Source organism: Nostoc foliaceum FACHB-393 (genome assembly GCF_014698505.1).
GTDB classification, from domain to species: Bacteria; Cyanobacteriota; Cyanobacteriia; order Cyanobacteriales; family Nostocaceae; genus Nostoc; species Nostoc foliaceum_A.
In genome coordinates this window covers 57,672-173,014 of record NZ_JACJTD010000008.1, presented here as the reverse complement: position 1 = coordinate 173,014, position 115,343 = coordinate 57,672, and the positions used below count along the sequence as shown (strand labels likewise).

At 42.8% G+C, this 115,343-nt stretch carries 83 protein-coding genes, 1 tRNA gene and 3 pseudogenes (2 of these 87 cut by a window edge); 40 read left to right on the top strand and 47 right to left on the bottom strand.

Annotation, left to right across the window (positions count from 1 at the left end):
* From nifD to nifB, 7 genes are all read right to left on the bottom strand, one after another.
* Positions 1-813: the 5' portion of a nitrogenase molybdenum-iron protein alpha chain gene (gene nifD / locus H6G92_RS09930; protein WP_190893270.1), read on the bottom strand. 630 nt of this gene lie to the left of the window's left edge; 813 of the gene's 1,443 nt are visible here — the first part of the coding sequence; it begins with the start codon at positions 811-813; its stop codon lies beyond the left edge, outside the window.
* 154 nt (positions 814-967) lie between these two features.
* The gene (gene nifH / locus H6G92_RS09925) at positions 968-1,852 is read right to left on the bottom strand and encodes a nitrogenase iron protein (protein WP_190893267.1); all 885 of its coding nucleotides are present in this window, start codon (positions 1,850-1,852) and stop codon (positions 968-970) included.
* A gap of 348 nt (positions 1,853-2,200) precedes the next feature.
* Positions 2,201-2,557, bottom strand: a complete 357-nt coding sequence (locus H6G92_RS09920; protein WP_012407221.1) for a globin domain-containing protein — start codon at positions 2,555-2,557, stop codon at positions 2,201-2,203.
* 223 nt (positions 2,558-2,780) lie between these two features.
* Positions 2,781-3,680 (bottom strand): Fe-S cluster assembly protein NifU, encoded by a 900-nt coding sequence (gene nifU, locus H6G92_RS09915; protein WP_181928123.1) that lies wholly within the window; start codon positions 3,678-3,680, stop codon positions 2,781-2,783.
* 107 nt (positions 3,681-3,787) lie between these two features.
* Entirely contained in the window at positions 3,788-4,996 is a 1,209-nt protein-coding gene (gene nifS, locus H6G92_RS09910) for a cysteine desulfurase NifS (RefSeq protein WP_190893265.1), read from the bottom strand.
* A gap of 19 nt (positions 4,997-5,015) precedes the next feature.
* Positions 5,016-5,369 carry an indolepyruvate ferredoxin oxidoreductase subunit alpha gene (locus H6G92_RS09905; RefSeq protein ID WP_190893262.1) on the bottom strand — a complete coding sequence of 118 codons (354 nt, stop codon included), beginning with the start codon at positions 5,367-5,369 and terminating at the stop codon, positions 5,016-5,018.
* Between the two features lie 97 nt (positions 5,370-5,466).
* A complete protein-coding gene (nifB, locus tag H6G92_RS09900) occupies positions 5,467-6,912 on the bottom strand; it encodes a nitrogenase cofactor biosynthesis protein NifB (protein WP_190893311.1) in 1,446 nt (481 codons plus the stop codon).
* A gap of 1,103 nt (positions 6,913-8,015) precedes the next feature.
* Between nifB and H6G92_RS39305 the strand changes: the two are divergent.
* Both H6G92_RS39305 and H6G92_RS09895 read left to right on the top strand, forming a co-directional pair.
* Positions 8,016-8,117 (top strand): annotated as a pseudogene (locus H6G92_RS39305) (Uma2 family endonuclease); the annotation flags it as partial.
* Between the two features lie 318 nt (positions 8,118-8,435).
* Positions 8,436-9,380: an NAD(P)-dependent alcohol dehydrogenase gene (locus H6G92_RS09895; RefSeq protein ID WP_190893260.1), complete on the top strand. Its 945-nt coding sequence runs from the start codon at positions 8,436-8,438 to the stop codon at positions 9,378-9,380.
* Positions 9,381-9,475: 95 nt separating this feature from the next.
* Here the strand turns inward: H6G92_RS09895 and H6G92_RS09890 are convergent, their stop codons facing one another.
* Complete coding sequence (locus H6G92_RS09890; protein WP_190893257.1) at positions 9,476-11,356, bottom strand: PQQ-dependent sugar dehydrogenase; 1,881 nt, start codon at positions 11,354-11,356, stop codon at positions 9,476-9,478.
* A 168-nt stretch (positions 11,357-11,524) separates the two neighbouring features.
* Between H6G92_RS09890 and H6G92_RS09885 the strand changes: the two genes are divergently transcribed.
* Complete coding sequence (locus H6G92_RS09885; RefSeq protein WP_190893255.1) at positions 11,525-11,758, top strand: hypothetical protein; 234 nt, start codon at positions 11,525-11,527, stop codon at positions 11,756-11,758.
* A 291-nt stretch (positions 11,759-12,049) separates the two neighbouring features.
* On the opposite strand, the gene nblS is transcribed toward H6G92_RS09885, so the two are convergent.
* A complete protein-coding gene (nblS, locus tag H6G92_RS09880; RefSeq protein WP_190893253.1) occupies positions 12,050-13,996 on the bottom strand; it encodes a two-component system sensor histidine kinase NblS in 1,947 nt (648 codons plus the stop codon).
* A gap of 339 nt (positions 13,997-14,335) precedes the next feature.
* Positions 14,336-15,637, bottom strand: coding sequence for a phosphoribosylamine--glycine ligase (gene purD / locus H6G92_RS09875; RefSeq protein ID WP_190893309.1), 1,302 nt, complete (start codon positions 15,635-15,637; stop codon positions 14,336-14,338).
* Between the two features lie 395 nt (positions 15,638-16,032).
* Between purD and H6G92_RS09870 the strand changes: the two genes are divergently transcribed.
* Complete coding sequence (locus H6G92_RS09870) at positions 16,033-16,983, top strand: NAD-dependent epimerase/dehydratase family protein (protein ID WP_190893251.1); 951 nt, start codon at positions 16,033-16,035, stop codon at positions 16,981-16,983.
* A 247-nt stretch (positions 16,984-17,230) separates the two neighbouring features.
* Here H6G92_RS09870 and H6G92_RS09865 read toward each other — a convergent pair whose 3' ends face one another.
* Positions 17,231-21,250 (bottom strand): DUF2157 domain-containing protein, encoded by a 4,020-nt coding sequence (locus H6G92_RS09865; protein WP_190893249.1) that lies wholly within the window; start codon positions 21,248-21,250, stop codon positions 17,231-17,233.
* A 402-nt stretch (positions 21,251-21,652) separates the two neighbouring features.
* Entirely contained in the window at positions 21,653-23,224 is a 1,572-nt protein-coding gene (locus H6G92_RS09860; protein WP_190893247.1) for a glycosyltransferase family 39 protein, read from the bottom strand.
* Between the two features lie 1,296 nt (positions 23,225-24,520).
* On the opposite strand from H6G92_RS09860, the gene argZ reads away from it, so the two are divergent.
* Complete coding sequence (argZ, locus tag H6G92_RS09855) at positions 24,521-26,632, top strand: bifunctional arginine dihydrolase/ornithine cyclodeaminase (protein ID WP_190893246.1); 2,112 nt, start codon at positions 24,521-24,523, stop codon at positions 26,630-26,632.
* Between the two features lie 35 nt (positions 26,633-26,667).
* Positions 26,668-27,198, top strand: coding sequence for a DUF2085 domain-containing protein (locus H6G92_RS09850; RefSeq protein ID WP_190893244.1), 531 nt, complete (start codon positions 26,668-26,670; stop codon positions 27,196-27,198).
* 150 nt (positions 27,199-27,348) lie between these two features.
* Here H6G92_RS09850 and H6G92_RS09845 read toward each other — a convergent pair whose 3' ends face one another.
* From H6G92_RS09845 to H6G92_RS09810, 8 genes are all read right to left on the bottom strand, one after another.
* Complete coding sequence (locus H6G92_RS09845; RefSeq protein WP_190893242.1) at positions 27,349-27,729, bottom strand: hypothetical protein; 381 nt, start codon at positions 27,727-27,729, stop codon at positions 27,349-27,351.
* A 378-nt stretch (positions 27,730-28,107) separates the two neighbouring features.
* A complete protein-coding gene (gene cysC / locus H6G92_RS09840; protein WP_190893240.1) occupies positions 28,108-28,638 on the bottom strand; it encodes an adenylyl-sulfate kinase in 531 nt (176 codons plus the stop codon).
* A 174-nt stretch (positions 28,639-28,812) separates the two neighbouring features.
* Positions 28,813-29,412 carry a PEP-CTERM sorting domain-containing protein gene (locus H6G92_RS09835; protein ID WP_190893238.1) on the bottom strand — a complete coding sequence of 200 codons (600 nt, stop codon included), beginning with the start codon at positions 29,410-29,412 and terminating at the stop codon, positions 28,813-28,815.
* A gap of 465 nt (positions 29,413-29,877) precedes the next feature.
* Positions 29,878-33,591 (bottom strand): beta strand repeat-containing protein, encoded by a 3,714-nt coding sequence (locus tag H6G92_RS09830; protein WP_190893236.1) that lies wholly within the window; start codon positions 33,589-33,591, stop codon positions 29,878-29,880.
* Positions 33,592-33,748: 157 nt separating this feature from the next.
* Entirely contained in the window at positions 33,749-35,611 is a 1,863-nt protein-coding gene (locus H6G92_RS40240) for an Ig-like domain-containing protein (RefSeq protein ID WP_199344758.1), read from the bottom strand.
* 136 nt (positions 35,612-35,747) lie between these two features.
* On the bottom strand, positions 35,748-36,332 hold the full coding sequence (locus tag H6G92_RS09820; RefSeq protein WP_190893234.1) for a CAP family protein: 585 nt from the start codon (positions 36,330-36,332) through the stop codon (positions 35,748-35,750).
* Between the two features lie 232 nt (positions 36,333-36,564).
* The gene (locus tag H6G92_RS09815; protein ID WP_190893232.1) at positions 36,565-37,404 is read right to left on the bottom strand and encodes a sulfotransferase family protein; all 840 of its coding nucleotides are present in this window, start codon (positions 37,402-37,404) and stop codon (positions 36,565-36,567) included.
* Between the two features lie 5 nt (positions 37,405-37,409).
* Positions 37,410-37,955, bottom strand: coding sequence for a hypothetical protein (locus H6G92_RS09810; protein ID WP_190893230.1), 546 nt, complete (start codon positions 37,953-37,955; stop codon positions 37,410-37,412).
* 59 nt (positions 37,956-38,014) lie between these two features.
* Between H6G92_RS09810 and H6G92_RS40235 the strand changes: the two genes are divergently transcribed.
* The 3 genes from H6G92_RS40235 to H6G92_RS09800 all read left to right on the top strand — a co-directional run bounded on the left by H6G92_RS40235 (position 38,015) and on the right by H6G92_RS09800 (position 40,783).
* Positions 38,015-38,149: a hypothetical protein gene (locus H6G92_RS40235; protein WP_277926732.1), complete on the top strand. Its 135-nt coding sequence runs from the start codon at positions 38,015-38,017 to the stop codon at positions 38,147-38,149.
* 223 nt (positions 38,150-38,372) lie between these two features.
* Positions 38,373-39,749: a sensor histidine kinase gene (locus H6G92_RS09805; protein WP_190893228.1), complete on the top strand. Its 1,377-nt coding sequence runs from the start codon at positions 38,373-38,375 to the stop codon at positions 39,747-39,749.
* 386 nt (positions 39,750-40,135) lie between these two features.
* The gene (locus H6G92_RS09800) at positions 40,136-40,783 is read left to right on the top strand and encodes a response regulator (protein WP_199344757.1); all 648 of its coding nucleotides are present in this window, start codon (positions 40,136-40,138) and stop codon (positions 40,781-40,783) included.
* A gap of 429 nt (positions 40,784-41,212) precedes the next feature.
* Here H6G92_RS09800 and H6G92_RS09790 read toward each other — a convergent pair whose 3' ends face one another.
* The 7 genes from H6G92_RS09790 to H6G92_RS09760 all read right to left on the bottom strand — a co-directional run bounded on the left by H6G92_RS09790 (position 41,213) and on the right by H6G92_RS09760 (position 49,820).
* Complete coding sequence (locus H6G92_RS09790) at positions 41,213-42,490, bottom strand: glycosyltransferase (protein ID WP_190893223.1); 1,278 nt, start codon at positions 42,488-42,490, stop codon at positions 41,213-41,215.
* A gap of 414 nt (positions 42,491-42,904) precedes the next feature.
* Complete coding sequence (locus tag H6G92_RS09785) at positions 42,905-44,191, bottom strand: glycosyltransferase (protein WP_190893221.1); 1,287 nt, start codon at positions 44,189-44,191, stop codon at positions 42,905-42,907.
* A gap of 128 nt (positions 44,192-44,319) precedes the next feature.
* Positions 44,320-44,787 (bottom strand): DUF2141 domain-containing protein, encoded by a 468-nt coding sequence (locus H6G92_RS09780; protein WP_190893219.1) that lies wholly within the window; start codon positions 44,785-44,787, stop codon positions 44,320-44,322.
* 59 nt (positions 44,788-44,846) lie between these two features.
* Positions 44,847-45,851 carry a glycosyltransferase family 2 protein gene (locus tag H6G92_RS09775; RefSeq protein WP_190893217.1) on the bottom strand — a complete coding sequence of 335 codons (1,005 nt, stop codon included), beginning with the start codon at positions 45,849-45,851 and terminating at the stop codon, positions 44,847-44,849.
* Positions 45,852-46,158: 307 nt separating this feature from the next.
* Entirely contained in the window at positions 46,159-47,163 is a 1,005-nt protein-coding gene (locus H6G92_RS09770) for an NAD-dependent epimerase/dehydratase family protein (RefSeq protein WP_190893215.1), read from the bottom strand.
* A 209-nt stretch (positions 47,164-47,372) separates the two neighbouring features.
* A complete protein-coding gene (devC, locus tag H6G92_RS09765; RefSeq protein WP_190893213.1) occupies positions 47,373-48,551 on the bottom strand; it encodes an ABC transporter permease DevC in 1,179 nt (392 codons plus the stop codon).
* A 60-nt stretch (positions 48,552-48,611) separates the two neighbouring features.
* Positions 48,612-49,820 (bottom strand): ABC exporter membrane fusion protein, encoded by a 1,209-nt coding sequence (locus H6G92_RS09760; RefSeq protein ID WP_190893211.1) that lies wholly within the window; start codon positions 49,818-49,820, stop codon positions 48,612-48,614.
* Positions 49,821-51,505: 1,685 nt separating this feature from the next.
* Between H6G92_RS09760 and H6G92_RS09755 the strand changes: the two genes are divergently transcribed.
* The 7 genes from H6G92_RS09755 (at position 51,506) to H6G92_RS09725 (ending at position 69,181) form a co-directional block, all read left to right on the top strand.
* Positions 51,506-51,784: a hypothetical protein gene (locus H6G92_RS09755; RefSeq protein WP_190893209.1), complete on the top strand. Its 279-nt coding sequence runs from the start codon at positions 51,506-51,508 to the stop codon at positions 51,782-51,784.
* Positions 51,785-52,007: 223 nt separating this feature from the next.
* Entirely contained in the window at positions 52,008-57,440 is a 5,433-nt protein-coding gene (locus tag H6G92_RS09750; RefSeq protein WP_190893207.1) for a type I polyketide synthase, read from the top strand.
* A 250-nt stretch (positions 57,441-57,690) separates the two neighbouring features.
* Positions 57,691-59,418, top strand: a complete 1,728-nt coding sequence (locus tag H6G92_RS09745) for an SDR family NAD(P)-dependent oxidoreductase (RefSeq protein WP_190893205.1) — start codon at positions 57,691-57,693, stop codon at positions 59,416-59,418.
* A 220-nt stretch (positions 59,419-59,638) separates the two neighbouring features.
* Positions 59,639-64,387 (top strand): PfaB family protein, encoded by a 4,749-nt coding sequence (locus H6G92_RS09740; RefSeq protein WP_190893203.1) that lies wholly within the window; start codon positions 59,639-59,641, stop codon positions 64,385-64,387.
* Positions 64,388-64,568: 181 nt separating this feature from the next.
* Complete coding sequence (locus H6G92_RS09735; protein WP_190893201.1) at positions 64,569-66,245, top strand: PfaD family polyunsaturated fatty acid/polyketide biosynthesis protein; 1,677 nt, start codon at positions 64,569-64,571, stop codon at positions 66,243-66,245.
* 2 nt (positions 66,246-66,247) lie between these two features.
* Positions 66,248-67,762, top strand: a complete 1,515-nt coding sequence (locus H6G92_RS09730; protein ID WP_190893199.1) for a thioester reductase domain-containing protein — start codon at positions 66,248-66,250, stop codon at positions 67,760-67,762.
* A 615-nt stretch (positions 67,763-68,377) separates the two neighbouring features.
* Positions 68,378-69,181, top strand: a complete 804-nt coding sequence (locus tag H6G92_RS09725) for an SDR family NAD(P)-dependent oxidoreductase (RefSeq protein ID WP_190893197.1) — start codon at positions 68,378-68,380, stop codon at positions 69,179-69,181.
* 83 nt (positions 69,182-69,264) lie between these two features.
* Here H6G92_RS09725 and hetI read toward each other — a convergent pair whose 3' ends face one another.
* Positions 69,265-69,984, bottom strand: coding sequence for a 4'-phosphopantetheinyl transferase HetI (hetI, locus tag H6G92_RS09720; protein ID WP_190893195.1), 720 nt, complete (start codon positions 69,982-69,984; stop codon positions 69,265-69,267).
* Between the two features lie 458 nt (positions 69,985-70,442).
* Here hetI and H6G92_RS09715 point away from each other — a divergent pair, with 458 nt between their 5' ends.
* Both H6G92_RS09715 and H6G92_RS09710 read left to right on the top strand, forming a co-directional pair.
* Positions 70,443-70,592 (top strand): hypothetical protein, encoded by a 150-nt coding sequence (locus H6G92_RS09715; RefSeq protein ID WP_190893193.1) that lies wholly within the window; start codon positions 70,443-70,445, stop codon positions 70,590-70,592.
* 43 nt (positions 70,593-70,635) lie between these two features.
* Positions 70,636-70,803, top strand: coding sequence for a hypothetical protein (locus tag H6G92_RS09710; RefSeq protein ID WP_190893192.1), 168 nt, complete (start codon positions 70,636-70,638; stop codon positions 70,801-70,803).
* A 91-nt stretch (positions 70,804-70,894) separates the two neighbouring features.
* On the opposite strand, the gene H6G92_RS09705 is transcribed toward H6G92_RS09710, so the two are convergent.
* Entirely contained in the window at positions 70,895-71,959 is a 1,065-nt protein-coding gene (locus tag H6G92_RS09705) for a YheT family hydrolase (RefSeq protein ID WP_190893189.1), read from the bottom strand.
* A gap of 157 nt (positions 71,960-72,116) precedes the next feature.
* On the opposite strand from H6G92_RS09705, the gene H6G92_RS09700 reads away from it, so the two are divergent.
* The 14 genes and pseudogenes from H6G92_RS09700 (at position 72,117) to H6G92_RS09635 (ending at position 82,736) form a co-directional block, all read left to right on the top strand.
* On the top strand, positions 72,117-72,860 hold the full coding sequence (locus tag H6G92_RS09700; RefSeq protein WP_190893187.1) for a response regulator transcription factor: 744 nt from the start codon (positions 72,117-72,119) through the stop codon (positions 72,858-72,860).
* Between the two features lie 1,287 nt (positions 72,861-74,147).
* Positions 74,148-74,351: pseudogene (locus tag H6G92_RS09695) on the top strand (SulP family inorganic anion transporter); the annotation flags it as partial.
* A 116-nt stretch (positions 74,352-74,467) separates the two neighbouring features.
* Entirely contained in the window at positions 74,468-75,577 is a 1,110-nt protein-coding gene (locus H6G92_RS09690; protein ID WP_190893185.1) for a sodium-dependent bicarbonate transport family permease, read from the top strand.
* Between the two features lie 84 nt (positions 75,578-75,661).
* Positions 75,662-75,994 carry a P-II family nitrogen regulator gene (locus tag H6G92_RS09685; protein ID WP_190893184.1) on the top strand — a complete coding sequence of 111 codons (333 nt, stop codon included), beginning with the start codon at positions 75,662-75,664 and terminating at the stop codon, positions 75,992-75,994.
* Between the two features lie 18 nt (positions 75,995-76,012).
* Positions 76,013-76,150, top strand: a pseudogene (locus tag H6G92_RS09680) (SulP family inorganic anion transporter); the annotation flags it as partial.
* A gap of 245 nt (positions 76,151-76,395) precedes the next feature.
* Positions 76,396-77,811 (top strand): cation:proton antiporter, encoded by a 1,416-nt coding sequence (locus H6G92_RS09675; RefSeq protein ID WP_190893183.1) that lies wholly within the window; start codon positions 76,396-76,398, stop codon positions 77,809-77,811.
* Between the two features lie 472 nt (positions 77,812-78,283).
* Positions 78,284-78,619 carry a cation:proton antiporter subunit C gene (locus H6G92_RS09670; RefSeq protein ID WP_190893182.1) on the top strand — a complete coding sequence of 112 codons (336 nt, stop codon included), beginning with the start codon at positions 78,284-78,286 and terminating at the stop codon, positions 78,617-78,619.
* On the top strand, positions 78,616-80,055 hold the full coding sequence (locus tag H6G92_RS09665; RefSeq protein WP_190893181.1) for a cation:proton antiporter: 1,440 nt from the start codon (positions 78,616-78,618) through the stop codon (positions 80,053-80,055). Before H6G92_RS09670 ends, H6G92_RS09665 begins: the two co-directional genes overlap by 4 nt.
* Positions 80,040-80,429, top strand: coding sequence for a Na+/H+ antiporter subunit E (locus H6G92_RS09660; RefSeq protein WP_190893180.1), 390 nt, complete (start codon positions 80,040-80,042; stop codon positions 80,427-80,429). Before H6G92_RS09665 ends, H6G92_RS09660 begins: the two co-directional genes overlap by 16 nt.
* Complete coding sequence (locus tag H6G92_RS09655; protein ID WP_190893179.1) at positions 80,426-80,692, top strand: hypothetical protein; 267 nt, start codon at positions 80,426-80,428, stop codon at positions 80,690-80,692. Before H6G92_RS09660 ends, H6G92_RS09655 begins: the two co-directional genes overlap by 4 nt.
* A 3-nt stretch (positions 80,693-80,695) precedes the next feature.
* Positions 80,696-80,974, top strand: a complete 279-nt coding sequence (locus H6G92_RS09650; RefSeq protein WP_190893178.1) for a monovalent cation/H(+) antiporter subunit G — start codon at positions 80,696-80,698, stop codon at positions 80,972-80,974.
* Entirely contained in the window at positions 80,967-81,527 is a 561-nt protein-coding gene (locus tag H6G92_RS09645; RefSeq protein ID WP_190893177.1) for a DUF4040 domain-containing protein, read from the top strand. Before H6G92_RS09650 ends, H6G92_RS09645 begins: the two co-directional genes overlap by 8 nt.
* Positions 81,524-82,186, top strand: a complete 663-nt coding sequence (locus H6G92_RS09640) for a Na(+)/H(+) antiporter subunit B (protein ID WP_190893176.1) — start codon at positions 81,524-81,526, stop codon at positions 82,184-82,186. Before H6G92_RS09645 ends, H6G92_RS09640 begins: the two co-directional genes overlap by 4 nt.
* A 226-nt stretch (positions 82,187-82,412) precedes the next feature.
* Positions 82,413-82,736, top strand: a complete 324-nt coding sequence (locus tag H6G92_RS09635; protein WP_190893174.1) for a thioredoxin family protein — start codon at positions 82,413-82,415, stop codon at positions 82,734-82,736.
* Here H6G92_RS09635 and H6G92_RS09630 read toward each other — a convergent pair.
* Together H6G92_RS09630 and H6G92_RS09625 are read right to left on the bottom strand one after the other, a co-directional pair.
* Positions 82,723-82,956 carry a hypothetical protein gene (locus H6G92_RS09630; protein WP_190893172.1) on the bottom strand — a complete coding sequence of 78 codons (234 nt, stop codon included), beginning with the start codon at positions 82,954-82,956 and terminating at the stop codon, positions 82,723-82,725. The two genes, H6G92_RS09635 and H6G92_RS09630, sit on opposite strands and share 14 nt — an antisense overlap.
* A gap of 174 nt (positions 82,957-83,130) precedes the next feature.
* Entirely contained in the window at positions 83,131-84,981 is a 1,851-nt protein-coding gene (locus tag H6G92_RS09625; protein ID WP_190893170.1) for a S8 family peptidase, read from the bottom strand.
* A 113-nt stretch (positions 84,982-85,094) separates the two neighbouring features.
* Between H6G92_RS09625 and H6G92_RS09620 the strand changes: the two genes are divergently transcribed.
* Positions 85,095-85,529 carry a hypothetical protein gene (locus H6G92_RS09620; protein ID WP_190893167.1) on the top strand — a complete coding sequence of 145 codons (435 nt, stop codon included), beginning with the start codon at positions 85,095-85,097 and terminating at the stop codon, positions 85,527-85,529.
* 15 nt (positions 85,530-85,544) lie between these two features.
* Here H6G92_RS09620 and H6G92_RS09615 read toward each other — a convergent pair whose 3' ends face one another.
* The gene (locus tag H6G92_RS09615) at positions 85,545-85,769 is read right to left on the bottom strand and encodes a hypothetical protein (protein ID WP_190893164.1); all 225 of its coding nucleotides are present in this window, start codon (positions 85,767-85,769) and stop codon (positions 85,545-85,547) included.
* A gap of 145 nt (positions 85,770-85,914) precedes the next feature.
* Entirely contained in the window at positions 85,915-88,758 is a 2,844-nt protein-coding gene (locus H6G92_RS09610) for a choice-of-anchor D domain-containing protein (RefSeq protein ID WP_190893162.1), read from the bottom strand.
* Positions 88,759-89,839: 1,081 nt separating this feature from the next.
* Here H6G92_RS09610 and thiD point away from each other — a divergent pair.
* The 3 genes from thiD to H6G92_RS09595 all read left to right on the top strand — a co-directional run bounded on the left by thiD (position 89,840) and on the right by H6G92_RS09595 (position 92,136).
* Positions 89,840-90,661 carry a bifunctional hydroxymethylpyrimidine kinase/phosphomethylpyrimidine kinase gene (gene thiD, locus H6G92_RS09605; RefSeq protein WP_190893160.1) on the top strand — a complete coding sequence of 274 codons (822 nt, stop codon included), beginning with the start codon at positions 89,840-89,842 and terminating at the stop codon, positions 90,659-90,661.
* Between the two features lie 191 nt (positions 90,662-90,852).
* Entirely contained in the window at positions 90,853-91,461 is a 609-nt protein-coding gene (locus H6G92_RS09600) for a hypothetical protein (RefSeq protein WP_190893158.1), read from the top strand.
* Positions 91,462-91,797: 336 nt separating this feature from the next.
* Entirely contained in the window at positions 91,798-92,136 is a 339-nt protein-coding gene (locus H6G92_RS09595) for a P-II family nitrogen regulator (RefSeq protein WP_012410794.1), read from the top strand.
* Between the two features lie 63 nt (positions 92,137-92,199).
* On the opposite strand, the gene rdgB is transcribed toward H6G92_RS09595, so the two are convergent.
* The 8 genes from rdgB to H6G92_RS09555 form a co-directional block, all read right to left on the bottom strand.
* Positions 92,200-92,775: an RdgB/HAM1 family non-canonical purine NTP pyrophosphatase gene (gene rdgB / locus H6G92_RS09590; protein ID WP_190893156.1), complete on the bottom strand. Its 576-nt coding sequence runs from the start codon at positions 92,773-92,775 to the stop codon at positions 92,200-92,202.
* Positions 92,776-92,862: 87 nt separating this feature from the next.
* Positions 92,863-94,299 (bottom strand): phosphoglucomutase/phosphomannomutase family protein, encoded by a 1,437-nt coding sequence (locus tag H6G92_RS09585; RefSeq protein WP_190893154.1) that lies wholly within the window; start codon positions 94,297-94,299, stop codon positions 92,863-92,865.
* A gap of 217 nt (positions 94,300-94,516) precedes the next feature.
* On the bottom strand, positions 94,517-101,287 hold the full coding sequence (locus H6G92_RS09580) for a tetratricopeptide repeat protein (RefSeq protein ID WP_190893152.1): 6,771 nt from the start codon (positions 101,285-101,287) through the stop codon (positions 94,517-94,519).
* Between the two features lie 42 nt (positions 101,288-101,329).
* Positions 101,330-102,631 carry a P-loop NTPase fold protein gene (locus H6G92_RS09575; RefSeq protein WP_190893150.1) on the bottom strand — a complete coding sequence of 434 codons (1,302 nt, stop codon included), beginning with the start codon at positions 102,629-102,631 and terminating at the stop codon, positions 101,330-101,332.
* Between the two features lie 375 nt (positions 102,632-103,006).
* A complete protein-coding gene (locus tag H6G92_RS09570) occupies positions 103,007-103,486 on the bottom strand; it encodes a plasmid segregation centromere-binding protein ParR (protein ID WP_190893148.1) in 480 nt (159 codons plus the stop codon).
* A gap of 5 nt (positions 103,487-103,491) precedes the next feature.
* Positions 103,492-104,643, bottom strand: a complete 1,152-nt coding sequence (locus tag H6G92_RS09565; protein ID WP_190893146.1) for a ParM/StbA family protein — start codon at positions 104,641-104,643, stop codon at positions 103,492-103,494.
* A gap of 239 nt (positions 104,644-104,882) precedes the next feature.
* Positions 104,883-105,506: a DedA family protein gene (locus tag H6G92_RS09560; RefSeq protein WP_190893144.1), complete on the bottom strand. Its 624-nt coding sequence runs from the start codon at positions 105,504-105,506 to the stop codon at positions 104,883-104,885.
* 487 nt (positions 105,507-105,993) lie between these two features.
* Positions 105,994-107,076: a Gfo/Idh/MocA family oxidoreductase gene (locus H6G92_RS09555; protein WP_190893141.1), complete on the bottom strand. Its 1,083-nt coding sequence runs from the start codon at positions 107,074-107,076 to the stop codon at positions 105,994-105,996.
* Positions 107,077-107,823: 747 nt separating this feature from the next.
* Between H6G92_RS09555 and queC the strand changes: the two genes are divergently transcribed.
* Positions 107,824-108,501 carry a 7-cyano-7-deazaguanine synthase QueC gene (gene queC, locus H6G92_RS09550; RefSeq protein ID WP_190893139.1) on the top strand — a complete coding sequence of 226 codons (678 nt, stop codon included), beginning with the start codon at positions 107,824-107,826 and terminating at the stop codon, positions 108,499-108,501.
* Between the two features lie 53 nt (positions 108,502-108,554).
* On the opposite strand, the gene H6G92_RS09545 is transcribed toward queC, so the two are convergent.
* Positions 108,555-109,949 (bottom strand): hemolysin family protein, encoded by a 1,395-nt coding sequence (locus tag H6G92_RS09545; RefSeq protein ID WP_190893137.1) that lies wholly within the window; start codon positions 109,947-109,949, stop codon positions 108,555-108,557.
* A gap of 40 nt (positions 109,950-109,989) precedes the next feature.
* Positions 109,990-110,691 (bottom strand): hypothetical protein, encoded by a 702-nt coding sequence (locus H6G92_RS09540; RefSeq protein WP_190893135.1) that lies wholly within the window; start codon positions 110,689-110,691, stop codon positions 109,990-109,992.
* Positions 110,692-110,992: 301 nt separating this feature from the next.
* Here H6G92_RS09540 and H6G92_RS09535 point away from each other — a divergent pair.
* Positions 110,993-111,065, top strand: a tRNA-Ile gene (locus tag H6G92_RS09535).
* 198 nt (positions 111,066-111,263) lie between these two features.
* Here the strand turns inward: H6G92_RS09535 and H6G92_RS09530 are convergent.
* Positions 111,264-111,698, bottom strand: a complete 435-nt coding sequence (locus H6G92_RS09530; protein ID WP_190893133.1) for a hypothetical protein — start codon at positions 111,696-111,698, stop codon at positions 111,264-111,266.
* Positions 111,699-111,798: 100 nt separating this feature from the next.
* On the opposite strand from H6G92_RS09530, the gene pyrE reads away from it, so the two are divergent.
* Complete coding sequence (gene pyrE / locus H6G92_RS09525; protein WP_190893131.1) at positions 111,799-112,422, top strand: orotate phosphoribosyltransferase; 624 nt, start codon at positions 111,799-111,801, stop codon at positions 112,420-112,422.
* A 41-nt stretch (positions 112,423-112,463) separates the two neighbouring features.
* Here the strand turns inward: pyrE and H6G92_RS09520 are convergent, their stop codons facing one another.
* Positions 112,464-112,670, bottom strand: a complete 207-nt coding sequence (locus H6G92_RS09520) for a zinc ribbon domain-containing protein (RefSeq protein ID WP_390625442.1) — start codon at positions 112,668-112,670, stop codon at positions 112,464-112,466.
* Between the two features lie 59 nt (positions 112,671-112,729).
* Between H6G92_RS09520 and H6G92_RS09515 the strand changes: the two genes are divergently transcribed.
* Positions 112,730-113,443 carry a hypothetical protein gene (locus H6G92_RS09515; RefSeq protein WP_190893129.1) on the top strand — a complete coding sequence of 238 codons (714 nt, stop codon included), beginning with the start codon at positions 112,730-112,732 and terminating at the stop codon, positions 113,441-113,443.
* Here H6G92_RS09515 and hpsP read toward each other — a convergent pair.
* Positions 113,440-114,618: a hormogonium polysaccharide biosynthesis glycosyltransferase HpsP gene (gene hpsP, locus H6G92_RS09510; protein WP_190893127.1), complete on the bottom strand. Its 1,179-nt coding sequence runs from the start codon at positions 114,616-114,618 to the stop codon at positions 113,440-113,442. The two genes, H6G92_RS09515 and hpsP, sit on opposite strands and share 4 nt — an antisense overlap.
* 86 nt (positions 114,619-114,704) lie before the next feature.
* A protein-coding gene (gene hpsO / locus H6G92_RS09505; RefSeq protein WP_190893126.1) for a hormogonium polysaccharide biosynthesis glycosyltransferase HpsO crosses the window boundary here: on the bottom strand, positions 114,705-115,343 show its 3' portion. The gene runs 537 nt beyond the window's last position; 639 of the gene's 1,176 nt are visible here — the last part of the coding sequence; its start codon lies beyond the right edge, outside the window — the gene reads right to left on this strand; the stop codon is at positions 114,705-114,707.

Genomic DNA, 115,343 nt, shown 5'->3' with positions numbered 1-115,343 from the left:
CATCAACATTTCGTTGATGGTGCCATCACCTGACCACTGAGCGACTACGCGCAAGCCGATTTCTTCTAACAGGATGCGGCTAGCCCAAGCATCTCCACCGATGTTGTAGTCACCAATGATGGCTACATCATAAGGAGTACCTTCAAACTTGAGTGTACCGTCTTTCTTAGCTTGGTCGGATCTGGTGAAAACCCAGTCACGAACCATGTCGTTAGCAATGTGGTGTCCCAAAGATTGGGAAACACCCCGGAAGCCTTCGCAACGCACAGGTACAACTGGCTTGCCGATTTCTTTGGATGTCTTCCGAGCAACAGCTTCGATGTCATCCCCAATTAGACCGATGGGGCATTCAGATTGAATGGAAACACCACGGTTGAGAGGGAAAAGTACATCAAGTTCTTGGATTAGCTTGACAAGTTTCTTGTCACCACCGAACACGATATCTCTTTCTTGGAAGTCAGAGGTGAAGTGCATGGTACCAAAGGTATCAATACCTGTGGTGCCGATGTAGTAGTTACGACGACCAGACCAAGACCAGTAACCGCAACCTACAGGCCCGTGGCTGATGTGGATCATGTCCTTAATAGGACCCCAAACCACACCTTTAGAACCAGCATAAGCACAACCACGAGCGGTCATTACCCCAGGAAGGGATTTGATGTTAGACTTAACGCCGCAATCGGACTTACCTTCTTCGTATACACTTAAGTGCTTTTCCCGTTTTTTCTTAGCTTTATCGGGGTAAGCGTCTAGAACTTCTTTAATTAGTTCTTTTCTTTCTTCGATGATGTTTTGATTTTCTGGAGGTGTCATATTTAGCCTCTGTGACTCGTAAGGATCAGGCATAGGGGGACTAGGAGTCCCCTCTAAGGTTAGGGGGGAGATGCTAGGGAGAGGATAAAAGGAAAGATATGAAACTCTTCCTTTTTCCTTGTGCTAAATCGTTATTTCTTAGCGGCTACTTAGACTAAGCTTGAGCAGCAGTCTGACCAACCAACTTGGCAGCATTTTCTTCGCTTTCGAGAATACCAAATTCAATCAACAATTCTTCTAGTTCTTCCATTTCGATGGGTGTAGGAATAGACAGGTTTTTGTTGTTGATGATCTTGGTAGCCAATGTCCGATATTCGTTAGCTTGGTTGCTTTCTGGTGCGTACTCGTTAACAGTCATTCGGCGCAATTCTGCGTGTTGAACAATGTTGTCACGGGGTACGTAGTGAATCATTTGGGTGTTCAACCGTTTTGCCAAGGTTTCGATCAATTCGATTTCTCGGTCTGTGTTACGGCTGTTACAAATCAAACCACCCAAACGCACGCCACCGGTGTGAGCATACTTAAGAACACCACGAGCGATGTTGTTAGCAGCGTACATCGCCATCATTTCACCAGATGTAACGATGTAGATTTCTTGTGCCTTACCTTCGCGGATAGGCATTGCGAAACCACCACACACAACGTCACCTAATACGTCGTAAGATACGAAGTCTAGGTCTTGGTAAGCACCATTTTCTTCTAAGAAGTTGATGGCGGTGATAATACCACGACCAGCGCAACCTACACCGGGTTCTGGACCACCAGATTCTACGCAACGAACGTTACGGAAACCGGTCAGCATTACTTCTTCGATTTCGATATCTTCTACTGCACCACGTTCTGCGGCGAGGTGAAGAACGGTTGTTTGAGCCTTGCTGTGCAGCATCAAACGGGTGGAGTCAGCTTTAGGGTCGCAACCGACGATGAGGATGCGTTGACCCATTTCTGCCATAGCTGCTAAGGTGTTTTGGGAGGTGGTAGATTTACCGATACCGCCCTTACCGTAAAAAGCTATCTGTCTAATGTTTTCGTCAGTCATTGTTCCTGTTTTCCTGCAATTGGTTGGTTGGTGGGTCTTTGCGTTTGTCAGTTGCGTTCACGCCAGTTGAGCGACAGTAGTGAGCGCGTGTAGAGCATCGTTGGTAGCGTTGGCATAAATGCCTGCTGGGGGCGATCGCTCCACAGCCAAAATTATTGACAGTAAGTTCATCGATCTTCCTCGTTAAAATTTTTTTCTTTTTGTTTTTGTCCTTTGTCCTTTGTCATTTGTTTTGACAAAGAACAAAGAAAATTACGTGATTTACAAATACGTCATAATGTGTTTCAGCTTGCAAGATTCAATAGGACTTGATGTTGTTATTTGTCAACAATCAATGCATAAGTCCTATTACTTGTTCAAAATAGCGCCCTTCATATTTGTGACGCGATCTAGTGCAGCTTTGGTGTTTTCTGCTGACACTCCACGCACAGCCATTGCTTCACCGAGATGCTTGGCGATCGCATCGAAGTGTGGTTGCTGTAAATTCAATCCTGCGTGGGTTTTGTCCATTGGACGACCGCCGTATTGCTTTGGCCCTTCAAATATTTGACCTAAGAAAGCAACTAGATGATTGCGTTGCTTCGCCATGTCTGTACCAGCAAAAATGGGGCTGAGGAGGCTGTCTGTAGCAATGCGTTTGTGGAGTTCATCTACTACTTGTTCAATAGCTGGTTGTCCACCAATATTGTCGTACAATGTGCTCATATCCTGTTCCTTTGAAGCGAGTTGGATGATGAAATTTGCAAGTAGGCACTTAATGTATGAAGCCTATATGCTGTTAGCCGTGATAGCTAATTTAGCTATCGGTTGTCGGTAGGATTGAAGCATTGATGTGGAGACAATTATATGGTTCAAATCCTACTTTCTGTTCCTGGCTGAATGCATATTAGAGCGTATTTGTAGATTACGTTAAGTCCTACAGCAATTCCTAAACTGCTTCGACTACAAGGCTCTTGCTGACACGATCTTGTAATCTAGCTTCGATCGCAATTTTCAGAGTTGCTGTACTACTAGAACAGGAACCGCAAGCACCTTGCAGTACAACTTTAACGCGATCGCCTTCTACATCATAGAGTTCTACATCTCCCCCGTCTGCAATGAGTACGGGTCTGACTTCTTCATCAAGAACCTTTTGAATTAGAGCAATCTTTTGCACGTTTGTTAGCGCTCGTTGCTTAGATGTAACAATTTCTGTGGCAACTTGTACGCCGTAATTGTTGAGAGCAGGTGAGGCGTATTCCTGTTGAACTGATCTAATAATATCATCGATATTAGCCAGACAGGAACCGCATCCGCCACCAGCTTTTACATAATTTGTTACTTGCTCGGCATCCGTGAGATGATTTTCTAAAATGACGCGACGAATTTTGGACTCGCTGATGCCAAAGCAACTGCAAATTAACGCGCCTTCATCGTCATCATCGTGGGTAGCTAGAGGAATGCCACGATAATTATAGATAGCGGCTTCTAGCGCTTCTTGTCCCATGACAGAGCAGTGCATCTTTGCTTCTGGTAAACCACCCAGGTAATCTGCAATGTCTTTATTGGACACTTTCAGGGCTTCATCTAAGGTTAAACCTTTAACCATTTCGGTTAATGCACTAGAAGATGCGATCGCACTAGTACAACCAAAGGTTTGAAAGCGAGCATCTAGAATCTTATCAGATTCTACTTCCACTTTCAGGTGCAATCTCAGAGCATCACCGCAAGCAATGCTACCGATTTCACCGGTTGCAACCTTAACTCCAGCTTCGCCCGTTTCTTCAATTTCTCCCTGATTTTTGGGATCGTAAAACAGTTCTAATACTTTATCGGTGTAGTCCCACATAATGAATTTTAGATTTTAGATTTTGGATTTTAGATTGGGGGATTGGGTACTGGGTATTGGGAAAATTCTTCCTTAATTCCCAGTCCCTAATCCCTAGTCCCTAGTCCCTAACGATGCGCTAGTGCTTGTTCTTGTCCTTGCAACCAACCTGCATCATCATTTTTGAAGGGTGAGAGGGCGCGTAAACGTTCTACAATACTGGGCATTACCTCTATTACTTGATCGATTTCGGCTTCTGTGGTGTAGCGACAAAGACTGAAGCGAATTGAACCGTGCAAAGTTGTGTAGGGTAAGCCCATTGCCCGGAGGACATGGGAGGGTTCCAGTGAACCGGAGGTACAAGCAGAACCGGATGATGCACAGATTCCGTATTTGTTCAATAACAGTAGAATTGCTTCACCTTCGATGTACTTGAAGCCGATATTGGTTGTGTTTGGCAATCTCTGCGTAACGTCGCCATTAACTACACAATCGGGAATTTTAGCGAGTAAAGTTTGTTCGAGGCGATCGCGCAGCTTTCTTTCTCTTGCAGTCGCTTCTTCTAAGTGTAACAGTTCTAGTTCCGCAGCTTTGCCCAAGGCGATAATTGCTGGAACATTCTCAGTCCCCGCCCTACGTCCGCGTTCTTGGTGTCCCCCAATCATGAAGGGACGGAACCGAACCCCGCGCCGGATATATAAAGCACCAATTCCTTTCGGCCCGTGCAGCTTGTGACCAGACAGGGTTAACATATCTACCGTGCTAGTCTTCATATTTAAGGGGATTTTTCCCACTGCTTGCACTGCATCTACATGGAAGATAGCACCATATTCTTTGACGCGCAACCCAATTTGCTCAATCGGGAAAACCGTGCCGGTTTCGTTATTAGCATACATAATTGTCACCAAGGCGGTGTTACCCGTCAAGGAAGCTTCTAGTTCATCTAGATCCAGCTGCCCTTGATGATTTACTGATAGATAGGTAACACTATAACCTTGGGTTTCTAATTGTTTGCAGACATTGAGTACTGCTGGATGTTCAACTTGGGTAGTGACGATATGTCGCTTTTCTGGTTGCGCTAACAGTGCGGCTCGAATCGCCGCGTTATCTCCCTCAGTTCCACAACTTGTGTAGACAATTTCTGACTCATCGGCTCCCAGGATGGCTGCAAGTTGTTCTCTTGCTGTTCTCACTGCTTTACCGACTTGCCCACCAAAGGTATGCATACTGGAGGGATTGCCGTAATAATCCGTCAGGTAAGGTAGCATTACCTCTATAACTTCTGGGTCTACCTTAGTGGTGGCATTATTATCGAGATAGATGCAGTTATTTTGCATTGTTGTCTTCAATTACGAATTACGAATTACGAATTATTTGGGGTTGTCGCTTTTGCAACTGCTCAGAGTATTTCTGAGAATAGGTTTGAAACCAACGTTCCCAGTAATCTTGTTTATTTGTTAATTTAGCAACTACGCGGTTGTAATTAGCAAACCAGCCTTCCCAGTAATCGCTAGGCTGCTTAACGCAACCGTTGCAGGTGGGACAACCAGCTTTACACTGAGGCACGGTATGAATGCTACCAATACAGTTTGTACAAAGTTCAGGGTCAATCCAGTGCTGTCCGTCAACCACTTTAACTGCATTTGTGGGACATACTGTTAGACAGAGATTGCAGGAAATACACTGGCTAGTAAGAATTTTGTAAGCCATGATTTATTCTCCTTTTGGGGAATGGGGCATGAGAGTTAGGGTAGAAGGTTACAGGTGACAGGCAATAATCTGTCCCCTGTAACCTGTAACCTATTCCCTAGTTACCTAATTCCTTAACGTATTGCTCGTAGAACTCCAAAGCAACTTTTTCAATTACGTCGTAAGCTTCAACAGTCTTGATTCCAGCTTCTTGCAATTTTTCTTGAGGACAGTTACCAATCTTGGAAACTAAAACTGCTTTGCAATCTGCGATCGCTTTCATAATATGCTCAAAAGAAGCTTCTTCGCCGTATCCACCTTGGCAGTATTGGTCAATTTTGCGATGGCTGACAAAGCGAACTTCGTCCCCACCCACTTCGTAAATTTGGAATTCTTTCGCATGACCGAAGTGTTGGTTAACCAATCCACCGCCTTTGGTTGCTACTGCAACTAAGATTTTGGGACTGTTGGCAAATTTCTTGCCGGCAAGCGCTTTATCTTTGGCTACTTTAAGTTCTTCTTTAAACTTCTCAATCCCTTCGTGAACGGTAGCGCGTTGCTCCATGTCATATTCTGGAGTCATTTCCAAGAATTTCTCTTTGGAAAATTCCTGGCTGCGGTCTTCTCCCAACAATCCGACTGCATCGGCGCGGCACTGGCGACAGTGGCGCATCATTTTCATGTTACCGGAGCAATTGTCTTGAACTTCTTTGAGTTCTTTGGGTGTGGGGCCGCGTTGACCGGTTAAACCGAAGTGTGTGCCATGTTCTGGTGCAGAAATCAATGGCATGATGTTGTGCAAGAATGCACCTTTTTCACGAATGACTCGATTCACTTCGACTAAGTGATGGTCATTAATTCCGGGAATCATTACTGAGTTAACTTTGCACAAGATATCAGCATCTTTCAGGGCTTGCAATCCTTCCATCTGTCTTTCGTGGAGAATTCTTGCGCCTTCAATGCCTCTATAACGCTTGCGTCTGTAGTGAACCCAAGGATAAATCTTAGCACCGATCTCTGGATCTACCATATTAATGGTGATCGTAACGTGATCTATATTTAATTGTTTAATGCGATCGATGTAGTCGGGCAGCATTAAACCATTGGTTGATAAGCACAGCTTGATGTCTGGTGCTTGTTCTGCAATCAACTCAAATGTGCGGAAGGTTTTTTCTGGGTTCGCTAATGGGTCGCCAGGGCCGGCAATTCCCACAACTGTCATTTGGGGAATCTTGCCGCCAATGACCAAAGCTTTGTGTGCTGCTTGTTCTGGTGTTAGCAATTCGCTAACTACTCCAGGACGGCTTTCGTTAGCGCAATCATATTTGCGGTTGCAATAGTTGCATTGAATGTTGCAAGCTGGAGCAACTGCAACGTGCATCCGGGCGTAGTGGTGATGAGCGTCTTCGCTGTAGCAGGGATGTTTAGCAATGCGTTCTTGGAGCTTTTCGTCCCTTTCCACGGTGGTGCTGCTGGTGCTGTCGCAGCCGCAACCACCGGATTTTGCTTGGGTTGTCGATTCCGTAGCGTTAGAGTTGAGGAGTCGTGTAGACGGTGATGTCATTGAATTTCGCAAAAGGTCGGTGGACTTGGCTGCCACTGTGGGAGATGTTGTTGCTACTCTTTCATGCCCAGAATTGAAGTCGCGTCTTCCACACTGCCTGCAAACCCTTGGGTTCGGGCGACTTGTTTTCAAGTCAAGCAGGCAATAGATATCTGATGTTCGGCTGGTGTGTGTCAACGTTCGGTTCTTGGGTAGAATTTGTGCTTACAGCCGCGACTTCTCTTCACTTCAGGCATGGTGCTATGTCATCCCTCCACTCACTTTTCGCTTTGTTTTGTTTCAGAGCGTTAAGTGATTGGCGATAAAAGATTTATATCAGCCGTCTTGAAGTTAGGCGATATGTCTATCTAGGATAGAATTTATTGGATTTATTACGTTTGTACTCAAATACTAAAAACCCTAATTCTTAAAGCATTACAAGAATTAAAAAAGTTTTTTTCGGGTAGGGGTTCTAGTGTTTTTTGGTTGGGGTTCTAGTGTTTATAGATAGGGGTTCAGGATTTCTTTGTACTCAGTTCAAACCCAATCCCAACAAGGAATTTAATCTACTTGTAACTGGGTTTGGGTTATTTAAATGTGTACTCAGATTGCCCTCAAATTCCGTCAAAAGCAGTCAAGACCAAGGGTTTGAGGGTGAAAAACTGGAGTAGTCTACATCGTTCTACTCCAGAAACGTGCGAAATTCAATTCTGTATCTAACATATCATTTTTTTGAGGGTAAAAATGCAATTCATATTTATTTAATTTTTGCTTTGACAATAATATTCAATTGTGGTTCTAAGTCTTATCTGATAAGCCATATAAGCTAATGGGGATAGGTGTGTTGCTGCACATAATTTTCAAAAAACTTAACTTTCAACTCCTTTTTTTCATTCCCACAATGAGGAGATGGGTAAGAAATTCTCAGATTTTGTGTTTAAGAGAAACAACAAACTACAATCTAACATGATTGAGCGATCGCAATGAATTTTCTGAATTGCTCAATACGAACCTTTGCGAAAAACCTAATCCCCTAACCCCCTTCCCGACGCGGGAAGGGGTAAAATTCAAAGTCTTTCTCCTAAAAGGAGAAAGACTTTGAGATACTGTGAAAAGTCAGAGTGTATCCCTACACGGCTGGAGATATCGTCACTTTATCGAGCATTGAGTTTGAATGTCCAATTGAACTGGTGTATGAAGGTGTTGTATTTACGACTGACGAATAAAGATAATGGGTTTTATCGAAACGTTTTAAAAGTATTGGGTGGCTAGAAATCCCGACTACACAAGCAAAGTCCACCTCTGTGGATTCAGAGATAATCAGCCTTGCGACACCGATAGCGTACCACTCCGTGGAAGCAAGCTACGCGTAGCGTCTCGTAGAGAAGCGTTAGCCAGTCCGCGTACCCTTACAGGGAAGCAAGCTACGCGCAGCGTCTCGTAGAGAGCGTCATAGCCCGTCGTAGACATCGCTACACTAGATTTATCAGGAAAAATAGGCTGTCTGAGTTGTGTGAGTCAAACAGGGTAGCAGGAGGAATGCGATGAAAGCAGTCGTTATCCGTCGGTATGGCGCGGCTGAGGTGTTGCACTATGAAGACGTGGAGCAGCCGAAAATTGAACCAACGCAGTTACTTGTGAAAGTTCGTGCTAGTAGCGTTAATCCCATTGATTGGAAAATCCGTAAAGGGATGTTGAGTTTGATTAGCGGCAGCAATTTTCCAAAGATTCTGGGGTTTGATGTGGCGGGAGATGTGGTAGCCGTTGGCTCTGGTGTCACCCGTTTTAAACCAGGAGATGCTATTTATGGCAGTACTAGCTTCCCTGGAGGAGGCTATGCCGAATTTGCAGCCGTCCCAGAAAATTTGGTGGCTCTCAAACCAACAAACTTATCTTATGAAGAAGCTGCGGCTGTTCCCTTAGCGGCACTCACGGCTTTGCAAGCCCTGCGAAATGAGGGAAATATTCAAACAGGACAAACTGTTTTGATTAATGGTGCTGCGGGCGGTGTAGGCAGTTTTGCAGTACAAATTGCTAAGGCTTTAGGGGCAGTGGTGACGGGAGTTTGCAGTACCAAAAACTTGGATTTGGTGAAATCTCTCTTAGCAGACCGCGTGATTGATTATACGCAGCAAGATTTCACCCAAGATATAGCGCAGTATGACATTATCTTTGATGCAGTGGGTAAGCGATCGCTCTCACAAACCAAAAGAGTCCTCAAACCCAACGGAATTTATATCACCACACTACCCAGCCCTGAAGTCTTCTTAGAGGGCATCTTAACAGCATTCCTTCCCGGTCAAAAAGCGAAATTTATCCTAGAAAAACCCAACACTCAGGACTTGGTTTATCTGAAAGAATTGATTGAAGCGGGTAAAATTTGTGTGGTGATTGATCGCACATATCCCTTAGAAGAATTAGCGGCGGCTCATGATTATAGCGAAACTGGGCGTGCAGTGGGTAAAATTGCGATCGCAGTTTCTAGTTGACCTTCCAAAGATCCTCTCAGACCTTTTTAAATTTTGGATTTTAAATTATTCAATCCAAAATCCAAAATTTAAAATCTAAAATTCGGTGAGTGGTGCTATTTGACCTCTATAAACGAGATTCTGTTATCTAAGTCAGCCTCAACGGATTTATAATCACCAGCACCAAACTCACGGCATCGACCACCGATTTCATGTTGGCAAACACGTACCACTGTACCCGGTGGTACACTTAATGAGCTAATAGCATCATTACCAACAATATTTAAGTCACCTTGGTTAGCTTTATATACTCCTGGGCTTGTAGGAAATGACTGGGAAACTCCAGCAAAATTAGGGTCACTGTAGACCTTAACCTGTACTGACGGGTTGACCTCTATAAACGAGATTCTGTTATCTAAGTCAGCCCCAACGGAGTTATAATCACCAGCACCAAACTCACGGCATCGACCACCGGTTTCATGTTGGCAAACACGTACCACTGTACCCTGTGGTACACTTAATGAGCTAATAGCATCATTACCAACAATATTTAAGTCACCTTGGTTGGCTTTGTATACTCCTGGGCTTGTAGGAAATGACTGGGAAACTCCAGCAAAATTAGGGTCACTGTAGACCTTAACCTGTGCTGACGGCGTGGAGGAGAGATTGTAGGAGAGCTTGTAGATGGTGCCGCTGTAGTCATCCGAAATTAACAAATTACCTTGCTGGTCAACTACCATATCCACGGGTCGTCCCCACACTTCTTGCGTTTCGGGAACTAGCCAACCATTGACTAAATCCATCTCCTCCCCTAGACTCTTTGTCGTACTGTTCCAGGGAAAGTAAGCTATTTTGTAGCCTGTTTTTTTCTGCCGATTCCATGAACCATGCAGCCCCGTCACAGCACCACTTGAGTACAGGCTGGGAAACTTGGTATCTTGTAAGAATGTTAGTCCCAAGGGAGCCGAATGGGCTTGGATACCTTTGTCAATCCTGTCCATTGCATTGCAATTAACACGTCCATCAGCATTGAACTGATAATCTAGGTCAAACGGCATATTGTTGAGGCCAGTTGGCGTGTCAGGATTAGGGTTGCAGAATGGCCAACCATAGTTACCGCCATCTCGGACTTTTGTGAACTCCTCTGGCGGGTGGTTGTCTACGTAAGAGGGGATAATCTTACCGTAATTGCCACTGCTATCGTTGAAGGGATAGGCGATGTTATCTCGATTATTAACGACTACCCAAAGGTCATTTGTGCCAGGCAAGAATGCTAACCCTTCGGCATTACGTAATCCTTCGGCAAAAAGCCGCTGATTGGTTCCATCAGCGTCGTACACGTAAATCGCACCACGCTTTGGGTAACTGACAGTATCTTCCAGGCAGGCATTGCACGTAGAGGCAATCGACACGTACAGTTTGTGGTTGGAATCAAGTGCAATATTTTTCAGTTCGTGACCATAAGAGCCTTTGAGTTCTGATGTGCTGCTGTCTGGTAAACCAATTACAACGATTTGACGATTTTTGGCGATTAGGTCTCCAGAGTTGTAGATGAAGCGGTTAATTTGATGAGTCTCTGAGATATAAATGTATGTGGTATCGCCAATTTTATGAAATACAATGTCGTGTGGTTTGCGTAGATCTGTCACGAAGTCAGAAATAATTGGGTCTTTGCTGCCATTTGGCCGGACAATTAACACTTTACCTGTACTGGGCTGTGACACTAGAAGATCCCCATTGGGAGCAACTGCCATAAAGCGAGCTTGCTTAATGCGAGCATAAACAGAGATAGAGAAATTGGGCGGCACTTTTAAGTAACGGTTAGTATTAAACGGTTCATAAGACATTGTGCTAGGCACTTTCAGCTTGGTTTCGACAGACGCAGGGGGTGGGTTGCCGAACGCTGCGGTGGGAACAACCTCTAAGGACATAAAACTAACTAGTGATGCAGATATTATGCGTCTGAGTATCTGTGTTGGTTTTAGAGCAAACATCATGATTCTGAACTTCCCTCTAGCGTTGTGGTGATTTATGTTACACAGAACTCTCGGCTAGCCGATTTTTCCGAGAGTTAGAACAAACATTACTCAGGGGTAGTCGTTTTTGAGAACACTTCGTTAAATATATTTATATACCCGTATTTTTCTTAATTTATCAAAAAATGGGTGAATCGGAAGTTAGCAGAGCGATCGCTCTTTCAAACCAAAAGAGTCCTCAAACCCAAGGGAATTATCACTCCCGAAACCATTATGTATAGAGCTTTAACAGCATTTATCTCCAGTCAAAAAGTCAAGTTTGTGTTTGAACAACCCAACCCTGAAGACTTGGTTTTTCTCAAAGAATTGATTGAATCTGGCAAAATTCATGTGGTGATTAATTGCACATATACCCTAGTATAAGTAGCAGCGCCTGAAGATTGTAGCAAGAGTGAGCGTGCTGTGGTGGAAATTGCGTAGGCGCAGCCCGTCATAGACATCGCAGTTAGCAATTGATCTGAAAAATCAACGCGAAACCTCACCCCTTAACCCTCTTCCTTTATAGCTATCCATTCGTAATGTAGACGGTGGGAGGATAACAGAAAATGTACTCAGGTATAGCCTAAAAGGAGAGAGGTGAGAGTGTATTGCATACAAGCAATAACCCTTATAAGGAATGGTCAAAAATAACAAACAATGCCCAATCCCTAATCTTCAGGCTGTGGTGATTTTGGATGCTTCAATAATAGGTTCAACTTGTATCGGTGGCGCTTTTTCTTCATAGGCGGCTAAGTCGAACCAAAAAGTGGTGCCTATACCAACTTCACTCACCAGATGGACTTTACTACGATGTCTGTCGATGATATTTCTGACAATCGATAAACCTAAACCCGTGCCTTCTAGGGTGTGAACTCGGTTTTCTACGCGAAAGAAGCGTTCAAAAATTGAGTGTTGATCTTCTGTGGCGATGCCAATTCCAGTATCGGAAATTTCAATCCGCACTGGAGAAGATTGGGTGTGACTGGGTTTGAAATCTAGTTGGTAGGCACGGATTGCTACTTTACCACCGGCTTTGGTGAATTTAAGGGCATTACCAATCAGGTTGCCAAACACTTGTACTAACAGATCATAATTACCCATTACTAACGGCAAATTAGGAGCAACTTCCTGAAGGAGTTCAACACCTTTATCTTTAGCGTTGAGTTGGTAAGTACGCAGTGTTTGCTCGATCGCTTGGGCTAAATCTACGCCATCGAAGTTGTACTGGCGACCAGATTCGAGTTTTGACAAATCCAAAACATCGTTAACTAGGCGGGTTAGGCGATCGGTTTCATGGTTCACTGTTTGCAGAAACTCTTGCCGTTCTTGCAAAGCTAAGTCTTCGCCGTAGTCGTGCAGGGTTTCAATATAAGTTTTGATGTTGAATAGAGGCGTTCGCAGTTCGTGAGAAACGTTGCTGATAAATTGGCTTTTTGCATCGTTTAATTCCACCTCACGGGTTATATCTTGGACAGTAATCGCAATGCCTTTGATGCTTTCTCTTTGCACGTTGAGGACTGTAGTCAAGAGAATGCGGATCGTTCGTGGGGTGGGTTGGTTAATAAAAATTCGGAATTCGGCGCTTTCGCATTCGCCTGCGGCCATTTCGTACAATGGGCGGGTGATTTCCATTTGTACCGCTGGGGGCAAGTGATGTAATACGTTTTGGCCTACCACATCAGCTGCTTCCCAGCCAAAAATTCGCTGTGCTGTGGGGTTGACTAAAATCACCTGCATGTTGTTATCAATCAACACAGCACCATCTGCGATCGTCGAAACTAGGGTTTCTAGCTTGGCTTTTTCTGCGGTCAGTTCCTCAATATTCTGTTCTTCATAGCGCTCTAATCGCTCTGCCATCTCATTAAAGCTTAAAATTAACTCCCCCAGTTCGCCCCCTAAAGGTAAATCAATGCGCTGTTTGAAATTCCCGGTAGCAATTTGCTTCACCCCTACCAGCAGTTCTTTAATGGGCTTGGTGATGGTTAAGGCGTTAATTACACCTGCCAAAATCACCATTACCCAAATCGTGATAAAAACGGCAATGGTAACATCGCGGGTAAAATTGGTGGAAATGACAGCGGTCTGATTGGGGTTGATACCGATCGCTAATACACCTAAGTATTTTTTATTGACGATCAGGGGAATAAACACATCGGTGACTGTTCCATCTGGGGTCATGTGTTGCCGTACCATCGGCTTTTCCCCATCACCAGGGTAATCTTCTGGCAGTTGTATTCGCCGTTTAATGGTGAGGGAATTTTCTACCTCTGCTTCCCAAAAAGGAATGCCAAAAAAGATTTCCCCGGTTTCATCAGCGTAGAGCATATAACGCACACTAGAGGTGCTGCTGTAGAAGCGTTGAGAAAATTGGGCGACCTCAGTCAGATTATTGTCAGCAACTAGGGGGGCAACATTGGCAGCAAGTAGCAGCCCCAAGTCACGACCAAAGCGGGTGTCATTCATCCGCGCATCCTGCTGAATTGTATTCACAGCCCAGAAGGTCAGACCACTCATCACCAAAGAAACTACCATTGTGGCCACAGCCAATAATTTGGTCTGGAGTGTGAACTCCGACCACCAAGTAGCGATCGCATGTCGAATTGTTTTTAACAGACTTAGCATCTTAAATAAAGTTGTTAGTAGTCTTTGTTATAAAGCCCAACAACTAAAAAATTAACAGTTAATTTGACAAACATGTAAGAGGACAGAGAGAGATGGGAAACTCCAGGGGATATTCCTGTAAGGTAGTCTTAACGAATTTACCTCATTTCAGCCATCCGAGTTAATATCCAGTTGAGGATGAACGCGTTAAACCTCATTTTTGTGACTATTGGTTACGCACAGATGAGCAGTCTAACAAAAATCCAACCGGTTGTGATTTTGAGCTAGTTGTCCGCCTCAGGTTAGCGGCTGCTAGTAAACACATCAGACTGCATTTAAATTGAATACCTTAGCGATCGCTTATGGGGTTTTCCCCTCTTGCTTCCCACTCGCTACTCTATGCCCAATATCTCTCCGGTAATATATCCCCTCAAACTGAATATATTTGATCCCTGCGTAGGCTTGAGTGATCGCTTGCTCAAAATTTTCTCCGATCCCGGTCACATTTAATACTCGACCCCCATCTGTCACTAATTCTTGTTGCTGGTTCAACTTCGTACCTGCATGAAATACGGTTGCTCCTGTTGCCTCTGCCTCACCAATGCCAGTAATGACCTGGCCTTTCTCATATTCTCCGGGATAACCGCCTGAAGCTGCAACGACAGTCGCAGATGCTCCCGCTTTCCAAGCAATGGGCGGCAATTCACTTAACCGCTGTTGTACACAAGCTAGAATCAATTCTTCTAGAGGTGTTGCTAAGAGTGGCAAAATCACCTGAGTTTCGGGATCGCCGAAGCGACAGTTAAATTCCAAAACCTTCAAGTCGCCATCGGGTGCAATCATTAATCCAGCATACAGTACACCTCGGTAATCAATGCCTTTAGCTCGTAAGGTTGCGATCGCTCTTTCTAAGACTTCTGTTTGAATGCGTGCCATCAACTCTGGTGTAGCGATGGGTGCTGGGGCATAGGCTCCCATCCCACCAGTATTTTCGCCCGTATCGCCGTCACCAATTCGCTTATGGTCTTGAGCTGGCAGCAAGGGTCGAATTGTTAACCCATCGGTTAACGCTAAAACTGACACTTCTTGCCCAATCAAACATTCTTCAATGACGACAAATTCACCAGCACTGCCAAATTGTCCCTGAAAAATTGCATCAACGGCACTTTCTGCCTGTTCAACTGTTTCAGCCACTATTACACCCTTACCAGCCGCCAAGCCATCAGCTTTGACGACAATTGGCGCTCCTTGAGATTGGATGTAAGATTTTGCTGCTGCTGCCTGCGTAAATACCGCACTTCGTGCCGTCGGAATCCCCGCTTCTTGCATCAGGGCTTTTGCCCAAGCTTTACTCGCCTCAATTTGCGCTCCTGCTCTAATTGGGCCAAATACCATTAATCCTTTGTCTTGGAGGTAATCTGTGATTCCCTTCGCCAAAGGCACTTCTGGCCCAACTATCACCAGAGTTATGCCATGTTCTAGAGCATATCGGCTCATGCTCTCAAAATCATCGACTGCTAGGGGCAAGTTCTGGCAACGTTCCATACTTGCTGTACCCCCATTCCCTGGTACACAGACAACTTGCTCAATTTGATTAGATTGCAACAGTTTCCATGCCAGAGCGTGTTCGCGCCCTCCGTTACCTACAACTAAAACTTTCACTGCTTTCCTCGTGCGTTCCTTGCGAAACGAGAATACCTGATTCGGCTCTCGCGGATCAATTTTTTCACCAATGATCACACTTGTACAAGCCCCCTCAAGACTAAAAAGGCTGAGGAGGAGGGTGCAAGAAGGAATATAGCTATCGAATTTCTACTGGATTTATTTTTAAGATCCAATTTAGTTAATTAGTAGAATTATAAATGTTATTAATAGCAATAATTCAATAAATATACTTAGATCATTCCGGTGTAAGTACAATATTTAAGTATTTATGATGATTTTTTGGAGCATTGAAATAATTGAGAAAAAAATCATCTTCAGGTAATGACGATCATTGATTACAAGTATTAACCTGTGAATATGGAGATTAATGAAAATATCAAAAAATAGGCAACATGGCTAAAATTATTGTTACTGGAGCCGCTGGCTTTATTGGCTCTCATCTTGCAGAAACATTGCTGCAACAAGGAGAAGAAGTGATCGGGATTGATGAATTTAATGATTACTACGATCCTATGTTAAAGCTTAAGAATGTTGCACACTTACATCAGTCACCCGGCTTTACATTAATTGAAGGAGATATGCAGTTTTTAGATTGGCAGAAACTCCTAAAAGATGTTGATGTAGTTTACCATCAAGCAGCACAAGCAGGTGTCAGAGCGAGTTGGGGTAAAGCTTTTCGAGGTTACACAGAACGAAATATTAACGCTACACAAATTTTGCTAGAAGCAGCCAAAGATACTAAAGACCTGAAAAGATTAGTGTTTGCCTCATCATCAAGTGTATATGGTGATGCAGAAACATTACCCACCCATGAGGGAATTTGCCCTCAACCAGTTTCTCCTTACGGCATTACTAAGCTAGCGGCTGAAACTTTGTGCAGACTCTATCACAAAAACTTTGGTGTGCCATCTGTATCATTGCGGTATTTCACTGTTTATGGCCCTAAACAGCGCCCAGATATGGCATTTCATAAGTTCTTTAAATCCATTTTACAGGATGAGGCGATTCCTATTTACGGCGATGGACAGCAAACGCGGGAGTTTACGTTTGTTAGTGATGTCGTCGCCGCCAATTTAGCCGCCGCCTCCGCACCCGAAGCAGTGGGAGAAATCTTTAATATCGGTGGCGGTAGCAGGGTGGTTTTAGCAGAAGTCTTAGATACGATTGAAAAAATTGTTGGGAAACCAATTAAAAGAAACCACATAGAAAAAGCTATGGGAGACGCCCGCCACACTGGTGCTGATGTATCTAAAGCGCAGAGAATTTTGGGATATCAGCCACAAGTCTCTCTTAGAGAAGGTTTGACACAGGAATGGCATTGGATTAAGTCGTTGTATACCTGATAGGATTTCACCATATTGCTAAAAATTAATCCGCTTGGGCTAGTAGGGACGCACGGCTGTGCGCCCTACAGGGGATTGTGGTTCAAATAAATGAAAAAGGCTGTAATATCATGTCCGGTAAAAGACTTATCATTAAGACCGCAGGGGGCAGGGAGCAGGGGGAAAGAGAGTTTTAAGATTTTTGCATAGATGCCCTGAATAATAACTAATTAAGCGGACATGATATAATTCCCTCTTTTTTATCCCCCTATTCCCATGATTGAAATTCATCAATGGCGCTACGAATTAAGGAAGTTATTTGAGCGCGACGGGTTTCAAAATTGGCAGCGATGTAAATCAGCAGGATGCCAACTAGCAAGCCAACAATCCATTTTAAAAAAGAGTACTGCAAGCTGAAAATTACCGATTGATAGATTGTAGTGATTAAAAAAGTAGCTGTACCAATGTAGAGAAAAGCCCGCACTCGCAAAGCTAATCCGGCAAAGATGGCGATGAGGCTGAAAATTCCTGGTATCCAGGCTGTATCTTGATTAAATAAAATTGCCCACCCACAAATTAAACCACTACCTAGCACTCTCAGAATATGGCGAGCTGCTTTGTACTCTGGTAACCTCAGTTGGGTATCTACTTGAGCAATATAAAGCAGCGATAACCCAATTGGCGTGACATACCATAAAACATCAGTCAGGCGTAAGGAATTAAACCATCGGAAAAGTGCCCAATCAATCAACGCCACACTGACATAGGTAAAACGGATGTTTTCACCCACCTTTGCGAGAAAGATGTAGAATCCAGCTGCGAGTACCAAGGTCATGGGGTAAGTTTGCAGTCTGGTTTCCCATAAAATTATCAATGGTATGATGTAGGCGGCTTGCTGCCAAGGTCTTTTAGACCAACCCCAATTTTCCCAAGGTAGAATGTACAGAAAATAGGCTACCACACAAGCGATCGCACCGTTCCAAGGAACTAACGGCCCCGCCCAAAATTGTCCCACTGCTGTCTCGCGCCAATAAACCCTCATCCCGGCTACCTCTAATAAGCCAAGGTAAACCCACATTTCGGCGATTGTGATTCCTCCAAAGATGCTGGGGGAAGTGCCCGAATTTCGTCCCTGAAAGATGGCATAGCGAATCAAAAATACCCCAGTTGCCAATCCCACTAAACGGTTAACTCCAATGGGAAGAGGAATGGCAGCCATTAATAAGCAGCTACTCCAAGCCCAATGAATATGGGCAATTCCTTTCAGTTCTTGGGGAGTCAGGCGTAAGTAGCTTACAAGCCAAGGCGACAGGATGCGGTAAGCGTACATAATACTAGCGCCAAGGGCAGACATGGCAATCAATCCATCGCCTAATGCTCCTCCTGAAGCTTGTAACATTTGATAGAACAAAAGTTCATAAGCAGAAATTGATACGCCAATGATTCCTAAGTACAGCAGGGGTTTAAAGTTCTCGCGCCGTCGCCCCACGCCAATGATAATTAAAGCTACACCCAAGGAATACAAACCTGTCCACTCGGTGAAGGTGTTCAAACGCAGCAATACACTAAAGGCACCATAAATTAATGGCAAAATGTGAAAACTGCTAGGAAGCCTTTCTAACTGATGTCGTCGTCGCCACCACTCGCCGACAAGTTGAGCGATTAAACCTAAAGCGATATTTGCGTAGCTTGCCGCCGTAGGCATCGCTATCTTAACAGTTGAGTGTTCCCCAAATCCCAGCCCTTGGGCAATCAACAATTCGAAACACCAACCGATGCCATAAAATGCCCAATTTGTCGGTTCGCGCCAACTGCGATAAACAATGGCTACCAAGGTGATTGCAGTGGCAGCTAAGTATAAAAATCCAGAAGTAATAAACCCTGAGTAAATCAGTATTGAGTGCAGCGTCAAACCAAACAACTCAAAACCACACAAGGCGATCGCCCATTTATCACTTGCGGCTGCATATATAACTGCTAATTCGTTACCGCGTCGGCTCAAAACTGTCCGCGCTAACCATAGACTTAAGGTTGCGATCGCTCCTACGACAAACCAACCTGCTAGCGACAGGCGAGGTAAGCCAGGTACACCTACCCATAGCAGCGCCACAATGAAACTTAGAGCAAATCCTTCTGTAATTACCGCAGATATTTGGTTTCGCAAATAGCGCGTATTTGCGAACATCAATCCCGTACCCACAGCCAAACCGATTAATCTGGTTTCTGGTAGCTGTAAAGTAAGTAACTGAGCAACTCCTACAGCCAAGACACTCAAGTAACGGGTAGTAGTCCGACGTTCTGTAGTTGTGCAATTGGCAACACCCGTGAGAGCTATAGGCGTAACTAGCCATAAGGCTCCCCAATAAGCTTGGCTATCAGCTATGCCATACCAAGATGATTCTGCATTCATCCACAATAGGAAAAAACTAGCGGCGGCTAGTCCTAAACCGATATCCCATGCACTACGTTGCCATAGTCCTTCTTTGACGCTAAATCGCCATTCTGCAACCATCAGAGCTAATAAAATACTTGCCCAGACTTGTTGACTTAGGGTTGGTTCCAGCCAATTAATGGTAGAGCAAAATGTCAGCACCCCCATGACGTGAGTTAGATATACCAGCAAAAGAGAGGAGGAGCGGCGTTGAGTGACGAATGCCAGAGTGATTGTGGAAAATAGCAAATTTAGCGATCGCAATGTGGGATTTACTATAGCGATCGTTGTTAAAAAAGTTCCAAATAAGAGGGTGAGAAGTTCACCAAATTTAGCCAATTCTCGCTTTTCGGTGCGATGCAGGCTATCTGTGAGCGCCACCATCAAAATTACGTAAGGAAATAAAGCTATACTCAGCAATGCCCAAGGTTCATTTTGAGAATTGGTGAGTTGGGTGCCAGTTGCGATCGCTAATTTCTGTAAGCTATCAGGTACTAATCGCCAACCTAGCCAAATCGTCTGTAAGCCAATGAGAAAAACTGCTGCTAAGTCTAGCTTTAAGCTGTACTGCTGCAAGCGATTTCCCACAAACCACAAACCCAAACCACTCACAGCTATTGCTTGCCAAGGATAATTTACTACCGAAACCAGCCAACCCAGAAAGATTAAAATGCCACCAAGTTTTTCCCAGAGTAAGAGGGATGAGGGGAATGGGGGGGATGGGGAGGATGAGGGAGATGAGGAGGATGAAGAAGATATTACTGTTGCCTCCCCTGCTTCCCCTGCCCCCTGCCCCCTGCTCCCTGCCCTCTCACATGCCCGCTGTACCAACCAAGTTACCAACCAACCGCAAATGCCAATGGCTAGCCCCAATTGCGTGACATCTACCCCAGCCACAAAAATCGCCCGCACTAACAGCACTATCAAAGCATAAATAATTACAGCAGCAGACAAGGTAATATTTAAGCTACTGCGTAGGCGTAGCCCGTCGTAGACATCGCTTCTATCTTCCTCGCTGACAATATTAGGCTGATGGTAAAGATTGTGATAAACGGTAATGATGGTTGTGCCGATCATTGCCACATAAACGGCAATCAAGGGAAATCCTTTTAATTGCCAACCCCAATGCAGATAACTCAGCCCCAGAATATTTGCTAAAGGTAGTTTGCCAGTATGTAAATTAGCAAAAATAGTCCGATTTTTGGAGAGTAAAACAGTTATAGCAGTGAGAGTAGGCCAAGCGATCGCAACTACAATCCAATCCACAGGATTTTGCCACAACCGAAAGCTATCCATTGCCCAAAAGTTTACTGGCACTAACAAAAGGGTGACAATCAACAATGTCTGAGCCGTTAACCTGAGATTGCTTTGCCGATTCGCCCAGAAGCTTAATCCCCAGAAACTCAAAGTATAAGCAAATAAAACTCCATACTGTCCAGAGGCGGGAAACCTCTCCCACTGACTCGCAGCCAGTACCCCAGAGGATACAACTACCAGAAATACCCCTAGAAAAAGCAACCAACGGACACTCAGTTCTGCCCCCAAGGACTGCAACATTGTGCTGATAAAGTTGGGTTTAGCTAGTTTTTGTTGCGGTTGTCTACGGCTACTAGAGTGTAAAGCTGCTACGGGCAACTGCTGCACGGGGTCGGAAGTAACAAACGCTACGTTTGTTTTAGATTCAGGCTGGGGTTGCAACACCACCGTACACACCAGAAACTCTCGGCATAGCTGCCTTACTTGGGTATCAGATATCAAACCTAAGCGCAGCCATATATCTAGCCCTTCTAATAACTGAGGATGGGAAGATGGCAGCCTGATTTCAAATTTTAGTGGGCGCTCAAGGGGCGATGACATAAGTGGTAACAGTATAACAATATACTTAAGTTTGCGTTTAATTAAAGTATATTTTGGCTCTAATTGTGCCACTTATTAGGCTAATTGACATTAATTTTTAACCTACGAGCGATATTCAAATGTCAACTGTCTGATTTTAGGTTCCGTATTCTAGCCTCCTAACCGTTACATACGCCTATAGGTTTAGTTTTGGTGGATTTTGTTATCGAGAAGGGGGAAAGGGGTAAAGGAATAAAACCAAGATTCTTTCCCCATGCAGTATAGAGCAAGTATTTTGAAATATGGAGAACAAAAAAGAAGATTTTTGAGGCACGCAGTGCGAGAAAAATCAGCATCCATACTTGAAACCCCTATTTTGAAATATGAGGTTCCCTTTACCCCTCATCATCTATGCAGTAACTGCTATATTTTCCAGAGAAAGCCGTTTATTTTCCGTAACTTTGAGTTATAAATTTTCTCAATTCCAGCTTTTAAGAAATCAGAGGGATTGAATAAGAATATGTCAGTAAAACCACTAGTAACCTTTGGTAAATGATTTTTCTCTACAATTTGAAATCGCACTTTTGGATCAACTAAGTGACCAAGAAGTTGTATTGGTACAATGATGCTATCATCACTAATTAAAAGCGGTTTTTCGCCTTGACTAACAATGTTAGCAATTTGAGGAAATTCTTGGTATTTTTCTGGAAATTTATTCCACCACATCTGCGCTTGAGAACTGATCGTACAAGATATGATTCCGCACATAATTACCATGAGCACTACAAGTGACCAGAGCTTTTTTCGCCAAACTTTAGGAGAAATAGACGTAATTTTAGTGGTCAATAGATACGCAACAGCTAACTGTATACCTAAAACAGAAGGAAGCGTATATCGGCTAGTAGCGTATCGCTTTTGTAAGACAAAATCCACTATCAATAGAGGAAGCCCTACAGAGCCAATCAAGGTTAATACAAATAACCAAACTTTTTTAGAGGTTTTTCGCCAAAGAAAATAAATTGAGTAGAGCATTAAAGCTAAAATAATTAAAATAAAAGGAATCAAGGCAAACTTAATTGTTCCCGGATCGCTAGGGCTAACACCTAAATCAAGAAAGGTACGACTAAAGATACCAGCCCACCTTGTAACTGATGCAAATAATGTTTGTTTAACATTGGCCCAAGTTACTGCTTCTGCTTGAGGGTTACTAATAATAATCCAAATCCAGGGTACGAAAGTTATAAACCCCGCCAGTGATGAAATCAGGTAAGAAATCGATGTTTTAGTCAATCGGAAGCGTTCGATTGCAACTACATAAATTCCCTGTGAAAAAGCAACCAAGGTAAAAAATATATGAGTATAAAATCCCAATGATAATGTTGCTGTATAAATGCACCAACTAAGCTTTGTTTTAAGGCGCATGGCTCTCAGCAGTGCTACGCTCGAAATTAAGATGGTTACTATCCATAAACTGTATGCTCGTACTTCCTGTGCATACACAACATGAATAGGTGAAACCGCTACCAATGCGATAGCCATGCACCCTATTAGGGAAGACTCAAATAATTCTTGGCATAGCCAATAAATACAAGGAAAGGTGAGCAGACTAATAAATGCCGAAAAACTTCTGGTTACTGCTATAGAATTGCCAAACCACTGTACCCAAAATCGGTTCATCACAATGTATAGTGGCAAAATCTGTGAGTCTTCTAAAATAATCCCTTTAATTGCATCAATTGTGTTTTTTTCAGGATTGGGATACTGGTATTTATGCAAATCTTCTACGCTGATCAAACGACCATCACTTAACTGCTGATTCATTTCTGACTGCATATAACCAGATATGCGTAATGATGAAAAAATTTCATCACCCCAATAAAGTTTTTTGTCAAGATTGACAAACCGAAAAAATACACCTACTACTAATAAAATAATGGTTAAAAAACGCAACCAAGATTTAGAAATAAACCAGTTCTGTGACAATTGCTTTTTCATGCAGTTTTCAATCTCCTCAAAACTTTAATAACCTGTGGTAAAATTTTATTTTGATCGCTATAATGACCTCTTCGCAGACATTTGGCTTTCAATGCTACTCTAAGACTTATTGCAAAATATCAAAACTATTTTATGCTGATTAAGTACCAGATTCAGTTTCAGATTAACCCAGAGATTGCAAATTGTAGATGTTGTCACCCAATGTGATAAATATGAAACACTGGAGGAAAATATTTGTATCCACATTTTTAAAAGGCAATTCATAAATATTTAAGAGCCAGTTGCTAATGGCAAAAGTAAATTAATATCTCCGAATATGCTAAGAGATAAAAGTTAGGAGTTATATAATCTACAAATTAAACACAAGTAAATTGGAATTGGTCATTACTATATAAATTTATTCTAAGTAGCATGTGAATTAGTACTTAGAACTTAACGCATAACATTCAGTTATAAAATTAATAGCAAAAGTGAATTTTTTTATTGCTGTTTTCCTAACTATTTGTGTTTAGTATAAAGGTATAAGCTAGCCAATAAATACTTGGATATCTCGCAAACCTTAACAGTTAATCAGGATAAAATTGTCTATAAATATTTGAGCTAGATAGTATTCTATATCCACAGAATGAGCCTCAAAGAAATGCAGTTTTTGGCAATAAAATACCACATTAAATGCAATTGTTTATCTGTCATCGTATAGTATAAATTAATCGAAATGTAAAATAATTGTGTTAAAAATAAAAAGATTTAATAAAGTTTATATAAAGTTACTTAAGTACACCGTGGAGTAAGATTGAAGCTAAAGGTACATTAACGTTTGTTTAAACACCAACTTTGCAACAGTGGAAGATTCTGAGTCTGGTTTATCGAGTCGACTAAGCTAGCGATCGCTCCGTAGCCCAAGTACTTCTGATTCATGGCTGAAGTGGCTGATTGTTCTGATAGTTGCGATCGCGTCTACTCAAGAAAAGAAAATTTTTGTTGAGTGGAAAGTGTACAAGCCATAATGTGTCTTTCTTCCAGCGCAAGTGCTTTTAAGCATAGGGTTTCACCTCTGCTCTGCGCCCCTTTCCTTACTCAGCACTACTGAAACACTCAGCCCCGCCAGTTAGAGGTCATTTTGCCACCTTCTGTACTTATTGCCTTCTTCCAGTAATAGAATTAATAACGAAGCCTTTGTAAAGCCTTCAACTATCAAAAGATAGAGATTTAGTAGCAGATTTGACTAAGTGTAAAAAGAACGAAAATCTGTATTCCAAGTAAGCTTGTAGCATATAAAACGCTTGTAAGATTTTTATGACTTCCCGGATTCGCTTTTTAATGTGTCCTCCTGACCACTACGACGTGGACTATGTGATTAATCCTTGGATGGAAGGGAATATTCACAAATCATCGCGCGATCGCGCCGTGGAACAGTGGCAGGGACTACACGAGATTCTTAAAGAACACGCCATTGTAGACTTAGTACCACCTGAAAAAGGTTGGCCTGATTTAGTTTTTACCGCTAACGCTGGCTTAGTACTAGGGGATACTGTCGTCCTCAGTCGCTTTTTACATAAAGAACGTCAGGGAGAGGAGCCTTTCTTCAAACAATGGTTTGAGGCAAATGGTTATACAGTTAATGAACTTCCCAAAGATTTGCCCTTTGAGGGAGCAGGAGATGCACTCCTGGATCGGGAAGGGCGCTGGTTATGGGCGGGATACGGTTTCCGCTCGGAATTAGATTCTCACCCTTATCTAGCTAAATGGCTGGATATTGAGGTTCTCTCCCTGCGACTCATCGATGAACGTTTCTATCACCTGGATACCTGTTTTTGTCCCTTAGCAAATGGCTATTTGCTGTACTATCCAGGTGCTTTTGATTCTTACTCCAACCGCTTAATCGAAATGCGAGTCGCACCCGAAAAGCGAATCGCCCTTGCTGAAGCCGATGCAGTCAACTTCGCTTGTAATGCGGTGAATGTGGACAACATTGTGATCATGAACAAGGCGAGTGAAGCTTTGAAAACCCGCCTTGCAGATGTAGGTTTCCAAGTACTGGAAACACCACTGACGGAATTTCTCAAAGCTGGTGGTGCGGCTAAATGTTTAACTTTGCGGGTGACAGAGCCAGTTAGAGATGAAATTCATGCCAATGTCTCGGTAGAAAGCCGTATCATTCGCATGGAAGGACATTTGCTAGATGCTGGCTTAATTAACCGCGCCTTGGATTTGATTATAGATGCCGGGGGAAGTTTCCAAGTCCTGAATTTCAACTTGGGAGAACAACGGCAAAGTACTTCAGCAGCCGAAGTGAGGGTATCAGCACCATCTCATGAGGTGATGGAAGAAATCATCTCAATGTTGATTGATTTGGGTGCAGTAGATTTACCCCAAGATGAGCGAGATGCCAAACTAGAACCGGTAATTCAAGATGGCGTTGCGCCCGATGATTTCTACGTCAGTACAATTTATCCCACCGAAGTCAGAATTAATGGTCAGTGGGTAAAGGTAGAAAATCAACGGATGGATGGCGCGATCGCAATTACTCAAACTCCCTCTGGCTTAGTCGCTCGGTGTAAAATCCTACGCGATTTAAAAGTTGGCGAACAGGTAATTGTAGATGTGTTAGGTATCCGTACCATCCGCAAAACTGAATCGCGCGAACTCCGCAGCACCCAAGAATTCAGCTTCATGTCGGCGGGCGTTTCCAGCGAACGGCGCGTGGAATTAGTCGTTGAGCAAGTGGCTTGGGAATTACGTAAAATCCGTGATGCTGGCGGTAAAGTAGTTGTCACAGCTGGCCCCGTAGTGATTCACACTGGTGGCGGCGAACACCTAGCGCAACTGGTTCGAGAAGGATACGTGCAAGCGCTGCTGGGTGGTAATGCGATCGCAGTTCACGACATCGAGCAAAATATCATGGGCACTTCCTTGGGTGTAGACATGAAGCGGGGTGTCGCCGTCCGTGGTGGACACCGCCATCACCTCAAGGTAATTAATAGCATCCGCCGTTATGGCAGCATTCCTAAAGCTGTGGAGGCGGGGGCAATTAAGAGTGGCGTGATGTATGAATGTGTCCACAATAATGTACCTTTTGTGCTTGCGGGATCGATTCGGGATGACGGGCCTTTACCTGATACTGTAATGGATTTGATTAAAGCACAGGAGGAATATGCCAAACACCTAGAAGGTGCGGAGATGATTTTGATGCTGTCATCGATGCTGCATTCCATTGGCGTGGGAAATATGACTCCGGCTGGTGTGAAGATGGTGTGTGTAGATATTAATCCAGCTGTGGTGACTAAGTTAAGCGATCGCGGTTCTGTAGAATCGGTGGGTGTAGTAACAGATGTAGGATTGTTCCTCAGTCTGTTGATTCAGCAGTTGGATAAGTTGACAAGCCCTTATGTTAATAAGGTAGGTTAAGAAAACGTAGACTCAGAGGGCGCAGAGAAAGGGAGATGACAAGAGTAGCTTTCAGTGAAGAGTTGCAAGTTAATTGGGTCAGCTTCATTGCTGATTTCATGCTGGTAGGGATGGTTTTTGGCCCGCCAGTGGCTCCCTTTTTGGCTGCGTCTGGAGTGCCTTTGCTTCCTGGGATTGCGGACATCATTTATTTCATGGGTAATCATGTATGTCCGCAACCAAATATGGGGTTAGATTTAGCACCACCGTTTATTATGGCTGTGTGTATGCGCTGCTACGGCACTGTAACGGGTTTGCTGATTACTCGTCTGCTGTATGGGGTGACTGGTGGTAAAGGATTTTACTGGTTAAATCAGTATGGCTGGAGTGGTGTAGCGATCGCCAGTGTGCTGATGATGGCTTATCCTTTAGAATTAGCAGCGCAAGTTTTAGGTTTGTGGAGTTTTAATAACTATCTGGTTACGCCTTTTGGGTTACTTACGGGTTTGGCGTGGGGATTGTTTACCATGCCTATTTTGCACGGATGGCGAGTTGCTAAAACCAGCTTGCATGAATTGGAGAATTAGAAACTGCGCCTACACAGGTAAAATCCACCTTTGTTAAGTTACAAACACTTGATATTCTCTTAGTCCACAGAGGTAGACTACTCTGCGGTCAGCCGCAAAGCGTCTACATTTGTGTGCCCGTAAACTCTGCGAATTCCATTCGCCCTGGCTCTAGGTTGACACTGATGATGCGACTAACTTTCTGCGGCTGGGACGCTTGTACTCTGATTTTTTCTTTAATCCTACCGCTTGAGCTTGGTCGCTATCTAACCCATATTGTCCGCGCACAACTTCTTTCATCGCTAACACCGCATTGTGAAATTCCCATTCTGCTAATCGCGCAGCATCAGCCGCAGCACGGTATAAAGCTAGTTTCTCGGTTTCGGCTTGTTGCTGGGCTAACATAGCTTGATAAGCTTTCTGTAAGTTGGTAGCAGAGGCATCAGCACGGGTTGTTTCATAAGTGGGGATCGTTTGCAAGCCGTGCCATGAATTAACATCTTCACTAATTAGTTGAGGGCGCAAACGGCGTGTTGTATCTTGGGTAGACATATCAGCATATTAGTGTAAGGTACATATTTAATGTACCCATTGCAACCCTAAAGCTATCAGTAAGGCGAAGATTTTAGATAAAACAAGATTAAAGAAAGGGTAAGCTCATTTTTGCAGAGCGATGCATCAAAGTTGCAGAGCAATACATCAAAGGTGCAGAGCGATGCAACTTAGTTGCAGGTCGATGCAACTTAAGTGCAGAGTGATGCAACTTAGTTGCACGTCGATGCGTTTAACCAATTTGTAGAGTGGGCAAACATTTGCCCACCCAACACACTTAAACAAAGATAAAATCGTTCTGTGTCAGCGTAGTGGTATTAAACCCACTCAGCACCGCTCAGGTGCAAAAAAGTAGGTATATGAATTTTTCTTGTCAACTTACTGAATATAGCCTTGACATTCTAAATAGCTAATTACTTGGCAAACACATTGCTCAACTGTAAATTTATCGGTAATACAAATCATCTCTGGATTTAAAGGCTCTTCGTAAGGGTCGGATATGCCAGTAAAATGTTTGATTTGTCCTGTCCTGGCTTTGGCGTAAAGTCCCTTAACATCGCGAGATTCGCAAACTGCTAATGGTGCTTGAACGTAAACTTCGATAAAATTGGTGGTTGTTTTTCTTAATTCTTCTCGAATTTCTCGATAGGGACTGATTGCAGCAACGATCGCTACTATCCCATTGCGACTGAGTAAGTTGGCCACAAAACCAATGCGCCGGACATTGATATCTCTGTCTTGTCTACTAAATCCAAGTCCCTGAGATAAATGGGTGCGGACGACATCACCATCAAGTAATTCTACTTGGTAATTGCGCGATCGCAATTCTTGGGCAACAGATAAAGCGATCGTTGTTTTACCTGCTCCACTTAACCCTGTCAGCCAAAGAATTAGACCTTGATGATGCATAATTCGCTTTTTTTATCTATGAAAGAGTGCGATGTCTACGACGGGCTACGCCCACGCACTTTATATTATTCGTGAAGGGGATAGGATTGTAACCCTTCCCCTTTTCTCCCCACTCCTTTCACCTCTGTCTCTTGGGTGAAAGTGAATCAGTCATAATGATTTTTATTAATAGTTTTAGAGAACTTTTTTGAGCTTTTTGGCAGCGAATTTGGATGACTGCTTACGTTTAAATACAGAAGTTGCGCCAAGAGTGACAAGAGTCAGTAGGCTAAGAGTAGAGGTGGGTTCAGGGACGCTAACTATAGTTGCAGCAAAAGTAATAGGTAACTCACTATCTTCTGTTCCTAGATTTTGAAAACCTGGGATGAATGGTGGCGCAGAAAAAATTTCTAAATAACCGGGTGTTGGTAAGAAACTAGCAAAAAATGGACTAGCATAGTTTCCCTGTGATGTGGAATAACCAAAACCGTCACCCGTTAACTGCTGACTATTAAGACTAATTAAATTATCTACATTAAAAGGTTCGTTTCCTGGTATTGGAGTACCTACAGCTTGCAGACCAGTAATTATTTCGCCATTGCGTGTACCACTAATTCCTAAAATCTGGTAGAAACCCAAATCGTCAGGGGTATTATTAGTGGTGAAATTACCCATCGCCTCTATTCCATTACCAGAGTAATTCCACCTCCAGGTTAAAGCAGAAGCAGCTTGTATGGTTCCAAAAACCAATCCAGATACGGTAGCGAGGGCTGTTGCAAAGAGTAGAGTTTTCATGATTTTATCAGTAAAAGAGTAAATGGAAAGATGGAGAGGAGCAGAGAAGAAAACGTGTAGAACATTCTCTTTTGCTCCTTTGCCCCTTTGTTTGCTTTCTCCTTTAAAAGTGGCGAGCGACTGCAAACTTTTTTTATTGGTCTTGCCTTCAACAGATTTAAAACTCCTACGAGATTTAAATCTGACTTTTTTAGCCAGTCTAAACAAAACTTTTTCACTGGCTCTCAAAGTGCGAGAGCGCACTTGATATTACTCGTAAATTGCTATGACTTTTTAAGGTTATAACGCTTGTACAAAAGGCACAAGCCGATGCAATCAAGAAACAAGTCAATACAACAAAGGTGCAAGGCAATGCAATTAAGGTACAAGTTGATGCAAAAAAGATGCAAGTCAATACATCAAAGTTGCAAGCCAATGTACCTAAATAAGTTGTCGAGTGGGCAAACAGTTGCCCACCCAAAAGACTTAAACAGAAACAAAGTTGCTCTGCGTTAGCGTCGTGGTATCAAAGCCAGTCAATATTCCCAAAGTTTGATTACCTAAACTAATCTCATCACCAGCAAAAGACAACTGACTGAAATTCAACCCAAGCAAGCCAATCTTATCGCCTTGACCGAAACTAAAGTCAGTAATTGTATCTCGACCTGCGGCTTTCTCCAGAACAAAGATATCACTACTACTACCACCAGTTAAGATATCATCGGCTTTGCCACCGTTGAGGAAATCATTCCCCGCATCGCCAACGAGTAAATCTTGACCATTTCCACCCAAGAGAGTGTCGTTACCGTCACCGCCAGAAAGGGAGTCTTCACCGTTATCACCTTCGAGACGGTCGTTACCAGCTTCACCAGCAAGTGTGTCATCACCGTTACCGCCTAATAAGGTATCGTTGCCAGTACCGCCATAAAGGGTGTCGTTACCATTATCACCTACTAGATTATCGTTACCAGCCAAGCCAAAGACATTATCGTTACCGTTGAGTGCATTAATAATGTCGTTGCCAGATGTGCCATTGAGGTTATCGTTTTGGTTAGTACCGTTGAGGGTTGTGCCGACTGCTACCGTCACCATCGCCACATCTGTGCCACCATTACCATCACTGACAGTATAGTTAAAGCTGCCATTACCATTACTGAAACCTGTGGTCGGAGTAAAGACAACATTGCCACTGTTATTGAGAGTTACAGTGCCGTTGACTGCACTACTGACAGCAGAGATGCTTAAAGCACCACCATCGACATCGATATCGTTGGCTAATAAGTCAGCAGCAAGTAAAGTCAATGGCGTATTTTGGTTGGCAGTGGCTGAGTCATCACCGGCTACAGGGGCATCGTTGACGGGTGTGACTGTCAGATTAAAGCTAGTATTTGCACTGGCATTGCTGCTGTCAGTGGCGGTAACTTTAATGCTAATTGTGCCGTTATCTGGGTCATTGGGTGTGCCGCTAAAGGTGCGGCTATTGGCATCGAAGCTTAACCAATTTGGTAAGGAGTCGCCGTTAGCGAGAGTGGCAGTGTAAGTTAAGCTGTCACCAGCATCGACATCAGCAAAGGTGTTGGCGGGAAGAGCAAAGCTGAAGAAGCCATCTTCTAGGGTGGTTTGATCTGCAATGATATTTGCTAAAGTTGGTGCATCGTTAACGCCGTTGATGGTCAGGTTAACTGTTGCTGTGCTAGTGAGGCTACTACCATCGGTAATAGTGTAGGTGAAACTGTCGCTGGCGGTAGCTCCTACAGCCAGGGTTTCAAACTGACCGTTGGGGTTGTAAAGAAACTCACCATTGCTGTTGAGGGTGAGGATAGCACCTGAAGCTAAAGTAATGGGGTTGCCTACTCCAGCAGCATTGCCGTTAACTTGGGTGACAGTCAAGACATCGCCATCGGGGTCGCTGTCAGCACCATTGCCATTATTAACGAGAATATTGCCAACCACAGGAGTATCTTCATTAGTGCTAATGGCATCGTCAACAGCAACTGGGGGTTGATTAAATTCATAAGCACCAATGTCAACTGTACCACCACTGATGCGGGGAAAACCTGCACCGCGTTGGTCAGTGGTGACACCAGAGGGAACAAGGGCGTTATTGCCGGCGTTGATGGCTGCTGAACCTGTAACTAAGGCGTGGGTTTGGGTAGCACCACCGTTATTAGCTAGTGCTGCTAAGACTTGGTTAATGTTAGTAATACCAGCCGAGGCAAAGGTAATGTCGCTGCCTGTGCCGATGGTGCCGGATGCACCACTTAGGCTACCTATGAGGTTGTTGGCATTGCCTGTGACTGGGCCGGAAATATCGGGGCCTTGGTTACTAGTATTACCAGCAATAATGGTGTTTTGAGCAGTAATAGTGCCTCCAAAACTGGCAAATCCTCCACCTCTGACAGCAGCAGTATTATTAGTAATAGTGCTACTAGTAAGAGTAACTACTCCCCCAGCAATTATACCACCGCCAAGACTGCTTGCTGTATTTCCAGAGATTGTACTGTTGGTGACAGTGAGTGTACCTTGACTGGCAATGCCGCCACCAAACGATGACGTATTGCCAGAGATAGTACTGTTTATGACGTTAACAGTGCCGCCCGTGTTGGCAATGCCGCCACCGCCAAAACCACCGCCAGAATTGTTATTAGAGATAGTACTATTTGTTAAAACCAAACTAGCACCACCAGAGTTGATCCGAATGCCGCCACCGTCAGCCGAATTGCCATTAGCAATTGTCAAAGCATCAATTGTGGCATCTGTTCCGAAATTAGAAATGGTGAACACGCGGGAGGCATTGTTGCCACTCACTGTCAGTTGATTTGCCCCAGTTCCCTGAATGGTGACATCATCAGTAATTGTCAGTTGCCCAGATGTTAAAGTAATGGTATCGGGGGTAGCATCGGTAAACACGCTACCTGCAAAGGTAATCGTATTTGCCCCGGCAAAAGCATTGGCATTGAGAATCGCTTGCCGCAAGGAACCTTCACCGGAATCGTTGGTGTTGGTGACGACGGTTGAGGTAACGTTAATTGTGCCGTAGACATCATTGTTATTTGTGGGTGTCCCTGCGTCGTTAGCTGCACTGTTGCTGCTGAAGGTAGGATTACCTAGAGAATCGACAGTAGGCAGAGCGGTAGGCATTCCCTGGTTGTTGCCGTTGGTATTGGTGAGGGACTGCATGATGAAAATTGCCCCACCTAAACCTTGACCTGAGTTAGCGCCTGTGCCGCCTGTAGCCGTGTTGTTATTAAAGCTGGTGTTGCTGAGGGTTAAAGAGCCACTGCGGACAAAAATACCGCCCCCTAGTCCAGCACCGCCACCACCTTGGCCACTAGAATTACCGTTGCCAGCAGCAAATCCCCCAGAGCCTCCAGAGCCGTAGCCACCTATGCCGCCGAAGCTACCACCGCCAGCGCCGTAGCCGCCATTGCCACCAAAGACGGGGTTGAAGGAATCGCTGGATCTGTTGCTGAAGCCACCACCGCCACCGAATCCACCCGTAAAACCCTGGTTACCGGTCACGAAGCCGGCACCGCCACCGAAACCGCCGTTCAAAATGCCGCCGCCACCAAAGCCGCCGTCGGGCTTACCAGGCTCGTATAAGCCGCCGTTGAAAGTGCCGAAATAGCCGCCATAGCCACCGTAGTTGCCGTTGCCACCGTAACCGCCACTGTTGGTACTGCCAGAACCAAACAGTCCGCCGCCGGTATTGCTGCCAGCATTGCCAAACATTCCGCCGCCGCCGTTACCCAGTCCACTAACACCGCTACTGCCGCCTTGTGCTGCGTTATTACTAAAAGCGACATTAGTTAAAGAGACGTTGCCATCATAGATAAACAAGCCGCCGCCCAGTCCAGCACCGCCGCCGCCTGTCGTACTATCTCCGCCTTTAGCCCGTCCGTTGGTGATGGTCAGGTCAGAGATACCGACGGTTCCCGACAAGATAAATAAGGAGCGCACGTCGCCATCATCGTTGATGCCGTTATTATTGGCATCGCCGCTAATACTGTGGTTATTGCCCACAATAGTAATGTTGCTGTTCACCAGCGTCTTTACTACCCCAGTGAAACGGACATCGCTATCAATGGTAATGGTGTCATCCCCTGCTAGTTGGTTCGCTTGGAGAATTGCATAACTGAGGGTGCCTGTGGTTAAGCCGGTTCCGTCATCGGTGGCTTGGTTAACAATGAAGTTTGTCATTTGATTTATTCCTTTTTTCAGGTAAATGAGGAGTTATTTGGAGAGTGGAATTAAACAATCACGAAATCGGCACTGGTGAGAGTCGTGGTATTTATGCCAGTAAGCTTTATGGACGAAAACGCGATCGCATCACCAATCAGCCAAAAAGGCTATAATCTTAGACCGTTAAGAAATCAGCAGATGTGAGGGTAGTGGCATTAATACCCGTCAGCGTTGCCAGGATTTCATTGGTGCTAGTAATAATGATGTTGCTGCCAGAGAAGGACAGAGCGCCGAAACTAAGACCGCCGGACAGACCAATGTAATCGAGTCCATCGTTAAAGTCAGTAATCGTATCAGTGCCGTCTAGGGCGGCGAAGATGAAAGTATCAGAAGCACTGCCACCAGTTAAAATGTCGTTGCCAGTACCGCCAGTCAAATCATCCTTGCCGTTACCGCCATAGAGGCTATCATTGCCGGCACCGCCAGTGAGGATGTCTTTGCCGTTGGTGCTTTCCTCGCTGTCGTCGCCCTGCAACAAATCGTTGCCGTCACCACCGTTAAGGATGTCTTTGCCGTTGCCACCTGTTAAGGTGTCATCGCCACCATAGCCGTTGAGGGTGTCTTTGCCATTCTCACCACAGAGGCTATCATTGCCTGCTGTACCGTCGAGCAAGTCGTCCCCGTTACCACCACAAAAGCTAGTCCCCACAGCGACGGTGACATTACCAGTGTCAGTGAGGCTGCCATCGCTGAGGGTGTAGTTAAAGCTACCATTCCCACTGAATCCAGTAGTTGGGGTAAAGAGAACGAAATCATCTGCCGTGTTGCTAGCTGTGCCGTTATTGTTAAGGACGGCAGTACCGTTGGTAACACCGCTGACACCAGTGATGCTGAGGGGGTTGCTGTCGGGATCGGTATCGTTAGCTAACAGGGTACTTACCGAGATAGTCACGGCAGTATTTTTGGCAGTGGTGGCACTGTCGGGGTTAGCGACGGGGGGTTGGTTGCTTGCAGTAACGTTAATTGTGCCGTAAACATCATCGTTATTGGTGGCTGTTCCGGCATCGTCCGCCGCACTGTTGCCACTGAAGGTAGGCTGTGACCCAACAGAATTGACTGTGGGCAGAACGGTAGGCATTCCTTGGTTATTGCCGTTGGGATTGGTGAGGGACTGCATGATGAAAATCCCCCCACCTAAGCCTTTACCGGGAGCAACATTTCCCTGGGTTGTACCCCCGCCTGTAGCCGTGTTATTGGTAAAGCTGGTGTTGTTGAGAGTTAGAGAACCGCTGCGGACGAAGATGCCACCTCCTAGTCCAGCACCGCCGCCGCCGCTGCTGTCGCCGCTGGCGCCGAAGGTGCCAGCACCGCCAGCACCGCCGCCGAAGCCCCCGGCACCGCCAGCACCGCCGCCGAAGTAGCCGGTAGGTCCACCGTAGTAGCCGCCAGCGCCACCGCCGCCGCCACCGCCGTAGCCGCCATTGCCGCCCATTCCACTGTTGAATTGGATCGAGCCGATGCCGCCGCCGCCGCCAAAGTCTCCGTTGCTGCCGCTACCAGCGCCGCCAGCACCACCAGAACTGCCATCACCACCACTAGTGCTAATACCGCCAGCACCGCCTTGGGCTGTGTTATTACTAAAAGCGACATTAGTTAAAGAGACACTGCCATCATAGATAAACAAGCCGCCGCCCAGTCCAGCGCCGCCGCCGCCACCAATGCCGCCTTGCGCCCGTCCGTTGCTGATAGTCAGATCAGAAATCCCGACGGTTCCCGACTGGATGAATAAGGGGCGCACGTCGCCATTGTCGTTGATACCGTTGTTATTGGCATCGCCGCTGATGCTGTAGCTGTTGCCCACAATAGTAATGTTGCTATTAATTTGGGTTTGCACTACCCCAGTGAAGCGGACATCGCTATTAATGGTAATGGTGTCATCCCCTGCTAGTTGGTTCGCTTGGAGAATTGCATAACTGAAAGTGCCTGCGGTTAAGCCAGTGCCGTCATCGGTGGCTTGGTTAACGATGAAGTTTGTCATTTGATTTTTTCCTTTTTTCAGGTAAATGAGGAGTTATTTGGAGAGTGGAGTGTCACTTAAACTAAATCGCTAGATTTAGAACCCCGACTTCTTAAAGAAGTCGGGGATCTGTAGAGCAACTTGGGTTAAGTAAGTACTAAGGTTTCAGCACGTTATCAGGAAACTGCCCTTGCACATTACCTGCGGGAGCATACTGGCAAACCACATAGAAGGCGTTATATTTATTACCTTCAATCGTTGCAGTACCTTGTGCTGCACCACAGCCTAATTTGGTACTGCCTTTCCACACCACCTGAGTAAAATGTCCGGTTTCGCTAGAAAACCCTGGATTCTCGTACTTGTAATCTTTAATTTCGCTATACCAGTCTTCAACTGCTCCGTTGCCAAGGGTGGTTGGGTCTAGGGTGCTTTCCGTAGTGTAGGAAGCATATATGTTCTCTCCCACATTGTTGCGATTGGTACTGTGTTCAAACTGCCCACTACTGGCAATGTTCTCAGCCCAAGCTTGAGCGCTGGTGTTTAGGGAATTATCGATAGTAATGTTAGGGCTACGATGGGTGGCTCGATAAGTGTTGTGTTTAGACACAGCAGCGCTACGCATAGCGGCTAAGTCAATAGATGTTTCTCCAAAAACTGAGTTACTGCTCATTACTCCTGTGGCGATCGCAACGGTTAAAGCTGTAGCTGTTGTTAGGGTTAGAGTTGAAAATAATTTATTCATGGTTTTGTATATCTTGGGTTAGCTTTTGCAGGTCAGTGCAGCAAAGTTGCAGGTCAATGTAACTTTGATACATCGACCTACAACAAAGGTGCAGGTCGATGTATCAAAGTTGCAAGTTGATGCAACAAAGGTGCAGGTCAATACATCAAAGTTGCAGGTGAATGCAACAAAGGTGCAGGTCGATGTATCAAAGTTACAGCTTGTTAGGAAAGAGGAACAATTTAAAGCTTCATTACCTCACCGCTTCTACTGGCTGGGCGACAATTACATTTGCCAGACTATTGCTAGGGTTTTTCCAAAAAGACAACGAATCATACTGAGTAAATAAATCTGGCGGTAAAATCGTCAGTCGCGGTTGAAACTCGACTTTGCGACGCACCTGATGTAGTCCCTTAGTATTTAGCCGATTATCAAATTCCTCAGCTTCGTATTCCACATTGGCAAAATCATGCTCAAAGGGTTCCTCCTGCAAAAATTGATAAATCAGCGATAGGGTTTTATCAGGTGCTTGGGTCAATAAGTCATAGTCCACCAAAAGCAAAGAGGCGCTGTGTTCGCTATAGAATGCTTCTTTAAGGGCGTTATAAGCAAACCCCACTAACCGTCCCCCTTGACTCAAGGCTTCGGTGCGGGTGTAAACTGTGGAACGTTCACCAGGATTATTAAACATCCGCGACACATCAAAAGCGTTTTTTCTAATCAGCCGTTCGATGCTATCCATAATCCAAGCGACATTCCGCACGCAGCAAATCACCTTTGAGCTAGGAAATAGCTCTTGAATTAAGGACAATTTGCTACACCACAGCCGATTAGTATCAAAGATGACTTCTTTTTCGGCTTCGGGTTGGTAATATGTGGAAAAAATAGTTAAGGTTAATGCCCGTTTTTGCTCAGGGGTGATAAAGACTGAATATTCATTCTCTTCACTCATCGCTTCTAGCATTCGGTTCACCAGACTACCAACGGGGCTAGTCATGCTGGCATGAAACCGGGGGTTTTGCCGCAGTAATGCTCCGAGTAAGGTGGAACCTGAGCGAGGTAAGCCGGAGATAAAATGGATTTTGGAAGTCATTATGGTTAATTGGCGGCTTTGATTTGTTGCCCTGAGAAGTTGAATGTTGCTACAGGTGGGACATTATTTAATAAGGGATTAGCATTAAGGCTGAAAAAACGTAGTGTAATAGTCCCTTGTACTGTCTGGGTTTGGGGATTAAAGCTTGCTTGATAGTCAGAGCGAGCAATGCTACCAGTAGATCCTGCACTTCCTGGAAAAGCGAAGGTAATTGAACTGGCGCTGACCCCAGTTTTGCTATTGCACTTCCAAGCACCTTGTCCATTGCTAAAGGGATTGAAGACGTTGGTAACACCACCTTGATTGGAGTCAATGACAAAAAAGATACCGTCTTTGGTAAGTGTTATGACTCCACGCGATCCGATTGTGCCATTTGAGTTGAAGATTGTTGTCAGGTAAGAACCGCCGACATTTTGGCGACAACGTGCTGTATTATCATTGGTTTTTGGTGCTGACAACTCATTACTCCTAACAACATTAGGTGTGGCAAGTAGTGTGGAAGCAATAACAGAACTAAACAACAAGGTTTTGCAAGACAAGATTTTATTCATTTTCTTTTGAAATTGATTACACAGATTTAATAACTTTGTGAGTATTTTCAGTTAAACATTTGTGGAGAAGTTGTATTGCAACATCTCTACGCAATACAGTATTTTTACTAAGTGGTGTTGGCGCACAAGCTTTTACACCTGTTGGTTTTGAACGCAGAGGCAAGGCGATCGCCAAAACTTTGCTGAATCATTAACGTAATGGATTGTACAGCTATCGCCTTGATCAATGCATCGGATGGTTGTCCTATTTTTGACTAGGATCAATGACCTATAATGCACTAGGTCATTGATCCTATATATCTATAATTTCGTTCTGTTTTCTGATTTGCAGAATCAACATTCATCTGCGCGAGTAGCAGTAAAGTACAGTGAAATTACTGGGTTATCTATAAAACAAGTTTCTCGTGAAATCAGGTAATGACTATTATTTCAAGCCTTTTGGGTATATTTGCTGGCATTTGCCTGTATGTTGGTCTATTACACCTGCTAATTGCTTCTGCGCGATTAAAATCTGCGCTGCACTTCTGGTTTGGGTTAACCTGCTTGCTGTGTGCTAGCTATATCTTGGCTCTTATAGCCAAATATAAAGTCACTGATGTAGAAGATTATATAAATGCCAGAAAATTGGCATCTTCCTTAGGGTTTCTTTTCACAATTGCTTGTGTCTGGTTTGTGGCTTTATATACTAAATTTAAGCCAGTACGCCTACTGTTGGCACTGAATAGCCTCTACATCATCTGCATCTTAATTAACGAAGCTTCACCAACTGGGATTCTCTACTCGAAGATTAGCAGCTTATCAAGGATCTCTTTGCCTTGGGGCGAACCAATTACCCACCCAGAAGGTACACTCAATCCTCTATTCGGGTTCCAATTCTTAGGTATCATCAGCAATGTAGTTTTCGCTTTTTACGCCTGTTACCGTCAATATAAACGTGGCGAAAAGCAAGCTGCACTGATTTTGGGTTTGAGTCTGGCGATTTTTGTCGGAACTGTTCAATACGATCGCCTAATGGATTTGGGAGTGTTCAAATCTCTATACCTCAGCGAATATGGATTTTTGTCCTTCGTGGTAATTATGAGCTTACACCTGGTCAAAGACTTGATGCAAGCGGTGAAGCTACGCGAACAATTGATGGAAAGCGAACGGCTACGCAAGATTGCTGTGGAACTGGAGCGAAATCGTCTTGCGCGTGACTTACACGATTCAGTATCGCAGACATTGTTTACCGTGGCGACAATTGCCGAAGCTTTACCTAGAGTCTGGCAACGCAACCCAGAGACAGCCCAAAAGGGATTAGAAGAACTCGCCCAATTGACACAAGGGGCGTTAGCAGAAATGCGGAATCTATTGATTGAGTTGCGTCCCAACGGGTTGGTAGAGAAACCTTTAGGTGAATTGCTACAGCAGTTAACTAAAGGAATTCAAGGACGGGCAAGTTTACAGATAATAACGACGGTGGAAGACGATCATCGTTCTTTGTCTAATGAAGTGAAACTTGTTTTCTACCGGATTACTCAAGAGGCACTTAACAATATTATGAAACATGCCCAAGCAACGCTTGTATCAGTCAGCCTCCACGGTGATTCACAGGGAGTAGTCTTGCGTATTAGCGATAATGGCTGTGGTTTTGACTCCAACAAAACACCATCTGGTCATCTGGGCATAGCAATTATGAAAGAACGGGCTGAGTCCATCAGCGCTATTTTTGATTTGTCAAGCTATCCAGGGAAGGGGACTGAGATTGTCCTGAGTTGGTCAAGCGCTATCAAAAAAATAGACCTAACCCCCTAACCCCCCTTCCCGAAGCGGGAAGGGGGAACAATTCAAAGCCTCTCTCCTAAAAGGAGAGAGGTTTGGAGAGAGATCAAAATTGTATTTCACGCTTGTCGATAACCGCTATAAGCATAAATAAAATTAACTATTAAAAGCGTGATTTGTTCTTTTTGATTGCTTATTGGTAAGGGTTTTAGGCGTATTTGCTTTTTGTAATATAGTTATGTTTATTTCCATCAACTTACTGAGAAAAGACAGGCTTATATATAACGTAAGATTTTTTCGTGATTGACTGGCGATAAATAAAAAATTAAAGATTAAGAATCTCACGTATAAATACTGGGAATGGAAGAATAATGTAATGTAAATGTATTAAAAATAGTTTTAATATCCCGGATTTATATATGGAAAAAGATAAATCATTGCAACCGATTCGGGTGATTACTGTTGACGATCATGAAATCCTACGGGGAGGTATTAAATTTGTCTTGCTGGCGTTTGATGACATTCAATTAGTGGGTGAAGCGCGTAATGGAGATGAAGCAGTACATTTGTGCGAACAGTTGCAGCCAGATGTGGTACTGATGGATTTGATGATGGTGGGGATGAATGGGGCAGAAGCAACGAGAGCTATCCGCAAAAAATACCCAGAAATTCAAGTTTTAATTTTGACGAGTTTTCTAGCGAACGACTTGGTACAGCAAGCAATGCAAGCCGGAGCTATTGGCTACTTGCTCAAGGGTATCTCGATTGATGAGTTGGCGGATGCCATACGAGCCGCTGCGATCGGTCGCTCTATGTTGGCAGCAGAGGTGATTCAGGCTTTGCTGCAACCGAGTAAACCATCATCTCAACCTGTCTACGAACTGAGCAAGCGACAAGAAGAGGTGTTAGCACTGCTGGCTTTAGGATTGAGTAATGACGCGATCGCTCAACGCATGAAATTGAGTACTTCTACCATTAGACATCATGTCAGCCAGGTACTAAATAAGTTAGGAGTAACGAACCGCACTGAGGCTGCAACTACAGCAGTGCGAGTTGGGTGTCTTTAGTATTGGTGAATCAACTTAGTTACTTTTGAATATTTTATATTGCAAAGTTTTAAGATAATTGATTTTAACAAGAGTAGTAGCGATACCTACGGTGGGCTACGCCAACATTACTACTCTTGTCACGCCAATAAGGTGTTTAATTTTTGCAGGTCGATGCATCTAAGTTGTAAGTCGATGTAACTTAGTTGCAGGTCAATGTATCTAAGGTGCAGGTCGATGTATCTAAGTTGCAGACCGATGCAACTAAGGTACAAGTCGATACATCTAAGTTGCAGGTCAATGCATCTAAGTTGCAGCTTGGTAGAGAAGAGAAAAATTCAAAGTTTTATCAATTCACGGCTTTTGCTCATCCTAAAACTCGTTGGTGCAAAAAGTTGCAGTGCTAGCGATCGCTAGTACTATAGATACTAGCGATCGCGTTTGTTATCGTTATCGTCTTATACTGCCTGTACTTGCCTCCACCTTCTGTGATCCTTCAACGATTTGGTAAAGTTTGTCTTCAAATTTTTGCATACATGCCGACCAATCAAAGTCGAGTATAGAAGGGCGAGCGTGCCGAGTCATATCTGCTTTCAAATCGGGATTTTCCAGAATTGTAATTACCCTTTGGGCGAAGTCAATGGGGTTGTTGGGTTGGGCAAGAAAGCCGTTACGACCAGGAAACACCTGTTCTGAGGTTGAGGGTGCAATAACCGCAACCAGAGGGGTTCCAGAGGCTAACGCTTCGTTATTTGTAGTGCAAAAGTTCTCGGTGACGGAGGGGTTGACAAAGACATCCGCTCTGGCAAACCAACCTAAAAGTTCTGTACCATGAGACTCACCCCATACAGTAACACCCGATCCAAACTTTTTAGCACGCTCCCGAATCTCCTCATCTAGCGGGCCACTACCAACAATCACCAGATGGACATCAGGGATTTTGGCAGCGATGAGTGGAAATATATCAAGCAGTTGATTGACATTCTTTTCGGGGGTGATGCGTCCGACAAACAAGAGAGTTGGTCGGTTGTCGTTAGGAATGGGGTTGTAACAAATGTTTCGCGGGTGAAATTTTTCGCAATCGATGCCTTGATAAGCAACGTATTCAGCCCGTTGGCATTTCAATTCTTCGTATTTAGTGAGTTGTTCTTTAGAAGAAAAGTAATTGAAGTCATAAGACTCACTAAATTGCTTAACTAAAGCAGGAATGATCGGACGAACTAAGCTAAAGAATTTATCCCCAAAGTAATATTTGATATATGCAACGATATCTGTATGGAAGAGTGATATTGTTGGGGTACCTGTTCGTCTTCCGTATTCGGTGCCAATCGGACGACCATAACCTTGCAAGAAAAATGAGTATAAACCTCTCATTTGCGCTGCTTCTTCAACCACGATAATGTCAGGCTGGAATTTCTCCAGCAACTTGGTATCACTCCAATGACGATAGTTCAATGGTTGAGGAAGAGACTTGTAGAATAACAGTGGTTGTGTGGGGAATGCGTAAGCAGAGAAATTAGGGAAAGACTGAATTTCCTCTAAACCTGGCATGGGGCGATCGCCTACATTTTTGGGGTAGCGATCGTTGATTTGTGGATGGATTAAAAAAACCTCATGTCCCTGCTCTAGCAACCAGCGAACTCGTTGGTGAACTGCAACAGAAACTCCAGTCAAGAAAGGAGCATACAACCCTGTAAACAATGCAATGTGAAGTTTTTGCTTAGTCATAATAAAGGGGAATATTTCACGAAAATGCTGGTTTTGAATTTAGGATTTACGCAGCAAATGTTTCATGAACATCCTGATTATTTCTTTCGCTCAGAAATTCCCACCAATACAGTTAGACTAAGGATTTACGCATTTTCAGTTAGCCGAAATTGTCGATTGTGAAGCGGATGTTTATAAACCGGGATTCAAACTATCAAAACATCCAAAATACTAAGTCAAAATTCCCCTTAATATACTTGTCTAAACCCTTGCCCTTAATGCAAATACATTTTGTTAATCAACAAGAAAAAGCGTGTATTCTGGCAAGGGTTATAGCTAATATAGTTCTACTAAATATAAGATAATATAATTTGAAGACTAGGGAATGTTTAGTGTAATAACTTTCATGCCCTAGTTCATATCTAGCGATTCATTTCAAAGAGAAACCTTGCTATCAATAGGCTGATCCAACCATTGATAAGGGCGATATTCCACTAACCGGACATTCCAGGGCCCTTGAACCCGATAAGCGACACCGCGCCAGGTGACTGTTGATATCCACAAGGATGATAACATCGCTAACCCATAAACCCACTGCGTTAGCGGAATCGCAATCAACATTTTGATGATTGTAGCAGCTGATAATTTTGCGTAGACGTGGAACGGCTTGCCGGTAGGCATCGCTTGGTCATTAGAGCGAACTACTCGCTGTATCTCTAATTCCAACACGAGCATTATCAAGAGTAACCCGACAGTATAGACTCCATAGCAGCCTAACAACAGAGCCGCAGCTTCCCATTTTGCCTCTAACAACGACTCAAGAACTAAGATGATGACTGTAGTAGGAAACAAAATGCTAGAAACAGCTTCACTAACTAAAGCTAACCAACGCGGGTGATACAGTCGAGAAAAAAGAATGAGGCGCTTGAGATAGTCTATTAAGTTGAATAAATCAGTCTCTTCACGATTTACTATCAGCAGCGAAGGCACAAACTTTACCTGCAACCCATGTTTTTTGAGGATGTCGTGCATCATAAAATCTTCGCCTAAAGCTTGTCCCCACTTATCTAGCAGTTCTGTTTGGCGAAGCACTTCTGTTTTCACAGCCAAAGTTCCACCCCAAGGAATTTGGAAGAGAAACATTTGCACTACTGTGGATACATTACCGGCGTAGCGTACTAACGATCCCCAATACTTACCTGTCGGTACGTACCAACGATTACCTGTTGTCGCCCCAACTTTAGCATCCCTTAGAGGACTGACTAATTCTCGTAGCCAATTCACATGGACTATAGTATCAGCATCTACTAAGGCAACCACCTTGTAAGAATCATCCAACTCACGAACAGCTTGGATTAAAGAACTGCATTTGAGACTACAATTGTTGCGTACTATTCTCAAAGGGCTGATTTGAACATTGGTCGCTTCTTGCTCTGTGATGGTTTCACTGGCAATTTTCCAAGCGGGATCTTCGTGACTATCAACGATCAACTTTAAATCATACTGTGGATAGTTTTGATTTAGGAGCGATCGCAAACATCTAGGCAAAAACGGATCGGCTCCGCGTAGGCAAAGAATCACTGCGGTTTTGGGCAACTGGTCATCTGGCAATAAGTTTTTTTTAGATGAGCGCAGATACCATATAAAAACAAGCGTTAAACACACCTGAATAACCAGCCAACCCATCAAAGACTTAGACAGAAATATCGCCAAATCTTCCATTAAATTTTTAGTCTCCGGTAGAATATCAGCTTGTTTATATGTAGGTGTGATCTAAACCGTAATTCAGAAGAATTGGTCATTAAAGGAGAAGCAACAGGGGACAGGGAATATTCTGTCCCCTGTTCACTTTACGAATCCAGCGAATATTTCATGATAATGTTGACAGTTGTATTTTTGTTTACAACAAAACTGGCATCACGAAACTTTGGTGTACCTGTTTGTATAGACACAGTTGGATTTTTGGAAATCCCAAAACCTTCTTGAGGAATACCGAAAAAGTCTTTATTGAGTTTGCGATCGCCATTTTGATCGTCAACTACGGCGACAGCATAAGTTCCAGGCTTCAAACCGGAAAATTCTTTTTTTACAGAATTGCCAGTAATCTTAGCACAGCCACTTTGAGCTTCACTAGTATTACTCATCGGAAATCCTTTTTCACTTGCGTAAACTCTGAAGCAAATCTCACCTTTTTGGTGTTGTATTCCATTTACCACAACACTAAGTGTTGCACTTGGCTCTGCATTAACTGTTTTAGCAAAGCTGATGCTTACTAAAGTAGCAAGCAAAACATGAGATATCGGAGAAAGTTTCAGCATAATTTTGTAGTGAAAAATAAGTGATTTTGGGATTGAGAAGAAGCTAGAAAACACAGCTTCTATTTCTGAAGTGATTCGTTCAAAGTCTTACTTGCTGTTTTTTTAACTAATGCAACTTGCCAACTTTTCCAAATTAATTGCAGTACTCTCAGCAAATCTTTCAGTAAAAGATATTCTGTCCCTTTTAGCTGCTGTTGGAGACTTATATGGCAACAAAGACGCTCATACAGACTTAGATGACTACGCCATATGGAAAGTAAATACTCCCAGATTATTCTCCAATGCGGCAACAAAATTTGTCCTTTATTTGCTGAATCAAACCACACTGCATATGCATAAAAATCAGGCAGCATACTCAATAATGGTTTTTGGCTTTTGTCAGAAAACAACAAGTAATTTGGAAAGAACATACTCATTGATTGTTGCGGATGACTTCTGGCAAAAAATAGGTATTCAGGGATTTCATAAAACCTACCAAGAAGACCAAGCCTTAACAAGAGAATTCCATCTGCATTACCGTAACCACCCATAGGCGGTACCATTCTCAGGGCGCTGGCGCGAATTACTCCGTAACATTGATAACACAAATGTTTGGTCAGCAATTCGTGAAAACGTTTGTGTGGTTTTAGTGCATCTGCCTTGAGTTTGATATCGTAGTTTTGGAGGAAATTTCCCTGTTCATCAATGAAATATGTATGGGAGTGACACAAGATTATGCTAGGGTCTTGATCAAGCACCTCAACACACTTCTTGATAAAATCTGGAGCATGTAGATCATCATAGGCTGCCCACTTAAAGTACTCACCCGAAGACAATTGAAAGACGCGATTAAAGTTACGGGCGCAACCGATATTCTTGTCATTGCGGTAGTAACAGATACGTTGGTCTTGTTCGGCGTATGCTCTACAAATTTCTTCAGTTTTATCTGTAGATGCATTATCTGAAATAATTAGCTCAAAATCTTCAAAGGTCTGAGCCAAGAGTGAATCTATGGCTTCTTTGATAAATTTTTCACCATTATATACAGGTAATCCGATGCTCAATCGTGGCTGATTGCTACTCATATAAAACAAGTATTCGGAAAATCTGTGGATTATTTTATGCTTAATTGCAGATAATTGTTAGGCAGATGCAACGTAATAATTCAGAATCCAGAAGTCAAAATATTTTGATACTTCATATCTAACTCCTAACTCCCAACTCCCAACTCCTAACTCCTAACTCCCAACTCCCAACTCCCAACTCCTAACTCCTAACTCCTAACTCCTAACTCCTAACTCCTAACTCCTAACTCCTAACTCCCAACTCCTAACTCCTAACTCCTAACTCCTAACTCCTAACTCCTAACAATGGTTCTAAAAAATCTGTGGTCTATTTCATCAAGCTTTGGATATCTGTTTTTTGCAGCCATTCATGTGTTCGCTGCATTCCTTCTTCTAGGTCAATTGTTGGTTTATAATTTAACAGGCTTTGTGCTTTGGCAATGGAACAAGCATAAGGACGAGTCATAAAATCTATAGACTCTGGTAGGATATCAACTTTTTTGCGAAAAAGTTTTTGTCCTTGAACGCGTAGCTTTAGAAACAACTTGATTTCATCTTTAGGTAATGAAAGGGGCGCTTGTAAACCTTCCATTGCTGCTAAACGCATAAAATACTCTTTCCAGGAAGTTTCTTGGCCGTCGGTGATATTAAATATTTCACCATAGGTTTCTTTTTCTATCGCTAGAAAGATGCCATCAATCAGGTTATCTATATATACATGATTCATTACTCCTTTACCATCATTGGCACAGGCAAATAATTTTTGACGCATCATCAGAATTGGTCTGACTATCCAGGGGATACTTCCTGGGCCGTAAACATCTCCGGCTCGAATAATGATAATGCCAAAATCTGGGGGATTATTCAGTTCTAAGAGCGCTGTTTCGGCTTCTATTTTTGTTTGACAATAGGGATTATTTTCGCCAGAGAGTGGCCCGAATTCTGTAACACCATTAGGATAGTTGAAACCGTAGACCATCACGCTGGATAGATGCACAAATGTTTTGATACCAGCCTGTTTAGCGGCTTTAGCTATGTTGACAGTACCGCCAACATTGACATCACGAAAATGGTTAATTGCGCCAGCTTCTTCGGCAATTTGATCTGCATGTAAAACAATATCTACTCCCTGGCAAGCCTTTTGAGCAATAGTAGAATCGGTGATACTACCAATAATTACTTCAACACCTAAATTCTGTAATTGTTTGTTCTTTTCCGTAGAACTTTGCAATCCACGAACATTCATTCCTTGAGCTATAGCCAACTCGGCTGTACGCAAACCGACAAGTTGATCAATCCCAGTAATTAGGAGAGTTTTGTTTTTGAGGTTCATAAATTTGGGTTTATTGTTAAATAGGTGAATTTGAGTTGTTAGATCAAAGATTTCAAAGTTATACCAAATTGGAGTTTTGGTAAAGTCTTTTAACCTAAAATCTAAAATGGGTATAAAGAGCAATTTTTCTGTGGAGAGGCTGCACCAATGTTTAGTTATGAATCTATATCAGGGCAAAATAATTTGATTATTTTGTTGGTAAGATATAGCTAGAAAATATCTCCTGGATCTGCGGAGCGGAGTTTGTTAATAGCAAGCGCTCCTGATGTTATACACATTAATACTGTTGAGGTTAAGACAATTAGTGCATTATTAGTGGTCATAACTATTGGTAATTTAGTTGCTTCTGCTGCAAAACTATACAACAAAACAGAAGTTATAAATCCTGGGATGTAACCTAAAATTGCCAAAATTAAAGCTTGCTGGAATACCACATTTAATAAGTAACTATTGGCATAACCTATAGCTTTTAAAGTGGCATAAGCAACGAACTGTGTAGCAATATTGCTGTAAAGAATTTGATAAACAATAACCACTCCAACAACCGCAGCCATTGTCAACATCAAGTTAAGAATAAAACCAATGGGTGTTCTGACAGCCCAGTATTGTTTCTCAAAATCAATGAAGCCTTGGCGGGTAAAAACTTGGACATCATTAGGCAAACTTGCTTGCAAATTTTTTAGTACTGTTACTGCATTAGTACCAGGTTTGAGGGAAATCAAACCGACATCAATCATATCTGCCGGACGAGTATTAGGATTTATCCTCAAAAAAGTTGAGTCACTGACAAGTAAATTGCCGTCTACCCCAAAGGATGGCCCTAATGTAAATAAGCCACCAATTCTCACTCGATAACCAATTAATGAATTGAAGGGAAATATTTCAATTGTCTGTGCAGTCTCTCCCGCATTAAATTTTTCAGCTATTGGGCCAAATTCTGGGCGAGAACCCCGGTCAAAAAGCATGACATCGGGAGTTTTGAGTTTATCTAAATTTTTCTCAACTTCTGGGAGATTTATCACAGGTCTGCCTGGATCGAAACCAATAACGTATATTGAATATTTCTCACCAGTTGCCGGATTTTTCAATTTGGCAAATTGCAAATACATGGGGCTAACTGACTCTACGCCATCAAACCCCAGGGATTGGTACAAACGAGTCCGCGAAAAACTTTGATTTGAGGTCAAAGATTTATATTGCGAACTAACTAAAAATAAATCTCCTTTGAGATTCTGATGTACTGCCGTTGCACTTGAATAGAGAGCATCTTGAAAACCAAGTTGCACAAACATTAGCAGCACAATAAAACCAATCCCGGCTACAGCTACTAGTAAACGAACTTTTTGCTGGGCTAGCTGTAGCCATGCTAAAGGAATTTTGAAAATCATGAATTTATTTCTTAGTTGTTATTTGTCATTTGTCATTCACAAATGACTAATGACCAATTACTAAATCTGAATGGCGACATCAACCTGTAAGTTGGTTAAACGAGCCACCCGCTCACTATCTGCGGGATTGTCGATAGAGATTTTTACCTCAATTATTCTGCGGTCTGTATCTGAACCAGGGTTGAGGCTGAAGATGCTTTGCTTGTCAACTTGCCAACCAATCTCTTTCACAGTTCCCTGTAATGTTCCAGTAAATGCAGTGCTGTTAATTGTGGCTTTTTGTCCTACACGCACTTTTTGAACATCGGTTTGATACACCTCTGCAATCACATACATTTGAGATGTCTTACCTATCTCAGCAAATCCTGTGCTGGTGCTGATTACTTCTCCGGTTTTGGCATGAATTTTCAAAATTTTGCCATTTATGGGAGATTTGATGTAACTTAAATCCAAGTCGGCTTTTGCTTGTTGAACAGAAGTTGTTGCACTGTTGACTTCGGTTTGTGCTACCTGAACATCTACACTACGCACTTCGCTAATACTGGTGAGTTGTGCTTGTGCTTGCTTGCGTTGTTCTTGGAATGTGTCTTGAGTCCGCTTGAGAGTCGCTTGGGCTTCTGTAAGTTGCTGTTGTGTAGTCTTTAGTTGCAAAGCTTTGGTATCTGCTACAGAAGCCGCGATCGCACCTTGTTTATATAATTGCTGATAGCGATCATTTTCGGCTTGAGCATTGTCTACCTCAGCCTGGATGCGGGCGATTGTCGCCTCTTGGGTGGCAACATCCCCTTTATATTGTGGCTCTAAACGAGCGATCGCTGCCTTTTGAGCATCGATATCTCCGGTTTTAGCTCCAGATTTAACCTGCGCTAGTTTAGCTTTGGCAACTTGCAGTTGGTCTAAAGCCTGTTGTAAGGCTGTTCTAGAACGACCATAATTTTCTAGATATGCCAGTAATTGCCCTGCTTTTACCGCATCGCCTTCTTTCACCAACAGTCTTTCTACTCGCACCCCATTATTTGAATTAGGAGCATTCAATGAAGTAACTTCACCTTCTGGCTGCAAACGTCCTAAAGCAGTCACAGCAACTTTTGCAGGAGCGACAGCCTTGGGAGGATTTGCTGGCGGTGTCTCAACTTTAGGTTTAGACCAAAGTGGTACCAAACTATAAAAAGCTATTAATCCCGCCGCCAAAGTGAGAGAAGCTGCTAAAATTACTTGCGATCGCCCTACGGGTTTTGTGAATAATCGGCTTTCTTTATTTACTGCCATATTTTCATTCCAATTCTGTTTTCTAGGGGATAGCCTGGTTATTATTTAGTCGATTAGATATAGACTCATCCGCAAATTACCAAGAGGACTTGCCCTCTAGGGTTTCTACCTTAATAAAGTGGATGCGTCTAAATTGGTTTTATATGAATTGTTGTACGCTTTTGCCGCCCAAACTCACTATTGTGGCGTGAAAATTAATGGTGGTGTTACTTCAAAGCTTCCTAAGTTATATCCTATGTTTACATTTAATCCAGTAGCGTAAAATACAATAGCACTAACCGAAAAACTTAACTTTCAAGAACTATGAAGCGCTAGTAAAAAATAAATCAAAGTTGGAATAAACTTGTTATTACAATGCCATTAAAATTGATTTTTGTCAACGGATTAACTTTGCATAATTTCTGATTCTATCACTACAATATCTCATCAAAGTAAGATTAGAGACTGAATAAATTTACTCATCACTAATCACTCATCTGCTAATTAAATTCCAATAGATGGTTAATTATCAAGCATATTTGATATTACTAACAGATTGTTGCTATTAAGGTTGTGTACTATAAGACATTCTTATCAGCTTTCTTCATAGTAATTAAAGGGCAGTTATAAACTACGTTTACACGAGGTTTTACCCACCTGTATCTGATTTTTTACGGTATCTAGAAAACCTCTCTCTAAATCTCTCTCTTTTTAGGAGAGAGACTTTGAATTTTCCCGCTTCCCGCGTCGGAAAGGGGGTTAGGGGTTGTTTGAAAAGTGTTTCGCTGTGACTTTAGGCACTTTTACCTCCCCCCTAACCCACGCCAGTCGCTCCCCTTAAAAAGGGGGGAACCGGAATCAAAGTCCCCCTTTTTAAGGGGGATTTAGGGGGATCTAAAACTATTTGATACCGACAAAAGGACTTTTCAAACATCCTCTTAGGTTCGTGGGTTTCAAACACCCAATTTTCCTTAGTCCGCGGAGGCGGACTACCCTGCGGGTTCGCTGAAAGCGTCTATGTTTATGTGCCCGTGAACTCCGCGAATTCCATTGCCCTAGCGTACTTAAACGCTCTTTGAAATGATGTAATCATGATTATGTTTATCAAGCAACATACTAAAAATTAATATTTGCTTTATAAATAACCACTTTGGGTTTTAACTTGACTTATATTGAAAAATAACCACAAACTTTGACTCAATTATCATGTTTCTCTGAGAAAACATACTTATGGTTATTCAATTTATTTATGTATTCATGGAATTGTTACTTACTAGACAACACATTTGCATTGATAACTTAATCCAGCACAAATTTTTGGCTAACCCGTAGATAACAAAATATCTCACACATTTATATAGTCATAAATTATACTTTTATGCTGAATTTTATTCAAAATTCACAACAGGAAGAATGGAAGTTTATTTATAAAATAACTTTAAAGGAATGATTTAGTTTCTATAAAGTGTGCTATTGTTTTTATTAATTCAATGCTTAAAAGCAGTTAAGCAACCTAGTTATTTAATTTGAATTTTAAAATTAAAAATAACTAAAGATAACTGCTTATTCCTCACCTTGTGATCGTTTAATTACTTTTTAAACTTGCATAAACTCGGATTAAAGGTGGTGTCTCTTCTGTAACGAACTTATCAACTTTCCTGGGTCAAATCCCATAAGATATATTATCCCGGACGTTGAAACTGGCTATGACATTTATCAAGATACAGAATTTTGTCATTAACAACAGGTATGTTGCTGTGGTCAGGCTAGATAATCAAACGGTTCCGGGTGATAAAAGCGTTTCTGTTTCTTTAGCTACTCCTCAATTTTCATCGTTCCAGTGGGATACCATTGCTCAAAATCTCTACTATTACAAATGCATTGAATTCACTGGTCAAGCAGCTATTACACTCCAAAACTATTTTACCAGTTTTAACAACGTCATCGACCTATTGCCACAATATCAAGAGTCTAGCGTTGGATAACATTTTTTCGCGATGTCTACGACGGGCTACGCCTACGCAGTATGCCAAAGTCGCCTGGAAACATAAGGCTTTACCCTGGCAGTATGTGTCGTGTGGTGTCGATTTGGAAACAAGCATTTAGCGGAGATAGGATAGCTAACTGCTTACAAAACCAGAGTTTTTGATTATTAGTAGGCAACAGAAATTACTGTAGCTACACAATTCACAGTACTCACTATGCCCTATGTCTGCTTATTCAATTGATACTGCCTTAGCGGAGTTAGAGAGCCTTGTCAATAATTGTGAACAGGCTGTAATTAAGTCTATCGAGGGAAAAAAAATGAAACCAGATAAATCAGTGTCAATCAACAAAATTAACAGACAATTACAACACAATCCTATTGCCATTGTTGGGATGGCTTCTCTATTGCCTCAAGCCAGAAATTTGCGGGAATACTGGCAAAATATTGTAAACAAAATTGACTGTATTACTGATGTTCCTTCCACACATTGGAGCGTCGAAGATTATTACGATCCGAATCCTAGAACTACTGAAGATAAAACCTATTGTAAAAGAGGCGGGTTTCTTCCAGAGGTAGATTTTAACCCGATGGAATTCGGTATACCACCCAGCATTTTGGAAGTCACAGATGTATCGCAACTATTAAGTTTAGTAGTTGCGAAAGAAGCGATGGAAGATGCAGGTTATGGCGAAAAACGTGAGTTTAACCGCGAGATGGTTGGGGTAATCTTAGGCGTGGCTATGGCCAAGCAATTAGGAATGCCACTGTCTGCGAGATTGGAATATCCAATTTGGGAAAAAGCGCTTAAAAGCAGTGGTTTATCCGATGAAGATACCAAAAAAATCGTTGATAAAATCAAAAGCGCTTATGTGAAGTGGGATGAGAACGCTTTCCCTGGAATGTTAGCTAACGTAGTTGCGGGTAGAATTGCCAATCGCCTAAACTTTGGCGGGATGAATTGTGTAGTTGATGCCGCTTGTGCTAGTTCCTTTGGTGCTTTAAAAATGGCAATTAGCGAACTAGTTGAACATCGTTCTGACATGATGCTGACTGGTGGCGTTGATACCGATAACACCATCATGGCTTACATCTCGTTTAGCAAAACACCGGCGGTTTCTCCCAGTGAAAATGTCAAACCTTTCGATGCTAAATCTGATGGGATGATGCTGGGTGAAGGCATCGGGATGATTGTCCTCAAACGGTTAGAAGATGCTGAACGGGACAACGATAAAATCTATGCCGTAATTAAAGGTATTGGTACTTCCAGCGATGGGCGTTATAAGAGTATTTATGCTCCTCGCAAAGAAGGTCAAGTTAAAGCCTTAGAACGTGCTTATGAAGATGCCGGCTTCTCTCCCGCTACTGTTGGTTTGATGGAAGCACATGGTACAGGTACAATGGCTGGAGATCCGACAGAATTCGGTTCTTTAAAAGACTTCTTTGATGTACATGATGACAAAAAGCAGCACATCGCTTTGGGTAGTGTGAAATCACAAATCGGACACACAAAAGCGGCTGCGGGTGCGGCGAGTTTGATTAAAACTGCTTTGGCTTTACATCACAAAGTTTTACCGCCGACAATTAACATCACCGAGCCGAACCCCAAACTCAACATTAAAAATTCATCCTTTTATTTGAATACCCAAACCAGACCTTGGATTCGTCCAGAAGGGGAAGCGCCAAGACGTGCGGGTGTCAGTTCTTTTGGATTTGGCGGAACCAACTATCACGTTGTTTTGGAAGAATATGAAGCCGACCAAAACGCCGCTTACCGCTTACACAGTGGCGCTAGTGAAGTGCTGTTGTTTGCTCCCACAGTAGAGCAATTGTTGAGCAAGTCGGAAGAGATTTTAGGTAAGTTGCGATCGCCAGATGCACCTACACATTACGCACAATTAGTCAATGAGTGCAAATCACAACAAATTCCCCTTTCTGCTGCCAGATTTGGGTTTGTAGCTGAGAATCTGGAAGAAGCTTGCAAGTTCCTGCAAACTAGCATTGACTGGCTGAAACTCAAAGGTTCAGCAGCATCTTGGGAGCATCCCCAAGGGATTTATTACCGTTCCTCTGGTATGGAGTTGGGCGGAAAAGTTGTCTCTCTATTTTCTGGGCAAGGTTCGCAATACCTGGAGATGGGACGCGAACTGGTGATGAATTTTCCTTTGATGCGCCGTCTTCATGGTTATATGGATAGCCTGTTACTCAAAGATAATTTGCAACCGTTGTCAGAAATCGTTTTTCCTCATCCTGTGTTTGGAGAGGCAGAAAAAAATGTCCAAATTGCTGCTTTGCAACGCACAGAATACGCTCAACCAGCCATCGGGGTGTTGAGTGCAGGGATGTACAGCATACTGCAACAAGCTGGATTTAAGTCAGATTTTGTGGCGGGACATAGCTTTGGTGAACTAACCGCACTATGGGCTGCGGGGGTTTTGAGTACTGAAGATTACTTGTTCTTAGTGAAAGCTAGGGGTCAAGCAATGGCTGCACCTGAAGATCCAGATCATGATGCGGGAAGTATGTTGGCTGTCAAAGAAGATATCAGCAAAGTGGAAGCAGTGCTGAGACATTTTCCCCAGGTTGCGATCGCTAATCAAAATTCTCCAACTCAATTTGTCTTGGCTGGGCCGACCGCAGAAATAGCGAGAATCAAAGAGGCTTTACACGAGAAAGGATATACAGCTGTATTGCTACCTGTATCAGCAGCGTTCCATACACCGCTAATTGCCTTTGCTCAGAAATCCTTTGCGATCGCTACCAAGTCAGTTAAATTCCAAAGTCCCAAAATCCCTGTTTACAGCAACGTTACTAGTAAGCAGTATCCCAAGGAAGCCCAAGGTATTCAAAAGATTCTGGAAACGCACCTTTCCAACTCAGTGCTGTTTAAGCAGGAAATTGAAAATATCTATGCGGCGGGTGGTACTTGCTTTGTTGAATTTGGGCCTCGGAGAATTCTTAGTAACTTAGTGAAAGAGATTCTTGGCGATCGCCCACACATCACCGTATCTTTGAACCCTAGCACTCAAAAGAATAGCGATCGCTCCTTGCGAGAAGCAGTTGTGCAATTGCGAGTGATTGGTTTGGCTTTGAATAACCTCGATCCTTACCAACTTCCCCAAACTATCCCCCCAATTGAGACGAAGAAGACATTAAATGTCCGTTTAAACGGCATCAACTACAGATCCGAAAAAACGAAAAACGCCTTTGCTCTAGCTTTGCAGGATGGGCACAAAGTCACATTACCTGCTGTGACAGCAAACCTTCCCACCCCTGAATATTCTGAAACTGCGGCTCCTTTGTTTACTAGCCCAGGTGTGACTCCACCTGTAGCAGTGATAGAGACTAACGGACATAAAAAACTTACCCCAGCAATGAACGGTGTGACTGCTAGTATCATCACCCAGCCAGAGCAACAGATGAATCCTGTTACCCTGTCACAACCAGTCCAGGAATCTAAGATGCAACCAACACCAGAAAAACTTACAAATTACGAACAACTTTTAGCAAGTTTAGAATATCTCCTGACACAGTTCCAGGAAAATCAAGCCGAGAATTTACAAGTTCACGGTACTTATCTCAACCATCAAATGGAATACGCCAAAGCGTTTTTCCAACTGATGCAGCAGCAGAATTCCTTGTTGAGCGAAAGTAAATCAACAGCCGAAACTGCCAAAATGAAGCTAGTTGTCATGGAAAGCTTAGAGCGTAGCATGATGCAGTTTCATTCCCAACAAGGTGAAACCCTACGCATCCATGAGCAATATCTCCAAGAGCAACTGGAATATACTAAGAGCTTTTTCCAACTCATCCAGCAAGAGTATTCTCAAATCATCTCAGGTGAGGGAGCAAGTCAACTAACAGAGAAATTAAATGAGGTAAAACATCATTTCACTTCATTCACAACAGAAACAACTGTTACTGATGCACCAGTACCCGCTACTACCAAAATAGTAGAAAGCCAGCCTTTGCCTGTAACTGAGCCTGTAGCTAAAAATGGCTTAAATGTTACCCAAGCACCTCTGCCGGCTGCTGTAGAGCCTGTATCTGAAACTTCCTACTCCCCACTTCCTACGCCCCATTTCGCCACTGTCGAGACAGTTGAGCCTGTAGTCGCGCCACCTGTCCCAATAGTAGAACCTCAAGCTGAGGTTGTAGTTAAAATTAGCTCACCTCCAGTCAAGGAAGTTGTTGCAGAACCAGCACCTACAACTGCTGCACCTGTATCTGGCGCAACCATCGATATTGTTGACTTGGATAAAAACCTCTTAGCCATCACCAGCGACAAGACCGGCTACCCAGTCGAAATGCTGGAAATGGACATGGACATGGAGGCTGATTTAGGGATTGACTCTATCAAACGGGTGGAAATCTTAGGGGCGCTACAAGAAATGTACCCTAACCTACCCAAGCCCAATTTAGAAGAACTGTCAGAAAAACGCACCATTGGTCAAGTTGTCGAGTATCTGCAATCTCACGCTTCCAAAAGTGTTTCGGTAGAAATTGCAGTTCACGAAATACAACAAGTAACTGAGATTCCAGTAAAAGCTGCACCAGTAGTTGAGGTAGTCGCTGCACCGGAACCAAGCGTAGTTGTCGCATTCACTCCAGAACCAGAAGTTGCTCCCGCTACAAGTGATGAATTTGCAAACTTAGGTGAAACCCTGTTAGCCATCACCAGCGATAAGACCGGCTATCCAGTCGAGATGCTGGAACTGGAAATGGACATGGAGGCTGATTTAGGAATTGACTCGATTAAACGGGTAGAAATCTTAGGGGCGATGCAAGAAATGTACCCCAACTTACCCAAGCCAAATATCGAAGAACTTGGAGACCTCCGCACCATCGGTCAAATAGTCGATTACCTACAGCAGTTGGCTGGAGGTGAAAAAAAAAAGTCTGAGCCTGAGTTTGTCCAACAACCACCGGAATTAGAGCATACTATCCAGCGCCATCCGGTCAAACTCAGAAGTCTACCACAGCCAGATTACTTGGATTTCCCATTACCAGAGGGACACATCGGTTTAATCACCGATGATGGTTCCCTCACCACCTATAAATTAACTGAATCCCTAATCGAGAAAGGCTGGAAAGTAGTAGTTATCAGCTTCCCCCAATCGCTCATCGCCCAGCAAGCGCCCTTACCCACAGGAGTAACCCGCGTCACCTTAGCAAACTTGAGTGAAGAACATCTCCAACAACAATTGCAAGCGATCGCATCTCACTGCGGAACGATTGGGGCCTTCATCCATCTCCATCCGATGTTTGTAGGAAATCACACCGGAAGTATTTCTTATAACGAATCAGAAAAGGCGATCGTCAAGCACGTATTTTTGATGGCGAAACACCTGAAACCCTCTCTAAACGAAGCCGCAAAGCATGGACGTAGTTGTTTCTGCACAGTTGCTCACCTTGATGGAGCCTTTGGGTTAGAGTACAAAGTCAACTTCGGTGCGATCGGCGCTGGTTTATTTGGATTAACCAAAACTCTGAGATGGGAATGGCCAAAAGTATTTACTCGTGCGATCGACCTAAGCCCCAGACTTGATGCTAAACAGTCAGTACAAAACATCATCGCCGAACTTCACGATCCCAACCTTTATATAAGTGAAGTTGGCTACGGCTCACAAGGACGAGTCACCATTATCGCCGATTAATTAGTTCTTTGATATAGCAGTCTTATTTGAGTTGTGAAAATTCCTGTTTTTACCGAACCGCAAAGGACGCAAAGAGCGCAAAGAAAAGAAATAAACAGAGAATTTCACAAATTTTTAAGACTGCTATTAGTATCTTTTTACTTTCTTGCTACTACAAGAATATTGCCTATTTCTCTTACTTTGCGTCCTTTGCGCCCTTTGCGGTTCGTATATCAAAAAACCCAATTTATGCAGGTATTCACGAGGATTTATGACACAAACAGCCCAGCTTAGTCCATCATCTGTCTTTGTCGTGAGCGGCGGTGCAAAAGGGATTACGGCTGAGTGTACTATCAGATTAGCCCAACAGCAACCCTGCAAATTCATCCTCCTCGGTCGCTCCGAACTATTAGAAACCGAGCCAGATTTTGCTCAAAACTCTGATGATTCCGCATTGAAAAAATGCATCATGGAAAATCTTCTTTCTCAAGGAGAGAAGCCCACACCCATGAATGTGCAAAAAATATATAACAAAGTTACCTCCAGCCGCGAAATTAAAAAGACCCTAGCAGCAATTGAAAAAACCGGAGCTAAAGCAGAATATATCAGCGTCGATGTTACAGATACACAAGCTTTACAAGAAAAACTTGCTACTGCTGTGCAACATCTTGGCCCAATTACCGGAATCATCCACGGCGCGGGAAACTTAGCTGATAAGTTAATTGAAAAGAAAACAGAAGAGGATTTTGAAAAAGTTTACACCGCCAAAGTTCAAGGTTTAGAAAACCTGTTAACTTGCGTCAACCCTAATCAACTTCAGCATTTAGTTTTGTTTTCTTCAGTAACAGGCTTTTACGGAAATCCTGGACAATCTGATTATGCGATCGCAAATGAAATTCTGAACAAATCAGCCCATATATTTAAGCAAACTTATCCCTCGTGTCATGTAGTCGCTATCAACTGGGGCGCTTGGGATAGTGGCATGGTGACAGCAGAATTAAAGAAGATTTTTCAAGAACGAAAAATTGAAATAATTCCGATTGCAGTTGGGGCACAAATGCTCGTTAAAGAAATGGATAATACCAACCATGCAACCTCACAAGTTGTCATTGGCAGCCCACTCGTTCCACTTGCGGCGGAGTTAGATTTAGAACTACGAACCCATCGTATTCGTCGCCAAATGACATTGGAGGCTAATCCATTTTTGCACGATCATACTATTGCTGGCTCTCCAGTTTTACCAGCAACTTGTGCAATGACTTGGATTATCAATGCTTCTGAGCAATTATATCCTGGTTATCGGTTGTTTAATTACCAAGATTTTAAAGTTTTGAAGGGGATTACTTTCAATGAGACATTAGCAGAGGAACATATTTTAGAAATAGAAGAAATTTCTAAAGTTAATCTTGAAAGAATCGAACTTAAAGCCAAAATTTCGAGCAAAAATCCACAAGGCAGAATCCATTTTCATTTTAGCGCTCAACTCAATCTCCAGCGAGAAATCCCAGATGTACCCACTTATGAATCTCTCAATCTCGAAGAAGATAATATTATCACCGCTACAGGAAAAGATTTTTATCAAAATGGTGGGGCTACATTATTTCATGGCCCGGCTTTTCAAGAAATCAAAAGAGTCTTAAACATTAGCCCTGAAAAAATTACTACAGAATGTCTTTGGCCAGAACTCAGCGCACAAGAACAAGGACAATTCCCGGTGCAATGGGTAAATCCTTACACCACTGACTTGAGTATGCACGCCTTATGGGTTTGGACACAACACTTTCATGAAGAAGGTTGTTTACCTGGAAAAGTAGAAAAATTTGAACAATTTGCGATGATACCACATAACGAAACATTTTACGTTTCATGTGAAGTATTAGCTAAGACACCAAGTAGTGCGATCGCAAACTTTATCATACACGACCGCCAAGGTAAAATCTATTCACGAATGCTCGGCGCTCATGCCATTATTTGGTCAATGAAAATGCTCAGAAGCTAGTAATCTTCTTTAAAACTCAACACCTATAGCATTCCTAAAATCCCTGTGAGATTCTTTCTCTTCTTTGCGTCCTTTGCGTCCTTTGCGGTTCGTTAAAAAGAGTATTTATCACAACTCAAATAGGATTGCTATAACTTGCCACTTCAAAGTTTGGGGAACAGCGTAAATCCTGCCTTTTAATTATCTCTTGCTAAATACCCAAACTCGGAGCATATAAATCGTGGAAAAAATAGCCATCATCGCATTATCATGCCTATTCCCCGATGCAAAGAATCCTGAAGAATACTGGCAAAACATCGTTAATCAAAAAGATTCAACATCCTCTGCAACCGTCGAAGAAATCGGAGTAGATCCGACAATATTTCACAATCCAGTCAAAGGTACACCAGACAAAACCTATTCCCTCAAAGGCGGATACATCCGCAACTTCCAGTTTAATCCATCTGAATACAATCTACCATCAGAATTTGTTGCTAGTTTAGATAACACCTTCAAATGGTCATTGTATGCCGCTAAACAAGCAATTTTACAAAGTGGTTATTGGGGTAATCAAACTGTTCTGTCAAAATGTGGCGTAATTTTAGGTAATTTGTCATTCCCGACAAAACTATCTAATCAATTATTCTCTCCAATTTACCAGCAAGCTATTAATCCTGCTGTCAGAGAACTTTTGCAGTATGAAGACTTTAATTTAGCTGTACCAAGTGCAACTAAAGCATCTTTATACAATGCGATGATATCTGGTTTACCAGCATCTATCGTAGCTCAAGCTCTATCGCTATCGCAGATTAATTTATGTCTGGATGCTGCTTGCTCATCATCATTTTACGCGATTAAACTAGCATCTCATTATTTATGGTCACACAAAGCTGATGTTATGTTAGCTGGAGCCATCAGTTGTGCAGATTCGCTATTTGTGCGGATGTTATTTTCCGGTGTTCAAGGGTATGCAGAAAACGGCATTAGCCGCCCCTTAGATAAATCTTCTAGAGGGTTAATTCCCGCCGATGGTGTTGGGATGGTGATGCTGAAAAGATATTCTGATGCCGTTAGAGATGGTGATAATATTCTTGCCACTATCTGCGGTAATGGACTCTCGAATGATGGTAAAGGGAAGCATTTATTAAGTCCGAATCCTAAAGGACAAACCTTAGCTTTTGAACGAGCCTACAATGAGGCAAATTTTAGTCCAAAAAGCATCGATTATCTAGAGTGTCATGCCACTGGCACATTGCTAGGAGATACAACCGAATTCAACTCCATCGAAACATTTTTTGGTCAACATCAAGCTGCGCCTCTGGTGGGTTCTGCTAAGGCAAATACTGGTCACTTGTTAACTGCTGCCGGCATGGTTGGCTTGACTAAAGTGATTTTGAGTATGTCTCATGGTGTAATTCCAGCAACCATGAATGTTTCGGAACCTTTAACTTCAGAAAAAGGTACAATTTCTGCCGACAAAATTGTTAGAACAGCTACAGCATGGCCAAATAATAACGCACCAATTAAACGAGCGGCTATCAGTGCTTTTGGTTTTGGCGGTACTAATTCTCATCTGATTTTAGAACAAGGAACTACACCAGAATCTGTTGAATCAACTCCACCTGTTCCACCTACCAAAGTTGCCATTGTTGGCATGGATGCCTTTTTCGGTAACTGCAATGGTTTGGATGCTTTTGAACGCAGTATTTATGATGGAACACAGCATTTTACTTCTTTACCGCCTCAAAGATGGCATGGTATAGAAAATCAAGAAAATGTCCTGAAAGAGTACGGTTTAACAGACGGGAAAGCACCAGTAGGGGCATATATCAAGGATTTTGAAATCGATACTTTATCGTGCAAAATACCACCGAATGAGATAGAGAAATTAAACCCACAACAATTGTTGCTCCTGAAAGTTAGCGATCGCGCCGTAAAAGATGCGAAACTACAGGAGGGTGGCAATGTGGCTGTGATTGTCGCTGCCGAGACAGAATTCTCTGTGCATCAGCTACAGCAAAGATGGAATCTATCTTGGCAAGTTAAGGACGGCTTACTCAACCAAGGAATTTCTCTACCTGCCCAACAGCTTTCCCAACTGGAAACCATCGTCAAAGATAGCATTCACCAACCAGTAGAAATCGGCGAATATGTAAGTCACATCGCCAACATCATGGCGAGTCGCATTTCTGCTTTGTGGAATTTCACTGGCCCTGCATTCACCGTCAGCGCTGGCGAAAATTCTGCCCTCAAAGCGTTGGAAGTTGCCCAAATGTTACTCGCTACTGGAGAAGTAGACGCGGTGGTTGTTGGTGCGGTAGATTTAGCCGGTGGCGTGGAAAATGTCTTATTCCGCAGCCAATTTGCACCAATTAATACGGGTGTCAATACGTTGGGTTATGACCAACAAGCTAACGGCTGGACGGTTGGCGAAGGTGCGGGTGCAGTTGTTCTCAAGCGCTACGAAGCTGCTAAAGAAGATAATGAACGCATCTATGCAGTAATTGATGCCATGAGTTTCGCACAAGGTAATTCTACTTTGAGTGATGCTTTGGTAAAACCTGATGCTTCAGCTATCAGCAATGTCTGCAAACAAGCTTTCCAGATGGCGGAGATTCAACCCACAGAAGTTAACTATGTGGAAGTCTTCGGTAGTGGCGTTCCCCAGGAGGATGAAGCGGAAATTACAGGTTTACTGCAAGCTTATCCGAAAGTGGGCAATGGTTTGCACTGTGCATTAGGTAGCGTCAAAGCCAATATCGGCCACACCTATACAGCATCGGGAATTGCTAGCTTAATCAAAACAGCTCTCTGTCTTTATTACAGGTATATTCCTGCCACACCAAAATGGTCTGGTGTCAAAACACCGCAAGTATGGGAAGGTAGTCCCTTCTATGTGGCAATGGAATCAAGACCTTGGTTTGTCGATAAAGGCGGCACACGCAGAATAGCAGCAATTAATAGTATGGGTATAGATGGCAGTTACGCCCATTTAATCTTATCGGAGGAACCCAGCCAAGAGGAGCGCGACAACAGATATTTGCAACAAATGCCTTTTCATCTGTTCCCTATCGCAGTTAGCGATCGCTCCACTATACCCGATATCTTAAACCATCTCCAAAAATCCATAGAAGCCAGTTCTTCTTTATCAGCTACCGCCAGCGAAACATTCGCTACCTTTGAGCAGCAATCTAATCCAAAATACGTCTTATCAATCACTGGACGTAACACAAAAGATTTACTCAAAGAAATTGAATCTGCCCGCAAAGGTGTAAATAATGCCTTTGAAAACGGCACAGATTGGCAAACGCCACTAGGTAGTTATTTCACAGCGAAACCATTGGGCAAAACTGGAGCAGTTGCTTACGTTTATCCCGCAGCAGTCAATTCTTATATTGGCATTGGTCGCACCGTATTTCGCTTATTTCCTAAAGTCTTCGAGGATTTAAAAAGTAACAATCTCTACAATCGGGCTGCCGATGTTGAAAAGCTGGTTTATCCCAGAAGCTTACCTAAATTGACAACCAGGCAACTAGAAACTCTCGAAAAGCAATTGTTAGATGATTCACTAGCAATGTTTGAAAGCGAAATCGCCTTTGCTAGATACATGACAGCAATTTTCCGAGATGATTTTAAAGTCAAGCCGCAATCTGTATTTGGGTATAGCTTGGGTGAAACTAGTATGATGGTTGCCCAAGGAGTTTGGAGTGATTTTGAAGGTGGAAGTAATACCTTAAACTCATCACCTCTATTTGGCGATAAATTATCTGGGCCGAAAAATGCTGTGCGTGAATATTGGGGATTAACCGATTTACCAAACAACAATTTTTGGAATACCTATGTTCTCATGGCTACTCCATCGCAAGTTAGAGAATGCCTGAAACATGAGAATCACGTCTACTTAACTCAAATTAACACACCAGAAGAAGTATTAATTGCTGGTGAAGATGCCGCCTGTAAGCGAGTGATTGCGACTTTAGGTTGCAATTCTTTCCCTGCTCCCTTCGACCATGTGATACATTGTGAAGCGATGCGATCGCAGTTCGAGGAAATCAAGAAGGTAAACAGCTTACCATCACAAAATCTTCCCGGTATTGTGTTTTATTCTGCCGCCGATTATCAACCAGTTGCACTTGAAAGAGATACCATTGCTCACAACATCGCCAAAGGTTTGTGCCAAGAACTTGATTTTCCGCAATTAGTAAATCGTGTTTACGGCGATGGGGTCAAAATATTTCTAGAAGCGGGCGCGGGTAGTGTCTGTTCACGATGGATTGATAAAATCCTTGGCAACAAAGAACATATCACAGTTTCTCTGAATCGTAGAGGGATGGATGACCATGCTTCGATGGTCAAAGCATTAGCAAAACTACTCAGTCATCAGGTGAATGTGGATTTATCACCGTTGTACTGCACAGCCCAAGACACTGCTAATCAAAATAAAGCAACATTGAGAACAGTTACCTTGGGTGGGAAAGCGATCGCTGCTACAATTTTGAGCGAAGAAAATCGTAAACTTGTTGAAGATTTCGCTGGGGATCTTAGGAGCGAACGTTTCAAAATACAGCATCCAAACATACCTAATGTTCAACAATCTGAAATCACAGAATTTCTTAATACTTCCAACCACATAACCCAACAAGAAAGTCATTCCCCTAACATCTTGCCTCAGCCAGAAGAAGTAAAACCGAAAAATATCATTGATAACGTTTTTCAACCGAGAGAACAATTACAATCTTCTGAGTCAAGCGCAATTAAACAGCCAATTCCTGTTTCTTTCCCACCCGTCAGAACTCAAAAAATTAGTAGCATCATCAGCATGTTCGATTTAAATAAGACCCAGTATCAAAAGCTCAATGCTAATAATTCAAAGATAACTAAAGCACACACAGCCTTCTTACAAGCTAGACAAGATTACAGTCAGCAAATGAGCGAAATCATTCAATTGCAACTAGCTTGCGCCCAAAATTTACTTAACGACGAATCTTAATATCTCATACCAATTCTCTCTAAACCTTCTCTTCCTTCGCGTCCTTTGCGTCCTTCGCGGTTCGTTTAAAAATTATTACGTGCATCTCCTAGAGAATTGGTATGAAAATCTAGACTCCTATAAAAAGTCTACACCCTTCAACTTTAATCATCCATTGTTTGTAATCCGAGGGATAACTACCGTGACAACCGTAGATACGGTACTAAGTAAACACGATAATGGTCTTAACTTCTCCGCTTGGTCTCATAACAAAAACCAGGTTTGGAAAGGTTCTTTAGAAACTGTATCTTTCGAGAAACAAACCATCAAAGATAAATTGATGGTGTTAAATAAACCCTGCTACATCGTGAAAGTTGCCGGAAAAATCGGTGTCACAAATGAGGGGTATTTATGCCCTGGTGATAATGGCACAACAGCACAAGTAGAACTGCTAACATTTGCAGCCCCAATCCGCATTCAACAATTTGGAGATCCGAATTTTCTCTCCTCTCATGGAGTGAAATATGCCTACGTTACCGGCGCAATGGCTGGCGGAATTGCTTCCGAAGAAATGGTAATTGCGCTAGGAAAAGAGCAAATTTTGAGTTCTTTTGGTGCAGGTGGTTTAACTCCAGAACGTTTGGAAGCAGCCATCAATCGCATTCAACAAGCTTTACCTCAAGGGCCTTATGCATTTAATTTAATTCACAGTCCCAATGAACCAGCGATTGAACGCCGCGCTGTAGATTTATACCTCAAATATCAAGTGAGAACAGTAGAAGCATCTGCATTTCTCGACTTGACCCCCAACATTGTTTATTACCGTGTTGCTGGATTGGGATTGAATAGCGCCAATCAAATTGAAATCAAAAATAAAGTCATTGCCAAAATCTCTCGCCGAGAAGTTGCTACTAAATTTCTGCAACCAGCACCAGCGAGAATACTCAAAGAACTTCTGCAACAAGGATTAATTACTGAGTTACAAGCAACTCTTGCAACTAAAGTTCCGATGGCTGATGATATTACCGTCGAAGCTGATTCTGGAGGTCATACAGATAACCGTCCCCTGGTTTGTTTGCTGCCTTCTATTATTGCCTTGCGGGATGAAATTCAAGCACAATATCATTACCAAACACCAATTAGAATCGGCGTAGCAGGGGGAATTGGGACACCACAATCAGCATTAGCAGCTTTCATGATGGGTGCTGCTTATATAATGACCGGTTCTATTAATCAATCATGCATTGAATCTGGGGCTTGTGAACATACCAAAAAGTTACTAGCCCAAGCAGAAATGGCTGATATGATAATGGCTCCAGCAGCAGATATGTTTGAAATGGGAGTCAAATTGCAAGTTCTCAAACGGGGTACAATGTTCCCCATGCGAGCGCAGAAATTATTTGAACTCTATCGCGCTTATGATTCCATTGAAAGCATCCCCCTTGCAGAAAGAGAGAAATTAGAAAAACAAGTTTTTCGTAAAACTATTGCCGAAGTATGGGAAGGAACTGCGGCTTATTTATCCCAAAAGAACCCTGAGAAACTTGGGAAAGCAGTCAATAATCCTAAACTGAAAATGGCGTTGATTTTCCGCTGGTATTTAGGATTATCTTCTCGCTGGTCTAGTTCTGGTGAAAAAGGTAGAGAAGTCGATTATCAAATTTGGTGTGGCCCGGCAATGGGCGGTTTCAATGACTGGGTACGCGGTTCCTACCTTTCTGAACCAAATAATCGGCAGGTAGTTGATGTTGCTAATCAAATTATGACTGGTGCAGCCTTTTTGTACCGTGTCCAAAATTTGAAAATTCAAGGACTGCAAGCTTCCGATTATTACAGTCAGTATCACCCTGTTCGTTCTACATCCTTGTTGGAGATTTAAAAATGACTATAAAACAGTCTTTCACCGCAGACGATATTCAAATATTTTTGGTATCTAACTTAGCTAAGTTGTTAGGAGTAGCAACTGATGAAATAGATGTCACAGAACATTTAGAAAACTATGGGTTGGATTCAGCCCAAGCAATGATTCTAGTAAGTAACTTAGAAAAGTTGCTCGGATTTCAACCATCTCCATTGCTACTGTGGCATTACCCAAATATTGAGGCTCTTTCACAGCGTTTAGCTGAAGAAGTGCAAGATGGTTCACCAATTCAAGATACAAAGGTAGTAGCCTCTAATGCCAACGCTGCACCCTCTGTTCTAGATTTAGGTGCTGAGGCTGTTCTTGACCCCACTATCCATCCCGGCGCTGCATCTAATGTACTTGTGGGTGAACCAAAGAATATCTTTTTAACTGGCGGAACGGGCTTTTTAGGAGCCTTTATTATTCGGGAACTGCTACAAGAAACTAATGCGGATATCTATTGCTTAGTGCGTGCTGCTAATGCCGAAGAAGGCAAAAGCAAACTCCAAAAAAATCTGGAACAGTATGCCATTTGGCAGGAAGAATTTAACTCCAGAATTATTCCGATTGTCGGCGATTTATCTCAGCCTTTGTTAGGTATTGGTTCGGAACAGTTTCAAATTTTAGCTGCCAATATTGATACCATATATCATAGCGCTGCTTTGTTGAATTATGTTTTTCCATACTCTGCACTAAAAGCAGCCAATGTATTAGGAACTCAAGAAGTTTTGAGATTAGCTTGTCAAGTTAAAGTCAAGCCTGTACATTACGTTTCCAGCGTTGCTGTTTTTGAATCAACAGCTTATGCTGGCAAGGTTGTCAAAGAACAGGATGAATTCAATCATTGGGAAGGCATTTATCTTGGTTACTCTCAAACTAAATGGGTAGCTGAAAAGTTAGTTAAAATTGCTCGTGACCGTGGACTTCCTGTAACTATCCACAGACCACCACTGATTTCCGGTGATAGCAAAACAGGCATTTGTAACACACATGACTTTATCAATTTGATGACCAAGGGCTGTCTACAAATGGGATATTTCCCTGATGTAGATTATATGTTGGATATGTCACCTGTGGACTATGTAAGTAAAGCGATCGTTTATCTATCACGCCAAAAAGAATCCATAGGTAAGGCTTTTAATTTACAACATCCCCAACCTGTTTCTTTGAAAATATTAGTTGAGTGGATACGCTCTTTTGGTTATTCAGTTGAGATGATTCCTTACGAAAAATGGCAATCAGAGTTAATCAATAATGTCACTTCTGCTGACAATCCTTTATACACTCTGCGACCATTTTTACTGGAACGTTGGTCTGATGAACAACTGACTATTCCTGATTTGTACTTGCAAGCTAGAAGACCTCATATTAGCTGCCAAGATACTCTCCATGCACTAGCAGGTAGCTCTATTGCTTGTCCACCAATTGACTCTCAATTGTTTATGACCTATACCGCCTACTTGATTCAAAGCGGCTTCTTGAATCTCGCTTAGAAGTAGACGCGATGAATCGCGTCTCTACAAGGCGATGAATCGCGTCTTTATAAATGGTATATTTGTCGCATGATTTTTTCAAATTGGTATAATCCTACGCTATTGAGCATCGGCAACCTCTGCAACGCATTGGCTACCCTACAAAATAGTTTTATTTAGTCCAAGCTTTTTAAAACTCAGTACTACTGAACAGCCAATATTTCAGATGCCAGCAACAACTAATACACTAACAGCGGCAATATAATTGCCCTGTTTTTTTATGCTCAATCATGTAAATTTTTAGTATTCAACCCTTGACAGAAGCAATTGAGGATAGAATGGTTAATATCGGGCATAAAAGTTTGATTTTACCCGCTGGCTTTTGTGAGTGATCAAAAGCCAAATGCTAGCAGTCTGAAATAAGCGAACTCCTTTAAGGCCTAACTTCTTCGATGCATAAGTCCTAAATTTGCGTTTGGACTGCTACATCTATCCAATGCATCACATAAGCATTTGAAAGGGTAATAACTCAAGATATTTCTTGTAGGTTGAGATATTACGCGTACTTAATTGTAGAACAAGAACCACTGTAAATGCAACGCAGCTTCATCAAGTTGAATTCACCAATATTCTTACATGAACACAACACATCAAAGACAGAGCAAACAAACTGCTCTTATTACTGGCGCAGCTGGTGGAATTGGCTACGAATTAGCATGTATTTTTGCTGCTCATGATTACAATCTAATCTTAGTAGACAGAAACGGGCCAACGCTAGTAGAAATTGCAGCTAAATTCCAAGAAAAATTTGGAATTTTTGTCAAAACTATTGTTAAAGATTTATCTATATCAACTGCTCCTGAAGAAATTTTCACGGAGCTGCAACTCGCCGATATTAATGTTGATGTGCTGGTAAATAATGCTGGATTTGGTATCTATGGATTATTTCACGAAACAGACCTAGCTACTGAATTGGAAATGCTACAGGTAAATTTGGTGTGTCTTACCCATTTAACTAAGCTATTCCTGAAGCACATGGTCAAGCAAGGTGAAGGTAAGATATTAAACGTCTCCTCGGCTGCTGCTTTTCAACCTGGGCCTTTAATGGCAGTTTATTTTGCTACTAAAGCTTATATTTTATCGTTTTCAGAAGCGATCGCTAATGAATTAGAAGGTACAGGTGTCAGTGTGACAGTTCTTTGCCCAGGCTCAACCGCATCTGCCTTTCATGAAAGAACCGGGATGGCTGACTCGAAGTTGCTCAAGGGTAAGAGAATGATGGATGCACGAACAGTAGCCGAAATTGGTTTTCGCGCCTTAATGAAGGGTCAAACCATTGTCATTCCTGGTTTACTCAATGCAATACTTGCAAAAAGCGTCAGATTTGTACCTAGAAATTTAGTAACAAAAATTGTGCGAAATATGCAGGAGGATAAGTAAGCAGATTGTCATTTGTCATTGGTCATTTGTCATTTGTCCACCATATCTCTCTTGTTTCATCTAGGAGATGAGCTTAGTCAACATCAGTACTGCCAGGACTTTAAATTCCAGCCAAAATTCTCTACAGCAACAGCAGCAATATAATTGTTAGCAGGTACTAGTTCAAAAAGACTCCAGTCTTCAGATATCTGTAACTTGGCTGGTTCTGTGGGAGTCAACGACACTTCAATTTGCTCTAACTGGGATAGTCCGTCTCCAGTTGCTTTTAAATAAGCTTCCTTACAAGTCCAGTAACGGAAAAATACCTCTTGCTGTTGGTTGGGAGATTGCGATCGCAACATTTCATATTCTCTCGGTAAAAAGAACCGTTTGGCAAGAGCTTCTAAATCAGACATCGGGCGACTATATTCTAGGTCTACACCAATTGGGCGGGTGCAATTCACTGCACATAAACCCAACCCTTGGGAATGAGACAAGTTAAACGCCAGTCCACTATCGGCAAATTTATCTGCTAATACTGGTTTGCCGCGCTGTTGATAATTAAACTGCACTTGTAAGGGCTGGATACCCAAATAACGACCTAATATAGTTCGCAGAATACCACGACCTGCGATGAAACGCTGTCGATGTTCCTGAAAATAGAACCTTTCAGCACGAGCCGTTTCGTCACTGGAAAGAGTCGCTGCTAAATTTTGCAGTTGTGGTTCTGGTTGGTCAAGGTTTATGCGCCAGACATGAATCTCATCCGGTAACAAAGTTAAATCCGTGGGGGCAGGTAGCCAAATATCATTAGAAGCGGTCATTGAGTCAAAAAATCAAGGGAGTTGTACTTTAATAGTTTGTTTAATTACGACGATTATTATGGTTGGATCTGGTTTGACGCTTTAGCATTACTATATACAACTGCGCCTGTTTTTCCTAGAATCTGCCATAGGTATTGTTAGATATTAAGTCTAGCTGTAAACATAAATACAGGTAGCCGCGATTGCTTTTGCCAGCTAAATATTATAATTTACAGCGTATTTCAAGTAAATGAAGTACATGGGTAGGGGTACAACATGTTGTGCCCCTACGATTATCTGTAACTCACCTTGGCGTAGCCTCTGTCTGCGACACGCTGCGCGTTTGCGTAGCATCCCGCAGGGAATGTAGAGAAGTTGCAATCTGCTGTATTACTCTAGGTGTACGCTCCTCAACTTTGCGTTAAATCCCCTGAGAGAGAATACTTTAAAACTCTTGACAGAGAATCGCAAATTTTATTTTGGCTACAACATTAGCTATTACAGCATTGCTCAAAGGAACTACGAACAATGTCTGCAAGGGTTCTGAAGTAGATATCTCTTCAGTAATAAATAGTTTTTATCAGAAAATGTTAAATCTGGAACAAAAAACCCTTGCCAAAGCTTGTTAAAAACCTATTACAACTACTTTTTTGTAGAACATAGTGAGGATGAATGATTCTTAATTTGGAGTACTTTGCCTTCTTTATACTGCTACTAGCAGCGCTGCTATTAGCAATTAGGCAAATGAGCGTTGCTTTGGATGAGTTAGATATTGCGCGTTTTACTCTTTGGACAGGTATTGCTTCTGTTATTGCTGGTTTACCAATGATATTGTGGTAGCTTCTGGGTCAATGCCATCCTCTCTATTTTGGGCTTCCAAGCAATACGACTCCATCCGTCGAGTATCCTAGCAACTAGAATATTATCTGGCCTACTCTGTTCGTTGTTGCTCTAACCATTGTAAAACCCGATTCCATGCCCACCAAGGATCAGAATCGTTTACTTGGCGCTGGCACTCTTTACTACTCAAATAGCCAACATGACCGCCGTATTGAGTGAGTAACAAATCTATTGCGGGATTGCGATCGCAGGCTTCTTCTAATTCTGGTATGATGGCTGGGTCAAAAAGTGGGTCATCAGCAGCATATAAAATCAAGGTCGGTTTCGAGATTTGCGGCAATATTTGTAAGGCACTACTAGCTTGGTAATACGCCTCCACAGAAGAAAAACCTAGCCGATTAATTACCAGCTCATTGTCAAAACCCCAGATACTATTTGCCCGTTCAATCGCCGCTGGGTCAAGGCTTCCAGGATGAGCATCATGGATTCGCCATGCCAGTTTTTTTAAATTTTGGGCAATCCCCGCTTCCAAATATCTGCCGAAGGGCTTTGTAACTAGATAAGATAGCGATCGCTCCGAATCCAAACTCGGACAAATCACCATACCACCGCCAATATCGCTATCTTCTAGCCCTAAATCTCCATACTCCCTAATCACCTCACCAGCCACCTTCACCGCCCATAGCGCCAATTGCCCTCCCAAAGAAAACCCTGTAAACCAAAATTTCCCCGGACATCCCATTGCCTTAGCAGCGGCGGCGATGCGAACAAAATCTTCCCCCTCATACAAACCATCAGAAGTCAGAGTCGGCGATAATTCGGCAGTTTTCCCGTGGGCCCGCCAATCAAATAACACCACAGCGTATCCTTGAGCATAGGCTTTACGCCCTAGTACTCTCAAAAACCATTCCGTTTTTAACTCTCCAGTAATGCCATAAGTGCCGATAATTGTGCTATGAGCATTTTCCGGGATAGCAACCAAGCCAAAAATTGGCACACCTTGGCCACCAACAAAGATTTTCTCGTGATAAGACGGTTCTGGGTCTTGGATAGTACTTTGCCAGTGACGTTTTCCCCACAGAGCGGTGTATACAGTCATCATCACACCGTTTTGTAAAAACCAAGACGGATTGTAGGGGGGAGCATAACACATCATAGACTATAAGATTTCGTGTAATTGAGTCTTGATTTCACAGTCATTTAATCTTAATATTTATGTAAGATTTAAAACCTTTTTCATAATCGATTCAAAAATCTTTGTATCTATCAAAGGTTGTTAATTATCCTTAATAAGTAGTAATAATTTTTTAAGAATGCCGAGGATTCTTGTCATAGACGATGACCCAGCGATTTCAGAACTAGTTGCCGTCAACTTGGAAATGGCTGGCTACGATGTTAGTCAAGCTGAAGACGGCATCAAAGGTCAAGCGCTGGCTCTCCAGCTACAACCAGACTTGATCATGCTCGATTTAATGTTGCCCAGAGTAGATGGGTTCACCGTTTGCCAACGCCTGCGCCGTGACGATCGCACCTCTGAGATTCCCGTGTTAATGTTGACGGCTTTGAGCCAAACTCAGGACAAGGTGGAAGGCTTCAATGCTGGCGCAGATGACTACCTCACCAAGCCTTTTGAAGTTGAAGAACTGCTGGCGCGGGTGCGGGCACTTTTGCGGCGTACTGACCGCATTCCCCAAGCAGCAAAGCATAGTGAAATTTTGAACTATGGCTCACTTACCCTAGTTCCCGAAAGATTTGAGGCAATATGGTTCAATGAGACGGTGAAATTGACTCACTTGGAATTTGAGCTACTTCACTGCTTACTACAACGCCACGGTCAAACAGTTTCTCCCAGCGAAATCCTCAGAGAAGTTTGGGGCTACGATCCTGATGACGACATTGAAACGATTCGAGTCCATATTCGCCACCTGAGAACCAAGCTAGAACCAGATCCCCGCCACCCCCGCTATATCAAAACAGTGTATGGCGCTGGATACTGTCTTGAGTTACCCGGTATCCCTCCAGCAAGCGAGGGAGTTTCCACAACACTGGTTGAATAAAATCACGCTAAATTCCCTTAAACCTTGCCATGACTTAGGCAAGAACTCCAGAAACTCTTATTCCTTACCGTTTAGTTAAGGTTATTTGTGGAATTTACTGGTGTGTAGAGATGTTGCAATGCAACGTCTCTACAAAAATAATCGACAGGAAAATTATTTTAAGGGTTTTAAACTAGAATTATTCTCAACAGGTTCAAATTAATGACAAAAAGTGATAAGAGAATAGGGTTTTAAGATAGGGATATAGTAAGCGATCGCGGGCGGGCAGGTAGTTAAACACTAAATATGCAGATTTAGTGGGTGTGCAAAACGCTCTTGATTCAGACGTTCACGGACTCGCTTTCTCGTGTCTCTATCCGCCATTCAGACTCCAATTCATGCCCAATTCTGACTTCTGAATTCTTTCTGATAAAGGATTTCAAGGAATTAACAAGCTACATGGTAATAGTCACACCCCAAAAAATAAACCTCGTGGTGACTCCTGGATTCTGGCGTATTTATTTATCTAATTCACTCAATAACTATTACAAATATATACTCTGCGTCTGTTTTCTCTGCTGCTAAACTGTCGTTCATCTAACTTGCACAATTTTTTGTGTTGACTGCTGACTGTTAACAGTCAGCAGTCAACACACCTCATGAGTTATTGTGTAATTTAAAGGCGTAATAGCTTACTAACTTTCTCAACCTAAATTTGGAGCTTGATTAAGCTAATCACCATTCAAGATAAATCAAATCCTTTTATGAGTAAGGGTTTTACCCATATTTATAGGGAAGTTGAATAGTCATTAGCTTACTTTTTAGTTGTATATTCTGGTCAAAAAGCTTTTGAAATAAAATTTAATATAAAATTTACATATTTTATTGATTGTTGCAATCAAAGTCAGTCAACAAGTATAGCCTTTTATCTATGGAAGCAATTTAATATTTATTTAATCTTTAGGGTTGTGAATAAGCAAAACTGGCAGATAACGCTGTAAGCTATTGTTAATCTCATTAAACTTGGCAATCAATAAAACTTGCAATTTATGTAAGTTTTTCCAGTCAATTTTTTGAACTGTCTTTGACCTAAGCCTTATCTATTGGGAATTTGTATTCAGCGAATTGCCATATAGAAAGGCACTATAGTATCTTGCTTTGCAAAGAATTAAAGTTTTCTTAGCCTAATTTTTCATGGCAAGAAAACATAAAAATTACTCAAAGTAGGTGGCAATTTTAACAACCCAAATTTATTTTGCTGTTTTTGTAACCAAAACCAAAAACCCAGTATGTCATTGACTAAATACTATCCATTTTAGAAACTTACGAGGCGATTTATTTGGTGGTTTAACTGCTGCGATCGTTTCGTTGCCTCTAGCGCTGGCATTCGGTGTTGCTTCCGGTGCTGGGCCTGTAGCTGGTCTTTATGGTGCAGTTTGCGTTGGCTTTTTCGCAGCCTTATTTGGTGGGACACCAACGTTGATCTCTGAACTGACTGGGCCAATGATCGTAAGCCTTCTCTACAGGTTCTTGTGCAGCACCTGTGCTGTAAAAGTCAAGCGCATCAGTCTTTTTTAAAGTTCATTTATTGTAATACTCCTCATCAGAGGAAGCGCAAGGAGGTATTCGTGGATTTTTGGTCCCTTTTTCTAATGGACTTCATTAAGCAGTTGCAGTCCCCAACACTCGCCTTTTTGATTGGTGGCATGATCATTGCTGCCCTCGGTAGCGAATTGGTCATTCCAGAGGCGATTTGTACGATCATCGTCTTCATGCTGCTCACCAAAATCGGTCTGACCGGTGGAATTGCGATCCGCAATTCTAATCTGACGGAGATGGTGTTACCCATGATCTTTGCTGTAATAACAGGGATTACGATTGTATTCATCTCGCGCTATACGTTAGCCAAGCTGCCAAAGGTCAAAGTCGTTGATGCGATCGCAACTGGGGGATTGTTTGGAGCCGTGAGTGGTTCTACAATGGCTGCTGGTCTGACGGTACTGGAAGAACAAAAGATGGCATACGAGGCATGGGCTGGCGCACTCTATCCCTTCATGGATATCCCAGCGCTGGTAACTGCAATTGTTATCGCCAACATTTACCTCAACAAGAAGAAGCGTAAAGAAGCAGCCTACTCTATTGAGCAGCCTGTTGCGGCTGGTGATTATCCCGATCAAAAAGATTATCCCAGCACCCGGCAGCAGTATCTCAGCCAACAGCAGGATGCTGGGGATAACAAGGTCAAGATATGGCCAATTATCGAGGAAAGCCTCCGGGGTCCTGCCTTATCGGCAATGTTGCTAGGTCTGGCTCTGGGACTGTTCACCCAACCGGAAAGTGTCTATAAAGGCTTCTACGATCCCGCGTTTCGTGGCTTGCTTTCGATCTTGATGCTGGTCATGGGGATGGAAGCTTGGTCAAGAATTGGCGAACTGCGTAAGGTAGCCCAGTGGTACGTTGTATATAGTGTGGTGGCACCGTTTGTACATGGGCTAATCGCCTTCGGTCTCGGCATGATTGCCCACTACACCATGAACTTCAGCATGGGCGGTGTTGTGATCCTAGCTGTCATCGCCTCCTCTAGTTCAGACATCTCAGGCCCTCCTACGTTGCGAGCTGGTATCCCGTCAGCTAATCCCTCCGCCTATATAGGCGCGTCCACAGCCGTCGGTACGCCAGTTGCGATCGGCTTGTGTATACCGTTCTTCCTCGGACTTGCCCAAGCGCTCGGCGGCTAATCCCAGACGGATTGAGGTCTGTCGGCGCTTCCTTGACCGGGCAGACCAAGTAGATAAATTACATCATTTCAGGAGGTAACCAACATGGGCAAGCGTGCCAACAAGCTCGTCATCGTCACGGAAAAGGTGCTGATGAAAAAGGTCGCCAAGATCATTGATGAATGCGGGGCGACTGGTTATACGGTGGTGGATACTGGCGGTAAAGGCAGTCGCAACGTGCGCTCTACCGGTAAACCCAACACTGCCGACACCGATTCAAATGTAAAGTTCGAGATACTCACCGAAAATCGGGAGATGGCAGAGAATATTGCGGATCAGGTCGCAATCAAGTTTTTCACCGATTATGCGGGCATTATCTATATCTGTGAAGCAGAGGTACTGTACGGGAGACATTTCTGTGGGCCAGATGGCTGTTGAATCGAGACGACGCGCCACCAAATCTTTTTTGGGATATTTAAGTTGGGTAAATACATTACCCTCATGCCTTACAGCGTGATTTCTGGGTTTATGTCTGGGATTGGCGTGATTCTGATTATTTTGCAGATTGCTTCTTTTGTCGGACAGGCAAACCCTACAAGTTTGGCATTTCGAGGTTTGTACCAGAGCATTACATGTTTGTAGATCGTATAGATGCACTTAAACAAGCCGTTGCTTTAGTTAATCCTCATGCAACTTATGCTAATAATCCTGGCGTTGGTACTTACACTGACACCTATTTGTAATTCGTAACTTGTAATTCGTAATTGGATTATGAATTACGAGATATAAATTACATTTTTTAATTGGCTCCAAAATGAATCAGAAACACAAGCAAAAACATGATTTTTTCAGAACCAATACTTAATTCATTTACCGGGTTAAATTTCCTCACCGTAGGTTTACAGTCTCCTTTACTAGCAACGACTAATGAGGCGGAATATGCTCCTATTGTGCTGACTGGAGTATTGCTAAGTTTAGTAGTCATTTATCTGGCTAGTAAAATTGGTGGCGAATTATTTAGAATGATGGACTTGCCCCCTGTATTAGGAGAATTAGTTGGTGGGGTGCTTGTAGGTGCTTCTGCTCTGCATTTGGTAGTGTTTCCCGACAGTGGAGCAACTGGTAGCGACTCCATTATCATGACTATCCTGCAATTCATTAATAACCTCAGTCCTGATGCTGTCACATCAATCTTTCAAAGCCAGAGCGAAGTTGTTTCTGTGCTTGCCGAACTAGGTGTGATCATTCTGTTATTTGAAATTGGTCTAGAATCAGACTTAAAAGAATTACAGAAAGTCGGTTATCAAGCAACAATTGTTGCTTGTGTTGGGGTAGCTGTTCCTTTTGCGGCTGGCACAGCGGGGCTGATTTTATTGTTTCATGCGCCAGTAATTCCAGCGATTTTTGCAGGTGCAGCACTTACAGCTACTAGTATTGGGATTACCTCAAAAGTTTTGTCAGAAATTGGGCAGTTAAAATCTCGTGAAGGTCAAATTATTGTCGGTGCTGCCGTCATTGATGACATTTTAGGTATCATCGTGTTGGCAGTAGTGGCGAGTCTTGCCAAAACTGGCGAGGTTGATATTTTCAACGTCATTTATCTGATTGTCAGCGCTACAGTCTTTCTCATCGGCTCGATTTTATTAGGTAAATATTTCAATCAAAGTTTTGTTGCCATTGCTAATAAATTGCAAACGCGAGGCAACTTAATTATTCCAGCATTTATCTTTGCCTTTTTCATGGCTTTTTTGGGAAGTGCCATTCATTTAGAAGCTATCTTAGGCGCATTTGCAGCTGGCTTAGTTTTGGATGAAACGGATAAACGCAAAGAGCTAGATGAGCAGGTTAAACCTGTTGCTGATATCTTAGTACCAGTTTTCTTTGTGACAGTTGGTGCGAAAGTTGATTTAGGCGTTCTTAATCCTTTAGTTCCAGAAAATCGAGAAGGATTAATTATTGCTACCTTCTTAATTGCGATCGCAATTATCGGTAAAGTTGTCACAGGTTGGGCGGTTTTTGGTCAACCTGGAATTAATCGGTTAGCGGTTGGTGTGGGGATGATTCCGCGTGGCGAAGTTGGGTTAGTGTTTGCCGCCATTGGTGCAGCTAGTGGTACCCTTGATAAACCATTGCAAGCTGCGATCGTTATTATGGTGATTTTGACAACTTTCTTAGCACCACCTTTATTGCGCTTTGCATTTAAACAATCGCCAGCAGAAAAAGAATCTTTAGAAGAAGCCAATTTAATCGGCTAGCACCGTAAGGCGGAAGTCAAAAGTCAAAAGTCAAAAGTCAAAAGTTTTGTATATCAAGGCTTTTGCAAGTTTTAAAATAGTAGCTTGAATTCCGCCGTGCTGTGCTAGTAGTCTGTCCCAAAAGTTTTGATAGGGTAATCTAGTTTTAAATTTCTCTTCTTTCCTTCTTCCTTTGCGCTCTACCCTTCGGGAAGCCACTTCGTGTCTATGCTTACTTTGCGGTTTGTTCTCTTAAAGGTTGTTTGAAAAGTATTAAGCTGTGACTTTAGGTACTTATTGATCCCCCCTAACCCCCCTTCAAAAAGGGGGAACCGGAATCAAAATCCTCCTTTTTAAGGAGGATTTAGGAGGATCTAAAGATTTTTATACCTCAGCCACCACTTTTAAAACATCCTCTTAAACACAAAATAGGTAAAAGAGACGAATTTTATTTTCTCTTTTACCTTCAACCCTCATCCAACAGGCAATTTCCGTGTTAGAAGCGTGCATATTCGCAACAATATTTTGCGGATTTTTCGGCATCATCCTTAAAAAGAACCTCGTTATGAAGATCATCTCTATGGATGTCATGAGTACCGGGGTTATCGCCTATTACGTGCTGATTGCATCACGAAATGGCTTATTCACACCAATTATTTCCAACGTCAAAAATATCAGATACGCCGACCCGGTTCCCCAGGCGGTTATATTGACGGCAATTGTGATCGGATTTTCGATTCAGGCGTTAATGCTGGTCGGCGTTATGAAGTTGGCACGAGATAATCCGACTTTGGAAAGCAGCGAAATCGAGAAGAATAACACGCCATGAGTAACATTACGATCGCATGGATTGCACTACCTCTGTTTTTGGGGTTCGTTATTTATCTGCTCCCCAAACTTGACAAATACCTTGCACTGTTTGTAGCTTTGGCTTCCGCAGGATATGCGTTGCAGCTATTTGTCACTCAATCGCCACTGACACTACAGTTACTAGATAATTTCGGCGTTATTTTAACAGTCGATGAATTAAGCGGCTACTTTATCTTAACTAATGCGCTGGTGACGGCAGCAGTCATCCTCTACTGTTGGCAAAGCGATAAAACAGTTTTTTTCTACGCACAACTGATCATTTTGCATGGCAGTATCAATGCCGCGTTTGCCTGTTCAGATTTGATCAGCTTATACGTGGCGTTAGAGGTAAGTGGTATTGCCGCGTTTCTGTTGATTGCCTATCCCCGGACTGACCGCTCGATTTGGGTTGGCTTACGCTATCTGTTTATCAGCAACGTAGGAATGCTTTTTTATCTGGTTGGTGCGGTGTTGGTTTATCAGGCGCATCATTCCTTTAGTTTTGAAGGTTTGCGGGTAGCACCTCCAGAAGCGCTTGCCCTGATTTTTTTAGGACTCTTGACAAAAGGAGGAATTTTTGTATCGGGATTATGGTTGCCGTTGACTCACTCTGAATCGGAAACGCCAGTATCGGCGATGCTGTCGGGAGTTGTAGTAAAAGCAGGTGTCTATCCATTAGTGCGGTGTGCGCTGATGGTGGAAGAGGTTGACCCAATAGTAAGAATTTTCGGAGTTGGCACGGCGCTTTTGGGAGTTTTCTATGCAGTCTTTGAAAAAGATACCAAGCGGATGCTGGCGTTTCACACAGTTTCGCAGTTGGGCTTTATCCTCGCCGCGCCGTCCGTGGGTGGTTTTTATGCGCTGACGCACGGACTGGTAAAATCGGCGCTTTTTCTGATCGCGGGGGCTTTACCGAGTCGCAATTTTAAGGAACTGCAACATCAACCGATCGCTACCCCAATTTGGATTGCCTTGGTGATAGCCAGCTTTTCGATCTCTGGGTTCCCCTTGTTGTCCGGCTTTGGGGCGAAGGTGTTGACGACGAAGAATTTGCTGCCTTGGCAAGCGATCGCTATGAATATTGCAGCCCTCGGAACGGCAATATCCTTTGCTAAATTCATATTTCTACCGCGTGGGGGAAAAGCGGAGGTAAAGCCTGGTTTCTGGGCAGCTATGATTCTGTTAATCGGTGGGCTGTTCCTAGCTAATATTGTGTATTACGAGGCTTATACCGTTGCGAATATCATCAAACCCCTCGCAACTATCGGGGTTGGATGGTTGGCGTACTTGCTAATTTTTAAACACTCAATACTCAAGCTACCGCGTGTCCTTGAAGAATTTGATCATCTGATCGGTGTAATGAGTCTGATTTTAATCTTGCTGTTCTGGAAGGGATTCGCATGGTTGGGCATCTAAATTTTATATTGCGACTGACTATTTGGTTTTTGCTCACTGCTAATTTCAGTGTGGCAAATATCATCATCGGCGTAAGTATCGCCTTCCTATTACCCGGTGGTCGTACAGCTAGGCAATCATTAAAAGATTGGCTGCGGGTGCTGGGTGAGATCATAGTGGCGATTCCGCAGGCGTATATTGAGGCATTCGAAATCATCCTCCGCCCGCATAACCACGAAGAGATAACGATGGAACAAGTCAAACCACGACGGACACCAGGGCTGATATTCCTAGATATATTCTTGATCACCTTTACACCAAAGACCATTGTTTTCAAATATCACGAAGCAGGCTGGTACGAAGTCCACCGAGTGCAACGGAGGAAAAAGGCATGATCTTGAACCTGGCATTGATTGCAATGATTCTGGCACTGCTTATTCCCATGTATGAGGCATGGCAAGATGATGATATTTGGCAAAAAATGCTGGCATTTGCCAGTGCTGCAACCAAATGTTCAATCATGATCCTGGTTATATCTGTCTTGCGCGACGATTGGATGATTGGTGTTGTCGGAGTAATCATTTTGAGCGTGGGCAATGCCGGATTGATGTTGTTGGCACATGTCCTCAAAAGAATGAATGATTTAGCGAATGAGTAATATATGATTAACGTGCTTAGTTATACCTGCATAGGTTTAGGAATCTTCTTTTGGTTTTGGGGAACCTTCCCCTTGCTTGGCGATCGCTCAGTGTTATTCAAGCTGCATAGTCTTTCGGTTGCAGATACGCTCGGATCAATGAGTATCATCATCGGACTGCTCTTGAAAATACCCAGTGAATGGCCGTTACTCATCCTTGCCATCATCTCTTTGGCAATTTGGAATACAGTGCTGGGGTATGTGTTGGCTTACTGTTCTAGTAGCGAGGGTAGCCATGAATGATAGCTATATATATGTGATCATTGCCCTGCTGCCGTTGGCTGCTTGTATGCTGGTATTTCAAGTCAATCCATACCATGCGCTGGTAATTCGAGGCATATTGGGAGCGATCGCAGCATTGGTATATACGGTTTTGGGGGCACCGGATGTTGCTTTGACCGAAGCCTTAGTGGGTACTATGCTGGCAATTACTCTCAATGCGATCGCAGTGCGCTCATCCTTGGTAATGCGTCTTGGCATACTTAACGAAGAGGCAGATAACAATCACCATTTTGCGAAACTGATGGATGAGTTCCGCACAATTTTTGGCAAACGCTATATGCGTCTTGAACTAGTAACCTACACAAATACGCAGTCTTTGCACCGGGCGCTGATGGAAAAAGAAGTTCATGCAATTTGTGCCCGGCCGAAACAAAGCGATCAAGACGAAAAGCAACTTTATCACACCAAAACCAGAATCCAACGCATCTATGACATCATGCAAACCGAACTTGCATCACCAGCGACAATCCTGAGTTATGTAAGTACACCAGCTGAAGGGGAGAAGCATAAATGAAATGGATCTACATTGCAGCAGGAATAGCGCTGTTTGTAAAAATGCTCGTCTTGCCGAATTCAGCGCCAGTCATACCAGATTTCTCTATCGTTGATTCGATTGTCAAAGATGGTGGCATACCCAATGCAGTTACAGTGATCATTCTCAGGAATCGTTTATATGACACTATCTTCGAGGTGGTGGTATTTACGATCGCAATTATGGGGGCTAGTTTTCTGCTGGCAAATGAAAGACCATCTTGCACAATCTATCGTTTCACCGATCAACCATCTATTGTTCTAGCACGGCTAGGAGCGACCATTACCTCGTTGGTAAGTATCGAACTCGCTATTCGGGGACATCTCAGCCCCGGTGGTGGTTTTGCCTCCGGGGTAGCGGGTGGAACTGCGATCGGTCTGATTGCGATTACCTCATCACCAGAGTGGATGCAAGGAATCTACCAACGCTGGCACGCCGCTACATGGGAGAAAGTTTCGGTTTTGGTTTTCATTGTACTGGCAGTTATAACTCTGGCTGGAATAGAGTTACCGCATGGTGAGTTGGGCGCACTTGTCAGTGGGGGCGTTATCCCCTTGCTCAATATTCTAGTTGCAGTCAAAGTCGCGTTAGGTTCGTGGGCGGTGATTTTAGTTTTTATTCGTTATCGGGGATTGTTGTGAGAGAGGAAGACTCTGCGTACCTCTGCGCTTACCTCAGGGGGAACGCATTTCATTTCTTCCTATTAATTGATAACCATTCTAAAATTATCTCGTCCCAAAGTGCATCCCTGCTAAAAAACCTTAGAGAAAAAATATTAAATCAGGGTTTCAGCCTTAAGTTCTATATGGTAGTATTTCATGGCATTATGTTAATAATCTTTATCTAAAAGCAAAGAGTCTCCAACCCATGAGTTTAGCTGTAATTAAATTCTCTTCAGAAGAATGCGGCATATGTCACAAAATGTCTTTTTATGACAAAAAGGTGGCAGAAGAACTGGGTTTAGAATTTATCGATGTAAAAATGCAGGATACGGCTGCTTACCGTAAGTATCGCAAGATTTTATTAACCCAGTATCCCGATAAATCAGAAATGGGATGGCCTACTTACATCATCTGCAATTCTCCAGAAGGGGAATTTCAGATTGTGGGTGAGGTAAAAGGAGGTCATCCCAAAGGGGAGTTTAGAACCCGTCTTCAAGAGGTTCTGGATTCCACAGCTAATCAGAACTAATTACCTCAAAAGATTTGACCTCTAGGGCAGGGCCAATCATGGCAGTTGTCATGATATCTTCACGCACCTGTCCTTTAACTTTTGCTTTTTGCCCGGCTTTGAGTAAGTCTTTGTCAGCCCCTCTGAGGATTTCGTAAGTAACGCCCTCTTCTGTGACTAACGCCCATGCGCCTGTGCCAATATCACGATGTTGGATTGTACCTGTAATTGTAATGCTCATAAACAGTGCTGAGTGCTGAGTTGGGAGTTGGGAGTTGGGAGTTGGGAGTTGGGAGTTGGGAGTTGGGAGTTGGGAGTTGGGAGTTGGGAGTTGGGAGTTGGGACTTGGGAGTTGGGAGTTGGGAGTTGGGAGTTAGGGGTTATAAAAATTCATTCCCCATGCCCCACTACCCATTTATGCTGTTTTTTCTTCGTTTTTTAATGCTAAACGAGCAAGTCCATAACAGATTATGGCATTCGCGATCAGGAAGAGGCGTGCTAAGTTACCACTTCCCAAACCCCAAACTGCTGGGTCGTAAAGCGCACTCACCGTCAAGCACGCTACTACACCTAAGGTTGAACCAATGGCAAACCATTTCCAACTAGGATGTCCTAGCAGCAATGCCATTAAAACAATGGGAATCAGTACGCTAGCAAACAAGGGATTCAACGCATCAGTTCCCTGGAGGGTATTGCCTAGTTCGGGAATTGAACTGCCCAAAACCCGGAAAGGCCATTGAGGAAGATCAAAAATATAGATTCCCTTGAGGAAGAATAACCCAGAACTGCCGGCAATTAGTCCACTGGATAAAGACCAACTCCAAGCAAAGGGGAAGTAAACCCGTAAAAACCAAGCCAGCAGATAGGAACCAACTACCATTAAAATCTTGGGTAACAGTGCTACTGCACCACCATCAATCCAAAAGCCGGGGTTGAGATAGCCGTTATCTCTTAACCAGCGGAAGAAATCTGGAAAACTGATTTGCCCTCCAAAGGCTAGTTTGACTGCTGCTTCTGCATTGAGTTGTCCAGCGCCATAATAGTTCAAACCATCATCCTGGATAACTCGCGCCGATTGCTTGAGGACTTTTAAAACTTCATCTGGTTCTTTGATGCCAGCAGCTTTGATTAATGCCGCAACACCAGCAACGTGGGGAGAAGCCATGCTTGTACCCTGGAAGCCCAGAAATACCCCTTCGCCCTTTTCGTCGATAGTTTCTTGGAGAATCTTACCAGCTTCACTACCGCCAGGAGCAGAGATATCTACCCCAGCACCAAAGTTAGAATAGGGTGCTCTTTCGCCATCTGGACCAATTGCCGAAACGCCGATGACGTAGGGATAGCGGGCTGGATAGCCTGCCCCATTGGCGTTTTCATTTCCTGCTGCGGCAACGATAACTACGCCTTTTCTATGGGCATAGTCGATCGCTTCTTTCATCAACTTGCTTTCACCGCTACCGCCCAAGCTCATATTAATCACATCTGCGCCTTTATCGGCAGCGAATTTAATTGCTTCGGCAATATCGGCAACAGTACCGCCACCATAAGAACTGAGTACCTTTAACGGCATCAGACTGGCTTCGTAAGCAATTCCAGCTACGCCATATTTATTATTTGTGGCTTGGGCAATAGTTCCGGCAACATGGGTACCGTGACCATTATCGTCTTTGGCTTCTTCTCGGTCGTTTACAAAATCATAGCCTTTGACGAATTTTGTCTCATACAAATCCCGAACCTTAGTAATCCCGGTGTCAATTACTGCAACTGTAATGCCACTGCCTTTGGTTTGACTCCATGCGCCTTCAATACCAATTTTGTGCAAGTTCCACTGCTTGCTGTAATATTGGTCATTGGGGCCAGTTAATGAGGGGCTTGTCTCATCATCTTCTTGTGGTCTCAAAAATTCACCTAACCAAGCTGCTTCACCGGGCTGTGGAATCTTCCTGTAGATATAATTTGGTTCAATAAATTCTGTAGCTTGGACAAACTGAGATTTTTTCAGTTCTTGAAGTCGCTGGCGATCGCCTTTGACAATATAAACATTATCTTTTTTGGAAAACTTGTTGTCTAATTGGGGTGTAACGTTGTATTGTTTGGCGATCGCTTGCAAATTCTGTTCCACCACAATTGATGGAATATCTTCCCGAAAATCAAGCAAAATCGTCTCAAACTCTCCTTTAGCTGCCAATCCCTGGAAATTCAGGAAACCAAATATGGCAGATCCCAGCCCAATGACAAACAAGCACAATAATATAAGCTTTCTCATATTAACTCATCACCGCTTTTTGCCAGTTTGCTCACTACCATAACTTATCTCCATCCTTTAGTGGTGGATTTTGCACTTTTAGTTACAAGTTTCACTCAGGACTTTTTTAAACGATGGAACGTGGTCTTTTGTGGTTGCCCCTATTAGTAATGTTTTTCTGGTTGGCTTGGCAAGGCTCGAAGGAGTATCAAAAAGTTGAAGCCTATCGCGCTTGGGCAGAGCAATTTGAACGGGCTAAGTACGATATTTATTCAGTATTGGGTCAAAAAGGCAACAATTTAACTTGGGGAAAACCCACACCTAAAGGGCCTGTTAAACTAGAAACATTCTCTTTGCTTGATGTTAGGGAAATATATCTTTTAGTAGATGAAAAAAAAGTAGATTTAGAAAATATACCGGAGAAAGGTCGTTCTATAGAGTTAGAATTTCTATTTTCCGAATCTAGTGGTTCAGTGCGGGTTCCGTTTACAGAAATCCCTTTGGCAGCAGAATGGGGTAAGTTTTTGCAGGGGGCGTTAGAAAGTTTGCGATCGCAAGCGAATCAGTAGTTATATTAAGTCTGGCTAATTATCTATGGCAGTAGATATCATAATCAAAATATTTAATTGAAGATAGAGGAAAGTCCAAGATGTCATCAGCACATTAGCTGTGCGATCATCGAGACCAGTTAAAGTATGAATTAAGAGCGATCGCGTAGTGAGGTTGAGCAATACTGGCGGTGAAGTCTGTTTTTGGTGATTCTCCTTTTTTTGTACTTTTACCAGACTAATGCTAGTTTTTGAACGCAACCCCTTGACAGAGATAGGGTGTAGGGAACGCTAGCAAAGAATTTAGTTGCTCAAGATTAAATCTTCTTTGTCTAGTTATTCCTCTACACCTTCTCCGTTAGCACAGCCTCTCGTAGAGAAGAGACAGGGTTATCAAAAGACACAACTAAATAGTGATAAAAGTGGAAGGTTGAGCCGAAAGTATACTTGCAGTGACATTATCCAACATTGCCAACACTTGATTGTCAGAACTATTCATAATGAAGGCTTGACTTCCTTGTTGCTGTATCAACAATTGACCGAACTTGAGACCACCTGACAACGCAAACTTGTCAGTGCCTACTGCAAAGTCAGTAATGGAGTCCGTGCCCTGACCTAAAGCCAATACAAAGGTGTCAGCACCATAACCCCCTGTAAGTACATCTTTGCCTGCGCCCCCATAAAGCCAGTCATTGCCTGCGCCCCCTAAAAGTTGGTCATCACCGATACCACCAAATAGTGTATCGTTACCGTTATCACCCGAAAGCTTGTCATTGCCGCTATCACCATAGAGCAAGTCATTCCCATCATTTGCCCAGAGAGTATCGTTTCCGTCGCCTCCAAAAAGTTGGTCATTTCCTAGATTACCTATGATGGTATCTGCACCCCCAAAGCCATAAATCTTATTGGCTGGGGCATTGCCTTTTAAGTACTCAGAATTTGCAGTGCCATTGAGAAGATAAATTTCGGTAGCAAGAGGGGCTTTAACTGTCCCACTAATGGCAAAGTCAAAGGGGCTTTCGTCACTATCGTTGTTGGTCAAACTGAAACTGCCAGCATAGGTTCCAGGCGTAGGTGTATTCGTATTGAGTGCCACTGTTATACTTTTTGAAGTGTTGGCAGCCACGGTATATGGAAGAGTTCCTACCAAACTAAAGCCGTCGGGGAGTTTGAGATTACTCACGTTGAGTGCAGCTGTACCAATGTTCTTGATGGTGAAAGTTTTGGTTACGGTACTGCCGAAAGCGACATTACCAAAGTTAATCGCAGTAGTGCTGCCATCTGCAATGTTAACTGTGCCATTGAGAACTTGAATTTCGGGAGCAGGAGCGGGCTTAACTGTACCACTAATGGCAAAGTCAAAGGGGCTTTCGTCACTATCGTTATTGGTCAGACTGAAACTGCCAGCATAGGTTCCAGGTGTTTTCGTATTGAGTGCCACTTTTATACTCGTCGAAGCCTTAGTAGCCAAGGTAGTTGGAAGAGTTCCTACCAAACTAAAGCCGTCAGGGAGTTTGAGATTACTCAGGTTGAGTGCAGCTGTACCAATATTCTTGATGGTGAAAGTTTTGGTTACGGTACTGCCGAAAGCGACATTACCAAAGTTAATCGCAGTAGTGCTGCCATCTACAATGTCAACTGTGCCATTGAGAACTTGAATTTCGGGAGCAGTAACTCTACCACTAATAGCAAAGTCAAAGGGGCTTTCGTTACTATCGTTGTTGCTTAAACTGAAGTTGCCAGTGTAGGTTCCAGGTGTATTCGTATTGAGTGCCACCGTTATACTGGTCGAAGTCTTGGCAGCCAAGGTAGCTGGAAAAGTTCCTACCAAACTAAAGCCATCGGGGAGTTTGAGATTACTCAGGTTGAGTGCAGCTATACCAGTATTCTTAATAGTAAAAGTTTTGGTCAGGGTGCTGCCAACAATGCTGTCGCCAAAGTTAATAGCGGTGGTACTGTTATCTGCAATGTCAACTGTGCCATCAAGAACTTGAATTTCGGGGGTAGGAGTATTATTGGTGGGGGCTTCGTATGCGCCAATGTCAATTAATACACTGCCGTTGCCATCGCCATCTAGGGGAATATTTTTAGTGATGCTATTGAAGGCATTAGAACCAGCATCGATTGCAGGACTTCCAGGTTTGAGCCTAAAGTCACCATTCGCTGCATCAACAAACAACGGGTCTTTGTTTAAAATATTTCCTGATCCTGTGCCTTTAAAAACTCCGTTGTAAGCAAGGTTATTGTCAAATGAAACATTACTAGAATTAACGAGCAAAGTCACAGACTCCCCGTTGCTTGCATACATAATATTGTTAGAGGCTCGAACATTTTTAGCACTGTTAACAAAAATTTCTCCGTCTGGGATTGTTTGTGAGTTTTGGTAAGTTGTATTATTAATAATGTCTACAGGATTTTCTCCTTTGAAAATTTGGATTCCAGCCCCTCCATTGTTGTAAACTAAGTTATTACTGATTAAGGCTTTACCAGTATACGCAACACCTCCAATATAAGAAGTGTCAAGCATTATTCCATGACCCTCTGTTATTTTTCCTGCATTAATCCAAGGAACTAATTGGTTATTATCAAAAGAGGTGTTACCCCGAAGAATTACTTTATAATCTGTTACGTTATTATCAGAGTTCCAAAGATTAAGCATTGTAATTCCTTGGTTCCCATAAGGTGAATACCAAGCATTTCCAGAAACGACATTGTTTTCTACTGTAATGTAGTCTACTTCTGTTCCTGCAATCCCGCCTCCTGGAAACTTAGAAACATTATTATTTTTAATTGTGATGTGATGTGAACGTTGCTTTTGGCTGCCATTAGTGAATGTAATATTAATACCATTTCCAGATGTTGCTGGGTTATTTAAATTGTCTTTTTGCTGAAGCGCATATTCTAATGTAATTTCATCTCGTGCTCCCACCAGCGTTAGCCCTTCAACTACTACGTATGAAGAGCCTGAAATTGATATAGCATTCCAATTATTTTTGTGTGCTTCTAAAACAGGTGTGTGCCCGGGATATGCAGTAAATGTGATCGGTGCATCAGCCTTACCCTGCTTATTTGTAATACTTAGGATATTAGCAGAGGCTGTGTTTGTGTAAGTACCATTCATGACGTAAACCGTATCACCTGCCTGCACCAAGTTAGCAGCTTTTTGGAGCGTGCGAAATGCGGCTCCCTCATTCAAGCCATTACTTTTATCATTACCTGTTCCAGAAACGTAATATGTTTTGCCAGCCATAGGTTTACTCCGAATGTGTGTAAGGGGAATTGGTCGTACACTCTCAGCAACTTTTTTTAGTTGCTAAATAGTTATTTGAATGAGTCATCTGTCTGGACTGTTCAAGACAGTCACAGTTGTCCGATGGCGTACCCACACGCCGTAGGCGATCGCAACTTGAAATCGCGTCGTTTGTAGAAACACTGTTGTAAAACTGAAAATTTTTCTCCTGTCAACCGTTGATAGTTAAATCAGGGGTATCGATACCGTCAATCGTCAGTGTTTTATTGAGGGTGATCGGACGATTAGCACGTAGATAAGGCAGCGCAAAGCCGGAGACGTTTTCTGTCTTCTCTGGGCTTGTTGTTAAAAGCTGGAATCGAATGGAATCGTATCTTCATCTGTGGCAGCCGCGTAGGCGTAGCCCGTCGCAGACATCGCTGCTCTTTGCTATCTGCTATATTCGATACGATAATCATAAATTGGCATAGTAATTCCTCAGAGCTTTGTCCGTTGTTTTAGGTCAGGAGGTTGCCAAATCGTCATGGTAAAATGCACCCCTTGCTAATAACTGAGGACTTAAAGTTGCAGTGGTTAAAGTTAAATTGGTTGAAACTTTAGTAGGTTGACCCCTTAACTTAAGGGAACTAATGTAACAACTTAGTCGAACCTGTTGTAATCGGTGTAACTGAGTCTTGTGAACTTAGTTAAAAGTAACCTTTACAAACAGCAATTGATATCAGTAAATACCCAGAATATAGTTTCTTTTTTTACAACAAAACAGGAAAAACTATGGAGTGCCGTGGTTGAGTCCTGTTAATTTCCACAGTGATATGGGAATGGAAAGCGCTTTGTGCGAGGATTTAATGAAGTTGCTCCAAAGATTTTTTGGAAGCGATGCTTTCTGGTACTTCCGCTACCCGTAGCTTGCTTTCCCTTAGGGTCTGGTGGGCTACGCCTACGCCAAGCCGCAACCATCTTGCCAGTAAGTAGATTGCCGTAAATCTTTGTTGTTGCAAGAAGGGATGAGGATGTTAGCCTAGTTCATCACTCTTTGAGATAGTTTGGTTTGATTGCGCCAACAACTCTAATCTTCATAATTATGAACGCTGAAATAAACTCCAGAATACCCGTTGCTTTAACCATTGCTGGTTCAGATAGTGGTGGCGGTGCAGGAATTCAAGCTGATTTACGCACCTTTGCTTTTCACTGCGTCCACGGTACTAGCGCTATAACCTGCGTCACGGCACAAAATACTCTAGGAGTCAGGAGGGTTGATGCCATGCTAAAAGAGGCTGTTGTGGCGCAAATTCAGGCAGTAGTTGAGGATATTGGCGTACAAGCTGCTAAAACAGGAATGTTGCTCAACCAGGAAATTATCTTTGCTGTTGCCCAGCAGGTGGAAGCTTTACAAATTGATAATTTAGTAGTTGATCCAGTAATGGTGTCACGTACGGGGGCACAATTGATTGATGATGATGCTGTGAAGACTCTGTGCCATGTCCTGATTCCCAAGGCGGTTATAATTACGCCGAATCGCTACGAAGCCCAGATTTTAAGCGGTTTACAAATTAATTCCTTGGAGGATATGCAAGCCGCAGCGGAAATTATTCATAAGGCTTTACGCACAAAGGCTGTTTTAGTCAAGGGTGGAGGTATGCAGGGAGATTTGCGTGGCGTTGATATTTGGTTTGATGGCGATAAGTTGGAAGTTTTGACTTGCCAGCAAGTAGAGACAAAAAATACCCACGGTACTGGTTGTACACTATCGGCTGCGATCGCTGCTAATCTGGCTAAGGGAAAAGACTTGTGGCAAGCAGTCCAACAGGCAAAGGCGTATGTGACTACTGCACTCACTTACGCCTTAGATATTGGCAAAGGGCAAGGCCCTGTAGGACACTTCTTCCCATTGTTACGAGATTAAACTCGTGGTCAGTTATTAAGCTGTTGAATGACCATTGACTACTGACTACTGAACTATATCCAAAATGTAAATAAGAAATCTTTGCCCTTTCGGCATTTTTCTATTATTCTTGGGCATAGTTTCAGGGCTGACTATCTTTGTTAGCATCTCTGTACGATCTACTTACCTTGATTTTTAATACCAAGCCCCCGATGCGAACAACCATAGGTTCTGTTCACAGGAATTCGCCAACACCGACTACTCAAGCCTACCCTCCCTCTGTACCACTATCTGTATATCGGGAATTGTCAACAGAGTTGCAAGCAGCACAGGCGAAGCTACATACACTCACCACCAAAAATCAGCAATTAGCACAAGAAAATCAACTTCTACGCCAAGAAATTACCAAAGTTGTTGAGTCTTTTTCTCATTTGCAAAAGTTTGTGGATTCCCATGCCACTTCTAGTTATCACCAAGCCCCCCAAGCTCCTAGCTACGTGAAAAATGCCGCTAAACAGCCAGTAACGCAAGCGCGTCCACCTCAACAGGTTTCTCGCCCAAGTCCACCTGTTGTGCCTAAAGCCCCACCCGAAAAAAGCCGCCGCCAAAACTTTTCTACACCTGTGATGGAAATGAATTTTCCGATACCAGAACCAATTTTTATAGAAGAGCAACAAGTAAGTTATTATTCCACTACTGAGTCAGATCCCAAGGGACTCAATGGCTGGTGGTTAATTATCACCATCTTGTTAATCATGCTTACTGCCTTTAGTGCTGGATATTTTGTTGTGCGTCCCTTGTTTGAACATCAGAAACGTTAGTTGACATTCCCACAGTCGGCAGCAGAAGGCTTTCGGGCTACCGAGCAATTTCTCTGCAATTACTCTCTAAATGGCGTAATTTATCTATTTTTAGGTTATAAAAGTTACATAAAATGCTAACTTGACAGCAGCTTCTTTATGTTAGAACCTCAAAGATTATCCAATTAATAAATCCTTGCAGCTTCTCATGTCCCAAACCCTCAGACAAAGCATCTACACTTTAAAAAAGTGGTAATTATTACATATGTTTTAGGAAAAGCACTGCTAGTTACAGCTTCAGACAGCGGATCTGGTTAGATATATAAACGAAGCTAGTAGAAGTCAGGAGTCAAAAAGATGAAAAAAGTAGAAGCTATTATTCGCCCATTCAAGCTAGACGAGGTAAAAATTGCCTTGGTTAACGCTGGTATTGTCGGCATGACTGTTTCTGAAGTCCGGGGGTTCGGACGGCAGAAAGGCCAAACTGAACGGTATCGCGGTTCTGAGTACACCGTTGAGTTTCTGCAAAAACTCAAAGTGGAAATCGTAGTTGACGACAATCAAGTTGATATGGTGGTGGACAAAATTATTGCTGCTGCCCGCACTGGTGAAATCGGCGATGGTAAAATTTTCATCTCGCCTGTTGAGCAAGTGATTCGGATTCGCACCGGCGAAAAGAACACAGAAGCAGTTTAAAAAAGTTATGAGTTAAGAGTTAAAAGTTATGAGTTGTGAGTCAGAATTCATAACTCCTAACTCCTAACTCCTAACTCTCTCCAGTTGCGGAAGTAAAGCTGTAAAAGCTTTGCCTCGATGGCTAATTGACCTTTTTAACTCCCGTGTCATCTCAGCAAAGGTCAACTGCAACTCTTGCACGTAAAAAATTGGGTCGTAGCCGAAACCACCATCACCACGTGGTGCATGGAGAATTTCACCACGACAAACACCTTCAGATTCTAATACGATCGCACCATCAGGACGAGCGATCGCTACTGCACAAACAAATTGAGCTTGCCGATTTGCTTCGTTGCCTAATTCCCTCAATATCCTAGCAATGCGTTCTGAGTCGGTTTTAGCGTAACGTGCAGAATACACTCCTGGTGCCCCATTTAGGGCATCTACTTGCAAGCCCGAATCATCAGCAATTGCCCAGTTTCCTGTGGCTTTAGCAATTTGTGAGGCTTTTAGACAAGCGTTAGCGGCAAAGGTTTCGCCCGTTTCTTCAATGTCTAATTCTTCAGGTTTGAGGGTTAATTCCCAACCAGAATTTTCCAGGTAAGCTTGCATTTCCCGCAACTTACCGGGATTTCCTGTGGCTACTACAAGTAATGTCATGAATTACAAATTATTAGTTAGGAGTTAGGAGTGATGAGTTATGAGTTAATTAATTCCTAACTCCTAACTCTCAACTCCTCACTAATTTTACTCCGCCCACTGTTTCGCCCAAGCAAGAGTTTGATGCACTTGCTCAATTGTCGAGGCTTCGCAGTACAGGCGTAAAACTGGCTCAGTACCGCTAAATCGAATCATTAACCAGCTTTGATCCGCAAGGCGATATTTGTAGCCGTCAATTGTTTGGCAATCAATCACTGCTTTACCTGCAATTTCCGTCAATGGTTGGGTTTGCAGTTGTTGCAAAAGACGCGATCGCACTTCCATACTTGCTAAGGGTAAATCAATGCGATCGTATGCTGAGGTAAACCCTGTTTGTTTCTGCAAGTAGCGATAATATTCACCTAAATCCAAACCAGATTCTACAATCGCCTCTAGGACGTACAATGCTGACAGCAGTGCATCCCGTTCGGGAATATGGCTACCATAGCCGATTCCTCCCGACTCTTCGCCGCCCAGCAAAACTTCTGCTGCTAACATTCTGTCAGCAATGTATTTATAACCAACTGCTGTCTCAAATACTGAGAGGTTATGTAGTGCCGCTACAAGGGGCATCAAGTCGGAACCACTAACAGTTTTGACTATTTCACCCTTAAAGCCGCGCCGCAGGGTTAAGTGGTCGATTAATATCGGGATTAATACTTGGGAACTTAGGAAGTTTGCTTCTCCATCCACTGCTGCAATGCGATCGCAGTCTCCATCAAATACCAACCCCACCGTTAAACTTGATTTATCGGTTTCTCGGTGAGTCTTGATGACTTCAAATAGCTTTGAAAGGTATTTAGGTAAGGGTTCCGGCGCACCGCCACCAAATAGGGGATCGCGATCGCTGTTGATTTCTTTGACCTGATTGCCTAGTAGTCTTGCCAATCCGCCAGCAGCTGCGCCATGCATAACATCGGCAAATAACGTTAATTTACCAGATGCGATCGCTTCTCGAAGTTTGGCAATATCAACTTTACCTTCTAGCGTTTGGGTATAACTGGGCCAAGGATCGAATTTCTCTTGCTTGCCTGGAGTAGCTGCTAGTGGTACTCCAACCGACAACTGCGCTTCTATCTCTTTTGTGACTTCTGGTGGCACTGATCCACCAAAATAACCCTTCACTTTTAACCCCAAGTATGTGCCAGGATTATGACTGGCTGTAATTACCAGCGCCCCTAAAGCATTGAGTTCTTTTGCGGCCCAACTATAAGCTGGAGTTGGGGCATAGCTCTCGCTCAGTAGCACATCAAATCCGACAGCAGTGACAGTATCAGCAACAGCACGAGCAAAGTCTTCGGCCATGAATCGGCGATCGTAACCGACAATTATTGTCCGGCTACCCACCGTAGAAAAATATGTATCATATAATACTTTTGCGGCGACTGGCGCGACCAGGGCTAGGCGTTCAAAGGTGAACTCGTCACCAATAATGCCCCGCCAGCCGTCTGTACCAAACTTGATTGAGTTAGCTACAACTGGCATCTAAGTATCCTAACTGTCTACTTGAGGATTCTAGCATTTATACAGTGTATAAAGTAAAAAAAGAATCTAGTAAAAATATGTACTAATATTAGGCTGTTTCAACACAAAATTGAGCGAATTTGTGCAATGAAGTGCGTAGACGCGCAGCAACTTGTCTTTAGACAGTGCCTTTTGGCTCACAAGTAAAATTTGCCTTTGTGAACTTTTCACATAGTATCTACGCAGGATTATCCAGATTTGGATGTATTAGCTGCTCTACCTCGGAAGCTTTTTCGTTTAAATCAAGCTCTCTATAGATTTGCAGACTTTCTCTTAAAAACTGGATAGCAGTTGCTTTACTACCTGATTGATGATGCTGGGCGCGGCTCAAGTATATTTCGCCCAAGAGTTTACGAGATGAAGCTTCTAGTTCCCGGCGATTGTACTCCTGAAAAACTTGGAGGGATTCTTGAGCTAATTCTTCGGCTCGGTCAAGATTTTTTAAGGCGCTGACTTCCAGATAAGCACGGGCGATATCAAGAGCTTCATCTGCTCGATTTATTGTCTGCCCTAGTTCGGCAAGATACGTCAAGCCAATATTATAATATTCTTCAAATTGGGCAATTTGTTCTTGCGGTAACGAGTCGTCAATAGATGATAGGCGTAGGCGTTCCGACAAGATTAAGCTAAAGATAATGTAGTCGTAAGCAAGATTTTCTTTATAGTCTCCTGTAGTATTTGTTTGGATGGCTTGACGGATATTTTGTTCAGCTTGCGACAGTAATTCAAAAGCTACTGCTCTATCTGAGGTATTTTTTGGTAACAAGCGTTGATTGTTCCCAAGTTGCATATAGCATCTAGCCGCACTCTCATCATGGCCTAAGTGCTGATAGAGATTTCGACTTTGCTGGTAATATTCAATTGCCTTTGTGTAATCCTTTAAATTGCGGTAGCAACTAGCAATCCAAGATAGTTGATTAGCTACATTCTTCTCTAGACCCAATTGCTCATAAAGATCATGGCTTTGTTGATGGTAGGCGATCGCTTGTTCATACTTACCCCAAGCTTGATAAATTCGACCTAGTTGATTGTAGCCATCTGCTACATTTGTTTGGTCGTCCAGTTGTTGACGGATTGCTAAATCCTTGAGTTCATATTCGAGTGCCTGCTGATATTTGCCCCAATCCCGATAGCAACTAGCTAACCAGTACCATAAGTTAGCGATATCCTTCTCTTTGCCCAATTGCTCATAGAGGTCATAGCTTTGTTGCAAGTAGGCGCTCGCTTGTTGATATTTGCCCCAAGCTTGATAGATTTGACCTAATTGACGGTAAGTTACAGCTATCAATGATGTGTCATTTAATGTCTGGCGTATGATCAAACATTGCTGTTGACACTCTGATGCCTGTTCATATTTGCCCCAGTCGCTATAAGAATCAGCTAGCCAATAACACAAGTTAGCCACATCCTTCTCTTTGCCCAATTGCTCATAGAGTTCGCGGCTTTGGTGGTAATAGGCGATCGCTTGTTCGTATTTCTCCCAAGCTTGATGAATCCAGCCTAGTTGAAAGTAGGCACTAGCTATACTTGGTTCGTCTTCTAAGCATTGATATTGTGCCAAGCACTTTTGCTGACACTCAAGTGCTTGTTGATATTTGCCCCATTCCCGATAGCACACAGCTAAGTTGTACCACTGACTAGCTACATCCTTCTCTTTGCCCAATTGCTCATACAGATCACGGCTTTGTTGAAAGTAGGTGATCGTTTGTTCGTACTTGCCCCAACTTTGATGAATCCAGCCTAGTTGAAAGTAGGCACTAGCTATATCTGCTTGGTCTTCTAACTTTTGATATTGTGCCAAGCACTTTTGCTGACACTCAAGTGCTTGTTGATATTTACCCCATTCCCGATAGCAAACTGCTAAGTTGTACCACTGACTAGCTATATTCTTCTCTTTACCCAATTGCTCATACAGATCACGGCTTTGTTGGAAATAGGTGATCGCTTGTTCATATTTTCCCCATGCTTGATGAATCCAGCCTAGTTGAAAGTAGGCACTAGCTATATCTGCTTGGTCTTCTAACTTTTGACGTTCTGCCAAGCACTTTTGCTGACACTCAAGTGCTTGTTGATATTTACCCCATTCTCGATAGCATCCAGCTAAGTTGTACCACTGGTTTGCTATATTCTTGTCTTGACCCAATTGCTCATACAGGTTACGGCTTTGTTGGAAATAGGTGATCGCTTGTTCATATTTTCCCCATGCTTGATGAATCCAGCCTAGTTGAAAGTAGGCACTAGCTATACCTGGTTTGTCTTCTAACTTTTGATATTGTGCCAAGCACTTTTGCTGACACTCAAGTGCTTGTTGATATTTACTCCATTCTCGATAGCATCCAGCTAAGTTGTACCACTGGTTTGCTATATTCTTGTCTTGACCCAATTGCTCATAGAGGTCACGACTTTGTTGGTAGTAGGCGATCGCTTGTTCATATTTATCCCATGCTTGATAGATGCGTCCCAAACGTGAGTAGGCCAAACCTATTCCGGGTTGCTCGTCTAACTGCTGGCGGATTGCCAATTCTTTTTGCTCACACTCTACGGCTTCCTGATATTTACCCCATTCTTGGTAGCACCCAGCTAGGTTGTACCACTGACTAGCTACATTTTTGTCTTGACCCAATTGCTCATAGAGGTTACGGCTTTGTTGGAAGTCGGCGATCGCTTGTTCATATTTTCCCCATGCTTGATGAATCCAGCCTAGTTGAAAGTAGGCACTAGCTATATCTGCTTGGTCTTCTAACTTTTGACGTTCTGCCAAGCACTCTTGCTGACACTCAAGTGCTTGTTGATATTTACCCCCTTCTCGATAGCACCCAGCTAAGTTGTACCACTGACTAGCTACATTTTTGTCTTGACCCAATTGCTCATAGAGGTCACGGCTTTGTTGGAAATAGGCGATCGCTTGCTCATATTTGCCCCAACTTTGATGAATCGAGCCTAGTTGAAAGTAGGCACTAGCTATATCTGCTTGGTCTTCTAACTTTTGACATTGTGCCAAGCACTTTTGCTGACACTCAAGTGCTTGTTGATATTTACCCCAATCACGATAGCACCCAGCTAAGTTGTACCACTGACTAGCTACATTCTTGTCTTTGCCCAATTGCTCATAGAGTTCACGGCTTTGCTGGTGGTAGGTGATCGCTTGTTCATATTTACTCCATGTTTGATATATACGTCCTAACTGATAATGAGCAAGAGCTATTCTAGTTTGGTCATCTAACTGCTGGCGAATTGCCAAATCATTTTGCTCACACTCTACCGCTTCCTGATATTTACCCCAATCACGATAGCAATCAGCTAGCCGATACCACTGGTTAGCTATATCTTTCTCTTGATCTAATTGCTTATAGAGATTACAGCTTTGTTGGTAATGAGCAATTGCCTGTTCGTATTTGCACCATGCTTGATAGATGCGTCCCAAACGCGAGTAGGACAGACCTATTCCGGATTGCACGTCAAATTGCTGGCGGATTGCTAATTCTTTTTGCTCACACTCAAGTGCCTGCTGATATTTACCCCATTCCCGATAGCAATCACCTAACCAGTACCATTGGTTTGCTACATTCTTGTCTTGACCTAATTGCTCATAAAGGTCACGACTTTGTTGGAAGTCGGCGATTGCTTGTTCATACTTACCCCATGCTTGATAAATACGACCTAGCTGATGATAAGCGTCCGCTACATTTGCTTGATCATCTAGCTGTTGGCGAATTGCTAAATCTTTGAGTTCATATTCAACCGCCTGTTGATATTTACCCCAATCTTGATAGCAACGAGCTAGACAGTACCATAAGTCGGCGACATCTTTTTCTTTACCCAATTGCTCATAGAGGTCACGGCTTTGTTGGTAGTGGGCGATCGCCTGTTTATACTTACCCCAGTCTTGATAAGTTTTACCTATATTCCAAAAATCACTTGCTTCATCATCTTTAGACTTGCGAAACCCTCTGTCTATAGCTAACGCCTGTTGGAAGCATTCTAGTGACTGCTCGTATTTGGTGTGTAAGCGGTAACAAACACCCCGATTTCTCCAGAACAACCGAAAAGCAGATGGATCAATATATAAGGCTAGTTTTTCAAAGCATTCCTGATAGTAGTCAATTGCTTGATCAAATTTCTCTTGTTCCTGATAACAAGTTGCAATCGACCAAGCTATATAAGCACTGTGCCTGACATTTGACTGCGCATTGATTTCTTCTAGAAGCTCAACAGCTTTTGTATATTTATCTGTACGAATATAAGATATTGCAGTGAGTAACTTTAATGCCCTTTGAGAGTCTTGATCACCACCATAATTTTCCAGACTATTTTCTAGAGCCGATGTCATTTCTTCACCTAGTTCTTTAACCAATTCTCTAAGACGACAAAATATATTAGGCTCTAGCTGATTAACAATATCAATGGCACAACTAACTAATCCTGCCCCTGATTCACCACAAGCAACATAAAGAATAGCTGTCTGTGCTTTTACCCGTATTTCTTCAGCAAGTGTTGAGTCATTAGCAAATTCTTTCAGTCTTACCAGAACCTCACCTTTCTGGTTAAAAAGTTCAATTTGGCGTAACAGCCTTAACAGTTGTTTAGTTGTATCATCCTCAAAGTCTGTATCCAAACCAAGATAGGTCATAACTAATTTTTGAATTAGCTTTTTGCGACGACTACTATTGACCTCAACTTGAGTTAAAACCTCACCAGCAAATATCAAATCTTTCAACCGTAATTCCAACTGCTTACAGTTAGTAGTTAATTCCTCTTGCAAATTTGACCAGATGATAATCGCATCCTGCGAAGATGCATTTTTTATTTTTAACTTACCACCTTTAATTACAGGTTCATAAGACTCAAGATTACTGAAAAGCTGCTCAACTAGCTTATTAACCTGTTTAGGAGAATAAATTCCGTAATAGCCTAAAGCTAGTAGAATCGGCTCATTCCAACGCGGCTCATGCAAATGTTTACGGATAATTGCTAAAATATCGCTTACTTCATTGTCAGCGATATAACGTGCAGCAAAGTACTCCTCAAACGTCAGGTGCATAAAGCCGTAGACTCCAGGCGCACGTTCCACAAATAGACCTGTGGTTTCCCGCACTTTTCGTAAAAACTCCTGCACAGCTTGGCGTACTGAGTCTGCTTCTAGGTCAGTATCATTTAATTCTGCTAGCTTTGCTGCTAACTGTTGTTCAACTTCTGCCTCAGTGACTAAACCAGAAGGCTTTTCCTCATGCATCCAGTAAGCCAGTGGTGCTAAAAATGCCACTACTTCATTTTGGTTCAGCAGCACTTTCGGAGCATCTGGCAACTTCTTACCTAGCTGCCAATCTTCGGTTAAGGTTTGCACTGCTAATTCATAAAGTTTCACCCGGCGGTTAGGTAGGCGCTCACCATTGCGGTGAATCAGTGCCAAAATTGTCAACAGTAGAGGGTTCGCTGTCAAGCGCTTTACACCCTCGTTATCTTTTATTGCCTCTAAAATCTTCCTTGCTTGGTCATCTCCTGCTCTTTGCCATTGTGCCTCACTAGCTTCTGGCTGCTGCGCTCGTTCTATCGCCAAACACCAGCGTTCCAGGAATTTTTCTACCTGTTCGCTACCCATATCTTCAATAGTGAACTCAGCAAAACGGCTGCTCAGTTTCACATCGCGGTAGCCAGCTATGCGGCTGGTAATGACAAACTTATTAGTAGAGAAAGTATTGACAAACTGATCAATTCTTTCCACAATCAGCCTGCGGCTTTCTTGTTCAAATACCTCATCTAGCCCATCCAGCAGTATCAAGCACTGCCCTTGGTGCATTTTTTCTAATAGTAGCGCCGCCATCTCTGTTCCCGCTTCCACTTCATCTTGAAAGTAAGCTTCCCACTGGCGGTAAAATTGGTGCAGATAGTCCAACAGACTTAACTTTGGTTCTTGTTGAAGTCGTTCTGCATAGTCGGCAATACGAAAGAAAATTGGCAACAGAGCTTTACCCAATTCTTCTTGGGGTTCGCCACCTATTACTGTTTCATTGCCATCACGTTTTGCTGTGGCAAAATGTAGCGCTAGATAACGCAGTAGCGTTGTCTTTCCCGCCCCTGGAGCGCCGAGAATCACGCAGTATTGATTCTCCCGCACTGCATGGGATAAATCAATTCTTGTTGTTACTGTTTTGGTGCTAGTAGCGGGTATTGAACTTAGTAAAACTGGTTCGTAATAGGAAGGTTCGTCTAAATCGTAGAGGCTAGAGATGCTTACGCTCAACCTGTGTTCAGCTTGGCGAAATGTAGTCATCTCTTGGTCTAGTTTCGACGTTTCTGTAATCTGCTGTCGCCTTACAGCTTGCAGTGAAACATAAATTTGATCGAGAAAAATATCTACTTGGCGCTGGACTTGCATCACACCGCTAATTTTGAGATAGGAATTCTCAGCTATCAACCACTCAAGATAAGGATAAAACAAGGGATTTACAGGTGGACGTGCCTCAAATTTCACCAACTTACCCCGCCAATCCCAGAAATCAGGCGCACGGTTACGAAATTCTTCTAAAAATTCCTCTTTATTCAGCCAAAAAATTATGACCAATTCCCGACCAAATAGCGAATCTCTCCCTAAATTTAACTGCTTCATCTCTTGTTTGAGGCGGGATGTCGGCAGTTGGTCAATTCCAAACGCCATTACCAATTTGCGTTTATTTTGGGAATTATGCAGCCCAGTTTCATCTAAACTGTAGAGAAAATTATAGAGTGAGTTATCACTGTAAAAGAAGTTTTGAGGCTCATGAAAAGTATGATCTCCATATGATAAAAGTAACTTAATTGCCTCGACTACTGGATGTTGTGGCCCACTCTCCGGTGCAATAGCAAAAATTGTCGTTGTCCCACTAGATAATTCTAAGAAACTAACTAATTTTTTTAGCTCTGTTGCGTCATTTGCACTTATAGAATAAGTGATAGATTCGTTAGAAGCCATTTTTATTGATGAATAATTGCTGATTACGAGAGAAAACAACTATTAAATTTTTGGAGAGTTAGCAGCTTGCCAACGTTGTAAATCTTCTAATAGAATAGGGTTCACATCAAACCAGGATTTTTTACTGCGATCGTAATAGCCTAATACAAATTTGTTTTGCAAAAGCTCATCACAAATCACAAATTGACCTTTGTTAGGCAAACTATGAGTGTTAGTAGTTAAGCAGCCTGTGCGGTGAACTTTATCTAGTTCGGGGAAATGGTAATCACTCAAATTATATTCTCTGCGTACTTCTTGCACAGCCTCTTTAGCAACATCTAAGTCTACATATATCAAATCTAGCCTTAAAGAAACTTCACAAGCTGTACGAGCCAGTCGCACCAAGTCACGCATCACACCGCCACTCTTTTCAGAAATTAGTTCTAGCGCATCTGGATTAAATAAACCCTTATAAGCATCACCCAAACTTGCTAAACGCTTATGAATCACACTATTAAGAATGTCTCTACCAAGTTGATTAGGGATTGTAGTAGGACATAAATTTTCATCGCATTCAAATACTGGTGGATTCGTTAAATCTAAGCATTTTTGAAAGCTTTCCATTGGTTGACGAAAGCTTGGAGAATACCTGAGTGAAATCGGAATCGCATATATAATATGGCAACTTAGCTGAGTCAGCAGCGGACTAGCGAACATTTCCAAGGCTGTAACTTGATCGTGTCGGTCAAGACCATCTACAATCACCAGTAATTTCTGCTTGTTTCTTTTCTCAGCAGCTTCTATGATGGAGTTAACTCGCTCAATTATTTTACTAAGCTGCGGACGAATATTAAGAGTTGTAGTAACTTTTCTAGTTAGTCCTTGTTTAAGAATTAGACCTAGTTTTTTGAGAATTTCTGGAAGTTCAAGACCAGTATTTTCAGCGTCTTCATCTTGATAAACTACAGTTTTTAGACTTTCGAGTAAATCATTTAATAAATCGTCTTTTAAAGCCCACTCTCTTTGAATAACTTTTTCAAAAATTTTAATTCCAATTAGGACTACAACCTCAGCATAGCCAATATTGTACTGGTCAAGAGCAGTTACAGTATCAATCCAAATTACTGTATACTTGCTGTTCAAATGTTGTTCTAATCGCCGCAATTCTGTAGTTTTGCCACCACCCCTGTGACCTGCTAATAAAAATTTAGCTGGGTCGTCTTCCATATCCAAAAAAGTGATTAAATTCTCTACAGGACTGTTGGCTCGCTGGACATAAAAATTTTTCAGTTCTTCAGGCGTAGTAAGTGGTTCCTCTGGCTTAAAAAGCTGATAAGCAGGCTTCCAAAAACTGGTATTATTCATGGTGACAAATTTGAACTGATCTCAAACGATGTTTTGACTTACACTCGTTTATCTCAGTATAACTGGGTAATTTCCTGCTGTAGATTCCTAGAATTGAAAAACTTTATACTATAGTCCGAAATAATACTCTATGCCACTTTGATTGCACACTAAAAATTGATGTGCAATCGCTCGGTTTTACATAACTTGATTAGCCACGTAGATGCATTGACGTAAAGCGGCTTCCCTTTCGCGTAGCGTCTCCAAATAAGAAAGGTGGCGGCTTGTTGCTAAATATTGTATCTGTACAAAATATATATATTAATAATCCTTAATAGTTAATACTATTAAGGATTGTTAACATGAGCAAAAACTGCTCACAAACCTGATTGTTCCTTAAAAATCATCGAGAAACTGACTAAGGCGACTGATTACGGGGTCAACCTCTTGAGGAGGGGTAGCAACAGTATAAGAAGTATTATTTACTACTTCTAATTGAGTTGGAGACGGAATGAATGATCGATCATTGACTATGAGCGCCAGTTGTGCAACTTGTTGAGAAAGTTGCAGTAGATGATGTTCCATCGCCTCCAAACGATTAGATCCCTTGGCAAAAAAACGTTCCTCAAGTCCAGCCACTTGACGTTGCAGTTCACCAATTTGTTGTTCGATTGGTGTTGTTGCTGCTGTTTGTGGAGCAGGTTGTACAGATTCCGGTACACATAAAGATTGCCACAAGGCTTCTTTACAGAGGTCACTGAAAGTCTTGTCTGGTTGTTTTTCCAAATAACTTTCTACTTGCGCTAACAAGCTTTCATCAGCAAGCTCTGGGTTGAACGTGACGGATTTAACTACCTTTTTTGACCATTGGAACATCAGCTTTATGCCCTAGCAGCGCGATTGGAGGATAATTGTGCCTCTCCATAAATATACTGCCCCAAAGCATTCGCCTGCCTAGAAGGTGCTGCTAAATGAGCATTAATCTTTGCTTCCTTCAGGAGACGTTGAACGTCGTCCCAGAAGAACTCACCACCCCCGCCAGTAAGAATCACATCGGTGACGCGTTCTGGCAACCAAGCTAGCACACGGCTACAGATTTCGCGAGAAAACATCTCCGTGAGGTTGGGAAGAAAATCGTCAAGGTTGGTGGGCTTGCTAGCGCCTTTAGGACGGTAATAGCGTTCACCTCTGGGTTTGTTAACAGCGGAAATCAACGCTAGAGATTGACTATCTGCTCCCTCGATTTCGGCGGACACCAATTCATAAAACTTATTCATCCCGAAGTCTTCGCTCTTAGAAGCACCTCTGGCAAAACGGAAGTTATCTACCATCAAAAGATCGACGGTTTGATGTCCAATATCAACGATCGCCACCGATATTTTTGTAAAATCGGGACTGCCAGGACTTTTCTTTGGTTGAGCTTCAGACCACAGCAGGCTGCCGTAACCCTCTGGCATTACCCATACTTTATTGACGTTCAGCGACACAGATTCGCCTCGGAAGTTCAACACATGAGGCCCACCTACTTGGCTAATCAACTGTGCTTTTTCCTTTTCAAATTGCTCTAAGGAAAGAAAAGGCAGACCTAGTACGACTGAGATATCGTCTCTAAGTTTGAAGTAGCCAGCGCTTGCTAACACTTTTACCAGTGCAGCTTCTACCTTAGATTGCCCGACTCCTAGATTCGCCCCAAAATCGGCTGCTAGTTGACCAACAGCATATCCATTTCCTTGATACTCCAGCCACAAATCCATTAAGGGGTCAGTAGCCCTGGCTTCAAAAACACCGCCGCGTACTTGTTCTATAGACATCTGCTTGACGTTGGCAGGTACGAACACCACATTGCCTGGTTCACGACTCACACAAGTTTTTGTGGAAGTTCTGCCTAAATCAACACTGAGAATGGTTTTCCCGGAACCACCGCCTGGCTTGGGAGTATTATTAACAGCATTGATGGGAGTCGATGCTGACACTCTATTCATGGGTATAGCAGCGGCATTGATTGGGGTAGCGGCGGAAGGTTGGTCTGTCATGAAAGCTCCTAGTTCAAACTTAACTGTAAAAAGTTGTCATGCTCATCTTACAAAAATGCGAGCAACCAGAAATTCTAGGTTGCGTCAAGTGTAGCTAGAAATACGCCAAAAATTAATTCAGGCAATACCTCCGATAAGCTCTGCCAACACACATCTAGTATTATTTGGCATAGTGTAGGCGAATTTTGGCCAGATGTAACCCCTGCTTTCACTGCTTTCAAACCAAAAGCCTCCGTGTTTCATCTTCTAGTACGTCTTAACTGGCGCTTGAATATCCAGAAAACAAATGCTAGAACCAAACCCCCAAGTACGATTTTGGATACAGGAGCGAGGTACTTGTCCACAAGTTCATACTGACTACCCAATATGTATCCTGAGTATGTTAGCAAACCCACCCAAGCAGCGCTACCTAAGGTTGTGTAAACCAAAAATGGTAGCAGGGGCATGTTGCTAATACCTGCGGGAACAGAAATCAAAGTGCGGATTCCTGGCACAAGGCGACCGATTAATACTGCTGTTCTACCTCGTCGGTCAAACCAATGTTTGGCCTTGGTGATATCTTTACTAGATATGCCCAGCCATTTGCCATATTTGTCAGCCCAAGCTTTCAAACGGGTTTCGCCCAAAAACTGACCTGGATAGTACCAAATAAGTGCGCCCAGTACAGAACCCAAAAGTCCTGCGAAAAACACACCAATGATATTCAGCTTTGCCCCTCCTGGTTGATATGGACTTGCTGTAAATCCAGCCAGTGGCATGATCAATTCTGAAGGAATCGGGGGAAAAAGGTTCTCTAGGAACATTAGTAGGGCGATTCCCCAATAACCAAAATAGTTGATAGTATTAGTTATCCATTCAAGCATTGAGTCAATTCCTGAAATTGCTGGGCTAGTCTTGTTACTAAATTCAGCCTTAGCTTTTTTAAAAGCTAATTATCCCCGGTTGTTAAAGTCAAGGTAACTTAACTCCACTAAAGCATCAGAACTGAGAAACAGAGTAAGACAAGTGGAAGATAGGGGTCTGTTTTATTAATTTCAAGGGTTATAAAAGTTCGTAAGTATTTCTAGCCCTTGAGATTGAGCGATTTATCGCTCAATACGAACCTGACACAATTAATGAAACAAACCATTAGGTTTTATTTTCTAATTTTTTAGATCCCCCTTAGTCAGTTTTTTAAAATAACTAGAGAGGATCTAAAGATTTGATGGCAAATTTAAAAACACACTTTAGGTTTTTTATGAGGTTGAGACTGTGTAGGAGATGAGGGAGGTAGGAGTGCAGAGGAAGACTAGGGAGAAAATTTTACCTTATCCCCTTTGTTTCTCCTTGTCCCCCTCTGCCTCCTTTCTTCTAGGCTGTCGGGGTCAATGATTGTACTCTTGATTCCGATTGCCAGTCTAAGGGATTCCAAACTCGATCTTCCAGCGCCATCTGCTCAATCAAACTTGCCAGTCTCAGCGCTTTGAGAGCTTGTTCACCACCTACTGAGGGTTGATTACCACCATGTACACAGTTGACAAAATGTTCTAATTCTGCACTTAAGGGTTGAATGTTGCTGGTGTAGACTTTTTCAATCACACCATCTTGCCTATAAAGTACTTGTCGGTGGTCGGTGAGAGAATTGGCAGTCGTTTGTCGGTGAATCAAAATTTCATTCTTAAGAAAATCTGCCTCAGTAAATGAATTTTTACAATGGGCGACAATCCGGCGAATTTTTCGGTGGGTGACTTTACTGGCAGTCAGAGTAGCAACAATACCATTAGCAAACCCCAAGGTGGCGGTTACGTAATCTAAATAACCAGAGTCTAGGGCGCGAGTCCCGCTAGCAGTCAATTTTGTTACTGGGGAAGCAGCTAATTCCAAAAGTAGGTCGATGTCATGGATCATTAAATCCAGCACAACTGAAACATCGTTTGCCCGATCTGAGTAAGGACTCATCCTGTGGGCTTCTAGCGCCAGCAATTCCTCAGTTTTCAGCACTTGGCTCAATTCTTTAAAAGCTGGGTTGAAACGCTCAATATGACCTACTTGCAGGATACACCCAGACTCAGCTGCGGCATTTACTAGGGATTCTGCCTCAGAAATACTGGCTGCGATCGGTTTTTCAATCAAAACATGAATTCCCGCTAACAGACAGTTGATACCCACGGCATAGTGCAGACGGGTGGGAACTGCTACACAAACTGCATCTACAAGGGGTAGCAGGTCACAGTAATCTTCAAAAAAACGCACCTTGTACTTGCTGGCAGTTTCTAGCCCTCGCTCAACATTAATGTCTGCCACCCCGACTAGTTCAACATCTTTCATTGAACTCAGCACGCGAGCGTGGTGTTGTCCCATGTTACCCACTCCAATCACGCCTATGCGGATTGGTCGTGGCTGGTTGCGCTGTGTATATGGATTCGGTTCTGCCACTGACATGCTATCTTGCACTATTATTCTCTCCTCAACCACCAAATTTAGAGACGCTACGGCCGTTGGCGTTTATACTCGAAAGCCAGTTACGATCCGTCTAAAACCATCCAGATGGTAACATAGAGCCTATGTTTATGAAGAATTTCAAAGTTTGTGTTCGGTTCCCGTAATCCAGATATCTTTTGTATATATAGTTCGGGTTTGTTTTGGATTTTGCACTTTCTACAATAAATATGTGTCTTTTTATTAACTTTAAAACATTCAGTAAGACTTAAGTGTAAATTCTTCAAATTTATAAGGATCGCCTTCCTCTGCTCCGACTTAACTGGAGGTTGTATTTAGGCAATTAATTACCGAGATCGATATCTAATTGATACTACTCAAATTACAAAGTCATGAAAAAGTAACATGTGTACTTTTTTCCAGAAAAATGCTGTTGGAAATTATCGCCGCTAAATTACTTGAAAAGATTTTTGTATGATTATTTGCAGCACCCGTCGTAGAAACGTACTCCTGTAAAGAAGCAAGCCACGCATAGCATCTGTCTGCGACACGCTGCTCGTTTGCGTAGCATCCCGCAGGGAACGTAGAGAAGATATCGCACCGCTTTTTGAGAGAAACTAGTGTAAATTGTTTTTTTGGAATATCTAAAGGTGCGGCGTTGTTTGCCATCACTCACAGGGTTTAGGAGTCGCTTTGGCATTACTCTGTGACATCTTATTAAGGTGTGATTTGGCAATTTGAAATCCAAAATTTGCAACTGAGATGAAAGCTGTAATTCTGTTATCTGGGGGATTAGACTCTTCCACAATTCTGTACAAAGCTAAGGTTGATGGCTGTGAATGTCATGCTATTTCCTTTGATTACCAGCAGCGACACCGACGAGAGTTACAGTCAGCCCTCACCGTTGCTCAAAAAGCTGCGATCGCAAAACATCAGGTGGTTAATTTTGACTTACGGCAATGGGGCGGTTCCGCACTTACCGATGATGCCATTGATTTACCCCAGGATCGATCGCTGGATGAAATGTCTCAAAATATTCCTGTCACCTATGTTCCGGCTCGTAATACCATCTTCTTAAGCTTTGCTCTTAGTTACGCCGAAGCGATCGCAGCTGAACGTGTCTATATCGGTGTCAATGCCTTAGATTACTCAGGATATCCTGACTGTCGCCCCGACTATATCCAGGCAATGCAGGAAGTCTTTCGCCTGGGAACCAAACAAGGGCGTGAGGGACAACCAATCAATATTGTTGCACCCCTAATAAATTTGAAAAAAACCGAAATCATCCAACTGGGTAACCAATTGGGAGTTCCTTGGGAACTAACTTGGTCTTGCTATGCGGGTGGAGATGTCGCCTGCGGCTTGTGTGATTCTTGTCGCTTGCGGCTAGCAGCTTTTGCCGAATTGGGACTCGTTGATCCACTGGCGTATGCTTCTTGAGTGAGGAGTTAAAATTTATAACTCCTGTATAGACGCGATTAATCGCGTCTCTCTTAACTCTCAACTCCTAACTCTTCTAACCGTCGCAGTTGAATTTGATGCAGGCGTGGGCCAACAATTGATACCACAGTGAATTCAAGATTTTCATAACATAAGGTTTCGCCTTTGCTAGGAATTTTTTGTAACTGATACAGCAAAAAGCCTCCTAGTGTCTGATATTCTCTTGTCAGGGGCAAATTTAGATGTAAAACTTCGTTTAGGTCTTCGAGGTTGATCTGCGCCTGCACCAAAAACTTCTGCTCCTCTAACATCTGAATCAGTAAGTCGTCGCTGCTTTCAGGTTCACTGGCATCGCCAATGATTTCGGCAATCACATCTTTGATGGTCACTAGTCCCACAGTACCGCCAAATTCATTCACTACCATGACCATAGCGGGTTTCTCTTGCTGCATCATGGGCAAAAGTTCACTTAAGGACGTATGTTCAGGAACAAACCGGGCGGGACGCATCCAAGGTTGGATTTGTGTCTCTAAACTTAGGTTTCCTCCAGCCAAAGGTTGTGCCAAATCTTTAAAATAAACAATGCCGCGAACATCGTCTAAAGATTCACCAATCACGGGATAGCGAGAGTAACCAGTAGAAGCCATTTCCTTAAGTAATGTCTGGAAGGTAGCATCTTTTGGCAGCGCGATAATACTGGTGCGGGGGATCATCACATCTTGGGCCATGACATCCCCAAATTCAAATACATTATTGAGCAATTCTCGCTCTGCACGCTGTAAACCAGTAGACCCCCATTCTGTAGAGATAATCAGTTGCAATTCTTCAGGAGTAACAGGCGGTCTCCAGCCTTGACCTGTGTATTGGATGCCAAAAATCCGCAATAAAAAACGAGTTGATTGGTTGAGAATCCAAATAAAGGGGCCGAAAAAACGCACGATCGCTTTTACCGAAGGCCCCAAAAACCGAGCTAGCTGTTCTGAGTACAGCATAGCTAAGGATTTGGGACATAATTCTCCGATCACAATTTGCAAATAGGCAATCAAGAAAAAGGCAATGGGAATTGATAGAGAATGCGCCAGGAAGGTAGTCATCCCACTGGGTAAAGGCCAGGATTTAAACCATGCATTCACCAGCACGACAATCGTACTTTCGCCAATCCATCCCAATGCCAAACTAGAGAGGGTAATACCTAACTGAGTGGTAGATAGCAGTCGGTCAATACTACGTTGTAGCATTTCGACGGCGATCGCTGGAATATCCCCAGCCTTAACTAGCTGGTGAATACGCGATCGCCGCACGCTCACCATCGAAAATTCTGCGGTCACAAAAAAGGCATTTATGGCAATCAGCAGTAGCACTGACAACAACCGTAGCGCCACGTCTGTCCAAATTAAATTAGGAAAACCACTCACCACCAAAGCTCGTGTAAAACTCACGCCCTCCATTTAGGGGAATAGGGAATAGTAAAAAATGCCAATGCCCAATCTACCTTTCTACAGGAATATTCGATGCTTCCAGCTTTAATTCTTGAGCGGGATAATCAGTGAGAGCAAGTGATATCTTCTTGACATCATCAAGTAAAGCTGTGGGAATGCTCACTGTACCTGTAAATGCTGGCCCATTTACAGGCAATTCTGTTGGTAAACCCTCTGTACTAGCGCTTAAGGTTCGTCCTTTATCATCGGTAACATCTAAAAAACTATACAAAAAGCGCACAGAATCCTTACCTTTGTTCTGCATTTTCACTTTCAGTAGCAAATCACCACCAGAGTAACGGACAGATTGCACAGTCATGGTTACACCCTGACTCTGGGCAATAACTGGAAAACCTGGCTGGGGTTTTTCTTCAACCACTACTGGGGGTTTTTCCTCTGGCTTCTGCTTGCTGCTATTGGTTTCTTCATCATCTTCCTCTAGCTTTTCCGATTTAGCAGCTTTGGTCTTACCCTCAATTCGTGCCTTGACAATTTTCAGAATCTCTTCCTCTTTTAATAGCACTAGCCCTGTCTGTTGGGAGTTATTTGCCTTATTGCTGGCGAATTTGGTTGTGGGACGCCCATCTGGTGTGGTAACGCCTTTAAGTGCTGAACTCCCCAGTTCAAAACCCAAAAAGGCGCTTACAGAACCTGCTCCCATCATCAGGATTAACAAAATCAAAGTAAGAAGTACAGTAGAATTTATTTTCATCGCTGACAAGCTATCACATAAGAATGCTGGTCTATTTAAGAATAGTGAAGCTTTTGACCTCAATCCTTAAAGGAACTTAATCAATATTAGTTTGCACTATTTCATGATCAAATTATGTAGTATAAAAATCTGGTAAACTATTGTCGAGTATTCAAAGGTGGGAAATTTGTGCTATAATTACGCAATTGGCTAAACTTAATGCAATGAGGGATTTGCCTCACTTTAAAATTAGCATTAGCAAATAAGGTTTACCTAAGAGTTAAATTAATTGACTCATAGGAACCCAAAACCCAAAAAACAAGCGCCTTTGGCCGATTGGGGAGGCAGCGAACTCATAATTCGCCTTCAGGCTGGTTCGATTCCAGCAGGGCGCACTGAACGATCAAAAACCAATAATGTGTTGTGTTACCAGACCCTCAAAGATGATTGGGACATGAGTAATACTAGATTATCTTGAGTATTGCCATCCTGGTTCAACTCCTACAGCTATGATTTGGTAATTTAGCCATTAGTCAATAGTTGCTGACAAATTACAAGGAACTAAGGACTAATGACCCCACAGACTAGGACTGTTACCGAGGTGGTAAAGTTTCAAACCTGAATTCAGTTCCCACTTTGAGTTTGCTGCTATTCAACCGAGGAGACATCATCAGCGATGTGTCATAAGGATTTGGTAAATCAGGAGTGCGAATATAAGGATCGTTACCAACTTGCTGAGTCAGGACATCATGATATAAAGTGTTAACCAACTCAGCATCGCGGGCAATTTCATTTTCTGGGAAGGAACCACCAAAACCGGAACCAGATCCTAGAAATGAGTCTAGCTGACGCTTGAGGCTGCTATTTTCGTAGAAATTGCGATCATGACGAAAATAAGCTCGTTCAAATGCATCACTCGTAGTTTCATAATTGGGTGTTTCTGTTTGAGCAGATGCAACAGAGGGAAAAGCAATACCAGCAACAAGCAGCACCAGTACACCACCAAAGGTTTTTAATTTTATACGCACGTTTCTGACTCCTCAGTTTTTGGGCAATCTTAATTTATGCTTAAGTTCAGAACTCTGATGAGTTCAACCTTTGGTGTAGCACAACTTTTAATGTTTTGTAATGACGTATCCTACTGAAACTCTTACCCACTCAGATATTTGGGCAACCACTCCTGATTTGACCACTTTGCGCCATAAGCTACTAGATTTATTTTGCCAACTTGCTTATCAAGAAGGTGATTTTCTCCTCTCCTCTGGGCTACGTAGTTCTTATTACGTCAATAAAACACAGGTAACACTTCATCCTCAAGGTGCTTTGGCAGTTGGACGGTTGATATTTCCTTTATTACCCGTAGATACACAGGCTGTGGGTGGTTTAACATTGGGGGCTGACCCAATTGTCACAGCAGTGAGTCTAGTTTCTGTTTATGAAAACCGACCGATACCAGCGCTGATTATTCGCAAGGAAGCCAAGGGTTATGGGACAAGAGCTTATATAGAAGGTCCCAGTTTACCAGAAGGTGCAAAAGTAGTAGTTTTGGAAGATGTGGTAACAACTGGGCAATCTGCTCTGAAAGCTGTTGATCGCCTTAAAGATGCAGGTTATACCGTAAATCAAGTAATTTCACTGGTAGACCGCGAACAAGGGGGAGGTGAGTTGTACCAGTCAGTTGGGTTGAAGTTTGAAACTTTGTTTTCGATTCAAGAAGTTCAAGAACGCTACCGACAACTTGCAAATTCATGAACATTTGATGTACTCCCCGTGAAGGTATGGAGATTCTGGAGTCAAACAGCGATTACAATTTCATACCGCATAACATCACCTAACCCAACAATCTTCGCCGCGTTGCCGTCCAGGTCGTTTTTAGACCTACAAGACGGACAACGCCATTTTCGCTCGGAGATTTCTAACTTTTCAAGGAGATGACCACAGCAGGAGCAAGTCTTGCTGGAGGGGTACCACGGGTTGATGTAGACTTTCTTTGTCGCCACCCACTCTCAGATGCTTAGAAAGTCGCGGAATGCCAAATCACTAACCTTTAGTCCCCATTATGATAATAGTAATATTTTTCGTTATTGGTGTTATCCTCAGCACAACTGCCAGTTTTGTTTTTGGAGTTCCCTGGCTGATGCCGATTTTCGGTGCTGCTGTTCCCTATCCCATTTTCTTCTTACAAGTACGTCGTCAACAATATAAAAGTGCTTTTTGGTGGATGTTACTGTGGGGAGTGTTGCAGAGTATTGCCGTAATTGTAGCAACAGCGATCGCACCAGAAACAGCAGCAAAAGTCATCCTCCGTGGACAGTCATACACTACTGAGATGTTGCACTGGATTCGCACGGGAGAAGGTATGGAAGGAACACTCCGTTTATTTTTACCAGATCATTTATTGCACTACGGAATTTTTTGTATTCTCTGCGTTGTCACTTTAAGTAGCATGGCATTGATATTCGGCACGTGGATGCTGAACTACATGAATTTTTATGTTGCAGAATTGGTGAGAGTTAGTGCTAAACCTTGGTTAGCAGCTATTTTAGGATGGTATCCGTGGTCAATTTTGCGGATAATTGGGTTTATTGCCACTGGGGTAGCTTTAGCTGCTTTAGGATTAAATTTAGTAACTCGCATTAGAGGCGAAGTTCCAAAATCTCCCTTTCCCAAAACTTATATGTTGATTGGGATTGGTTTTGTAATTGCGGATATCGTTGTCAAAGCAGTTCTAGCGCCTATTTGGCAAAAACTACTGTTATCTGCGTTGGGTTAAATTAATTTGTTTGCCAGAATTTCCTGGTAGGCTTGGATTGTTTGCCTTGCGATCGCATCCCAGCTAAAATTTTTCAATGCATATTGTTGGGCGTTTAATCCTCGTCGTTGGCGTTCTGCGGGATTTTGCAAAGCTTCTTGCAGTAACTCTAGCAGTGCTTGGACATCTGTTGCACCCACCCAACCCGACTCACTATCACGTATCTGTTGACAAATATGCACTTGGTCAGAAATGACTACGGGTATACCTGCTACCATCGCTTCAGCTACAGCAATCCCAAAATTTTCGTAGTAGGAAGGTAAGACAAATAAATCAGCAGCTTGTAGTAAACTAACTTTGAGTTCACCAGTGACAAAACCTGTAATTGTAGTGTGCGATCGCAGTGGTGAATTTTGAATTTGGGATATTATCTTTTGTTCGTAATCTGGATCTTGAGGATTTGTTCCAGCTAAGACAAAATGAAACTTATAACCAACAGCTAAAAGCTTCTCTAGCGCTGGAATCAACAAATTTAACCCCTTTTTCGGGTCAATTCGTGACATAAACAGCACTAAAGGCACATCCTTTGGTATTTCTAACTGACTAGATACATTTTTAAGGGGGGATTGAGGGGGAATTACACCCAAGGGAATTACCAAATCGGGCGTAGATACTCCAAATCGTTCTGATATTTTAGCTTCTTGATCGCTGGTAAAATGAATTGCTGCGGCACCAGCTAAATTTTGACGTTCTATAATTGCGACATAAAGCTGCTTTAATCGTTTTTTCTTCCGTAAATCAGCCGGATCGAGAGTACCCAAAGGGCGGAAAATATAAGGTAGTTTTTGCTGACGACAGACAATAGCAGCAGCACTACTTATGGGAGAGAATAGAGCATGAATATGTGCTATGTCAAACTCGTGAGCATGACGTTTTAGCCAGTTTAATAAATCTAGGGAAAATTTGTAGCGACGAAAGGGGGCACAACGAAAGTAAATTATTTCATAGCCATCTTGTTTAATTGGGCTATTTAAAGGAATATCCAGAGGTGTTTGACCATTATCACCATTACTATCAGTTGTGAGAATTGTAACTTCCACTCCCCCTTTTACCAAAGCTGGAGCTAATCCTAGCACCATTTGACTGGGGCCACCGTAAATCAGAGAAATTGAAGGGACAATTTGTAATATTTTCATTTTTTTATCATTTGCCATTTGTGATAGAAAGCGTTCTCGTAAGAGTAGCCGCTGGCGCGTCTACGTCGTTTGTTATTCACTAATGACTAATGACTAATAACTAACTCTCGATAAAACTCTAATTGCTGTTTAGCTAAAGCTTTATTTGTATATTTAATCATTGCTTTTTGATAACCCATTTTACCCAGGGTATGAGCAAAATCTGGTTTATCCATTACCTGAACTAAGCAATTAGCAAGGGCTTGAGCATCACCTTCAGTAAATACCAAACCAGCTTCGCCAATTACATAGGGAATTTCACCAGAATCGGAACCAATCACAGGTACTTGGCAAGCCATTGCCTCAATTATCACATGGCCAAATTGTTCTTTCCAGCCAACAGAAGTTAAGGTTTTAAACTTGTATGTTGTTTCTGAAGGCAGTACTAAAGTACTCATTAAATTGATATAGTTTGCAACCTCGTTATGGGGGACACTTTCTACTAAAATTAACCGTTCTTTAATATTGTTTTCTGCCGCAATTTTGGTTAATTCAGTTTGCAACTCTCCTCGTCCCAGTAGCAGTAATTTCCAAGGTTTATTTTTCAAATTTACTAAGGCTTGTAAAAGCGTCAATAAACCCTTCTCTTGCACAAAACGTCCAACAAAACCTACTACGAAATCTTCTTTTTCAATTCCCAACTTAGCTGCTAATTGTGGTTGAAGTTTGGGAGTAAATAAACTTTC

Coding starts and splice junctions, on each gene's coding strand:
- H6G92_RS09895 (WP_190893260.1), top strand. CDS start 8,436: ATGAAAGCAGTCGTTATCCGTCGGTATGGCGCGGCTGAGGTGTTGCAC.
- H6G92_RS09860 (WP_190893247.1), bottom strand. CDS start 23,224: ATGAAAAAGCAATTGTCACAGAACTGGTTTATTTCTAAATCTTGGTTG.
- H6G92_RS09675 (WP_190893183.1), top strand. CDS start 76,396: ATGATTTTTTCAGAACCAATACTTAATTCATTTACCGGGTTAAATTTC.
- rdgB (WP_190893156.1), bottom strand. CDS start 92,775: ATGACATTACTTGTAGTAGCCACAGGAAATCCCGGTAAGTTGCGGGAA.
- queC (WP_190893139.1), top strand. CDS start 107,824: ATGAAAGCTGTAATTCTGTTATCTGGGGGATTAGACTCTTCCACAATT.
- H6G92_RS09725 (WP_190893197.1), top strand. CDS start 68,378: ATGAACACAACACATCAAAGACAGAGCAAACAAACTGCTCTTATTACT.
- nifS (WP_190893265.1), bottom strand. CDS start 4,996: ATGCAAAATAACTGCATCTATCTCGATAATAATGCCACCACTAAGGTA.
- H6G92_RS09750 (WP_190893207.1), top strand. CDS start 52,008: ATGTCTGCTTATTCAATTGATACTGCCTTAGCGGAGTTAGAGAGCCTT.
- H6G92_RS09780 (WP_190893219.1), bottom strand. CDS start 44,787: ATGCTGAAACTTTCTCCGATATCTCATGTTTTGCTTGCTACTTTAGTA.
- H6G92_RS09830 (WP_190893236.1), bottom strand. CDS start 33,591: ATGACAAACTTCATTGTTAACCAAGCCACCGATGACGGAACCGGCTTA.
- H6G92_RS09810 (WP_190893230.1), bottom strand. CDS start 37,955: ATGAATAAAATCTTGTCTTGCAAAACCTTGTTGTTTAGTTCTGTTATT.
- argZ (WP_190893246.1), top strand. CDS start 24,521: ATGACTTCCCGGATTCGCTTTTTAATGTGTCCTCCTGACCACTACGAC.
- H6G92_RS09805 (WP_190893228.1), top strand. CDS start 38,373: ATGACTATTATTTCAAGCCTTTTGGGTATATTTGCTGGCATTTGCCTG.
- H6G92_RS09645 (WP_190893177.1), top strand. CDS start 80,967: ATGAATGATAGCTATATATATGTGATCATTGCCCTGCTGCCGTTGGCT.
- H6G92_RS09850 (WP_190893244.1), top strand. CDS start 26,668: ATGACAAGAGTAGCTTTCAGTGAAGAGTTGCAAGTTAATTGGGTCAGC.
- H6G92_RS09685 (WP_190893184.1), top strand. CDS start 75,662: ATGGGCAAGCGTGCCAACAAGCTCGTCATCGTCACGGAAAAGGTGCTG.
- H6G92_RS09710 (WP_190893192.1), top strand. CDS start 70,636: ATGATTCTTAATTTGGAGTACTTTGCCTTCTTTATACTGCTACTAGCA.
- cysC (WP_190893240.1), bottom strand. CDS start 28,638: ATGCATCATCAAGGTCTAATTCTTTGGCTGACAGGGTTAAGTGGAGCA.
- H6G92_RS09835 (WP_190893238.1), bottom strand. CDS start 29,412: ATGAAAACTCTACTCTTTGCAACAGCCCTCGCTACCGTATCTGGATTG.
- H6G92_RS09610 (WP_190893162.1), bottom strand. CDS start 88,758: ATGGCTGGCAAAACATATTACGTTTCTGGAACAGGTAATGATAAAAGT.
- H6G92_RS09540 (WP_190893135.1), bottom strand. CDS start 110,691: ATGAAAATAAATTCTACTGTACTTCTTACTTTGATTTTGTTAATCCTG.
- H6G92_RS09705 (WP_190893189.1), bottom strand. CDS start 71,959: ATGATGTGTTATGCTCCCCCCTACAATCCGTCTTGGTTTTTACAAAAC.
- H6G92_RS09820 (WP_190893234.1), bottom strand. CDS start 36,332: ATGAATAAATTATTTTCAACTCTAACCCTAACAACAGCTACAGCTTTA.
- H6G92_RS09640 (WP_190893176.1), top strand. CDS start 81,524: ATGAAATGGATCTACATTGCAGCAGGAATAGCGCTGTTTGTAAAAATG.
- nifH (WP_190893267.1), bottom strand. CDS start 1,852: ATGACTGACGAAAACATTAGACAGATAGCTTTTTACGGTAAGGGCGGT.
- thiD (WP_190893160.1), top strand. CDS start 89,840: ATGAACGCTGAAATAAACTCCAGAATACCCGTTGCTTTAACCATTGCT.
- H6G92_RS09770 (WP_190893215.1), bottom strand. CDS start 47,163: ATGAACCTCAAAAACAAAACTCTCCTAATTACTGGGATTGATCAACTT.
- H6G92_RS09755 (WP_190893209.1), top strand. CDS start 51,506: ATGACATTTATCAAGATACAGAATTTTGTCATTAACAACAGGTATGTT.
- H6G92_RS09635 (WP_190893174.1), top strand. CDS start 82,413: ATGAGTTTAGCTGTAATTAAATTCTCTTCAGAAGAATGCGGCATATGT.
- H6G92_RS09620 (WP_190893167.1), top strand. CDS start 85,095: ATGGAACGTGGTCTTTTGTGGTTGCCCCTATTAGTAATGTTTTTCTGG.
- pyrE (WP_190893131.1), top strand. CDS start 111,799: ATGACGTATCCTACTGAAACTCTTACCCACTCAGATATTTGGGCAACC.
- H6G92_RS09660 (WP_190893180.1), top strand. CDS start 80,040: ATGGTTGGGCATCTAAATTTTATATTGCGACTGACTATTTGGTTTTTG.
- H6G92_RS09760 (WP_190893211.1), bottom strand. CDS start 49,820: ATGGCAGTAAATAAAGAAAGCCGATTATTCACAAAACCCGTAGGGCGA.
- H6G92_RS09700 (WP_190893187.1), top strand. CDS start 72,117: ATGCCGAGGATTCTTGTCATAGACGATGACCCAGCGATTTCAGAACTA.
- H6G92_RS09600 (WP_190893158.1), top strand. CDS start 90,853: ATGCGAACAACCATAGGTTCTGTTCACAGGAATTCGCCAACACCGACT.
- H6G92_RS09920 (WP_012407221.1), bottom strand. CDS start 2,557: ATGAGCACATTGTACGACAATATTGGTGGACAACCAGCTATTGAACAA.
- H6G92_RS09585 (WP_190893154.1), bottom strand. CDS start 94,299: ATGCCAGTTGTAGCTAACTCAATCAAGTTTGGTACAGACGGCTGGCGG.
- H6G92_RS09655 (WP_190893179.1), top strand. CDS start 80,426: ATGATCTTGAACCTGGCATTGATTGCAATGATTCTGGCACTGCTTATT.
- nifB (WP_190893311.1), bottom strand. CDS start 6,912: ATGACATCACCGTCTACACGACTCCTCAACTCTAACGCTACGGAATCG.
- nifU (WP_181928123.1), bottom strand. CDS start 3,680: ATGTGGGACTACACCGATAAAGTATTAGAACTGTTTTACGATCCCAAA.
- H6G92_RS09790 (WP_190893223.1), bottom strand. CDS start 42,490: ATGACTAAGCAAAAACTTCACATTGCATTGTTTACAGGGTTGTATGCT.
- H6G92_RS09515 (WP_190893129.1), top strand. CDS start 112,730: ATGATAATAGTAATATTTTTCGTTATTGGTGTTATCCTCAGCACAACT.
- hetI (WP_190893195.1), bottom strand. CDS start 69,984: ATGACCGCTTCTAATGATATTTGGCTACCTGCCCCCACGGATTTAACT.
- H6G92_RS09730 (WP_190893199.1), top strand. CDS start 66,248: ATGACTATAAAACAGTCTTTCACCGCAGACGATATTCAAATATTTTTG.
- hpsP (WP_190893127.1), bottom strand. CDS start 114,618: ATGAAAATATTACAAATTGTCCCTTCAATTTCTCTGATTTACGGTGGC.
- H6G92_RS09565 (WP_190893146.1), bottom strand. CDS start 104,643: ATGACAGACCAACCTTCCGCCGCTACCCCAATCAATGCCGCTGCTATA.
- H6G92_RS09650 (WP_190893178.1), top strand. CDS start 80,696: ATGATTAACGTGCTTAGTTATACCTGCATAGGTTTAGGAATCTTCTTT.
- H6G92_RS09785 (WP_190893221.1), bottom strand. CDS start 44,191: ATGGAAGATTTGGCGATATTTCTGTCTAAGTCTTTGATGGGTTGGCTG.
- H6G92_RS09575 (WP_190893150.1), bottom strand. CDS start 102,631: ATGAATAATACCAGTTTTTGGAAGCCTGCTTATCAGCTTTTTAAGCCA.
- H6G92_RS09870 (WP_190893251.1), top strand. CDS start 16,033: ATGGCTAAAATTATTGTTACTGGAGCCGCTGGCTTTATTGGCTCTCAT.
- H6G92_RS09580 (WP_190893152.1), bottom strand. CDS start 101,287: ATGGCTTCTAACGAATCTATCACTTATTCTATAAGTGCAAATGACGCA.
- H6G92_RS09625 (WP_190893170.1), bottom strand. CDS start 84,981: ATGAGAAAGCTTATATTATTGTGCTTGTTTGTCATTGGGCTGGGATCT.
- H6G92_RS09845 (WP_190893242.1), bottom strand. CDS start 27,729: ATGTCTACCCAAGATACAACACGCCGTTTGCGCCCTCAACTAATTAGT.
- H6G92_RS09775 (WP_190893217.1), bottom strand. CDS start 45,851: ATGAGTAGCAATCAGCCACGATTGAGCATCGGATTACCTGTATATAAT.
- nblS (WP_190893253.1), bottom strand. CDS start 13,996: ATGCTAAGTCTGTTAAAAACAATTCGACATGCGATCGCTACTTGGTGG.
- H6G92_RS09630 (WP_190893172.1), bottom strand. CDS start 82,956: ATGAGCATTACAATTACAGGTACAATCCAACATCGTGATATTGGCACA.
- H6G92_RS09560 (WP_190893144.1), bottom strand. CDS start 105,506: ATGCTTGAATGGATAACTAATACTATCAACTATTTTGGTTATTGGGGA.
- H6G92_RS09905 (WP_190893262.1), bottom strand. CDS start 5,369: ATGGCTTACAAAATTCTTACTAGCCAGTGTATTTCCTGCAATCTCTGT.
- devC (WP_190893213.1), bottom strand. CDS start 48,551: ATGATTTTCAAAATTCCTTTAGCATGGCTACAGCTAGCCCAGCAAAAA.
- H6G92_RS09815 (WP_190893232.1), bottom strand. CDS start 37,404: ATGACTTCCAAAATCCATTTTATCTCCGGCTTACCTCGCTCAGGTTCC.
- H6G92_RS09665 (WP_190893181.1), top strand. CDS start 78,616: ATGAGTAACATTACGATCGCATGGATTGCACTACCTCTGTTTTTGGGG.
- H6G92_RS09545 (WP_190893137.1), bottom strand. CDS start 109,949: ATGGAGGGCGTGAGTTTTACACGAGCTTTGGTGGTGAGTGGTTTTCCT.
- H6G92_RS09570 (WP_190893148.1), bottom strand. CDS start 103,486: ATGTTCCAATGGTCAAAAAAGGTAGTTAAATCCGTCACGTTCAACCCA.
- H6G92_RS09800 (WP_199344757.1), top strand. CDS start 40,136: ATGGAAAAAGATAAATCATTGCAACCGATTCGGGTGATTACTGTTGAC.
- H6G92_RS09865 (WP_190893249.1), bottom strand. CDS start 21,250: ATGTCATCGCCCCTTGAGCGCCCACTAAAATTTGAAATCAGGCTGCCA.
- H6G92_RS09745 (WP_190893205.1), top strand. CDS start 57,691: ATGACACAAACAGCCCAGCTTAGTCCATCATCTGTCTTTGTCGTGAGC.
- H6G92_RS09890 (WP_190893257.1), bottom strand. CDS start 11,356: ATGATGTTTGCTCTAAAACCAACACAGATACTCAGACGCATAATATCT.
- H6G92_RS09595 (WP_012410794.1), top strand. CDS start 91,798: ATGAAAAAAGTAGAAGCTATTATTCGCCCATTCAAGCTAGACGAGGTA.
- H6G92_RS40240 (WP_199344758.1), bottom strand. CDS start 35,611: ATGACAAACTTCATCGTTAACCAAGCCACCGATGACGGCACTGGCTTA.